Genomic DNA, 115,343 nt, shown 5'->3' on the forward strand with positions numbered 1-115,343 from the left:
CTTTTAGATGCAGATGTACTTTTAATACTTACAGCTGTTGATAGAGTTTGTGTAAACTTTAATAAACCAAACCAAAAAGCATTAGAAGAAATAAACCTTGAAGAAGTAGATAAATATATTGAAGAAGGACAATTTGCTCCAGGAAGTATGTTACCAAAGGTTGAAGCTTGTAAAAAGTTCGTTAAATCAGGGGAAAATAAATCAGCAATTATTGCATCTCTTAGCCGAGCTAACGATGCCTTAATTGGAAAATCTGGAACTAGAATAGTAAAATAATAAATAGGATAAATAAAAAGTAGATTGGGGTACTAAGTTATTGATTTTAAAAATAATATTAGTACCTTATGCATAATTTTTATAAAAAGGAGTAATGTATTATGGAAAATATATTAAAAAATAGAAGACGTGAAGAAATACTTAATATAATAAATAATGAAAATATAGGTAAACAAGACCAGCTTGTTTTCAAGTTAAGACGGCGGGGAATAAATGTTACTCAAGCTACATTATCAAGAGATTTACGGGAAATGCATATAATTAGAAAACCATCTGGGAATAAACAATATAGATATATAAGAATAACACAAGAAGATGTGGGGAAAAGATGCCAAAATGTTTTTAAGGACGCAGTTATAAGAATTTTTGTACAAGATTATTTTATATCAGTAAAGACAATGAATGGAATGGCTGCAGCTGTTGGTGAATTAATTGATAGATTAGATGATAAAAGAATAGCAGGAACAGTTGCAAGTAATAATAATGTATTAGTTTTATGTAGAAGTAATGAATATGCAAAATATGTATTTAAAGAATTAAATGATTTAAGGCTTTAGATATTTTATCAAAATTCTTATTTTTTAAGAATATATAAAAAACATAATAAAATTACAATCCTAAAAATAAAGAATATAATAAGAATCTTCTTATTATATTCTTTATTTTTAGGATAATTACTAGTTTTTAATTTTAATGTGATTATTAAAAATTATTATATTTTTGTTTGATAAATTTATAAAAGTTTGATATTATCATATAGTAATTTTAATATATAATTTTCGTATAGGGGAGTAGTTAACTCATAAAATTAAAAGAGTTATTAAGTCAACATATTGAATTTTAAAGTTCTGGCTTAGTATTAAATAACGAGACTTATGCGTAGTTTTAAGCTACGCATAAGTCTTTTTATATGAAAACAAAATTATTAAGAAGGAGAATATATATGAACTTATTATCAATTTTTATGACTTCTATAGGATTATCTATGGATGCTTTTGCTGTCGCTTTAGCTAAAGGAATGACTTTGAAAAAACATATATGGAAAAATGCATTAAAGATAAGTTTTCTTTTTGGAGGTTTTCAAGCTTTAATGCCATTAATAGGATGGATTGCAGCAAGAAAATTTAGAGGATATATTGAATCTTTTGATCACTGGATTGCTTTTATACTTCTTGGAGCAATTGGAGGAAAAATGATTTATGAGTCAATTAATAGTAAAAAGGAATGTTGTGTTAATAATACTAAGGAAATGGAAGAAATATGTATGGAAAGTTTAGAGGATAATGAGGAGTTTAGTATTAAGAATTTAACTATATTAGCTATTGCAACAAGTATAGATGCATTAGCAGTTGGAGTAAGTTTTGCATTTTTAAATATTAATATAATTCCATCAATTATTATGATAGGATGTGTAACTTTTATTTTATGCTTAATAGCGGTGTTTGTTGGAAAGAAGCTTGGATGTATTCTTCAAACTTATGCAGAAATAGTTGGTGGGATAATTTTAATAATTATTGGTATAAATATATTATTAGAACATATATCGTAATTTATTTACTATTTAAAAGTAATTTTATATTTAGTATATTAAAGTAAATTTATAAAAGGTTGATGTAAAAATATTTTTATATCAGCCTTTTTTATCGGTACCTACTTTACATTTGAAACTTTAAATAAAATACTTTACACTATTTAATGAATGTTAAATTAGTGAAAGGAATTTTTTAATGAGAATAAATAAGTTATTCAGCAATTATGGAATTTGTTCTAGAAAAGAAACTAATAAATTTATAGAAGATAATAGAGTAATTATAAATGGAAAATTTGCAACAAAAGGTCAATGGGTTGAAGAATCAGATAATATACTTTTAGATAATAAACCTTTAAAGAAAAGGGAAAAAATATATATTGCATTAAACAAGCCAACCGGAATAACTACAACATTAGCAAGGGATGTAAAAGACAATATATTAGATTTTATGAATTATAAAGAATACATATTTCCAGTTGGTAGATTAGATAAGGAATCACAAGGATTAATAATTATGACAAATGATGGAGATCTTGCAAATAAAATCTTAAAATCAGAAAATAATCATGAAAAGGAGTATATAGTAACTGTAGATAAACCTTTTAATGATGAATTTATAGAAAAAATGTCAAAGGGCGTTTACATACTTAATACTAAGACAAAGCCTTGTAAAGTTACAAGAATAAATGAAGATACATTTAATATTATTTTAACTCAAGGTCTTAATAAACAAATAAGAAGAATGAGTAAAGCTTTAGGATATAAAGTTATATATTTAAAAAGAATAAGAATAATGAATATAAACATTGATGGAATTTTAAAGGGCGAGTTTAGAAATCTTACAGAAGAAGAAGTAGAAGAACTTAAAAATTATAAATAATTAGGGGTATAATTTAATGAATTATAATAAGGAAAATAAAAAATATTTTTATAGAATAAGTTATCAAGAATATGATAAAGCTTTATGTAATATGGAAATGAAATATTTATTTGGAAAAACAATAAAATATAAGGAATTTTTTTCTGATTTATATATTGATCCATCAAGAAGTCCATTTATTAAAGAGTGTATAAAGATTATTTATGTTGAAAATTCTTTAAATAATATAATAGAAAATATAAATAGAGATAATTTATCATTTGAAGAATTTAAAGTTTTTTATATTAAAGAGTTAGAAGATAATATTTCTTATGAAGAGAGACTAAATTCTATGAAAAAGATAGGATTAGCTATAAGGGGAATTCCTAATATTCATAATCCAAAACTTAAATTAGGTATTATGAAGTTAAAAAATATATGGGTTTTTGGAATTTATGAAAAAAATGAACTTATCTATTTAAAGCATAATAAAAAACCATTTTCCTACTCTAATGCATTGAGTACAAAAGTTGCTAGGGCTTTAGTTAATATAGCTGTAGGAAAAGATACTAACAAAAAAATTATAGACCCTTGTTGTGGAATTGGAACTGTTGTTATTGAAGGGTTATCTATGGGTATAAATATAATAGGTTATGAAATTAACAAGCAAATTGCTTTTAATGGTAAAAGAAATATGGAAGCTTTAGGCTATAAAATAAATATTGTAACTGGAGATATGCATAATATAAATGAATATTATGACGTAGCAATTTTAGATATGCCCTATGGACTTTTTACAAAGACGACTCCAGAAGTTCAAAGGAAAATAATTAGAACTACTCGAAGGATTTCTAAAAAAGCTATAATAATTACATTTGAAAATATGGATGATATGATAGAAAAAGAAGGTTTTAAAATAATAGATAGAGAAATAATTTATAAAAATAATTTTAAAAGATATATAAATGTGTGTATATAAAAAGAAGCTTAAATTTTAGGCTTCTTTTATTTTTTGCTTAAATTAAAATACACAACAATAAACTCTAGATTTATATAACAAAGTAAAAATAATAATATCTTCTAAAATAGGAATTTATTATATTGTATTAAAGGATTAAATGTAGCACATAATAGGCTTAGCTAACAAAAGAAAATAAAAAGGATGTGAAGAAGAAAATGGGAGATTTAGAAAATAGAAATAAAAAACTAACCTTATTTCAACTTATAGGAATAAGTATAGCTTTTTATGGAAGTGTTAGAAGTGTGCCTACATTAGCTATTGTTGGTTGGCAACAAATATTTTTTATGATAGGAGCCGCAATACTTTTTGCAATACCTATTTCTTTAATATCAGCTGAACTTGCAACAGGATGGCCAAAGGAAGGTGGAGCTCAAGTATGGGTTAAGGAAGCAATAGGAGAAAGATGGGCTTTTGTAACTGCATGGCTTTTATGGGTTCAATTATTTTTTGGTATGGTTATGGTTAGTTCAACTGTTGGAGTAATGTTAGCTTATGCCATTGGAAAACCAGAACTTGCACAAAATAATGTATTCATATTCATAATAATTTTAGCATCTTATTGGCTTGTTACTATATTAAATTTTAGATTTGATATGGGAAAAGTTGTTGGAAGTATAGGTGCTGTAGTCGGTATTTATATTCCTTTTATAGCATTAGTTTTACTCGGAATATGGTGGACAATGAAACATGGAAATGTATATTTAGGTCCACTAAATATGCAAAGTGCAATACCTAGTTTAGGTTCTTTTGATAAATTATCATTTTTTGCAGGAATAATATTTATATTTTCAGGACTTGAAATTGCTTCAGTTCATGCAAATAATATAGAAAATCCAAAAAGAAATTATCCAATATCAGTTTTTGTTTCTATGGGTCTTCTTATTGTATTTAATCTTATTGCTGGGCTTACAGAAGCAAATGCAATACCAGCAGATAAAATAGAGTTATCAAATATAACGCAGCCTTTCCAGTTATATTTCAATGAACTTGGAACTCCATGGCTTACAAATGTTATTGCAGCAATGATAGCGTTAGGTGTACTTGCACAATTAAGTGCATGGGTTCTTGGACCTTCAAAGGCTATGATTAAAGTTGCAGAGGAAGGAAATCTTCCACCTATATTTCAAAAAAGAACAAGAAGAGATGTACCAATTACATTTGTTTTAATTCAAGCAATAGTAGTATCTTTAGTAGCTATTGTATATGTAGTAGTTCCAGATGTTAATAATAGTTTTTTTATGGTACTTATATTGACAACTATTTTATATAGTATAGTTTATATTTTTATAATACTTGCAGAAATTATTTTAAAATATAAAAAACCAGATGTACCTAGAGCTTTTACTATTCCTGGTGGAAAATTTGGTATGTGGATTACTTGTATACTAGCATTAGTTGGAGTAATTATAACAATTGCAGTAAGTCTTATACCACCAAGTTCTATTCCGAAATCAGGAAATTTAATGTATATTGCTTTCCAAGTAATAGGAACTTTAATATGTTTTATTTCACCACTAATTATATTTGCATTTAAAAAGGATTCGTGGAAAAAGATTGAAAAGGAGAGAATAAAAGATGGAAAAAAATATTAAAAAAGAAAGAGATAACAGTTGTAATAATGAAGATATAAATTTAAAAGCTATGTTTTTAGGACCTAAATCAGAAAATGAAGATATTTTTGAGGAAAGTCTTTTAAGATTATTTAATGATCATGCTGAATGGAGAAAAAACTATCATCCAGAAGATGATACTATAATAAAGGTTTCAGATGAGCGTAAAGAAAGCTTTATAGTAAGTAAAGACAGAATGAAAGAAGTTTTAATTGAACTTTCTTCTAAGCTTAGATCTGGATCTGTTCCTTGGCATTCTCCAAGGTTTTTAGGACATATGAATTCAGAAACTCTTATGCCAGCATTACTTGGTTATTTTGCTGCTATGTTATATAATGGAAATAATGTTGCATATGAATCTTCACCTGCAACATCACAAATGGAAGAAGAGGTTGGAGAAGATTTTTGTAAGCTTGTTGGATTTAATAAAAATGGATGGGGGCACATATGTGCTGATGGTTCAATAGCAAATTATGAGGGTTTATGGTATGCAAGAAATATTAAATCTATTCCAATTGCAATGAAAGAAGTTACTCCAGAACTTGTTGAAGGAAAGTCAGAATGGGAACTTTTAAATTTAAGTGTTTGTGAGATACTTGATTTAATGGATAAAGCAGGAGATAAGTTAGATGAAATAAAAGAACATTCAGCTAGAGGTATGGGAGATAAGATAAGAAAACTTGGAAAGTGGTTAATACCTCAAACTAAACATTATTCATGGCTTAAGGCAGCAGATATTTTAGGGCTTGGAGTTGAAGCTGTTGTTCCTGTAAAAGTAGATAACAATTATAGAATGGATATGAATGAACTTAGAAAAACTATAGATGAAATTACGAAGAATAATATTCCAATACTTGGAGTTGTAGGAGTTGTCGGTTCAACAGAAGAAGGAGCAGTTGATCATATTGATGAGATTGCTAAAATAAGAGATGAGTTTTCAAAGAAAGGAATAAATTTTTATATACATGTAGATGCAGCTTATGGTGGCTATGCTAGATCTATATTTTTAGATGAAGATTATTCATTTATTGAAAAAGATAAGTTACATAATAAAATGTTAGAACATGGTGCTATATTAGATAATAATACAACATGGCCTTCAAGTGATGTTTATAATGCTTTTAAGGCAATGGAAAAAGCAGATACAATTACAATAGATCCACATAAAATGGGATATATACCTTATTCAGCAGGAGGAATAATAGTAAAAGATAAAAGAATGAGAGATTCTATATCTTATTTTGCAACTTATGTATTTGAAAAGGGTGCAGATATTCCATCGCTTCTTGGAGCTTTTATGCTTGAAGGTTCAAAGGCAGGTGCAACTGCAGCTTCAGTTTGGACTGCACATAAAGTTTTACCACTTAATATAACTGGATATGGAAAACTTATTGGAGCTGGAAATGAAGGAGCTTATAAATTATATGAAAAAATCAAAAATCAAAAATCATATAATATTGGAGATAAAATAGTAGATATATATCCTTTAGTTTTACCAGATTTTAATATGGTTGATTTTGTTTTTAATATTAGAGGTAATAAGGATTTAAAATTAATGAATGATTTAAATCATGATTTTTATGAAGAAGCTTCTTATGTTAAAGAAGAATTATACGTAAATGATTTTTTAACTTCTCATACTGATTTTACATTTGAAGACTATGGAGATTCTCCCCTTAGCTTTGTTGAAGGATGTGGAATTCCAAAAGAAGAATGGGATAAAGTTAAGAAGGTAACAATATTAAGAGCCTGTGTTTTATCACCATTTTTAAACTGCGAAAAGGTATTTGATGAATATATGGAAAAGATGGATAAAGCAATAGTTGAAAAACTTCAAAATATTCTTAAAAACAAAGAATTTTAAAGGGAAAATCTAAAAAATATATTTATTGAATAAAGAAGAATTATAATATATAATTAACCAATGAGAAATATTAAAATTAAATATAATTGATTATAGGTGAATAAATTAATTATTTTAAAAGGGAAAATGGTGAAAGTCCATTACAGCCCCCGCTACTGTAAAAGGCTACTAATTTAAAATAACCACTGAATAAAAATATTTGGGAAGGGTTAAATTGGGATGAACCTTAAGTCAGGAAACCTGCCTATAGTTATTAGCTATTCTTCGGAGGGAAGTTAAATAGATAAATGTTTGATTAAAATTTTAGAACTTTTTTATCTTGTGTTACTATATAAGCACTTTTATCTTCGTTGATAAAAGTGCTTTTTATAATTCACTAAAATTTAATTAAGTTAATAAAGTAAATTTTTAGAGGTGAAATATGAAAAAAGCAATATTAGTAGTAAGTTTTGGTACAAGCCATTTAGATGCTTTAGAAAACTCTATTGAAAAAATTGAATTAGAAATTAAAGAAAAATTCAAAGGCTATGATATTTTTAGAGCCTTTACATCTCATATGATAATAAATAAGTTAAAAAGAGTACATAATATAGAAATTGACACCCCAGAAAAAGTTTTACATAAGTTGAAAGAATTAGAATATGATGAAGTTTTAGTTCAGCCACTTCATATAATACCAGGCGAAGAATATGATTACGTTAAGGGAAATGTAATTAAATTCGAAAAATATTTTAATATTATGAAATTTGGAAGACCTATATTTTTCTATCAAGGAGAGGGAGAACTTCCAAATGATTATTCAATATTCATAGATAGTATAAGTGAATTATTAGAATGTGATGAAGATGAAGGAGTAATATTATTTGGACATGGAAGTTATCATTATTCTAATGCAGTATATGGTGCACTTCAAGCAATGCTTTATGATGAAGATTATGAAAGAGCTTTTGTTGGAACAGTAGAAGGTTATCCAACATTAGATAGTGCATTAAAGAGAATTGAAAAGAAAAATATAAAAAAGATAAAACTAATTCCATTAATGGTTGTTGCAGGAGATCATGTTAAAAATGATATGGCTTCAGATGAAGAGGATTCATGGAAGTCAATATTAGAAAGTAAAGGAATAGAAGTTAATGCATATGTACATGGTTTAGGAGAAAAAGAAGAATTTAGAAAAATATATTTAAATCATATAGATGATATGCTTAATGATACTTACTTAGGCTTAGGTGAAACTAAAAAAATATCTAAATAAGTATAAGGAGGATTTACATGAAATCTTTAATTATTGCTTCAAACAGAAGTGGTGGAGGAAAGACTACTTTTACATTAGCCTTAATGAATTCTTTAATTAAAAAAGGTTTTGATGTTCAAGGCTTTAAAGTAGGACCAGATTATATAGATGGAGCTTTTCATAAATTTATAACAGGAAAGCCATCAAGAAATTTAGATATATTTTTAATGGGGAATGATGGAGTAGAACATACCTATTCTAAAGGGAAAGGAGACCTTGGAGTAATTGAAGGGGTTATGGGCTTATATGATGGAAAAGGTATTGATACATTTGGTTCAACTTATCATATATCTAAAAAGCTTAATGATATGCCAATTCTTTTAGTAATTACTCCAGGTGCTCAAAGCGTTACTTTATGTGCTGAAATTAATGGTTTAATTAATTTTAAAAAGGCAAACATTGTAGGTGTAGTATTAAATTCAATAAGTGAAAGTTATTATACTTTATTAAAGGCTGCCATAGAGAAAAATTGTAATTTAAAAGTTTTTGGATTTATTCCAAAGGATGAAAACTTAAATTTAAAAAGTAGACATCTTGGATTAGTTCAAAGTGTTGAAGTTGATAATTTAAGAGAAAAAATAAATTATGCAAGTAAGCTTTTAGAGGAAAATATAAATTTAAATGGATTAATAGATGAATTTAAAGAATATAAAGCTAAAGAAATGAATTATAATCTTAAAAACAAAGGGATTAAAATAGGAGTTGCTAAAGATAAAGCCTTTAGTTTTTATTATGAGGAAAATCTAGAACTTTTAAAAGAAGTAGGAGAGGTTATTTATTTTAGTCCATTAAAGGATAAAGAATTACCAAAGAATTTAGACTTTTTATATTTTGGAGGAGGCTATCCTGAAATATTTAAAGAGGAACTTTCTAAAAATAAATCTATGAGAAAAAGTATAAAAACTGCTTTGGATAATGGAATGAGATGTTTTGGAGAGTGTGGAGGTCTTATGTATCTAACAGAAAATATTGAAGGTTACGATATGGTAGGCTTTTTTAAAGGAAATAGTGAAATGACAAAAAGGCTTCAAAGATTTGGTTATGCAAAGTTAACATTAAATAATGAAGGGTCTTGTTATAGCATTAATTGTCACGAATTTCACAAATCTAAAGTTAATTTAGAAGAAAATAAAGTATATAAGGTAGAAAAAGAAAATTACTTAGGAAATAAAAGTGAGTGGAGCTGTGGTTATAAAAAAAATAATGTTATAGCTGGTTATCCTCATGTTAATTTTTTAGGAAATATTGAATTTTTTAAAGAAATTATAGGATATAAAAATTATTAAAAGGTAGGTGAATTTTAGAGAGAATATTTAAGTTCTCTCTAAATTTAATATGGATTATATAAAGAACCCTATGGGAATAGAAAAAAGAAGTTTTGAAATTATAGGAAGTGAACTTGGAGAACATAATTTTACAAAGGAAGAACTTCTTATAGTAAAGAGAGTTATACATACAACTGCTGATTTTGAATATAAAAATTTATTAGAAATAAGTGAAGGTGCTATAGATAAAGCAAAGGAAGTATTTAAAAAGGGAGGAAAGCTTTATACTGATACTAATATGATTTTATCAGGAATAAATAAAAGAGCTTTAAAGGCATTAAATTCAGATGCAATTTGCTATGTTAATTTAGATGAAGTACATACTTTAGCAAAGGAAAGAGGAATAACACGTTCTATGGCAGGGGTTGAGAAGGCTTGCAAAGAAGGTGTTGATATATTTGTTTTTGGAAATGCACCAACAGCTCTTTTTAAATTAAGAGAACTTATAGAAAGTGGAGAAGCCAATCCAAAACTTATAATTGCTGTTCCAGTTGGATTTGTTGGAGCTGCTGAAAGTAAGGAAGGATTAGATTCTTTAAAGATTCCTTATATAAGAGTTAAAGGAAGAAAAGGTGGAAGTACTGTTGCAACTGCAATTGTTAATGCTCTTATGTACATGCTTTATGAAAGGTAGTAATAAATATGCTTGATTTATATGTTGAAAGCGATGGGAAAAAGTTAAGATGCGGTTATACAACAGGTTCCTGTGCAGCAGCTGCAGCTAAAGCAGCAACGTTTATGCTATTTAATAATGAAATAATTGAGTCAGTTAAAATTGATACTCCAAAGGGAATAAAACTTAATTTAGAAATAAATGAAATAAAAAGAGGAAAAGATTTCGTAGCTTGTTCAATAATTAAAGATGGTGGAGATGATATTGATGCAACTACTGGAATAGATATATGGGCTGAAGCTAAAATTATTGAAAAGGGATATTTACTAAAGGGTGGAAAAGGTGTTGGCATTATAACAAAAGATGGACTTTTTATTCCTAAGGGAGAACCTGCAATAAATAAAGTTCCAAGAGAATGTATAAAAAGAGAAGTATTAAGTGTATTGCCTGAAAATAAAGGTGTTGAAATAACAATTTCAGTACCAAAGGGTGAAGAGGTTGCTAAAAAAACCTTTAATCCAAGACTTGGAATAGTAGGTGGAATATCTATTCTTGGAACTACTGGGATTGTATATCCAATGTCAGAGGATGCCTTAAAAGCATCAGTTAAACTAGAAATAAACCAAAAGGCTTTAAATAATAAAAGACTTGTATTAACCTTTGGAAATATGGGAGAAAGGTTATGCAAAGAACTTGGATTTAAAGAAAATGAAACAGTAATTATTTCAAATTATGTAGGTTATGCTCTAGAGTGCTGTGCTAGTTTAAAAATAAAAGATATAATTTTAGTAGGGCATATAGGGAAAATTAGTAAGGTAGCCTATGGTTGTTTTAATACTCATAGTAGAGTAAGTGATGTAAGACTTGAAGTTATAGCTTTAGAACTTGCACTACTTGGATATGATATTTCCCTTGTAAAGGAAGTTTTAAATCAGAAAACTTCAGAGGGGGCTGTTAAATTATTAGGAAAAGGCTTTAATAATTTATATGAAAATATAGGAATTAAAATAAAAGAGAGATTAGAATTATATACTTACAATGAAATTAATTGTGATGTTGTAATGTATTACGATCCTTCTAATCCAAAAGTATTATGGAGCTCATTAAAGGAGGATAATATATGATTTATATAGTTGGTATTGGACCTGGAAATTATGAATATATTCTTCCAAAGGCTAAAGAAATATTAAATAAAAGTCATAAGATTATAGGCTTTGATAGAGCCATTTCTTCTATAGATTTTATAAAAAAAGAAAAAATAGTAGTAAAGTCTTTAAAAGAAATATTAAATAAAATAGAAGAAAATAAAAATTTAAATATTTCAGTAATATCATCAGGAGATCCAACATTTTATGGAATAACAAATTATTTAAATAATAAAATAAAAAATCCTATAGAAATAATACCTGGAATTAGTTCCTTTCAATATTTAACTAGTAAAGTAGGAGTTATGTGGAGTAATGCCTATTTAGGAAGTCTTCATGGAAGGGAAGAGGAATTTTTAATTAAGGTAAAAGAAAATAATATATCTATTTGGCTTACAGATAAAATAAACAATCCAAGTAGATTATGTGAAATATTATGTGAAAATAATATTAAGGCAAAGGTTACAATAGGAGAAAATTTATCCTATGATGATGAAAAAATAACTATAGGAGATCCAAAGGTTTTAAGATTAGAAAATTATGATAGTTTATCAGTTGTAATAATTGAAAAACTTTAATAAAGGAGAAAATTATGAAGTTTATAAAGGATGAAGAATTTATAAGAGGAAATTGTCCAATGACAAAGGAAGATATAAGAATAAATTCAATTTCTAAACTTGATTTAGAAAAAGATTTTAACTTATTAGACATTGGCAGTGGAACAGGGTCAATTTCAATTCAATGTGCTAAAATTGTAACTGAAGGAAAAGTATATTCAATAGAAAAAGATATTGATGCTATAGAAGTTACAAAAAAAAATATAGACAAGTTTAATTGCAAAAATATAGAACTATTTGAAGGAGATGCAATAAACTATTTAAATAAATTTATAGAGGATAAAAAGAAATTTAATTCTATATTTATTGGAGGTTCTGGTGGAAGTTTAGAAGAAATTATAAACTTATCAGATAAATTGCTTATAAATTCAGGGAAAATTGTAATGAACTTTATAACTTTAAAAAATGTTTATGAAGCAATTTTAGTAATAGAAAATTTAGGATATAAGGTGGATGTATCAATGCTTCAAGTAAGTAAATCTAAAGGTAAGAGTTTAATGCTTATAGCAAATAATCCAATATTTATAGTTGAATGCAGGAAGGAAGAAAATAAATAAATGGCAAAATTATATGGAATAGGTGTAGGACCTGGAGATAAAGAGCTTTTAACAATAAAGGCAGTAAAGGCTATTAGTGAATGTGATATTATTGTAGCACCAGTTGCAGTAGAAGGTGCAGAAAGTGTTGCATTAGAAATTGCAAAGGATTATATAAAAGATAATTGTGAAGTTGTTTTAAAACATTTTCCGATGGGAAAAAAGGATAGAGTTATAAAAGCTAAAGAAGCTTATGAATATATAAGAAGTGAAATAGAAAAGGGAAAGACAGTAGGATTTTTAACTATTGGAGACCCTTATGTTTACAGTACATATATTCATATGTTAAAGCATATGAAAGAAAGTGGAATAGAAGTTAGTACAATACCTGGAGTAACTTCTTTTTGTGCAGCAGCTAGTTTAGTTAATAGAACACTTGTTATAGGAAATGAACCACTTTTAATATTGCCAGCAGCTAGAGTTACTGATATAAAGGATGAAAAGTATGTTGTAATAATGAAGGTATATAAAAGAGAAGAGGAAGTTGTAAACTTTTTAGAGGAAAAGGGCTTTGATTATGTATGTGTACATAAAGTTGGAAGAGAAGGCGAAAGAATATTAGAAAATAAAGAAGATATAATAAATTCAAGAGAATATATGTCTTTAATTATTGCAAGTAGAGATTAAGAGGAGGAAAAATAATGGTTTATTTTATAGGGGCAGGTCCAGGAGATGTTGATTTAATAACAGTAAAGGGAAGAGAAACTTTAGAAAAGGCAGATGTAGTTATATATGCAGGTTCATTAGTTTCTAAGGAGCATTTAAAGTTTTGCAAACCTTCAGCAAAAATATATAATTCAGCTAAGATGACATTAGATGAAGTTATAGATGTTATGAAAGAAAATAAAGATAAGGTTATAGTAAGATTACATACAGGAGACCCTGCAATATATGGAGCAATAAAAGAGCAAATGGATGAACTCCAAAAATACAATATTGAATATAAAGTTATTCCAGGAGTAAGTTCTTTTACAGCAGCAGCTTCAGTTATAAAGAAAGAATTTACCCTTCCAAGTATAACTCAAACAGTAATACTTACTAGAGTAGAGGGAAGAACTCCAGTTCCAGAGGAAGAAGACTTAGAAAAGCTTGCAAGTATTGGAGCATCAATGGCAATATTCTTATCTATTTCAATGATTGATAAGGTTGTAGCTAAACTTAGACGTGGATATGGAAGAAATGTTAACATTGCAGTTGTTGAAAGAGCAACTTGGGAAGATGAAAGAGTAATTCTTGGAACTTTAGATGATATAAGTGAAAAGGTAAAGAAAGCTGGAATTACAAAGTGTGCTCAAATTTTAGTTGGAGACTTTATAAATTGTCAGTATGAAAAAAGTAAATTATATGATAAATCATTCACTCATATGTTTAGAGAGGCTAAGGAGTAAAACATATGATTGGAGTTATTAGTGTTACAGAAAAGGGAAACAAAATAGCTGAAAAAATAAATGAAAAACTTAATGGTAAAGTATTTTTTAAATCTAGAGAAAATCTAGATTTAAAAAATGTAACTAAAGATTTTATGGAAAATCTTGAAGGAATTATATTTATAAGTTCTACAGGAATTGCTATAAGACTTACAGCACCATATTTAAAAGGAAAATCAAAAGACCCTGCAATAGTTGTTGTTGATGTAAATAATAACTTTACTATAAGTTTATTAAGTGGACATTTAGGAGGAGCAAATGAGTTAACTCTTAAAGTTTCTAGTATATTAAATAATACTCCAGTTATAACAACAGCTACAGATGGAATGAACTTAGAAGCTCCAGATATGATTGCAAAAAATAATAATTTAATTATAGATAATTTAAATGTATGCAAAAATATTGCCTCTCTTCTTGTAAATGGTAATAAAGTTTACTTTAAAGATGATAAGGAATTAATAAAATTACCAAAGGGATATATAAAAACTAGAGAAGTTAAAAACAATACCCTTTGGATTACAAATAAATTAGATAATAAAAATGAAGATAATACATTAAGACTTCTAAGAAAAGATGTAATACTAGGTATAGGATGCAGAAAAGATACAGATAGCAATAAATTAAAAAAATTTGTCCTTAAAACATTAAAAGAAAATAATTATGATGAAAGAGCAGTTAAAATTATAGGTTCTATAGATGTTAAAAAAAATGAACAGGCAATAATAGACCTTGCAAAATATTTTAATTGTGAATTTAAAACTTTTAATAAAGATGAAATAAATTCTGTAGATTGTGACTATGAGGAAAGTGATTTTGTATTTAAAACAGTAGGAGTTAAGGGAGTTTGTGAACCTGTTGTACATCTTTTAGGTGGAGAAGTTACTTTAAAGAAAACAAAATATGAAGGAATGACTCTTTCAATTGGAGAAGAAATAGTAAACAAAAAAGGAGAATAAATTAATGGGAAAATTATATGTAGTAGGAATAGGACCAGGTGGTCTTGAACATATGACAATGAAGGCAAGAGATACAATATTAAATTGTGATATTATAGTTGGATATACAAAATATATAGAGATGGTAGAAGACTTAATAGAAGGTAAGGAAGTTTATAAAACAGGTATGAGAGGGGAAGTTTTAAGATGCCAAAAAGCATTAGAACTTTCTAAGGATAAAGATGTTTGTTTAATAAGTACTGGAGATGCTGGAATATATGGAATGGCTGGACTTATATTAGAACTTAAAAAGGATGAAGAAGTTATTATAGTTCCAGGGCTTACAGCATCAAGTGCAGCAGGTTCTGTAGTTGGAGCACCACTTATGCACGATAACTGTAATATTAGTTTAAGTGATTTAATGACACCTTATGAAGAAATTAAAAAGAGAGTAAAGCTTGCAGCCGAAGGAGACTTTATAATTTCTTTATATAATCCAAAAAGTAAAGGTAGACCAGGATATTTAAAGGAATGTTTAGATATAATTAGAAATTATAGAAAAGATAATACTCCTATTGCTGTTGTAAAAAATGCCTTAAGAGATGATATGAGTTATACTATAACAACTTTAGATAAATTTGATACTGAAATAGTTGATATGATGAGTATTGTTATAATTGGAAATTCAAAAAGTTATATTAAGGATAATAAATTTATAACACCTAGAGGATATAAAATAGAGGAAAAGTAATGATTGGATTTATATTAGGTACTTCTGAAGGGAAAAAAATATTAAAAAGTATAAATAATTATACAGATAAAATAGTTGTTTCAACAGCTACAGAGTATGGTGGAGAATTACTTAAAAGTTATAAAATGAAACATTTAAATACTAAACCACTAGACAAGGATGGATTAATAAATTTAATAAAGGAATTTAATATAAAGGTGTTAGTTGATGCCTCTCATCCTTATGCAACAGAGGTTAGTAAAAATGGAATGGAAGCTTCAAAGGAAACAAATATAGATTATATTCGCTATGAAAGGGAAGGAATAATTAGTAATTCAAATAGTGAAAATATAATAAAAATTAAAGGTTATGATGAATTAAAGGAAGTTTTAGAAAAAATTCCAGGAAATATACTAAATACAACTGGAAGTAGAAATATAAAAAATATTATTAATTTAAATTGCAAAAATAGAATTATCCACAGAGTGCTTCCATCACCTAAAATACTCGAAGAAATAATAAATTTAGGAGTTGACATTTCTGATATTATAGCCATGAAAGGTCCTGTAAGTTATGAAATGAATATGGGATTTATAGATCAATATAATGTAAAAGCAATAATAACTAAAGACAGTGGATTAGCTGGAGGGGTAGAGGAGAAACTTAAAGCCTCAATAGATAAAAATATAAAGCTTATAGTAATAGAAAAGCCTAAAATAAAATATGGAAATACTTTTTATAAAGAAGAAGAATTAGTTAATTATTTAGTAAATAATTATAAATTTTAAAAGTAAATTAGGAGCTTTAATATGATTGAAATAATAATAGGATACATAGGGGATTTAATAATAGGAGATCCACAAAATCCTTTTCACCCAATTAGAGGAATTGGAAAACTTGCAAAGGTTAGTGAAAATATATTTAGAAAAATATTTAGAAATAAACTTAAATTAGCAGGTCTTTTAACTTGGCTTACTGTTGTATTAATAGTATTTTTCTTAAATATTTTTATAATACAGGGACTTGGGATTATAAGTCCATATCTTTCAATAGCTTATAGTGGAATAGCTATTTATTTTTGTTTATCTACAAAAGCTTTAAAGGTTGAAGGTTTAAAGGTAATAAAATATTTAAGAGAAAATGATATTAATGGAGCTAGAAAACAGTTATCTTACATAGTTGGAAGGGATACAGAAAGTTTAGATGAAGAGGGAATAACAAAGGCTGTTATTGAGACTATAGCAGAAAATTTATCAGATGGAATAATAGCACCATTATTTTTTGGAGGAATATTTGGAGCACCACTTATGTTTTTATATAAGGCAGTAAATACAATGGACTCTATGTTTGGATATAAAAATGATAAGTATAAAGATTTTGGATATTTTCCTGCAAAACTTGATGATGTATTTAATTATATACCAGCTAGGTTATCTTCATATCTAATTATAATAGCTGCATTTTTATTAAGATTAGATTATAAAAATGCCTTTAAAATTTACAAAAGAGATAAAAATAATCATACAAGTCCAAATAGTGCTCATCCAGAATCAGCAGTAGCAGGAGCTTTAGATATAAGACTTGGAGGAGCAAATTATTATTTTGGTAAATTAGTAAAAAAGCCTGAAATAGGAGATCCATTAAAGAAAATAACTTTAAAAGATGTGGATTTGGCTAATAAAATATTATATTTAACTTCATTTCTAGGAGTTATAGTAGCTTGTATAATAAGCAAGATTATAGAGGTGATTTAATTTTGAAAAAATCTGTTCATGGTGGAAATATTGATGAAATTTGTAGAAAATATAATATAAGTAAGGATGAAATTACTGATTTTTCAGCAAATATAAATCCATTAGGACTTAATGAAAATATAAAAAATTCAATAATAAATAGTATAGAAGAAATAATACATTATCCAGATATAACGTATCTTTTTCTTAAAGAAGAAATAGTTAGATCAGAGAGAATAAATATAGAAAATTTATTTTTAGGAAATGGTGCAGCTGAATGTATATTTAATTTAGTTAGAGGAATGAAACCTAAAAAAACACTTCTTTTAGCTCCAACTTTTTCAGAATATGAGGAAGCTGTTAAAAGTGTAGATGGAAATATAGAATATCTTTTATTAAAGGAAGAAGAGAATTTTAAATTAAATGAAAGGTTAATAGATAGATTAGATGAAAGCTTAGACCTTTTATTTATATGTAATCCTAATAATCCAACAGGAGTTATAACAAAAAAAGATTATTTAGAAAAGGTAATTAAAAGGGCAAAGGAATTAAATATTTATGTTACCCTTGATGAATCTTTTTTAGACTTTGTAGAGGATAAAGAAAAATATTCAGTACTTAATTTAATAGGTAAATATGATAATTTAATAGTTATAAAATCTTTAACTAAGTTTTATGCAATTCCAGGTCTTAGAATAGGTTTTGGAGTTACAAATAATAAGGAATTATTAAATAAAATAAATAAAGTTACCATGTCTTGGAATGTAAATACATTAGCAGAAATTGCAGCAACAAAAGGATTAAAAGAAGAAAACTATAAAAAAGAAAGTATTAATTATGTAAATGCTGAAAGGGAATATTTATATAATAATTTAAAAAATATAGATAATATAAAGGTTTTTAAGCCATCAGTTAATTTTATATTTTTTAAGATAAATTTAAATATAGATTTAAAGGAAGAGCTTTTAAAGTATGGGATTTTAATTAGAAGTTGTAATAATTATAAAGGGTTAGATAATAAGTTTTATAGAATTGCAGTTAGAACAAGGATGGAAAACAATAAAATAATAAATGCTTTAAATAAGGTTTTTAATAATGAAAGATAAAAAAGTTTTAATAATTTTAGATGGATATTTTGAAAATACAAGTGAAATAAAAGATATTATAAACTTAAATTTTGAAAAATTACAAAAGAAAAGTAAATTTTTTTATAGAGGACAAATAGATAACTCCCTATTAGAATATGATGTTGACAGTTTAAATTGTATATTTAATATTTTAGGATATTCGCCAAAGGAAAATAAAATATATGAAAGGGCTTATTTTGAGGCTCTTTCAATGGGATATAACCTGAGTTTAGATAAATCCCTTTTAAGATGCAATTTAGTAAAAGTCAATAATGGAAGATTAATAGATTTTACAGGGGGATTATCTACAAAGGATATGGATTTACTTATTAGTAAATTTATAGATAACCTTAAAGATAAAAAGGAGTTTAATAAATATTTTAATCTTCTTCATTGTGACTCCTATAGAAATTTACTTTTTGTAAATGAAAAATATGAAAAGTTAAATAATATAGTATTTTTAAAACCTCATAGCAATGTAGGAGAATATATAAAGGATATATTACCTAAAATGCAGGGAGAAAATAGTGAAAGCTTAAATTTATTACTTAAATTTATAAAATTTTCTTATAATTATTTTAAAACCTTAGGTTATGAAGGTTTAATGTTATATCCTTGGGGACTTTCTAAAAGGTCAGAAATTGCTCCTTTAACTGAAAAGTACAATATAAATGGAGGGGTGATTTCCGGAATTGATTTAGTAAAAGGAATGGGTAAATCACTAGGCTTAAAGGTTATAAAGCTAAAGGAATCAACAGGAGATTATGACACTTCATTAATAGAAAAATTTAATAAGGCTAAGGAAAACTTAAATAATTTAGACTTTTTACTTATACATATAAATGGATGTGATGAAATAGCTCATAGAAAAGATACTAAAGGAAAAGTCTTATTTTTAGAAAAAATATTTAAGGAATTAATTAATCCATTAGTAGAAGAGATTAATAAAAAATATAATTATTCTTTATTAATAACAGGAGATCATATAACTAATTCACTAACTGGTAATCATGAAAGAGGAAAGGGGGAATTTTTGCTATTAAATTCTAAAGAGAAAAACATAAATTTTCATAGTGAAAGTAAAGAGTTAATAAACTTAATTTTTATTTAAAAGGATTGATAAGATGAAATCTAAAGGAATAATGTTACTTGGAACAGCCTCATCAGTAGGAAAAAGCACATTAGCTGCGGCGATTTGTAGATATTTTACTAATAAATCTTTAAAGGTTTGTCCATTTAAGGCTATGAATATATCCTTAAACTCCTTTGTTACAGAGGATGGACTTGAAATGGGAAGAGCACAAGTTGTTCAGGCAGAGGCTTGCAATATAAAGCCAAAGGCTTTTATGAATCCATTACTTTTAAAGCCAAATGGAGGAAAGACTCAAGTTATTGTAAATGGAAAAGTTAAATTTATAATGGATGCCTATAAGTATAAAGAAATAAATAAAGAATTAAAAAAGGAAGTTTTAAATACTTATAATTCTATAAAAGATAAATATGATTTATTAGTACTTGAAGGTTCAGGAAGCTGTGCTGAAATTAATTTAAAAGAAACTGATATAGCTAATATGGAAATGGCTAAAATGGCAGATGTACCTGTAATATTAGTAGCTGATATAGATAGAGGTGGAGTGTTTGCCTCTGTTGTTGGAACTATTATGTTATTAGATGAAGAGGACAGAAAGAGAGTTAAAGGTGTAATAATAAATAAATTTAGAGGAAGAGTAGATTTATTTAAAGATGCTATGAAACAATTAGAGGATATAATAAATATTCCAGTTCTTGGTGTTATGCCTTATTGTAAATTAGATATTGAAGATGAGGATGGAGTAAGTGAAAAAATATTAAAAAATAACAGCAATAATAAAGGAAAAATAGATATAGCTATAATTAAACTTTCTCATATGTCTAACTTTACTGATTTTAATAATTTAGAGAGAAATGAGGATTTAAATGTAAGGTATGTTAATAATATTAATGACCTTAAAAACCCTCATATGATAATAATTCCTGGAAGTAAAAATACTATTGAAGATTTAAAAATATTAAAGAGAAATGGAATCTTTAATAAAATAAAGGAGTTAAACTCTAAAGGGACTTTAGTTTTTGGAGTTTGTGGTGGTTATCAAATTCTTGGAGAAAAGATTATAGATAATAACCAAATAGAAGGAAATGTATCAGAAGAAGAAGGATTATCTTTATTAAAGTTTAAAACTAAATTTAATAAAGATAAAACAACTCTTCAAACTAAGGCAAAGGTTAATGGAAAAACATCTTTTGGAGAAGAATTTGAAGGTATAAAATTAGAAGGTTATGAAATACATAATGGAGTTAATGAATATGATGATGAAATAATACCTTTTATTCTTGATGAAAATAATAGAATTATTGGATCAGTTAATAAAAAGGGAACAGTTGTTGGAACTTATCTTCATGGAATTTTTGATTCTGATGAATTTAATTTAAAGTTACTAAATTATATAGGAAAGAAAAATAATATAGAACTTAATAGTAAAAAGAAGTCTTCTTACAAAGATCATAAGAATAATGAATATAACAAACTGGCAAAACTTTTAGAAGAAAATATAGATATAGAAAAATTAGAAAAAATAATATTTTAATAGTGAATAATATTACCTCTTTAAGATAAAAACTAATTATGTATAGAATAAATTTATTTAAGGAGAGTGTATATTATGGAATCTATAAAAAAACATTTATTAGATGGAACATTAGAACAGTACAATAATAATGTAGTACCTAAAGTACCAGTTTTTGCAGGAGAAGATATAACATCAGAAGTTTATTATTTTAAGCCTAACCAAGTATTAAAAGAACATAGACATCCAAATGGAGAGCAAATATTTATTTTCTTAAAGGGTTCAGGCAAAATGATAGTTAATGATAAAGGATATGATGTTAATGAAGGAAGCACTGTATTTGTAAAAAAAGGAGAATGGCATGAAATTATTAATGGAACTGTTGAAGAAATGATTGCTGTTCAAGTAACTAAAGCAAATGCAGGAGCTGAATATAAGTAAATATATTTAATTAAAATTATGTTTAAAAGGTTTAGATTAATATTTTTTAATTTAAGCCTTTTTTTATTTTTAGGTGGAAATGATTATTTACAAAAATTATAATAATAAAAAATAAAATGAAAAAATGTAAAAAAGAAAATAATTATAATAAAAAGAGCATATTAAGTGCTCTTATTTTTAAAAAATTATAAAATATAATTATAAAAATAATGAAAAGAATTATATAAATTTGTAAACATATATTGCAAAACGGTTTACCATATAATATCATTTAAATATGTGATTAAAAAATTAACACAAAAATTAACAAAAGGGGATGGCTTTTTTATGAGGAAAAGCAAAGAAATAACAAAAATGTTAGTATTAACAGCTTTGGTTTCTACAATGACTGTAACAAGTGTTTTAGGAACTACTACTGTAAATGCGGCTACTTTAAATGGAAAAGATAAAAATATTTCTTCTCAAAAGGAAGAAGATCAAGGAAAAATAATCGAAAAGGTTAGGTTAAGATGGAAAAATGATTTAACTGGTGGGGACACAATTGATGTAAAAAATCCTGTTATAGCTAAAAAAATAGCTTCTTATGAAACACAAACTACTAAAGTTTTAGAAACTATGAATATGGATAAGCAAAAAAAATGGCTATGGAAAAATTATAGTAATTATAAAAAGAATCCAGCTGAAATAGTTAAAATGTTAGATAATGTAATAGCTATGGCAAAAGCTTATAACTTACCTAATAATAAGTATTATCATAATGAAGAACTTAAGAAAAAGATAATATATGCTTTAGATTGGATAAATGAAAACGCATACAATAACAAAGTTGAACAATATGGAAACTGGTGGGACTGGCAAATTGGTATACCAGGAAGATTAAATGATGCAGTCATATTAATGTATGATGATTTATCAGAAAAACAAATAAAAAATTATATGGATGCAATACAGAAATTTATACCAAGAATTGATCCAGGTGGTAAACATTTTACTGGAGCTAATCTAGCAGATACATGCCTAAATAAACTTCTTCAAGGAGTTATTTCAAAAGATCCAAAAAAAATAAAGGAAGCATCTGATGGTATTGTAAGTGTATTTAATTATGTTACTAATGGAGATGGATTTTATCCTGATGGTTCATATGTACAACATGGAGTAATAGCTTATACTGGATCTTATGGGGCTGTTTTGATAAACAAGGTTTCAAATTTAATGTATTTACTAGAAGGTACTCCATGGGCTATAAAGTCAAAAAATAAAGATAATATTTATAAATGGATATTTGATAGTTTTGATCCTATAGTTTATAAAGGATATGTTATGGATATGGTTTGTGGAAGATCAATATCAAGACCAAAGGATAATGGATATAATAAGACTTCTGGAATTATAGAAGGTATGATGAAACTTTCAATGATTTCAGATGAAGCTACATCAAGAAAAATATTAAGTTTAGTTAAAGAATGGGCTAATGAAGCGTCAAGTGTAATCGATTTTGGTACAAAGTTTAAGTCAATAAATTCAACAAATAAATTTTATAAGATGATGAAAGATAGTAGTATAGTACCAACAAAACAAGGAGATCATGATTATGAATTAAATATGATGGATAAAACTATTCATGAAAGAGCAAATTATTCATTGGCTATATCAAGAAGCTCAAGTAGAATAAGTAAATATGAGTTTATGAATAAAGAAAATTTAAAGCCTTGGTTCCAAGGAGATGGAATGACATATCTTTATAATAGTGATTTAACTCAATTCTCAGAAGATTTTTGGCCAACAGTAGATCCATATAGATTACCAGGAACAACTATAGATACAAGAAAAAGAGCTGACAAAAAAATACTTGAAGGAGTAGATCCAGCATCATCCCTTCAAGACCAAGTTTATTATGAACTTACAAATAGTAATTGGTCAGGAGGAAGTAGTCTTGGTAAATATGGAGTTTCAGGAATGAAAATAAGTAATAAACATGACGCATTAACTGCAAATAAATCTTGGTTTATGCTTGATGATGAAATTGTTGCATTAGGTTCAGGAATAACAGATAAAGATAACTATGGAGTAGAGACTATAGTAGAAAATAGAAAAATAAAGAAAGATGGATCAAATAAATTTGTTGTAAATGGAAAAACAGAAGTTAATTCTTTAGGAGATAAAGGAGAAGTAAAAAATGCTAAATGGGCTTATCTTCAAGGAAATAATAATGATTCAAGTATAGGATACTATTTCCCAAAAGGAGAAGATATTAATCTAATAAGGGATAAAAGAAATGGAAATTGGTTAGATATAAATAAAGGAAATGCTTCAATAGACAAGAAAGTATCAAATAATTATTTAACTATGTATATTAATCATGGCAAAGATATAAAAAATAAAGAATATAGTTACGTATTATTACCAGGGAAGTCAGAAAAGCAAGTTGAAGAATATTCAAAAAACTCTAAAATTGAAATTTTAAGAAATGATGATAAAGTAAGTGGAGTAAAGCATAATGGTTTAAATATAGAAGGGGCAAACTTCTGGGTAGATGGCAAAAACACATCAGGGTCAATAACTTCAAATAAAAAGTCATCAATAATTATTAAAGAGGATAAAGATAAAGTATTAAATATTGCAGTATCTGATCCTACATTTAAAGGAGATAAGATTTCAGTAGAAATAAATAAGCCAGGAGTTAAAGTTATTTCTAAAGATGATAGAATATCAAATGTAAAATTAAATGATGGAAAAATTTCCTTTGATGTAAATACTAAAGATGCTGGTGGAAGAAGTATTAATTTGGCTGTTAAATTAGATAATAATAAAAAACAAGATGACAAAGATGTTGTTTCTAAAAATGATAAAAATAAAGTAGAAAATAAAATTTCAAATAAATCTAATGGAGTAAAAGACAATAATAAGGTAAATGATTTAAAAAATAAAAATGATAAAACAAAAAAAGAAGTTAAAAACAAATCTTCAAACAAGATACTTCCAGCAACAGGAATTACAGCAGATATGGAAGGATTATTTGCAGCTGGAGCCTCATTAGTTGTAGCTGGAATTTCAATTTTAAAGAGGAAAAGAAACAGATAATAGATAATTTATAATAAAAATGTGTAGATATTTTCTACACATTTTTATTATAATATATTTACAGCATATATAAATTATTAATATAATAAATATGATATAATATTTATATTATTTATGACATAAAAAATTAAAATACAAAACAAAGGAGTACATTATGAGAGTAGTTTACAAAAATCCAAAAGAATTAGCAACTTGCTTAAAAGACTTAGTCGATCAATATTTAGATAATCTTATGACTTATGAAAAATTAAAAGATAAGATAACTAAAATTGTAAATGCTAATAAAAATAGTGTATATAAGGATGGTCATATGCCAGCTAAGCTAGCTAACATATTAGAGGATGAAAGAATAGAAATTATAGATAAAATAATGGCTGATAATTAAATTATAAGCTTATAATTAATACATATGGAAGATTAAGAAAAGCCTAAATTTATAAAAATATTTTTAAAATCTTCTTTTTTAATGTATAATAAACAAGCAAAGAAAAATAAATTAAGTGAGTATAATTGACTTCTTTTAAAGTTAGAGAAAATTATTTTAAATCCACTTAAGATTAAAGTATATATATTTGAAAGAAGGTAGAATTTAGTATGGCAAATATAAGAATATTCAATAAAAAAATCCAATGGGACGGGTTAAATTTAACTTGTGTAATGGAAAGATATTTAGACACTAATAATATGGCTTTAGAAGTTTATGATGAATATGGTGAATTTTACGAATGTATTACATTAGATTATAAAGAAAAATTACCTAAATCAAACAATGCTATTATAAATAATAGAAATGAATGTGAAGGTGTTTTAAATGCTTTAACAAATGCAAATGCAGCTAAAGTTGTTGGAAAAATTGATGTTAATCTTTTAATGAGAGATTTGGTAGTTGTTAATAGTAGAGAATTTAAGGAAATTGATGAAGACTTATTTTTAGACTTCGCAAAAAGTACTTTTATGGACTTAAATTCATTCTTAAACGATATAAATAAAAAAGATGAAGAAGAAGCAGTTGAAGTAACTGAATAATTATTTAACTAAAAAAAGCCTGTAGAATATTCTACAGGCTTTTTTTAGTTAAATAATAAATAAATATAATATTATATTTATTTTGAAATATTTTAATATTTACATAATCTATATTAAAGCAAGTGAACTATTTAATAAATCTGTTGCTTCATCATTAGATATATTTTTACTTAGTTTTATTTCATTAATTAAAAATTTCTTAGTAGTATTTAACATTTGTTTTTCACTTGTATTTAGATTATGATCCTTACTAATTGTTGTAAGGTCAGATACAACTTCAACAAAATCTTCCAGAGTACCAGACTTAAATTTTAAAGTATTGTTTTGTAATCGTATTTTACAATCATTACTAATTAGTTCTTCTAAGCTTTTAGTAAATTTAGTAATATTATTAAGAACTTTATCTAAGTGTTTAGAATCACTTATTAATCTTAAGTGACAAATTTCAGAACGATTAGCTGGAAGTAGAAGTTTTAGATTATTATTGATTAGATGTATTTTGTAATATTTTTGCAATTTACCAGAGAATTCTTTCTCTTCAATAACATCAATTATTCCTACACCTTGACTAGGATAAACAATTTTATCGCCTACATTAAACAAATAAAGCACCTCCAAATGTTCTTCTAATAACATTATAACATATATTTTGTAATTTGGCGAAATTATTATTTTATCATACTGAAATACCAATGTCAATTATATAGAAAAAGAAAATTTAATATATTTTAAAAGTAAGTTATTATCACATTTATAAAGATTAGTATAGAAATTTACATATAATATAATAAGAAAAGAAATACTTTTAATAATAGGATAATATGTTATATTAAGTGTATAAATAATTTTTTTTTTAGAGGAGATATTTATAATGAATGATAGTTATATTAATATAGTTGAAGCAGCAAAAGAATTAGGATTAAAAGTTAAATTAGTTACAGCTGTAAAATCTTTTGATACATACAATAGTTTTTTTAATATTTATGGGGAAGAAGAAGAACCTTGTAGAAGAATTGTAATATTAACATCTGATAGTGAAGTAGAAGAAGTTTATGATGAAGACCCTAGCAAGAAAATAAATAATATAGAAAATATTTCAGGCAATATATGGGTTAAAGAATTTCCATTAACTACTAACCCTAAAAATATTAAATTTGAAGATATACATATATTAAAAGAAGAAGTAGAAAAATTAAAGAAATTAAAATAAGTTAATTTAGATTAAACTTTAATTACATTAAATTTTATTTATATTACAACTTAAAAAAAATAATCCAAAAATAAATTTTTATGATATAATATAAAACATATCATAGAAACTGCTCGTATATCATCGGAAATATGGTCCGAAAGTTTCTACCTGCTAGCCGTAAATTAGCAGACTACGAGGAAGAAATAGTTTTAATAGTATATAATACATTATTAAAATCATTCGCCTCAAATTTAATTTGAGGTGTTTTTTTATACAAAATTAAAAATATGAGAGCAGTGATAAATATATTTTAAAGGAATGAAGTAGATGGAAAAAAGCAAAGAAAGTACTAATGAGTACAAACTTATTTATGGTATTAATGATAAGCCAAGCTTAGGAGCACAAATACTTTTGGGATTTCAAAATATTTTTGCAGCCTTTGGAGGAATTATTGCGGTACCACTTGTAATATCAAATGCACTAGGACTTAATGGAGTTATTTCAACAGCTTTACTTAGTGCTTCAATTTTAGCATCTGGAATTGCAACAGTTATACAATCAAGGGGCGTTGGTCCATTTGGAGCAAAGGTACCTTGTGTAATGGGGACGGATTTTACCTTTGTTGCACCTTCAATTGCAGTAGGTCAAGTTGCTGGAATTCCTGGAATAATTGGAGCTACTATATTAGGTTCTATATTAGAATTTGTATTAAGTTTTTTTATAAAACCTTTAATGAAATTATTTCCACCAATTGTTACAGGGACTGTTGTTTGTTTAATTGGATTAACTTTATTACCAGTTTCAATTGATTGGGCAGCTGGTGGAGTAGGAAGTTCAAATTATGGAGATTTAAAAAATGTTTCTATTGCAATTCTTGTATTAATAATAACATTACTTTTAAATAGATATGGAAAAGGAATGATAAGTAGTGCATCAATGCTTATAGGAATGGCTATAGGATATATTATATGTATTCCATTAGGAATGGTAGACTTTACTTTAGTGAAAGAATCAAGTTGGTTTGCATTTCCAAGTATTTTAGGATATGGAATGGAATTTAACATGAAATATGTATTAACATTTATACCAGCATATTTTGTTACTGTTATAGAAACAGTTGGATGTTTAGCATCAATATGTGAAGTAACAGAAATTAAAGCAGAAAACAAAATTATACAAAGGGGCGTACTTGCAGATGGAGTAGGAAGTTTAATTGCTGGATTTTTAGGTTCTTTCCCTAATACAACTTTTAGCCAAAATGTTGGATTAATTCCTCTTACTAAAAATGGTAGTAGATTTGTTGCTATGATGGCTGGAATAATTTTAGTATTACTTGGATTCTTTCCAAAATTTGCAGCACTTATAAATATTATGCCACAACCTGTTTTAGGTGGGGTAGGAATAGTAATGTTTGGAACAATAGCAGCAGCTGGTATAAAAACTTTAAGTGGAATAAAAATAAATAATAGAAATTTATTAATTATTGCAACTTCAATTGGATTAGGTCTTGGAGTTACATTTAGACCAGAGTTTATATCACATCTACCAGAAGGAATTAAAATGATTTTTTCATCAGGAATATCAACAGGAACTATTGTTGCACTTATTTTAAATAAAGTTCTTAAGGAAGAAAAAGAAGACCCTATGGTTGATATAATAAAAGAAAAAGAATTAGAAGAAAAAATATAAATAAAGTAAAAGCATAATAAAAATAAAACTCTAGGAAATTTAATCCTAGAGTTTTATTTGTTTTTTATATTTTTATATTTTTTAATAAGATTTAATCCTTTTTATTCCTTTAGATACAAATTATATATAAAAATTTGAAACGAATACATAAAATTAAAAAAATGAGACATAAATTTGAAAAAATATGAGTAATATATATTGACAATGTTTACAGAAGTAAATATAATATAGTCATAAGCTAAGTAAAACGGTTTATTAAAAACGGTTTACTAAGTATGGCTTTAAGGAGGATATTATGAATTATAGATATGCGAATCATCCAGAAGATTCAAAGAAATATAATACAGAAGAATTAAGAAAACATTATTTAGTTGAAGAGATATTTGTAGATGATAATATTGAATTAACTTATAGTCATGTTGATAGGATAATTTTTGGAGGTATTAAACCGGTTTATAAAGAATTAGTTCTTGAAGCAGGTAAAGGAATGGGAGTTGACTATTTCTTAGAGAGAAGAGAACTTGGATTAATAAATATAGGTGGATCTGCAATAGTAACTATTGATGGTGTTGAATATAAATTAAATAAAAGAGATGGATTATATGTAGGAAAAGGAAACAAAGAAGTTAAATTCAAATCAGTAAATCCAGAAGATCCAGCAAAATTATATGTAAATTCAGTTCCAGCTCACAAAGAATACAAAACTGTTAAGATTGAAATAGAAAAAGCTAATCCAGTTAGACTTGGAGATGCAAAAAGTCTTAATAAGAGAACAATATATCAATATGTTCATCCTAATGTATGTGAAAGCTGTCAATTATTAATGGGAATGACTGTATTAGAAGAAGGAAGTGCTTGGAATACAATGCCTTGCCATACTCATGAAAGAAGAATGGAGGTTTACTTCTATTTTGATATGGATGAAAATACAAGAGTATTCCACTTAATGGGTGAACCAACAGAAACAAGACACATTGTAATGAAGAATGAACAAGCAACAATATCACCAAGTTGGTCAATACATGCTGGAGTTGGTACAAGCAACTATACATTCATTTGGGGAATGTGTGGAGAAAACCAAACATTTGATGATATGGACCATATATCAATGGATACATTAAAATAATAGCTTAATTGTAGGAGAGAGATATGATTAAAAATATAAATGTTGAACCAATCAAAAAGAAAGAAGAATTTTTAAATACAAAGCTCCTAACAAAAAGTGAAGTTAAACAAGCTATAGATAAAGTTATTAAGCAAATTGATATGAATATTGGATACTTTAAAGATAAGTTCCCATATTCAGCAACAAAAGAAAACAAATATCCAATTATTGAAAATATAGAATGGACAGATGGTTTCTGGACTGGTTTATTATGGCTTGCTTACGAATATACAGGAGAAAATAAATATAAAGAACTTGCAGAAAAAAATGTTTTATCATTTAAAAACAGAGTAGATAAGGATATTGAACTAGACCATCATGATTTAGGATTCCTTTATTCATTATCTTGTGTTAGTGCTTATAAATTAACAGGTTCAGAGATAGCAAAGGAAGCTTCAATAAAAGCAGCAGATAAACTTATTACAAGATATCAAGAAAAAGGAAAGTTTATTCAAGCTTGGGGAGAATTAGGCAATAAAGATCATTATAGATTTATAATAGATTGCTTATTAAATATTCCTTTATTATATTGGGCAACAGATGTAACAAATAATGAGAAATATAGACAAGTTGCTGAAAACCATTTCGAAACAGCTTGTAATTATGTAATTAGAGATGATGCTTCAGCTTTCCATACTTTTTATATGAATCCAGAAGATGGTTCACCTGTTAAAGGTGTTACTAGACAAGGATATAGTGATGATTCAGCTTGGGCAAGAGGACAAGCTTGGGGAATATATGGAATACCATTAAATTATAAGAGTACAAGAAATGGACATGCTTTTAATCTTTATAAGGGAATGACAAATTACTTCTTAAATAGATTACCAAAAGATAATATTTGTTATTGGGATTTAATATTTAATGATGGAGATGAACAATCAAGAGACTCATCAGCAGCTGCAATAGCAGTATGTGGTATGCATGAAATGAATAAGTATCTTCCAGAAGTTGATGCTGATAAGGAAGTTTACAAATATGCAATGCATACAATATTAAGATCATTAATAGAAAATTATACAAACCCTAATATTGGAGAAGGCGAACCTGCTTTATTACATGGAGTTTACTCATGGCACTCAGGCAAAGGAGTAGATGAAGGTAATATATGGGGAGATTATTATTACTTAGAAGCTTTAATAAGATTTTATACAGACTGGGAATTATATTGGTAGAGGAGAGATATAAATGAATACACCAAATATTGAAATGATGAGAGTAGATGAAAGACTAATTCATGGACAAGGTCAAATGTGGTTAAATGCATTAGGCGTTAATACAGTAATTGTTGCTAATGATGAAGCTAGTACTGATAAAATCCAACAAACTTTAATGAAAACAGTTGTACCAAAGTCAGTTGCAATGAGATTTTTCTCAATACAACATACTTGTGATGTAATATTTAAAGCATCACCAAAACAAAAAATGTTTATAGTTTGTAAGACACCAGAAGATGCATTAAGATTAGTTGAAGGCGGAGTTCCAGTTAAAGAAATAAACTTAGGAAATATCCATAATGCTGAAGGAAAAGAACAAATTACTCGTTCAATTTATTTAGGAAAAGAAGATAAAAAGGCCCTTAAAGAATTATCAGAAAAATATGGTATTATATTTAATACAAAAACTACACCATCAGGAAATGACGGAGCAGTTCAAGTAGATATAACAAAATATTTAGATTAATTTAATATGAAAAAATCCTCCTAAAAGAAAATTTTAGGAGGTAATATAAACATAATTTATTATGGGAGGTATAATAATGGAAATATCAATTTTTCAATGTACTTTGATAGGCTTATGGACAGCATTTTGTTTATCTGGTATGTTATTAGGTATTTATACAAATCGATGTATTATTTTATCATTTGGAGTAGGAATTATTCTTGGTGATATTCCTACTGGACTTGCAATGGGGGCCGTTGGTGAACTTGCATTTATGGGATTCGGAGTTGGAGCAGGTGGAACAGTTCCTCCAAATCCAATGGGACCTGGAATAGTAGGTGCAATAATGGCAATAACTATGAAAGGACAAGGAATGACTCCAGGAACAGCTCTTGCATTATCATTCCCATTTGCAGTAGCATTCCAATTTTTAATTACAGCAACTTATACTTTTGCAACAGGATTAACTGCTTTTGCAAGTAAAGGTTTAGAAAAGAAAAACTTTAAGGAATTTAGAATAGCAGCAAATGCAACTGTAGTAGTATTTGCAATTGTAGGATTTATAATAGGATTCGCAGGTGCATACAGTGCAGAAGGCTTAAAGATGGTAATTGAACTTATACCAGCATGGCTTATAACAGGACTTTCAGTTGCAGGTAAAATGTTACCAGCAGTAGGATTTGCAATGATTTTATCAGTTATGGCAAAGACAGAATTAATACCATTTGTATTACTTGGATATATAGCAGTAGCTTACTTACATCTACCAGTAATGGGAGTAGCTTTCATTGGAACAATGTTCGCTTTAATGGAATACTTCAGAATTAAACACAGTGGTGGATCAAATGGAGGAAATGAAGAAGAGGAGGTTGTATTTGAAGATGGCATCTAATAGAGTTTTAAAAAAGAGTGATTACGTTAAAACATCCCTAAGATCATATTTCTTACAAAATGGATTTAACTATGGAAATTATCAAGGACTTGGATATGCAAATGTTTTATATCCAGCTTTAAAGAAAATATATAAAAATAATGAGGATGGCTTAAAGGAAACTTTAAATGATAATGTTGAGTTTTTCAATTCAAACCCACACTTCTTACCATTTATAACAAGTTTACACCTAGTAATGCTTGAATCAGACACACCTGCTGATGAAATCAGAGGTATAAAAATGGCACTTATGGGACCACTATCTGGTATAGGTGATTCCTTATCACAATTCTGTTTAGCACCACTTTTCTCAACAATTGCAGCATCATTAGCTCAAGACGGATTAGTAGCAGGACCATTACTATTCTTCTTAGCAATGAATGGTATATTACTTACAATTAAGTTGTTAACCGGTTTATGGGGATATAAATTAGGAACAAGCGTTATTGAAACTTTAAGTGAAAAGATGGGAGAAATCTCAAAAATCGCTAGTATGATAGGTGTTACAGTTATTTCAGGACTTGCAGTATCATTTGTTAAAATTTCAATTCCAATTAAATATGCAGCAGCAATGCCAGACGGAAAAGAAAAAATAGTTTCTATTCAAGAAATGATAGATAAAATAGCACCAGCATTATTACCAGCATTATTTACAATTTTAGTTTTCTACTTAATTAAAAAACGTAAATGGACAACTTACCATGTTGTAGGATTAACAATTGTATTAGGAGTTGTAGGATCAGCTCTAGGATTAATAGCATAATAAGAAAAAAATAACACACTAGTAGTAGATAGAGAGGTAAAATATATGAAGATTTTAATTGTAGGACATGGGGAATACCCAACAGGAATAAAGTCAGCTATAAAATTATTAACAGGAGTAGATGAAAATATAGATGCGATAAACTTAAATGAAAGTTTAACACATGAACAATTCACTCAAAAGGTAAATGAATATGTTAAAGAAAATAAGGATTTAATAATTTTTGCTGATATTACAGGGGGAGCACCTTTCCAAATAACTTCAAGAGAAGTACTTTTAAACGAAGAAAGTGACAATCAATATGTAATAGGTGGAGTATCAGTTGGATGTATACTTGATATAGTTATGAAAACAGTAGTTATTAGTACTGATGAAGATATTAGAGAAACAATTGAATCTTCATTAGAAGGAATTAGAGATATGGCATCAGTTATCTGCAGAAAGGACTTAGCTTAAATAATATGGATAATAAATTAATTTTTTGGTTAATAATATTATTTGCAGCTTATCCATTAGTAGTTTTTATGATTATGCCATTAATAAACAAAAAAAGAATGGCCAAACAAGGGGAAGAGAGAGAAAAAGCTCTCTCTTCTTTAAAAATAGGGGATAAGATAGTAACTATATCAGGAATTTATGGAAGAATAAGAGGAATAAATAAAAACATAGTAAAGCTTGAAATAGCAGAAAAAACAGTAATAGAAATAGACAAAGCTAGTATAATTGGAGCTTTAAAGGAACAATAGGAGGTTTATTATGAACAATTTAAAAGAATTTTCATTAGATTTTTTCAATTTAAAAGGTAAGGTAGCTATAGTTACTGGTGGAAATACTGGACTTGGAATGGCCTATGCTGAAGCATTAGCAAAGTCAGGAGCAGATTTATTAGTAACTTCATTTGATGATAATATACAAGAAGTAAAGGAATTAGTTGAAGGTGCAGGAAGAAAAATAGTTTTTGTTAAAGGAGATTTAACTAAAAAGGAAACTATTAATGAAGTAGTTGACACATGTTTAAAAGAATATGGAAAAATAGATATATTAGTTAATAATGCTGGAACAATTAGAAGAGCACCTTTACTTGAGTATAAGGATGAAGATTGGGAAGCAGTTATGAATATTAACTTAAACGCTGTTTATTATCTTTCAAGAAAAGTTGCTAAGATAATGGTAGAACAAGGTCATGGAAAAATAATTAATATAGCTTCAATGCTATCATTCCAAGGAGGAAAATTTGTACCACCTTATACAGCTTCAAAACATGGAGTTGTTGGAATCACTCGTGCTTTTGCTAATGAGTTAGCAGCGCATAATGTACAAATAAACGCTATTGCACCAGGATATATTAAGACAGCTAACACAGCACCAATTAGAGCTGATGAAAAGAGAAATGCTGAAATACTTGGAAGAATTCCAGCAGAAAGATGGGGAGAAGTTTCAGACCTTATGGGAACAGTAGTATTTTTATCAAGTAAAGCATCAGATTATATAAACGGACATGTTATAGCTGTAGATGGTGGATGGTTAGTAAGATAGTATGATTAAGAAGATTAGTAGATTAAATAGTATAGAAAAGGAAGCTTTCGTATTAGTTTTAAGAGCTGATACTGCAAAAGAAGGAATAGATGTAGCTAAAGCAGCTATAGATGGTGGATGTAAAGTAATAGAAGTAACATTTACAATTAAAGATGCAGATGAAGTAATAAAAACTTTAGTTAGTGATAAAAATGAAGATGTTGTAATTGGAGCAGGAACTGTACTTGATGCAGAAACGGCTAGAGTTGCAATATTAAAAGGTGCTGAATTTATTGTAAGTCCATGTTTTAGTAAGGAAACTGCAATAATGTGTAATAGATATGGAGTTCCATATATACCTGGATGTTTTACAGTTAAAGAAATTGTAGAAGCTAGAGAATGTGGATCAGATATTGTTAAGTTATTCCCAGGATCTGCCTTTAAACCTTCAATAATTAAAGATATTAAGGCGCCAATTAAAGATATTGGAGTTATGGTATCTGGTGGTGTTTCTTATGATAATATTAGTGAATGGTTTAAGTATGGAGCAGAAGTTGTTAGTATAGGAAGTGCTATAACAAAATTAAAAGATCCTGAAAAAATTAAAAAAGAAACAGAAAAATATATAAAATTAGTAAAAGATATAAAGAGGTAATTAAAGATGAGAAAGGTTTTAGTTTTAGGAGAATTACTAATGAGATTAACTCCACCTAATAATTTAAAATTAGATCAAGCTACAAACCTTGACATATGTTTTGGCGGAGCAGAAGCTAATGTAGCAATTGGTCTTAAAAATTTAGGGATAAAAACTAGTATGATATCAGCAGTACCCGATAATGCAATAGGAAATTCAGCAAAAGCCTTTCTTATGTCATATGGGGTTAACTGTGATAATATAGTTACAAAAGGAAAGAGGCTTGGACTATATTATTATGAAGAAGGATATGGTGCACGAAGTGCAAATGTAATTTATGATAGAGAAAATTCTTCAATTACTGAGTTAAATGAAGATGATTTTAATTTTGATTGTATATTCAAAGATGTAGATCTTCTTCATGTTTCAGGAATAACTTTTGGACTTGGGGAAAATACAAGAAAATTAGCAACTAAAATTGTTGAGGAAGCTAAGAAAAGAAAAATTAAAGTTAGTGTAGATTTAAATTATAGAACTAAGCTATTTAAAGATTATGATGAATTTGTTAAAATATTAGAACCTATAGTTAAAGATAGCTATGTATGTTTTGGATGGATTACAGAGGATACAAAGAATTTTAAATTATTAGATCCTTCAAAAGATTCAGTTACTGATTCAGATTTAAAAGAAAAATTTAGATATATGACTGAAAAACTTAAAGTTAAATATGTAGCTACAACACTTAGAAATGCAAATTCACTAAATATTCATTCTTTAACAGGAATATTATTTGCAGATGGAGAAATTTATAGATCATCAAAATATGAATTCCAAATGCTTTCAAGAATTGGTGGTGGAGATGCTTTTGCAACAGGAATTATTAGAAAGTTATTAGACAATAATGTAAAAGATAAAAATGAGATTGTTGAATTTGGAATAGCTACAGCAGTTTTAAAGCATGCACAAAAAGGTGATGTAAGCCTAGCAAAGCTTGATGAAGTAAATAATTTAATTAGCAATAAAAATTTAGGTAGTGTAAATAGGTAAGTTCTAGCTAGAAAAGCTGTAAGCAAGGAAACTTGTTTACAGCTTTTTCTAAATTATAAATAATATAAAAGTTTAGGAGGATTTATATATGAGAAAATATGGTGACGAAATAAGAATTTTAAAAGATAGAGTTGAAAATTACTTTAATGAATATGATAAAAAATTCGTTATTGATTATATAGAAAAAAATACAAAGAGAGAATATGAAAAAAAGTTAATAGGAGCAAATCTTTTACTTAACAATTCATTTGTATTTGATAATACTTGGGATATGGAACAATGTAACATTCCATATAGAATAGATCCATTTAATTGGAACTATACTCCAAATGGTGATAATGAGTGGATATTTATGCTTAATAGGCATGAATATTTAAATAAACTTTTAATGGCTTATTATATAGAAAAAGATGAAAAATATATTGAAAAATTAAAATGGTTTATATTTAATTGGATAGATAATAATGAAATTACTATAAAAGGTGGAAATACAATAAGAACTATAGATACAGGAATAAGATGTTTAGCTTGGATAGAATTATTAATTCATTTAATAAGCGAAAATAAGTTAAGTGATGATGAAATATTAAAAATAGTACTAAGTATAAAAGAGCAAGTTAAATATTTAAAAGATGCTTATATTGGTAAGTATACATTAAGTAACTGGGGAGTTTTACAAACTACTTCAATAGTAGCTATATATTTATGGCTTGATGAATTTTTTGAAGATAAGGAACTTAAAAAATGGGCAGAAAGTGAATTATATACTCAAATAGAAATGCAAGTATTTGATGATGGATCTCATTGGGAACAATCTTTAATGTATCATGTGGAAGTTATAAATTGTTCAATGAAGCTTATTAATTATAGTCAAAAATTAAATTCAAAATTAGATGAAGATTTTAATAAAAAAATTAATAGCATGATTGAGTATTTAATGTATTCAAAAGCTCCAAACTCAAGTCAAGAAGCACAAGGAGATAGCGATGTAACAGATGTTAGAGATGTTATAGTTAAAGGTGCAGTTTTATTTAATAATGAACTTTTAAAAGGGGCAGCCTTTAAAGATATGGATTTAATGAGTATATGGTCTTTAGGGAAAAAAGGCTATGAAAAATTTAATAGGATAAATAAAAGAGAGCCAGAGGAAATAAATAAAATATTCAAAGATTCAGGAAATATTTATTTAAGAGATAGTTTTAATGAAAATAGTAATTTTACTTATCTTCAAAATGGGACATTAGGAAGTAGTCATGGTCATGTAGATTTAGGTCATATATCAATTCATCATAATGGTAAATCATATATAGTTGATTGCGGTAGATATACTTATGTAGAGGAAGATCCATTAAGAGAATATTTAAAATCTTATAAAGCACATAATGTTTGTGTTATAGATAGAGATCCTCATGGAGTTCCAAATAAATCATGGAGCTATCATAGTTATGGCGACGTTATGAAAAATTATTTTGAAAGTAAAGATGGAATAAGTTATGTTGAAATGCCTTATACATCTACATTAAAGGATGGAACACCTTATTTAATAAATAGGAAGGTATTATATATAAATAAGGGGATTTGGTTAATTGTAAATGATGTAAAGTGTAGTGGTAATCATATTTTAGAAAGTATATATAACTTGGATAATAAAGTTAATGTTTCAATTAATGAAAAAGAAGTTTCATTAGATAATAATGGAGATATTTTAAAGTTATATAGTAAAGAAATATTTGAAAGAAAAAATGGACTAATATCAAAATGTTATAATGAAATTACTAATAATTCAAAAATAGTAAAAAAAATAAAATTCAACAATTTTAATGTGAATTATGATATCATTATAAATAGTCCTATAAAAATCAAGAGTGGACAAATACATCAATTTAATAATTTGGAGAAAATAGATGAAGATTTAGTTATAGTAAAAGAATTTGTCATATCTGATAATGAAGAATATATTGTTATAGTATTCAATAAAGAAACTTATAAAGGAGGAAAAATTTATTATTATAAGGATGTTCCTATTTATGGAAAAGTTGTAGTTCTTCATAAAATTGGAGAAACTTACACTAGAATTAGGATGAAATCTTAATAATTTATAAAGGACAGTAAACCGATTTAGGAGTGAATATAATGAAAAAGGTGACAATTAAAGACATAGCAGACATGGCAGGAACTTCAAAGACAACTGTATCTTTTTATTTAAATGGAAAGTTTGAAAAAATGTCTGCGGAAACAAAATATAAAATTGAGGAAGTTATAAAAAAGACAAATTATAGCCCAAGTATTGTGGCTAGAAGTTTAACCTCTAAAAAAATGAACTTAATAGGCGTTGTGGTTGCTGACATATGCAATCCATTTAGTAGCACTATAGTAAAAGGAATAGATAAGGTAGCAAGAAAAGAAGATTATCAAATAATAGTTGGAAGCAGTAACTTTGATTTTAAATATGAAGAAGAATATATCAACAGAATGTTAGATATGGGAGCAGATGGATTTATAGTTCAAGCTACGGCAAAATTTTCAAGGCTTATAGATAAAATAAAGGCTAGAGGAAAGAAATTAGTATTACTAGACTCTGTTGATGAGGAGTTTAAAGGTAATTTCGTTAAAACAAATAATTATAATATTACAAGTGAGGCAGTAAAAAAATTAGTTCAAAAGGGATATAATAATTTTACTCTTATAACAGAAGATCCAAATCTTTTAATGGCTAGACTTGAAAGAAAAAATGGATTTATAGATACATTAGAAAAACTTAATATAAACTATTCAGTTGAAGTAATAGATAATAATATTGAATCAAATGATATAGAGAAGGCTGTAAATAACAATTTGGATTTAAGTAAAAAGAATTTAATCTTTGCTATTAATGGAAAGGTTCTTCAAAGAACTTATGATTATATAAAAACTCAAGAATTTGATATACCAAATGATGTAGGATTAATAGGATTTGATGATTGGGAGTGGACTAGATATGCAACCCCTACAATTAGTACAATATCTCAACCTACATATGAAGAAGGAAAATATGCAGCAAGGATTTTAATTGATATGATAGAAGAATGTAAAGAGGATTCTAAGTCGTTAATTTTTCCTTGTAATATTAATTGGAATGAATCAACTAACCTAACAAAATAAAATTTAGGTTTACAAAATAAGAATACATTAGGATAAATAATTCATTTAGAAAGTAATCTAGAAAATTTACTGAAAAATTAATTTATTTTAAGCTAAAAGCTATGGATTTAAGATTATTTTTTAATTCATAGCTTTTTTTATAGCTGTACCTAAAATAACTTAATGGTTGTTATAAATTTTTTTGAAAAGAGGAGTGTAATGAAAAATATAACAATAAAAGATATAGCTAATATGGCAGGAACTTCAAAAACTACAATATCATTTTATCTAAATGGAAAAAGTGATAGAATGTCTTCAGAAACAAGACTTAAAATAGAGCAAATTATAAGAGAAACAGGTTATAGTCCAAGTTTTGTTGCAAGATCATTAACATATAAGAAAACTAATTTAATAGGAGTTATAGTTGCTGATATATGTAATCCTTTTAGTAGTGCTATAGTAAAAGAGATTGATATGGCTGCAAGAAAAGAAGGTTATCAAATAATTGTAGGAAGTAGCAAATTTGATTTTAATAATGAAGAGAAATATATAAATAGAATGTTAGATATGGGTGTTGATGGATTTATAATTCAAGGTACTAGAAAAATAGCTACTCTTATAGATAAAATAAGAGAACGAGGAAAAAAGCTTTTATTACTAAATTCTGTAGATAATAATTTTGAAGGAACTTTTGTTAAAATAAATAATTTTGATATTACAAGAGAAGCAATAGAGAAACTTGTAACTAAAGGATATAATAATTTTGTTTTATTAACAGAAAATCCTAAAATTTCAATGCCTATATGGGAAAGAAAAAAAGCCTTTATAGAAACTTTAGAAAGACTTAAAATTAATTATAAAGTAGAAATAATTAACGAAGAAATAAAAAGAGAAGATATAAATAAAGCAATAGATAGAGCATTAAATCCAGGAAGTAAAAATTTAATATTTACTGTAGATGGGGAAATACTTCAAAAGGCTTATGATTATATAATATATAAAAAATTAGATATACCAAATGAAGTAGGAATATTAGGGTTTGAAGATCGTAGATGGACATACTATGCTAATCCATCAGTTACTACTATATCTCAACCAATTTATGAAGAAGGAAGATATGTAGCAAGAACTTTAATTAATATGATAGAAGAAAATAAAGAATCTTTAAAGTCCTTTATTTTTTCCTGTAATATTAGTTGGAATGAGTCAACTAATTTAAGAACAAGTAATATTGAAAACTAAAGACAAATATAAGGAGGATAATTATGAAAGTATCAATTTTGTATTATTCACAAAGTGGAAAAACTAAAAAATTAGGAGAAATTATTAAAAGAGGCTTAGAGAAAGTAGATGATATAGAAGTTAAGTGTATGTCAATTGATTGTATTGATATGAAATTTTTAGATGAAAGTAAGGGAGTAATATTTGGAACACCTACATATTTAGCAAATACTACATGGCAGATAAAAAAGTGGCTTGATGAATCTCATAATATAAATTTAGGTGGAAAACTTGGAGCTGTATATGGAACAGCTAATTATATATGGGGTGGAGCAGATAATGCATTACTTACTTTAATAAATCACTTAATGGTAAAGGGAATGCTTGTTTATTCAGGAGGATCTTCTCTTGGAAGACCATTTTTTCACTTAGGATATGTAAGTGTAAATGGAGTTAATGATGATGATTTAGAAACTCCTATGATTTTTGGAGAGAGAATAGGGAAGAAAGTTAAAGAGTTATTCTAATATAGAAATTTAATAAAAAAGCAAAATAATATATAGTAAAAGTATTTTAAATAGTAAGCATTATTTGAATAAAAGATGCAATTTAGTGTTTAAATAAAATATTATAGAAATATATTTTTAAATTTATTATTTTGCTTTTTTATTTATTATTAATATTGATATTTAAATATATATTAATATATTTAAAAGTTAAATTAAAATTAAATAATGAATAAACGGTTACAAATTTTAAAAATATTTGACATTTTTCGAAAATTTGTATACAATTACAGAGACTAAAATATTAGTGGGGTAATATAGATATTTGTATTGTAAGATAATTAGCTTAAAGTTAAAAAATAACTTTTAAGCTTATTTTTTTACTCTAAAAATTAGGAGGGAAACATGGAGGAAAAAAATTTAAAAAAAGAGATTAGCCTATTTATGGCTACTATGCTTGTTTGTGGGAATATGATAGGTTCAGGAGTGTTTATGCTTCCTGCTACATTAGCACAACTTTCAGGTCCACTAGCTACAATAGTTGCTTGGATTTTGACATCAGCAGGATCAATATTAATTGCTATATCATTTGCAAATTTAGGTTCAAAATACCCTACAACAGGAGGTGCCTACCAATATACCAAATTAGCTTTTGGAGAATTTGCAGGATTTTTAAGTGCTTGGCTTTATTGGAATGGTTCATGGATAGGAAATGCAGCTATAATAGTAGCCCTTTCAAGTTATAGTGCAGCAGTTATTCCAGCACTTAGAGATCCAATGGTTTCAATAATATATACAAGTATAATTTTGTGGTTTTTTACCATAATAAATATTATAGGGGTTAAAAAAGCAGGTAAACTTCAAACTTTAGCAACAGTATTTAAAATTGCATTTTTTGCAATATTTATAGTAGTTGCCTTTTTAAATTTTGATATTTCAAATATAACACCGTTAATTCCAGAAGGTAAGGGCTTGTCTACTATTTCACTAGCTGCAACTTCAACTCTTTGGGCGTTTGTAGGACTTGAGAGTGCGACAGTAACTGCTGGAGAAATAAAAAATCCAGAAAAAAATGTTAAAAAGAGTACAATTTATGGAATGATAATTGCAGCTATAATTTATATGCTAATTAGTATAGCAAGTATGGGTGCAATGTCAAATGGAGAACTTGCAAATAGTCAAGCACCTCTTACAGATATATTAACTAAAATATTAGGTAGTTCAATTGGTAAGCCAATTACAATTGCAGTTGTTATATGTATATTAGGAACAACTATAGGATGGCTTCTTTCAACAGCACGTGTTGCCTTTGCGGCAGGAGAAGATGGAGTATTTCCAAAATTTTTTGGTAAACTTCATCCAAAGTATGGAACACCAGCAAATGCTTTAATAACTGGATCAATATTAGTAAATATACTTTTAATTATGAATTTTCAAAAAAGTATGGTATCTGCCTTTACATTTATAACTATACTTGCAACACTTTCATTTTTACCAATATATCTTTTAACATCAGCAGCAGATATAATGTTAATGTTTAAGGGAGTAAAAGAATTTAATTTTAAGATTTTTATAACAAAAGGTATAGTTCCAATATTAGCTTTTATATATTCAATTTGGACAATATATGGATCAGGAGCAGAGACTGTAATGTGGGGATTTATATTAATGTTAATAGGAGTTCCATTTTATATTTATAATCATCATAAAAATAAAACAATACAATAATAAAAAAAAGCTTGAGAAAATTTTCTCAAGCTTTTTTTATTTTTTCTTTTTCAATTTTTTTCTTTCTTAGAGCTTTTACTGAATAGTATTGTCTTGTTATAGTGGAAACAAATATAACGCCAAGAGCTAAGGCTCCAGCACTTGCAAGAGTATTAAGACCAAGTTGAAGTGACTTCATAATATCTCCAGTTACAGCTTCATACATTGTATAATACATACCTGAACCTGGAACTAAAGGGATTAGAGCACAAATAACAAGTGTTGTTACTGGAGTTTTTAATTTTCTTGCAAGTATTTCTGAGTAAGTACTAAATACAACAGCTGATAAGAAAAAAGATGTTGTATTTGAAAAATGTACTTCAAGACCTAAAGCATATATAAACCAGCTTAGCCCACCACCTATAGAAGCAAAAATTAAGTTTTTCCCATGAATATTAAAAATGATTCCAAATCCTAAAGTTGCAATAATTGAATATATAGTTTGTAAAAGTAATTTCATACTAAATACCTCCTAAAACCTTAAGCCAAAAGCTAATAACTCCTCCAGTTCCAACGGCAATTGCAATTGCAACCATAAAAGCTTCACTAGCTTTTGTTATTCCAGCAAGGTAATCTCCTGCAATAGTATCTCTTATAGCATTTGTAATTGCAAGTCCTGGAACTAAAATCATTATAGCACCTATTATAGTTTCATCAATATTTGTTATAAAACCTAAGTTTAAAAATAATATTGAGAAAGCAGCTGAAGTTCCAGCACATATACAATTTATGAAAAAATCATTAATAGACATTTTACCAAATAAATCAAAGAGATATTTTATAAAACCTCCAATAAAAAAAGCAGCAATTAAATCTCTAAAAGTTCCACCAAAGAGTATTGCAAAAAAACCTGCAGCACAACCAGCACAAAGCAATGTAACTGCTAAAGAATATCTTGGCATTTTATCTATATTATTAAGTTCTTTATTTATTGAATCGAAAGAAGGGTGAAAAGTTGCAATTCTTCTAGATAAGTCATTAACTTGTTCTATTTTGTGTAAGTTTACTCCTCTTATGTGAACTCTTTTAACTAATGAATAAGTATGTTTATTATAGGATATAGAAACCATTATTCCCGTTGGAGTAACAAAACTATTTGCTTCATCAATTTCATAGGATTGACATATTCTGCAAATTGTTTCTTCCACTCTATATATTTCAGCTCCACTTTGAAGCATTATCATACCTGCATATGTAGCTAGGTGAAGTAGTCTGTTTACATCCAAAATATCCCCTCCTAAAAGTAATTTTGACATTAGTATTATATCATAAATATTGCAAATTATGACATTATAAATTTGTAATATTTATGATATAATAATATAAATTTCATTAAGAATATTGAAAAATTATTATTTAAATCTTATAATCTTTATAATTAAAAAAATTGGGGTGAAAAATATGAACTTTGAAGAAGTATTAAAAGTAGATAAAGAAATTTATAATTTAATTCAAGAAGAAAAAGAAAGACAAGAAACAGGTATTGAGCTTATAGCATCAGAAAATTTTGCAAGCTGTGCTGTTATGGAAGCTATGGGATCATATTTAACAAATAAATATGCAGAAGGTTATCCAGGTAAAAGATATTATGGTGGATGTTATGCAGTTGATAAAGTAGAAGACCTTGCAAGAGAAAGAGCTAAAAAGTTATTTAATGCAGAACATGCAAACGTTCAGCCTCACTCAGGTTCACAAGCAAATATGGCTGTATATTTTGCAGTGTTAAATCCAGGAGATACTGTTCTTGGAATGGATTTAAGCCATGGTGGACATTTAACCCATGGATCACCAGTTAATTTTTCAGGTAAATTATTTAATTTTGTATCTTATGGAGTTAATGAAGAAACAGAAGTTATAGATTATGATAATGTAAGAGAACTTGCTTTAAAGCATAAACCAAAATTAATAGTTGCAGGAGCTAGTGCATATTCAAGAGAGATAGATTTTAAAAAATTCAGAGAAATATGTGATGAAATAGGAGCATATCTTATGGTAGATATGGCACATATTGCAGGTCTTGTTGCAGCAGGATTACATATGTCACCTGTTCCTTATGCTGATTTTGTAACATCAACAACACATAAAACATTAAGAGGACCAAGAGGAGGACTTATTCTTTGTAAGGAAAAATATGCAAAGGATATAGATAAAAATATATTCCCAGGGATGCAAGGAGGTCCATTAATACATGTTATAGCAGGTAAGGCAGTATGCTTTAAAGAAGCCTTAGATCCTAGCTTTAAAGAGTATATGAAACAAGTTGTAGTAAACTGTAAGGTATTAGGAGAAGAACTTGTAAAGTACGGCTTTAAACTTGTATCAGGTGGAACAGATAATCATTTAATATTAGTTGATTTAACAAATAAAGATATAACAGGTAAAGAAGCAGAGCATATTTTAGATTCAATTGGAATTACATTAAACAAAAATACTGTTCCAAATGAAAAAAGAAGTCCATTTGTAACTTCAGGAGTTAGAATTGGAACAGCAGCAGTAACAACTAGAGGTTATAAAGAAGAAGATATGAAAGAAATTGCTTCAATAATAAATGATGCAATAAATATTAGAGAAGAAGGTTCTAAAGAATTAAAAGATAGAGTTTTAGCTTTAAGTTCAAAACATAGAATGTATAAATAAATTTAAAAGTAAGCACAGAAAAAGAGATTGAAATTATAGTCTCTATCTGTGCTTATATTTTTGCAATTATATTTAAAAGCTTAGATATATAAATGAAAACTTACATAAAACATAGCCTAAAATTTTGAGAATATATTTATAATACATAGTAATTTTAAAGAGATATTTTATGGGTAAAAGAGAATTAAAAAATATATTAAATAATGGGAAAACTATAGAAGTTGATTTAAATTCAAAATTAGTATTTATAAGTGATATTCACAGAGGCGATGGAGGAAGTGCAGATTCTTTAATAGGAAATAAAAATATATATTTAGCTGCCCTAAGATATTATTATAGGGAAGAATATACTTTAATTGAAGTTGGAGATGGAGATGAACTTTGGAAAAATAAAAATTGTGTAGATATAGCTTATAATTATAAGGATGTTTTTAGTATATATAATAAATTTAATAATAATGACAGGCTTTATATGATATATGGAAACCATGATAAAATGAAAAAAAACAAAGATTTTAAAAACTTTCATGAAAGAAAATTTAAAAGGTTTGGTGAAAATTTTGGTGAAGAGTTTTTGAATTTAATAAATAATTTAGAGTTTTATAATGGTTTAGTTCTTAACTTTAATCCTTCAAATAAAAAAGGAATTGTAATTCATGGACATCAATTAGATTTTATGAATGATGAGTTAAGCAAATTTACTAGGTTTTTAGTAAGATATTTTTGGAGATTTTTAGAAGGAATTGCGGGATTTAAAGCACCAAATAGTCCTGCCAATAATTATAAAAAAGGAAATAAAATAGATGAAAAACTAGACAGATTTGCAAAAGAAAACAAAATATTATTAATTGCAGGTCATACACATAGAGCAAGATTTCCAAAGATTAATGAAGGAATATATTTTAATGATGGCTCATGTGTTCTTCCATATAGTATAACATCTTTAGAAATTAATAAGGGACTTATATCTTTAGTAAAATGGAGTATTGAAGTTTCAAAGGAAAATAATTTATGTATAAGAAGAACTTTTTTAGCAGGACCTGAAAAAATTGAAGCTTATTTAAAACTCGTAAAGGATTAGGATGTATAATATAATTATTATAAAAATTATTGGAGGAACTTTTATGAAATATATTGATTTACATTGTGATACAGCCTATAGGATGATAAATGAAAACTTGCATTTAGATAAAAGCATTTGCAAAGTTAATATAGAAAATTTAAAAAAGGGAGGAGCACTTGGTCAAATATTTGCTTTTTTCTTAGATTTAGAAGAAGTTGAAGATCCATTTAATGGTTTTATGGATATGTATAATAATTTTATTTTAGAAACTGAAAGAAATAAAGATTCCATAAAAATAGTTAGAAATATAGAAGAATTGAAAGAGTGTGAAAGGGAAGAAAAATTAGCAGCTATTCTTTCTATAGAAGAGGGAGAAGTTTTAAAAGGAAATTTAGAAAATATTAAAAGAGTATATGACCTTGGAATAAGAATAATAACATTAACTTGGAATTATGAAAATAGCTTAGGATATCCAAATTATAATTTTAAGTACAAAGATAAGGGTTTAAAGGAAAAAGGAATAGAAATGGTTAAGGAAATGGAGAAAGTAGGTATAATTCCAGATGCATCTCACCTTTCTGATGGTGGATTTTATGATTTGGTTAAAATATGTAAAAAACCATTTATAGCAACTCACTCTAATTCAAGGGAAATAATGAACCATCCAAGAAATTTAACTGATGATATGATAAAATTACTAAGCAATAAAGGTGGAGTTATGGGACTTAATTTTTGCAGTAGTTTTGTAGGAGAAAATGAGGTAACTTCAATTAGTGATTTAGTAAAACATGCAAAACATATTAGAAATATTGGTGGAATTGATGTATTAGCCCTTGGAAGTGATTTTGATGGAATAGAAAATGAAGTTGAAATAAAAGATACAAGTGAAATGAATAAACTATATTATGCCCTTAATAAAGAAGGATTTAGTGAAGAGGATATAGAAAAAATATTTTATAAAAATATAATTAGAGTACTAAAGGAATGTAGTAAGGAGTAATAAAATGAGTAAATTATTAGGTAAAGTTGCAATAGTTACAGGAGCTTCTAGAGGAATAGGAAGGGATATTGCAGTAGAACTTGCAAAAAATGGAGCAAATGTTTTAGTAAATTATTCAAAAGATGATAAAGGGGCAGATGAAACTTTAAGAATAATAAAAGATTTTGGTGGATATGCTATAAAATTTAAGGAAGATATTTCAACTTTTAAAGGTGGAGAGAGAATAGTAAAAGAAGCTATAAATAAATTTGGAGCATTAGACATTGTAGTAAATAATGCAGGGAAAAGTAGTATAGGATTATTTATGGATTCTAGTGAAGAGGATATAAATGGACTTATTTCTACAAATCTTTTAGGAGCTATGTATATAACAAAACATGCAATACCTTATATGTTAAATAAGGGAGGAAATATAATAAATATTTCTTCTATGTGGGGTGATGTTGGAGCTTCTTGTGAAGTTTTATATTCTGCCTCTAAAGGAGGAATTAATCTTTTTACTAAAGCTCTTGCAAAGGAGCTTGCACCTTCAAATATAAGAGTTAATGGGATAGCACCAGGAGTTATAAATACATCTATGAATAACTTTTTAGGAGAAGAAGAAAAGAGTGAATTAGAGGAAGAGATTCCTATGGGAAGATTTGGAGAAGGATATGAAATTGCAAAATGTGTAGTATTTCTAGCTTCAGAGGAAGCTTCTTACATTACAGGACAAATAATTAGAATAGATGGTGGAATGATTTAAAAAATAAAAATTTTAATTAAAGAGGCAAAATAATAACCTAATAAAAGTTTATTATTTTGCCTTAATTATTTTAAACTGAAAATTTTGTTTTAATCATTTATTTCTTCTGGTTCTTCTTTTTTTAGTGAAAATTCAAATAATACACCATTTTCTACATTCTTAATATTATAAGATGAGTGGTATAGATCTAAAATATTTTTTACAATTGCAAGGCCTAAACCTGTGCTATTACTTTTTCTATTTCTTGATTTATCTAGCCTATAAAATTTATTAAATAAATTTATACTTTCTCCATCAGGTATTGATGTACCTGTATTTAATACTGAAATTTTAAAATAATCATTATCTATTTCATCAATATATATAAATATATTATTATTTTTTGGTGTATATTTTATAGCATTAGTTATAATATTTGTAAGAACTTGTTCCATTTGAAAAATATCAGCATTAACATATGAATATTCTGTATTTGGTAAAAATTTAATTTCTAAATCTTTTTCAATACAATCAGGTTTTAATGTATTTACAACCTTTGCTATTAATCTATTTATATTAAATATTTCAAGTTGAGGTTTAATAACTCCAGATTCTAATTTTGATAGTTCTAACATATTTGAAACGAGTTTACCCATTTTTTTAGATTCGTCTATTATAGTTTCTAAATAAGCTATTTCATCCTCTCCAGATACTATTCCATCTTTAACCCCTTCAGCATAACCTTCTATTATTCCTATTGGTGTTTTAAGTTCGTGACTTACACTTGCTATAAAATCTTTTCTCATAGTTTCAAGTTTACGTTCTTTTTCTATATCTTCTTCAAGCTTTTTATTTTGTTCCTTTAAATTTTGAAGAGAAGATTGAAGATTTTCAGATAAGAAATTTAAAGTTTTAGCTAAGTTGCCTATTTCATCATCTCTATTAGTTTCACATTTTTCAGAAAAATCCATTTTAGACATCTTATTTGCAATATGATTAATCTTTTTTAAAGGATGACTAACTAAACTAGAGAAGATAGAAGAAATTATTAAGCAAATAAATAATATTCCTATAAACATATAAATATAAAATTCATTTATAACATTACTTGCTTCAATAATTGGTTGAAGTGAGGCAACAGACAAAACTAAAGAATCATCTATACTATTAATTGACATAGGAGCCGCAACTCCAATATTTTTATTAGCACCATTATTTGAATAAAAGTTAGTAGAAACAGGTCTATTAGTTTTAAATAATTGATATAGAATTTCTTTGCTTTTTAATAAGGTTTTACAAAACTCGGTTAACATTTTAATATCTTCTTTATCATTTTCTAAATTACTTGATATATATCTAAGGTTACCATCTACTGAAAAGATTGCTATTTTTGAGTTATTTTTATTTTCAAATTCTTTTAAAGCAGTATACAATTTAGATGGATTTTTAAGTTCAAAGGAATTTTGTTTTGAAAATTGTTCAATTTCTTTAGTTAAAACATCAGTTTTTTTACGTTCATAAAAATCTTCAAAAATAAATGTTTGAAAAATTAAAGTTAAAGCCATAAAACAAACAAGAAATACTGATGTCATTACAAACAATCTTCTTGATAAAGTTTTTTTCATTATTTCACCTCGAATTTATAACCACTTCCTCGGACAGTAACTATATAACTTGATTTACTTAATAGTTTTTCACGAAGTCTTTTAATATTTGTATCAACAGTTCTTATATCGCCATAATAATCTATTCCCCAAACATTATCTAATATTGTATCTCTTGAAAGGGCTATACCTTCATTTGATATTAAATATAATAAAAGTTCATATTCTTTTGGAGATAAGGAAATACTTTTATTATCTACTTTAACTTCATGAGAAAGTTTATTTATTGTAAGGCCGTTAAATTCTTGATAACTAGAATCAACATTCTTTTTTGTTCTTTTTAGCAAAGCCTTACTTTTTGCAACTAAAACTTTTGGACTAAAGGGTTTTGTCATATAATCATCTGCACCAAACTCATATCCCTGAAGTTTATCATCTTCTTCAGCCTTTGCCGTTAAGAGAATAACTGGAACAGAGGATACAGAACGAATTTTCTCTAAAAATACAAAACCATTCATTTTTGGCATCATTACATCTAAAATTATTAAATCAATCTTTTCTTTAGAAAAGATTTCAAGCCCCACTTCACCATCTTCTGCCTCATATATATCAAAATCTTCTTTTAAAAAATAGTCTCTAATTAAAAATCTAATTTTCAGTTCATCTTCTACTATAAGTATAGATTTTTTCATATTATTTCACCCCCTATTAAAAAAACACTTACTTACATTATATACAAATATGAAAATATTTAAATAGTTTATAATGTTTGTATTGTATTATTTATTAAAACATATTATATTAAAGGTTGTAATTGAATTACAACGGGAGAGGAATATGATTAAATTGAATTTTGATATAAAGAAGATAATACTGGAAAATGGACTTAGAGTTATAACGGTAAAAAAGGATACAAAAATTGCTTCAATTAATGTAGGCGTAAATATTGGAGCAATGTATGAAAAACTAAATGAAAAGGGTATAAGTCATTTTATAGAACATATGCTTTTTAAAGGTACAACTTCAAGAAGTAATGAAGAGTTAAATGAAGAACTGGAATGTTTAGGTGGAGAATACAATGCTTATACAGATTATGATGCAACTGTTTATACAGTAAGTTGTTTAGAAGAAGAAATAGAAAATGGAATAGTTCTTTTAGGTGATATGATAAGAAACTCAAATTTTCCAGCAGAGGAAATTGAAAAGGAAAGGTCAGTAATTTTAGCTGAAATAAGAACTAGTAAAGATGATATAGAAGATTTAAGCTTTAAGAAAACTGATGAAGTTGCTTTTAAAGAAAGTTATTTAAAATATGATGTAATAGGTATTGAAGAAAATGTTAATAATTTTAGTAAAAAGGATTTAATTAATTTTTATAAAGAAAATTATGTTCCAAATAATACTGTAATTACAATAGTATCTTCTTTCTCTCACGAGAAAGCTTTAAATCTTATAAAAGATAATTTTTTAAACTGGAAAAGGGGAGAAAATAGAAAAAAGAATATAGTATTAGAAAAAAATAAAGAAATTGAGGCAACAAGTTATAAAAGTGAAATAGAACAAAGTACTATAGTTTATTTATATACTTTTAATGAGTTAAAAAAGGAAGATGAATTGCCTTTAAGAATTTTAAATCATAGGCTTGGAGAAAGTGCTAACTCCTTACTCTTTAGAGAAGTTAGAGAAAATAGGGGCTTAGCTTATGATATTTTTACTCATCTAGATATAAGTAAAGATTCAAAAGTTTTGTATATATACACATCAGTAGGTGAAGAAGATATAGAAGAAGCTAAAAAAGCAATAGATAAAGTAATTAATGATATTTTAAGTGGAAAAATAAAATTTAAAGATAAAGATTTAGAAATTATGAAGAAAGTTCATAAAACAGCAGTTATATCTACACTTGAAGATTCAGCAGATCTTTGTAATTATGTTCTTCATCAAGAACTTAGTGATGAAGATACTCTTGAATTTGTAAAAGATATGGATAGAATAAACAATATAGAAAAAAATGAAATTTATGAAGTAGCTAAAAAGGTTTTAAGAAAACCAACTATTCATGTTTTAAGAAGAGAAAATTTAAGGTGATTTAATTTGAGTAAAATAACAAAAATAGAAACAGGTAAAAGAAATAAAGAAAGAGTAAATATTTATATAGATAATGAGTATTCATTTTCAATAGGTATGGAACTTGTATATAAATTTAATATAAAATTAAATGAACAATTTGATAAAGAAAAATTTGCTGAAGTTATAAAAGCTGAAAATTTAGCAAAGTGTAAAGAAAGTGCTTTAAGAACAATAGAAAGAAGTTACAAGACAGAAAAAGAAATAAAAGATAAATTACTTCTAAAGGAATTTGATGAGGATATTATAGATGAAACTTTAAATTTTTTAAAAGAGTATGGATTTATAGATGATTCTAAATTTGTAAAAATGTTTGTTAAAGATCATATAAGAAATCAAGGAAGAAATAAGATTAAATACTTATTACAGCAAAAAGGTGTAGATAACAATTTAATAGATGAAGCTTTCTTAAATTTAGAAAAAGAATATGAATTAGAAAGAGCTTATATATTAGCAGAAAAGAAGTATTTATCAGTTTCAAAAAGAGAAGATGATGACTTTAAAATAAAAAATAAAATAATAAGATATTTATTAGGTAGAGGGTATGATTATAGTATAGCTAAAGATATTCTTAGTAAGATTTATTTAAATTACAAGGGAGAATAGTATGAATTTAACTTTATCACAAATAATTACTCTAATAGTAGTAGTTTGGACAATTATTATAAGTATAAAAAATATTATGATAAATAAAGATTTAGGAGATGTAATTGTCGCTATAATTGGTAGTATATCAAGTGTAATTAGTTTTTTTATAATATTTTTATTTTATAATTTCTTTAATATTAAAATAGAAAAGTTTTTACTTAGAATAAGTCCTGATAAAACATTAAATATAGTAATAAAACTATTAATATTACTTATAATATTTTTTGTTATAAAGTGGATTATATATACAGTTTTTAGATTAATTAATTCTATATTTAGTTTTAATTTTAATAGATTACTTTCAAATAATAAAAGTTTATTATTTATATTTAGTATTTTATTAGGTTTTATAAGAGGAATGCTAATTGTTCTATGTATACTAATTGCAGTTGTAACCTATAATGGATTTACAAGTCCAAAATATAAGATTAATATGTTTTCAAATTTAAAGGCATATCATAAAATTTCAAATTTAATAGATGAAAAAAGAATAAGCAAAATAAAAAGTGGCCTTGTGGAGGATATATCAAATTCAACAGTTGTTTATTATAATGGCATTACATTAAAAGAGGGAATAAAGTCTAATAGTGAAATTAATAATAAGGCAATTGAAATTACTGCTCCATATAAAACTGATAGAGAAAAGGCTAAAGCTATATATACTTGGATAGGAACTCACATAAGGTATGATGATGATAAAGCAGATAAAATTATGAATAAAAATAATGTAACTAATAGTGGAGCTATAGAAACATTTAAAAGTAGAAAAGGTATTTGTTTTGATTATGCTTGTCTTTATGTTGCCATGTGTAGAGCAGTTAATATTAAAGTTAGAATGATTATTGGTGAGGCCTATAATGGAGAAGAATACATAAGTCATGCATGGAATCAAGTTTATTTAAAAAATCAAAGAAAATGGATTAATGTAGATCCAACATTTTATATGGCTGGAAATTATTTTAATAACCCTAATTTTAATTCTGATCATAAAGAAAAAAGTATTGCTGGTGAGTGGTAAAAGAAAAAAAGATTAGCATTTATAAATGCTAATCTTTTTTATATTTAGAAAGTATTAAATTAATGGCCTTTTCACAATCTTTATCTTTATTATCTAAAGCCCAAGATATATTAAAATATATTAATGCTTTTTTGTTATTTTGCTTCATTGCATAGCAATATCCAAGATTAAAGAAATATTTACTATCCATTTGAAATGTAATTGCTTTCTTTAACATATTAATTGCACAATCATAATTTTTTAGTTTAATAAAACAAACTCCAGAATTATAGTAAGAGCAAGCTTCATTTTCTTTATATTCTACAGCTTTTTGATAAAGTTTTATAGCTTCTTCATATTCTTTAGTATTGTAAAGTCTATTTGCTTCGCTAAAGTAATTCACAGTAACCTCCTTAAGAAAAATAAACTTTTTGTATAGAAAGAATAAATAAAAATTTAAGTTTTATAGTATGTTATTAAAGGAAAATGTTCTTTATATTTACAGTATGTACACAATTTTTATATTATATACGCAGTCTACCAAAATTATACTAAAAATTTAAAAAAACTTTAAATTAATCTTAAATTTTAGATAAATGTAATTATAATTTTATATAAAATGTTGATTTGAGATTAAGTTAATATATAATACATATATAGATGTTTTATTTAAAATTGATAAGTAGGTGTAAATTAATGAACAATTATAAATTGGGGTTAGATGTAGGGTCTACTACTGTAAAATTAGTATTATTAAAATGTGATAATACTATAGTTTTTTCTGAATATAGAAGACATTATTCAGATATAAAGAATACTATAATTGGGTTAATGAAAGAATGTTATGAAAAAGTAGGGGATAGAAAAATTACAGTAACTATTACAGGGTCTGGAGGACTTTCAGTTTCTAATTGGCTTAATGTTAAATTTGTACAAGAAGTTATAGCTTGTACTGAAACTATAGAGAGGGTTATACCTCAAACTGATGTCGCAATTGAACTTGGAGGAGAAGATGCTAAAATAACTTATTTAAAAGGTGGCATTGAACAAAGAATGAATGGTACATGTGCTGGAGGTACAGGTGCTTTTATAGATCAGATGGCATCACTTTTAAATACTGATGCATCAGGACTTAATGAACTTGCAAAAAAACATAAAATTATATATCCAATTGCTTCAAGATGTGGTGTTTTTGCTAAAACCGATATTCAACCACTTATTAATGAAGGTGCTAAAAAGGAAGATATAGCAGCCTCTGTTCTTCAAGCAGTTGTTAATCAAACAATAGGTGGACTTGCGTGTGGTAAACCTATAAAAGGAAATGTAGCTTTTTTAGGAGGGCCACTTTACTTTTTATCAGAACTTAGAAATAGATTTATTGAGACTTTAGAACTTAAGGAAAATGAAATTATATTTCCAGAGAATTCACAATTATTTGTTGCTATGGGAGCAGCATTTTTAGCAGGTGAAGAAGAAGAAATTTCTTTTAAAAGTTTAATTAACAAAGTTAATACAATTAGTGAAGCAAAAGATGATAATATACAAAGGCTACCTGCATTGTTTGACGGAGAGTTAGATTATAAAAAATTTAAAGAAAGACATAATAAGGCAAAAGCTAAGAGAGGATCTTTAGAAAATACTAAAGGAAAAGTATTTTTAGGAATTGATGCAGGTTCAACAACAACTAAAGTTGTTTTAATTAATGAAGACAGAGAGATTATATATTCATTTTATGGAAGTAACGAAGGAAATCCATTAAAGACTATAGTAGGTATTATGAATGATTTATATAGTAAACTTCCAGAAGGTGTAGAAATTGCAAACAGTACAGTTACAGGATATGGAGAAGCATTAATAAAGGCAGCTCTTCATATGGATATTGGAGAAATTGAAACAATTGCTCACTATAAAGCTGCTGAATATTTCTTGCCAGGAGTAGATTTTATACTTGATATTGGTGGTCAAGATATGAAATGTTTAAGAATAAAGGGTGGAGTAATAGATAGTATACTTTTAAATGAAGCTTGCTCTTCAGGTTGTGGTTCATTTATAGAGACATTTGGAAAATCTCTTGGATTAGAAGTTCAAGATTTTGCAAAAGAAGCTTTATTTTCTAAATCACCAGTTGACTTAGGATCAAGATGTACTGTGTTTATGAACTCAAGAGTTAAACAATCACAAAAAGAAGGAGCAACTGTTGGAGATATATCAGCAGGACTTTCTTATTCAGTAATTAAAAATGCATTATATAAAGTTATAAAAATTAGAGATGAAAAAGAACTTGGTAAAAAAATAATAGTTCAAGGTGGAACTTTTTATAATGATGCAGTTCTTAGAAGTTTCGAGAAAATATCAGGAAGAGAAGTTATAAGACCAGATATTGCAGGACTTATGGGAGCATTTGGAGCAGCATTAATATCAAAAGAAAGATATGTTGAAGGAGAAAAGTCTTCTCTTTTACCAAAGGAAAAAGTAAAAGATTTTAAAATGACTTCAGAATTTAGAAGATGTGGAATGTGCGGTAATAACTGTTTATTAACTGAAAATACTTTTTCAACTAATGAAAAATTTATATCTGGTAATAGATGTGAAAGACCACTTGGACTTAGTATAAATAAAGAAAAGGTTCCAAATCTTTATAAATATAAATTTAAAAGAACTTTTGGATATAAGCCTCTAAAGAAGGAAGAAGCTAAAAGAGGAACAATTGGAATTCCAAGAGTGTTAAATATATATGAAAATTATCCTTTATGGTTTACTTTATTTACAGAACTAGGATTTAGAGTTGTTTCATCACCAGTTTCATCAAAGAAGCTTTATGAAAAAGGAATAGATACAATTCCTTCAGATTCAGCTTGTTATCCAGCAAAACTTGTTCATGGTCATATAATGGCATTAATAGAAAATGGAGTAGATACAATATTTTATCCTTGTATCCCGTATGAAAAGAAAGAATTTAGTGATTCAAATAATCATTATAATTGTCCTATGGTTACTTCATATCCAGAAGTAATAAAAAATAATATGGATATATTAAAAGAGAAAAATATAAAATTTATAGCACCGTTTTTCTCATTAGATGATAAGAAAGTTTTAGCTAAAAGAATAGTTGAAGAGTTTAAAGATTTTGGAGTAGATATAAAGGAAGCAAAAGAAGCTGTAGATAAGGCATTTATTGAAAGAGAAAACTATAAAAAGGATATAGAAAACAAAGGAAAAGAAGTAATTGAATATCTTAAAAAGAATAATAAAAAAGGTATAGTGTTAACAGGACGACCATATCATATAGATCCAGAAATAAATCATGGTATTCCAGATGTTATAAATTCCTTTGGAATGGCTGTTTTAACAGAAGATAGTGTAGCTAATCTTGGGAAATTACATGCACCTTTAAGAGTTGTTGATCAGTGGACATATCATGGAAGACTTTATAGAGCAGCAGCTTATGTTAGAGATTCAGATGTTCTTGAAATGATACAACTTAACTCTTTTGGTTGTGGATTAGATGCTGTAACAACAGATCAAGTAAATGAAATTTTACAAGAAAAAGGGAAAATATATACTGTACTTAAAATAGACGAAGGAAATAATTTAGGAGCTGCTAAAATAAGAATAAGATCATTAAAGGCAGCTATAGAAGAAAGAGAAAGAAATAATTATGTTCCTGTAACTGAAAATATAGAATATAAAAATCCTGTATTTACAAAGGAAATGAGAAAAAGACATACAATATTATGTCCACAAATGTCACCAATACATTTCGATATTTTAGAGGAGGCTATAAATGCATCTGGTTACAATCTTGAAATATTGCCATCTAGTGATCCAGGAGCAGTTGAAGAAGGTTTAAAATATGTAAATAATGATGCTTGTTACCCATCAATAATTGTAATTGGTCAAATAATAAAAGCTTTAAAATCAGGAAAATATGATTTAAATAATACATCGGTTATAATATCTCAAACTGGTGGAGGATGTAGAGCTACAAATTATATTGGATTTTTAAAACTTGCTATGAAAAATGCAGGATTTAGCAATGTTCCAATTCTTTCATTAAATGCAGTTGGACTTGAAAAGCAACCAGGCTTTAAAATTACAGTAAAGCTTATAAAGAGAGCTTTAATGGCACTGATTTATGGTGACATATTTATGAGAGTATTATATAGAACAAGACCTTATGAAAAAGTAAAAGGGTCTGCAAATGAACTTTATAATAAATGGAATAAGATTGCAAAAGAAAATGTTAAAAATGGAAGTAAGAGAGAATTTAATAAAAATGTTAAAGGCATAATAAAAGAGTTTGATGAATTAGAGTTATTAAATATTAGAAAACCAAGAGTAGGTGTAGTTGGAGAAATATTAGTTAAATATCATCCAACAGCTAATAACGATATAGTAAGTCTTTTAGAAAGTGAAGGAGCTGAAGCTGTTGTTCCAGATCTTTTAGAATTTTTCTTCTATTCAGCTTATGATAGCGAATTTAAATATAAATATTTAGCATTTAGTAGAACATCTAGAGATTTAAATATTATTGCTATGAAATATATGGAAAGTTATAGAAAAGAAATGAAAAAAGCTTTAGATGAAAGTAAAAGATTTGAAGCACCAAAAAATATTAAAGAACTTGGACGTTTAGCATCAAATATACTTTCATTAGGAAATCAAACTGGAGAAGGATGGTTTTTAACAGCAGAAATGATAGAGCTTATAAAAAGTGGAGCAGATAATATTGTTTGTATGCAACCATTTGCTTGTCTTCCAAACCATGTAACTGGTAAGGGAATGATGAAAGCTTTAAAGAAAAATTATCCAAAGGCAAATATAGTTGCTGTTGATTATGACCCAGGAGCTTCAGTTGTAAATCAAGTAAATAGAATTAAACTTATGCTTTCAGTTGCATTTAAAAAATTAAAAGAAGAAGAAAGTAAAGTTAAAGAAATTAATGTACATGAAAAAGAAGTAGTGAAACAAGCTTTTAAAGAAGCAAGTGCAACTTTACATGAATAATTTAATTGACAAAAGTCAATTAATGATATAACATAATATGTACATAAAATTGTATATATTAAATGCAAAGATAAAGAGGAGTAAATTTAGGAAGTATCAAAGAGAGAGGGGATTAGGTGAGAGCCCTTTATACTGAATATTTTGAAGGTAGCTTTTGAGTTTCTTTAGTGAAATAGTAGTAACTAAAGACGGCCATTTTTCTAGGTCGTTATTTGAATTAAGAGCTTATAAAGGTTTATTATAAACCTTGTAGGAATAAAGGTGGTACCACGAACTTTCGTCCTTTTGTAGGATGAAAGTTCTTTTTTTATTCAATATATTTAATTTTAGGAGGAGTTTAAATGTCAGATATAAAAAATATTGAAACAACATATAATCCAAAAGAATTTGAAGATAGAATTTATAAAACTTGGGAAGAAAAAAAATATTTTACACCAGTAATTGATAAAAATAAAAAATCATATTCAATAGTTATGCCACCACCAAACATAACAGGAAAGTTACATTTAGGTCACGCACTTGACAATACTCTTCAAGATATGCTTATAAGATTTAAGAGAATGCAAGGATATTCAACTCTTTGGCTTCCAGGTCAAGACCATGCATCAATTGCAACAGAAGTTAAAGTTGAAAATGAGCTTCTTAAAAAAGGTCTTAAGAAAAAGGAAATGGGAAGAGAAGCTTTCCTTGAAAAAGTTTGGGAATGGACAGATGAGTATAGAGATAGAATAAGAACTCAACTTAAAAAGATGGGATGTTCTGCTGATTTTACAAGAGAAGCATTTACAATGGATGAACATTTAGATAAGGCAGTTAAACATGTATTTGTTAAGCTATACAATGAAGGTCTTATATACCAAGGAAATAGAATAACTAATTGGTGTCCTAAATGTCAAACAGCTTTATCAGATGCTGAAATAGAATATGCAGAACAAAATGGACATTTTTGGCACATAAACTATCCATTAAAAAACGGAGAAGGTTTCTTAGAAATTGCAACAACAAGACCAGAAACATTACTTGGAGATACAGCAGTTGCAGTTAATCCAAATGATGATAGATTTAAACATCTTATAGGAGAAACTTTAATTCTTCCATTAGTAAACAGAGAAATTCCAATAGTTGGAGATGACTATGTTGATATTGAATTTGGAACAGGAGCAGTTAAAATAACTCCAGCTCACGATCCAAATGACTTTGAAGTTGGAAAGAGACATAACTTAAAAGAAATAAGAGTTATGGATGATAAGGGATTCATAAATGAAAATGGTGGAAAATATGAAGGGCTAGAAAGATATGAAGCAAGAAAAGCTATAGTTAAGGATCTTGAGGAACTTGGACTTTTAGTTAAAATAAAAGATCATACTCATAATGTAGGAACACATGATAGATGTGGAACTGTAATAGAACCAATAATATCAAAACAATGGTATGTAAAGATGCAGTCTTTAGCAGATCCAGCTATAGAGGTTGTAAGAAATAATAAAACTAAGTTTATACCAGAAAGATTTGAAAAAACTTATTTCAACTGGATGGAAAACATTCAAGATTGGTGTATATCAAGACAATTATGGTGGGGACATAGAATACCAGTATGGTACTGTAAAGATTGTAACCACATAAATGTATCAACAGAAGAGGTTGCAACTTGTGAAAAATGTGGAAGTCATAATTTAGAACAAGAAACAGATGTTTTAGATACATGGTTTTCATCAGCTCTATGGCCTTTCTCAACTCTTGGATGGCCAGATAAAACAGAAGATTTAGAATATTTTTATCCAACAAATACTTTAGTTACTGGATATGATATTATATTCTTCTGGGTTGCTAGAATGATATTTAGTGGAATACACAATATGGGAGAAACACCATTTGAAAATGTATTAATACATGGAATAATAAGAGACTCAGAAGGAAGAAAAATGAGTAAGTCTTTAGGAAATGGAGTAGATCCATTAGAAGTTATTGATACTTATGGAGCAGATGCTTTAAGATTTATGCTTGTAACTGGTAATGCACCAGGTAATGATATTAGATATTATCCAGAAAGAGTAGAATCTGCTAGAAACTTTGCAAATAAAATCTGGAATGCTTCAAGATTTGTTATGATGAATTTAGACAGAGATTTAATGAACAAATATAAAGACTTAAAAGATTATAGTTTAGCAGATAGATGGATTCTTTCAAAATTAAATACTTTAGTTAAAGAAGTTACAGAAAATATGGATAAATTTGAACTTGGAATAGCACTTCAAAAGATTTATGATTTAATGTGGACTGAATTCTGCGATTGGTATATAGAACTTGTTAAACCAGTACTATATGGAGAAGATGAGAAAGCTAAGGGAATAACATACAATGTATTATTTACAGTGCTAGAAACAGGTCTTAAGCTTCTTCATCCAGTAATGCCATTTATAACAGAAGAAATATTTACTCATTTAAATGATAAGGAAGAAACAATAACATTATCAGCTTGGCCAGAATATAAAGAAGAATTACTTGATGTAAAGGCAGAGGAAGATATGGCATTTGTTATTGAAGCTATTAAAAACTTAAGAAATTTAAGAGCTGAAATGAATGTTAAGCCATCTAGAAAAGCTAACGTTATATGTTATATTTCAGATGAAGCAAAGGATGCCTTTAGTAAAGGTGCAGCTTATATAGAAAAATTAGCATCAGCATCTAATGTTTCATTTATAGAAAATAAAAATGAAGTTCCAGAAAATGCTGTATCTCTAGTTGTAAAAGGTGGAGAGTTATTTATGCCACTACTGGACTTAGTAGATAGAGATAAAGAACTTGAAAGATTGAATAAGGAACTTAATAAATTAGAAGGGGAAATTGCAAGAATAGATAAGAAGCTTTCAAATGAAGGTTTTGTAGCAAAAGCTCCTGAAAAGGTAGTATTAGGTGAAAAGGAAAAAAGAGTTAAATATATTGAAATGCTAGAGGCTGTTAAAGGAAGAATTGACGCATTAAAATAATTTAACATTTAGCGTTGGTATTAATATGCCAACGCTTTAAATTTTTAACAATAGTTTTTAATTTTAAGGGAGATGGGAAAGTGAGTAATATTATATATGGGAAAGAAAAAAGTTTAAGTAAGGACATTTCTAAAAAAGAAAAACTTTTAACTTGGAGAGATATTTTAATAATATATGATTTTGCTATACAAGAAGTAAATACTAAAATAAATATATTAAATAGTGAATTTAAAAATCTACATGATTATAATCCAATTGAACATATAAAAACTAGAGTTAAAAAGCCAAAAAGCATTATACAAAAACTTATAAATAAAGGTATTGAACCTACAGTTGAAAATGCAATAAAAAATATTAATGATATAGCTGGTGTTAGAATAATATGTTCATTTACAGATGATATATATAGAATATTTGAAATATTAGCTAATCAAAATGATATAAATGTAGTTCAAATAAAAGATTACATAAAACATCCTAAAAAAAATGGATATAGAAGTTTACATGTATTAATAACAATACCTGTATTTTTATCTACAGGTACAAAAAATGTTCCAGTAGAAATACAAATTAGAACAATAGCTATGGATTTTTGGGCAAGTCTTGAACATAAAATATATTATAAATATAGGAATAAGACTTTTGATAATATATCAGATGAATTAAAAGAATGTGCTGATATGATAACTCTTTTAGATAATAAAATGTCAGATATAAGAAATGAAATTAAAAAGATAGAAGAATAAAAATGAGAAGATTTAAATCTTCTCATTTTTATAAATAATTATTTTTTATTTACATCACATTGACCGTGGTCTACAGGATTAATGTTTTTCTCTCCAAACATTATTTTTGAGAAGTTATTACCAAATTCTATAGCTTCATCTATTTGTTCTTTAGAAGCTCTAAATTTAACACGTAAACCTGGATGAACTAATTTCATTTTTAATTCTTCTAATCTAGATTCTATTCTAGGAACAGCTTCTCCACTCCAACCATATGAACCAAAGGCAGCTGCAAATTTCTTACCATTAATTATAGGATTTAAATTAGCTAATAAAATTCTAATTGGAGGTAGTAATTCTCCAACTATTGTTGGTGAACCAAATAATAAACCATCAGATTCATTAATATCTTTCATTATAGCATCGTTATCTTTGTCTTTTGTTAAATCATATAATTTAACTTCAACATTATGGTTCTTCTTAAGTCCTTCTTCAATATATTTAGCAAGTTCTTCTGTGTATCCATAAGCTGAAACATAACAAATTGTAACTTTCTTATCTCCATTTATTATAGGTTTTACAGGAGTTGCCCATTCTTTGAATTTATTTACTACATCCCATGGATTTTCTCTTAAAATAGGTCCATGACCTGGACAAATTATGTCTATATCTAAATCTTTAATTTTATCTATACCTTTAAGAACGAAAGGCTTAAATGGTCCAAATATGGCATCAAAATAATATTTTAAAGAAACATTATAATCTTCTTCATTTTCAACTAAGTCATTGAAAATATTTTCGCATGCGTAGTGACATCCAAAAGAATCACAAGTAATTAAAACTTTATCTTCTTCAACATATGTATACATTGAATCTGGCCAATGTAAAAATGGAGCTGAAATAAATCTTAATGTTTTATCTCCAAGAGATAAAGTATCACCGTCTTTTGCAATAATATAATCAAAATCTCTATTTATAATTTCTTTTAAGAAAGAGATTGCTTGCATTGAACCAACAACTTTTGCATGTGGAGCAAGATCTAAAATTTTTCCAACTGAACCTGAGTGATCTGGTTCTGTATGATCTACAACTATGTAGTCAATGTCAGCTGGAGTTATATTTAAAGTTTCAAGAGTTTCTAAATACTTATCAAAGCACTTTTCTTTAACTGTTTCAAATAAAGCTATCTTTTCACTTCCTTTAACTACGTATGAATTATAACTTGTACCAAATGGAGTATACATTATTATATCAAAAACTCTTAATTCTGGATCTAATGCCCCCACCCAGTGAATACCTTTTTTTATTTCTACATTTCTCATATTTAACACCTCTTGTAATAATAACTTCTAAAAAATAATAAATATTATTCGACATGATTTATGATAACAAAAAAGCAATTGATTGTAAATGATATTTTACTATTAAATAGATAATTTTGTTAAAACATAAATACCCACATAATATATTATAAACTTTTGATAATAAAATATTTAGTAGTAAAATATTAAAAATGTAAATATTGAATTAATAAATCTTGAAACGTAAAGTTTAAATGAATATAAGAATTATTATGATTTTTCCCAAATTTGAAAATACTATATCTAGAAATATTACTTTAAATTATTATCGAAATAGGTTAATTATTTATTTCATTTTGCAAATTAAATATTAAGAATTAAATAATAAATTCTATAGGAACTATTTTCGAATTAATTATATTTAATATTATTAGTAGGATTTTTAAGTTATGAAACAAATTGAAATATAAAATTTTATATTTTTAAGAAATAAAGTCCAACAAGTTAATTGTTGGACTTTTCTTCAATAAAACAGACTATATAATATGTAGTATGTTAAAAGTAAAAGTATTTATAAATTTATTCTTTATAAATTTAATAAATCTTTATAAAATAAATACTAGTTTTCTAAAACAAGCTTATAAGCATTATTTTCAGTAAGAGGTTTTGAAAATAAATAACCTTGTATATAATCTACATTTAATTTTTTTAATAATTCCAATTGTTTAACGGTTTCAACGCCTTCAGCTACTACTGGTAAGTTTAATGTATGGCATATTTTCACAATACAATCTAATATTTCAATATATTTATTACCTTTATCTGTTTGCCATATAAAATATTTATCTATTTTAACTAATGATAAAGGAAGACTTATTAAATAATTTAGTGATGAGTATCCAGTACCAAAGTCATCTAAATATATGAGTATACCTAAATCCTTCAATTTTTGAAGGTTCTCATTAGTTTTCTTTGAATTATTTAATAAAACTGTTTCTGTAAGTTCTATACCTATAATGTTATTAGGAATATTATACTTTTTAATCATATCTAAAAATCCATTAATGAAATTATCTTTCATTAATTGTCTAGCAGAAATATTTATAGATACAGTTATAATGTTTTTTCTATTTTCATTTATCTTTTTTGCAAAACATAAGGATTCTTTTATAACATAATTATTAAAATCATCAAAATAAATAGTTTTCTCAATTAAATTTATAATATTATATATAGGTATATTAGAATATTTTTTATTATTCCATCTAAATAAAGATTCAAAGCTAACTAATTTTTTATCGCAAGTATATTTTGGTTGATAATTCATAGATACATTCTTATTGTTTTTTATATCATTCATTAAATCGTTAATTATAACTGTATTTAGTTTGATTTCTTCTTCTAATTTAGGAGTAAATATTACACTAGTATTTTTGCCTAAACATTTAGCTTTATATAATGCTAAATTAGCTTTCATAAGTAATCTATCTATATTCTTCTTATTATAGTTATCTATCGCAATACCAATGCTTGCAGAAACACTATAAAGATCAATTGAGTTAATAGAGATTTTATTTAGGTTAGACAGTATTTTTTCAGAAATAGTTTCTATAGTTTTTATATCTTTTAGGTTCTCATAGATAATTATAAACTCATCACCATCAATTCGAGCTATATATTTACATTTACATACATCAGATAATATATCTGAAACTCGTTTTATAACTAAATCTCCAATATAATTACCAAAAGAATTATTGATATTTTTTAATTCATCTAAATCTAAAATAAAAATAACTAAATTATTTATATTTATATCATTTTTTAACAAATCACAAATTCTAGAAGTATATTTTCTATTATAAAGATTAGTAAGTTGGTCTTTATATAGTAAATCTTCAATGGTTTTTTCTTGTTTTATATATTGTGAGATTCCTTTTTTAAAATTGTTTATTACAAGCTTTTCATTTGTCAAAAAAACACTTCCTTATAAAGTAGTATAAAGAATTTAATCCTATGTATTATATTGGTTTTAAATCCAATATATTCTTTTATATCAATTAGTATTATAAGGGAGTGGTATTAGTATGTCCATAACATAAAAAGGAAATTAATCTATATAAATAAATTAAATTTTATTAGTTTATAATTTTTTTAATAAAATAAATAACAATTGTATTAACATTAAATACTAAATTTATTAAACAGGAATTATATAAAATAATTTATATAATTGGTATATATATACCATTAATGTGTATGGGATTAAAAAAATAAAGAATATTTTTCTTGCCTAATAAAAATAATAATAATGCAATTTATTAAATTTAGGAGGTAATTATTTTGTTTAAACATGATAAAGCATTATTACATGAAGTTAAGGTTGAAAAACCAAATCCACAATATGCAGCTTTAATGCAAGAACAGCTAGGTGGTGGAAATGGTGAGCTAAAGGCAGCTATGCAATATATATCTCAAAGCTTTAGAATAAAAGATCCAGAGATAAAGGATTTATTTTTGGATATAGGTGCAGAAGAATTAAGTCATATGGAAATGGTAGCTCAAACAATTAATTTATTAAATGGACATGAGGTAGATTATAATAAAACTGAAGTTGGAGAGATAGAAACACATGTACTTACTGGATTATCACCAGTATTAATAAATTCTTCAGGAGCTCCATGGACTGCTGATTATGTTACAGTTACAGGTGATTTAGTTGCTGATTTATTATCTAATATTGCATCTGAGCAAAGAGCAAAAGTTGTATATGAATATTTATATAGGCAGATTGATGATAAATATGTTAAAGAAACTATTGATTTTTTATTGAATAGAGAAGAAGCACACAATGCATTATTTAGGGAAGCATTAAATAAAGTACAAAAAACAGGATCAAATAAAGATTTTGGTGTAACAGAAGATTCAAAGCTTTACTTTGATTTATCTACACCTGGACCAGAACATAAACATCCAGAGCCTACACCACCATCCTTTGATAATCCAAGAAGATAATTTTTCATAGAAGAAATATATTTATAGAATATAATAAATTAATTCTAGATTTAATAATAAAACAATAAAAGTATTAAAAAAGACTAGGAGCTTTATTCTTAGTCTTTTTTCAATAAAAAAAGGAATTTTTTAAACTTAATTTATTATATTTTATTTTTTGAAATCATAATCTTTCATACAAATATAGGTTTTATATATTAAGATATAATCTTAATTGCATGGAAATAAATTTACTAGTAAAATATTAATAGTGTAAAAATTAAATTAATAAAAATTAAAATATAGTTATAATATTTATTTAAGTTTAAGGGGCGAAAAAAATGAATTATGAAGAAGCAATGGAATATATAAAAAAAATCGGAAATTTTGGATCAAATTATGGATTAGAGAGAACAGAAAGGCTTCTTGATATATTAGGAAATCCACATAAAAAAATCAAATGTATACATGTTGCAGGAACAAATGGAAAAGGATCTACTACATCAATTATAACATCTATTTTAATGGAAGAAGGATTTAAAGTTGGTATGTATACTTCACCTTATTTAGAGGAATTTGAAGAGAGAATTCAAATAAATAGAGAAAATATAAAAAAAGAAGAATTAGCTTTTTATATGAAAGATGTAAAAAAGGCAGTAGATGAAGTGATTAAAGAAGGGTATAGTCATCCTACAGAATTTGAAATAATAACATGTTTAATGTTTTTATATTTTTATGTTAAAAAGGTTGATTATGCAGTTATAGAAGTAGGGCTTGGAGGAAGATTAGACTCAACTAATGTTATAAAGCCTTTAGTAAGTGTTATAGCTTCAATTAGTCTTGACCATACAAATATATTAGGAAGCAGTTTAAAAGAGATAGCAAGAGAAAAGGGGGGCATAATAAAGGAAGATATTCCATTAGTATTATACCCTCAAGAAGAAGAAGCTTTAAATGAACTTAAAAATATAGCAGAAGAAAAAAATTCAAAAATATATGAAGTTAAAAAAGATGATGGGGAATTATTAGATATAATAAAAGAAAGGGACTACTATCAGAAGATAAAAATAAAAGGGGAACTTGATATTTATTACTTAAATTTAAAACTTTTAGGAGAACATCAAATATTAAATTGTGCTCTTGCCGTTAAGACAGTGGAAGTTTTATCTAAATTAGAAGGATTTAAAATAAACAATCTTAAAAAGGGTGTAGAAAATGCAAAGTGGAAGGGAAGACTTGAAGTTTTAAATAAAAAGCCTACTGTTGTTATAGATGGAGCTCATAATATTCAAGGAATAAAATCTCTTACAAGAAATGTAACTAAATATTTTAAATATAATAATTTATATCTTCTAATAGGAATACTTGCAGATAAGCAAGTAGAAGAAATGATAAATGAAATAGCTCCTTTAAGTAAAAAAATTATTGCTTTAACTCCAAATAGTGATAGAGCAGAGCTTTCAAGTGAACTTAAAAAGGAAATTGAGAAAGTGAACAATAATGTAGAAAGTTTTGAAAGCTATGAGGATGCCTTTAAAAGCATATTAAAAGTAGCGAAAGAAGAAGACTTAATTTTAGTAACAGGTTCTTTATACATGATTGGAGAAATGAGGGGAATAATAAATAGAATAAAGTTTAATTAAATTGTAAATATTATTTCATCTAAATATGATTATAGGTGGGGATTTTATGATAAATTTGACCTTTCTAGGAACTGGTGGAGGTATGCCTATGCCTTATAGACATCTTTCTTCTCTTATGATTAATTATAAAGGAAGAAAAATTTTAATTGATTGTGGAGAAGGATGTCAAATAGGAATAAGAGAATATTCTTTAGGATTTAAAAGTATTGATATTATATTTATAACTCATGGTCATGGAGATCATGTAAATGGGATTTCAGGACTTTTATCAACTATTAGAAATAGTGGTAGGGAAAAAGATTTAATAATTATAGGACCTAAAGGAATTAAAGATATCATAAAAGGACTTATGATAACAGCTAAGTACCTTACATACTCTATTGAAGTTATTGAATGCGAAGAAGAAAAATTATTTTTTAATTTAAAGGATGGAAGAATCAATTTTTGTGATGAAAAGTTAAGTGAAATAGAAATAGATACTTTGCCATTAGATCATTCAACAGATTGCATTGGAGCTAAAATAAAAATAAATAGAAAAGCTAAATTTGATAAAGAACTTGCTATAAAAAATAATGTGCCAAAGATTATTTGGAGTAAGCTTCAAAAGGGTGAGATAGTAGATTATGAAGGTGTTAGGTATACTAGTGATTTAGTTTTAGGAGAAAAAAGAAGAGGAATAATATTAAGCTATATAGTAGATAGTAGACCTATAGATAGTATTATAGACTTTATTTATAAAAGTGATTTATTTATATGCGAAGGAACTTATGGGGATAATGATGACTTAGAGAAGGCTATTAAAAATAAACATATGACCTTTAAAGAAGGAGCAACCCTAGCAAAAAGGTCTTTTTCACATGAATTAATTTTTACTCATTTTTCGCCTTCTATGATGAATCCTAAAGAATTTATAAATAATGCTACCGAAGTATTTAATAATTCACATATAGCCTATGATGGAATGAAAAAAGAAATAAATTTCATAAAATAAAGTTAACTTAAAAATTAAAAAAGCAAAATAATAAACTAATTAGTAACTGAATTACTTTTAAATGTTTATTATTTTGCTTTTTAGTTTTATAAATTTTTATTTTTAATTTCTCTTAAAGCCTTTGATAATTGATCAGGACATGATGTATCTTTACTTCCACATTTAATGCCTTGAAGTCTTGAAATTGCTTCATCAACATCCATTCCTTCTACAAGTTTAGAAATACCAAACAGGTTTCCAGGACATCCTTTAATAAATTCTACAGATTTTATTATATTATTTTCCACATCTAAATGTATTTCTGTTGAACACACACCACTTGTTTTATAAGTATACATAACTACCTCCAAAGATAAAATATTACAATATAATTATACTTAGAAAAATAAAAGAAATAAAGTATATTTTGTCGCTAAATAGGAAGTGAAATCATAATATAAATGTATAGATACTCCTTAGGAGGTGTTACTAATAGAAAATATTTATATTTGTAATACTTGTGATAATTGCATAAGGAGAATAGATGTGAAAGGATTATCTTTAGAAAAGATACAATTAAATTTACAAGAAAAAGAAATTGGACCAATAAGTATAGATGTAAAAGGAGGCATTGGTGTAGTAGCAAACAGTTATGGGAATAGTATTTCTTTTTTAGATTTAGTAAGTTTAAAAGAATCTTATAGACAATATATAGGACCTAATCCAAAAGATATTAAATTTTATAAAAAATATGTTTGTATTTTGTGCAATGAAATAAATTCAATAATATTATACAATTTTATATCAAAAACTATTGATTTTGTAATTCCTTCAGGAAATTATCCAGAAAGTTTTGTAATAGACAGTATAAATGATATAATGTTAGTTTCTAATTTTATGGAAAGTACAGTATCTGTTATTAATTTAAGAAATAAATCTTTAGATAAAGTAATAGATGTTGGTTTATATCCAGCAAAAGTAATTTTATCAAAAGATAGAAAATTTTTTTATGTTTGTGAAACTAATATAGGAGAAGACAAGGAGGGTTTTATAGGAATATATTCTATTAATGATTTTAAGCTTATTAAAAGAATAAAGGTTGGAGTTATTCCATCTGATATATATGAGTTTAATGATAAAATATATGTTACTAATTTTGGAGAGGGAAGTATTAGTGTAATAAACATAAAAACGGGAAAAGAATTTAAAAGGATAAACTTAGGAGGTATGTTAAATAAGGTTATAAAAACAGAAAATACAATGTATATAAGTGATTATATTAATGGAATTTTATATTTAATAGATGAAAGAAATGGAAAGTTAAAAACCATTGCAATAGGAAATGAGCCTAATGCAATGATTCTTGTTAATTCAAATCACTAAATAGAAGATTTATTATTTGAGTATAAATTTCAGAAGGATCTTTTTGCCACTTGTCGCACAGATGAGTGGCTTGTTTTTTTGTAGGCACTTGAAGTTTTAATTCCATTAAAGTGCAATCATCCTCTAAAGCTTTTATGTCAACAATAAAGCTATCATTTGATTCTATAGTATAGTCACTATGTATTGTTAATTCTTTTTTTATTAAATCTATATGTGATTTAACATATTCGTTAATAAGAGATATTTTTGATTTTGATATTCTATCCTTAAAAAATGAAAGAACACTATCACCTTTATCTGTAAGTTTTAATAAATTTTTATCCATTACTTCTGTATATTCAATAAAATTTGCTTCATCAAGTTCTGATATGTATTGTTGTAAGGTAAAATAGTTAATAAAACTATTTTCAAGAACTATTTCAGTGAGTTGTGTATTAGAAATAGGGTGTTTTAAGGTTTTTAAAATATATAAAAGTAATAATTTATTTTCTGCTAATTCTAATGAACTCTCTTCGTACATAATTAAGCCTCCATTTTATATAGGTATATTAATAATTATAGCATAAAATTAAAAATAATGAATATAGTGTAATTAAATAAAAATAAACAGCACATAATTAGAAATATAGAAGGGAGAAGGGGTTGAATTTAAAAAGTAAAAAGAGTTTATTGCAAATATTTATATTAATAACATTAATTTTAATTTTTTCAATAACAGTTATTATAAAAAAATATGATGAAGTAAAGGATGTCTTAGCTAGGGAAAAAAATTTACCTATACATTCAGTCGATATTGAAGAGAAAAAAATTTCACTAACTTTTGATGTAAATTTTGCAGAAAAAGATTATTTAAATGACATATTAAATATAATGGAGAAATACAATATAAAAGGAACATTTTTTGTAATGGGATCTTGGATAAACTATACAGATGAAAATAAAGAAAAATTAAAATTGATAGCTAATAAAGGGCATGAAATAGGCAATCATAGTTATATTCATCCAAATTTTTCTCAAATAAGCGATGAAAAAATAGAAAAAGAAATAAGAAAAACAGATGAAGCAATAAGAAATGTTACAAAGGATGCAAGTAAATTATTTAGATTTCCAAGTGGAGATTATAATGAAAAGTCAGTAAAGAAAGTTAAGGAACTTGGATATATTCCAATTCAATGGGATGTTGATTCTATTGATTGGCGTGAAGATGGAGAAAAAGTAGAGTATGAAAGAATTAAAAAGAAGGTTAAAAATGGATCTATACTTCTTTATCATAATAATGCAAAGTACACACCTAAAAATATTGAAAAGATAATAAAGGAGCTTAAAGAAGAAGGTTATGAGTTTAAAACTGTAGGAGAAATGATCTATAAAGAAGATTATTATATTGATTCAGAAGGACTTCAGCATAAAAAAATATAATTTATGTTGAAAATGGCATAAATTATGTATTATAATGGAAATGTATAAGTGGGGATCTTTTATTTTATAAAAATTAGTTTATTACAAAGGGAGAGAGGGTTTACAATGGATAATTTAATGTTAAACAACAAAATTTATCTTGAAGGAAAGGTAGTTTCAAATTTAGAGTATAGTCATGAAATGTATGGTGAAGGGTTTTATACATTTGGACTTGAAGTACAAAGATTAAGTGATTCAGTAGATTTATTGAATGTTACAATTTCAGAAAGATTATTAGCTGGTTTTGATATTAGTATAGGTAAAGATGTAATTGTTGAGGGACAATTAAGATCATACAATAAATTTATAGATGGATCTAACAAATTAATACTTACAGTTTTTGCTAGAAATATTGAACCTTGTATAGAAAAAAGTAAAAATCCTAATGAGATTTTCTTAGATGGATATATATGCAAGGAACCAGTATACAGGACTACTCCATTTGGTAGGGAAATTGCAGATGTTTTATTAGCGGTAAATAGAGCATATAATAAATCAGATTATATACCAACAATTGCTTGGGGAAGAAATTCAAGATTTTGCAAGACATTAGAAGTTGGAGATAACATTAAAGTATGGGGAAGATTACAAAGTAGAGAATATCAAAAAAAGATATCAGAAACAGAAGTAGTAAAAAAAATAGCTTATGAAGTTTCAATATCAAAAATGGAAAGATCTAAAAAGGAAGAAATTAATGAAGCCAAAGAAGGCGCAGTATAAAATTAAATTTTAAGTAAAAAAGGTATTTGAAAATTTTCAAATACCTTTTTCTTTTAAATTATTTTCTTAAATCGTCAAGAAGTTGAGTTTTATCTTTAGTTTTGTCATCAACTGTTTTAATTATTTTAGCTGGAGAACCGGCTACAACAACTCCAGCTGGAATATCTTCTGTTACAACAGAACCTGCAGCTACAACAGAGCCATTTCCAATTTTAACTCCTTCTAATATTACAGCATTTGCTCCAATTAAAACATCATCACCAATTTCACAAGGAGATTTACTTGGTGGTTCTAAAACTCCAGCAACAACTGCACCTGCTCCTAAGTGAACTCTCTTTCCAAGTTTTCCACGAGCACCTATAACAGCATTCATATCAACCATTGTTCCTTCGCCTATTTCAGCACCTATATTAATAACAGCACCCATCATAATAACGGCATTTTTACCTATACTTACTCTATCACGAATTATAGCACCTGGCTCAATTCTAGCTTCTACTTCAAGAATATCAAGCATTGGTATTGCAGAATTTCTTCTATCATTTTCTATTCTAAAGTGATTTATTAAATGCTTATTATCTAATATAACCTTTGATATTAAGTCAGATTCACCTATTAATATGTAGAAACCATTAGCTCCATACCATTCTATTCCTTCTAAATTTGCTTCTCTTAAATCACCATTTACATATACTTTAACTGGTGTTGATTTTTTAGCTTCTTTTATAAATCTTGCTATCTCATATGGATCAGTAAAATTATATTCCATAGTATCATCCTTTCTAAAATCATTATTTATTAATAATAAACTAATTATAATAAAAAAACTTATATAATGAAAGGGTTAGCGTGAAAAAAGAACAAAATTTGATAGTAGATTAAGATTAATGTAAAATATTTTTAAAGGAGATGATACTTGTGAAACTAAAAGAAGGTTTTGTTCAGATATATACAGGTAATGGAAAGGGAAAAACTACAGCAGCAATAGGTCAAGGTATGAGAGCTTATGGAAATGGACTTAATGTTATAATGGTTCAATTTTTAAAAAGTGGAGAAACAGGAGAACTTAAAACTGTAGATGAATTAGGAAGTAATTTTCAAATATTTAGGTTTGAAAAAAGAAGAGGTTTTGTTTGGAACCTTAGTGAAGAGGAAAAGGAAGAAGTTAAAAAGGAAGTAAGGGTTGCTTATAAATTTATACTTTCAATATTAGAAGATGAAAAATGTGATGTACTTATTATAGATGAAGTTATGGGTGTTATTAAAAATAAATTTTTAACTGTTGAAGAAGTTTTAGAAATTATAAATAAGAAACCTAAAAATGTAGAGTTAATAATGACAGGGAGAAATGTACCAGAGGAAATATTAGAAAGAGCTAATTTAGTTACAGAAATGAGAGAAGTAAAACATTATTTTAAAGAAGGTGTTAAGGCAAGAAAGGGGATTGAATTTTAATGAATAATAGAGTAGAGAATGTTGAAATATCTGGAATAAGAAAATTTTATAATAAAGTTAGAAAAGTTGAAGGAGCTATTTCTTTAACTCTTGGACAGCCAGATTTTAATACTCCTGATATTGTAAAAAGAGGAATAGAAAAAGCATTATTAGAAAATAAAACAACTTATACTTCAAATGCAGGACTTGATGAATTAAGAGAAGAAATATCAAAATATTTAAATACATTAGGAATTAAATATAATAAGGAAGAAATATGTATAACAGTTGGTGGCAGCGAAGGAATTTTTTCAAGCCTTATGGCATTGTTAAATGAAGGAGATAAAGTTTTAATTCCAACACCAGCTTATCCAGCTTATGAAAGTATTGTAAATATGGTTGGAGGAACAGTTATAAATTATGAATTAAATAATGATTTTACAGTTAATGTAGACAACATAAAAGAAAAGTTTAAAAAAGAAGATTGTAAATATTTAGTTTTATCCTTCCCAACTAATCCAACAGGGGCAATACTTGATAAAAATGGAAGAGATGAATTAATAAAATTTATAAAAAATGAAAATATAATTGTAATTACAGATGAAATATATGCTTCAATTATTTATAATAATTATTATTCTGTAGCTCAAGATGAAAGTATAAAAGATAAAATTATATATATTAGTGGTTTTTCAAAAATGTTTTCAGCAACTGGGCTTAGAATTGGATACATAGCATGTAGTGAAAATATTATGAAGGAAATAATGAAAGTTCATCAATATGGAGTATCTTGTGCACCTTCTATTGTTCAATATGGAATGATTGAAGGATTAAAATATGGTATGGATGATGTATTAAAAATGAAAAATGAGTTTTTAAACAGAAAGAATTATGTTGTAAATAAATTAAGAGAAATTGGGTTTGAAGTTAATGATCCTAAAGGTGCTTTTTATGTATTTCCTTCAATTAAAAAATTTAAATTAACTTCTGATGAATTTTGTGAAAGATTATTAAATGAAGAAAAGGTAGCCTGTGTTCCAGGAACAGCCTTTGGAGTAGGTGGAGAAGGATTTATTAGAATATCTTATTGTTACTCTATGGAAGAGTTAGAATTAGCTTTAAATAAAATAAAGAATTTTATAGATAAATTATAATATATAATTTATTTGTTATATAGCAGTTACTATTTGTAATTGCTATTTTTTTATGTAAATAATAGTTAATATATAAATTAATTATTAAAATGGGTATAGTATATGACTTTAAAATACGAACAAAAAATATAAAATGTTTAAAAATAAGATGTAGATGATTAATTAATATAAAAAAGTTTTTATTAAATAAATATAAAAAATAAAGAAAATAAAAAATTAAATTGAGAAATAATTAATTTTTACGAATTCTTTTATAAAGCTATAGTAAACGTATTCTAAAATCTGGAATTATTTTAATGCATTATTAAAATATAAAAATATGTATAATGATTCATTAAAAATAAATGAATGAAACTAACATTATTTCTTGAAAATGAACATAGATATAATATAATTAACAACAAATATTTACAATTTAAACAATAAAAAGAAAAAGGGGTGGTAAAAATGCTAAAGTACATAGGAAAAAGAGTATTTACTAGTATTTTAACAATATGGGCGGTTGTTACACTAACCTTCTTCTTGGTAAGGGCAATGCCAGGAGGACCATTTGATGGGGAAAAGATTACAGCTGAAATGAAAGTAGTATTAAATGAAAAATATGGATTAGACAAACCATTAAGTGAGCAATATTCAATTTATATGAAAAACTTATTAAAGGGTGATTTAGGAGAATCTTTAAAATATAGAGGAAGAGAAGTAAATGAAATAATTACTTATTCATTTCCTAAGTCAGCTAAAATTGGTATTGTTTCTATAATTTTTTCTTTAGTAGCTGGAACATTACTTGGAGTAATTTCTGCACTTAAAGCTGGAAAATGGCCAGACAAGCTTTGTATGTTTATATCAACCTTAGGTATAACTGTACCAAGTTTTGTAATTGGAGCTGTATTAATTTATTACTTTACAGTTAAATTAAGATTACTTCCAGCAGTAGGACTTAAGGGACCTGAAACATTTATAATGCCAGTTATAGCACTTGCAGGAAGTTCAATGGCGTTTATAACAAGACTTACAAGAAGCAAACTTATAGATGTATTAAAATCTGATTATATTAGAACAGCTAGGGCAAAGGGATTAGATAAAAATGTAGTTGTTTTTAAACATGCACTTAGAAATTCACTTATTCCTGTTGTAACTTATCTTGGACCACTAGTAGCTTCAATACTTACAGGATCCTTTGTTGTTGAAAAAATATTTGTAATACCTGGACTTGGAAATGAGTTTGTTTCAACAATTACAAATAGAGATTACACAGCATTACTTGGAGTTGTAGTTTTCTTTTGTACTTTAATAGTTATTTGCAACTTATTAGTTGATATTTTATACGTAATAATAGATCCAAGAATAAAACTTGAAGATGTTGAAGGATAGGGGGAAAGATTTATGGAGAATTTAGAATTTAATAAAGATATGGTTACTCCCTTATCAAAAGAAGAAAAGAGTTTTGAGCAAAATATAAGACCAAGTGTTGGGTATTGGAAAGATGCATGGAATAGATTAAAAGAAAATAAAATAGCTTTAGTTTCATTAATAGTAATAATAGTATTAATTTTACTTGCGATAATAGTTCCAATGACTTCAAAGTTTTCCTATGATGCTCAAAATTTAAAACTTAAAGATTTAAAACCAAATGGAGTACATTTTTTTGGAACTGATAAACTAGGAAGAGATTTATTTGTAAGAGTTATGATGGGAGCTAGATATTCATTAATTATTGGAGGGGCAGCAGCTGTAATTAACTTATTTGTTGGAGTTTTATATGGAGGAATTTCAGGATTCTTTGGTGGGAAACTTGATAATATCATGATGAGAATAGTTGATTGTCTTTACTCAATACCAACAACTATATATGTAGTAATAATAATGGCTGTTTTAAAAGATACAGCTTTTGATAAAACTGGAATATTAAGTATTATAGTAGCTCTTTCAATATCTTATTGGGTTGGAATGGCAAGAATCGTTAGAGGAGATATTTTACAATTGAAACAACAGGAATTTGTTCTTGCAGCTAAAACTTTAGGAGCATCAAAAAAGAGAATTTTATTTAGACATTTAATACCAAATTGCATGGGATCAATTATAGTTACAATGACTCTTTTAATTCCTCAAGCTATATTTACTGAAGCTTTTTTAAGTTTTATAGGATTAGGGTTAAATGCACCTCTTGCATCATTAGGAACATTATGTAATGATGCAATGCCAGCAATATATACTAATCCATATCAACTATTTTTCCCAGCAGCTATGATATGTTTAATAATACTTTCATTTAATATGTTAGGGGATGGATTAACAGAAGCATTAGACCCTAAACATCAAAGATAGGAGGAATTAGAAATTATGAGTAAATTATTAGAAGTTAAAAATTTAAGAACCTCCTTCCATACACATTTAGGTGAAGTTAATGCAGTAAGAGGAGTTTCATTTTACGTAAATAAAGGAGAAGCTTTAGGAATTGTTGGAGAATCTGGATGTGGTAAATCAGTTACTATGATGTCAATAATGAAACTTCTATCAGAAAATTCTAAAATAAAAAGTGATGAAATAATATTTGATGGAAAAAATATTAGCAATTATAAAGAAAAGGATATGGAAAAAATAAGAGGAAATGATATAGGAATGATATTTCAAGATCCTATGACTTCCTTAAATCCTCTTTATACTATAGGAGATCAGTTAACAGAGCATTTAGTAAAGCATAGGAAAATTTCTAAAAAAGAAGCAAGAAAAAAGGGAATAGAGATGCTTAAACTAGTTGGTATACCAAGTCCAGAAAAAAGAATGAAGCAATATCCTCACGAATTTTCAGGAGGAATGAGACAAAGGGCAATGATAGCAATAAGTTTGATTTGTGAACCTAAATTAATTATTGCAGATGAACCAACTACAGCTTTAGATGTTACTATTCAAGCACAAATATTAGATCTTATGAAAAATTTAAAAGAAAGATTAAATACTTCAATTATACTTATAACTCATGATCTTGGAGTAGTAGCAGACCTTTGTGCAAGAATAAATGTTATGTATGGCGGATTAATTGTAGAATCAGGAAGTGCTGAAGATATTTTTTATAGAGGAGCTCATCCATATACTTTAGGACTTCTTAGAAGTGTACCTAATCCTATGAAAAAGATTAAAGAAAAGCTTACACCTATAGAAGGTAGACCTCCAGATCTTTTAAATCCTCCTAAGGGATGTCCATTTGCTGATAGGTGTGATTATACAATGAAGATTTGTATGGAGAACAGACCGCCTTTATTTAACATAGATAATGGACATAATGCAGCTTGTTGGTTATGTCATAAAGATGCTCCAAAAGTTAATTTGTCTATAGGAGGGGAGGAGTAATGAAAGAATTTAAAGATAGAATTTTAGAAGTTAAAAATTTATGCAAGTATTTTCCTATAAATAAGGGGATATTTAGTAAAAAAAGTTTTGTTAAAGCAGTTGATAATGTATCTTTTTCTATAAAAAAAGGTGAAACATTAGGTCTTGTAGGAGAATCAGGATGTGGGAAAACTACAACTGGAAGAACTATATTAAAGTTATATGAGCCAACAAGTGGAGAGATAATTTTTAATGGTGAAGATATAACTAAAAAATCTGAAAAAGAAATGATTCCATTAAGAAGAAAAATGCAAATGATTTTTCAAGATCCATATGCATCATTAAATCCAAGAATGACAGTTGGGGATATTGTTGGAGAAGCAATAGATATTCATAAATTGTATAAGGATAAAGAAAGGGAAGAGAGGATTAGATATTTACTTAATAAAGTTGGATTAAATGGAAGTCATATAAATAGGTATGCTCATGAATTTTCAGGAGGTCAAAGACAAAGAATTGGGATAGCAAGGGCTCTTGCAGTTGAACCAGAATTAATTATTTGTGATGAGCCAATATCAGCATTAGATGTTTCTATTCAAGCACAAGTAATAAATATGTTAGAGGAGCTTCAAGAGGAACTTTCTTTAACTTATCTGTTTATAGCTCATGATTTATCTATGGTTAAGCATATTTCAACACATATTGGGGTTATGTATTTGGGTCAAATGGTTGAAAAGGGACCAAGTGATGATGTTTATCTTAAGCCAAAACATCCATATACAAAAGCACTTTTATCAGCAGTTCCAATTCCAGATCCTAGAATTGCAAAGGAAAATAAGCGAATTGTTTTAGAAGGAGATGTTGTATCACCGATAGATCCAAAAGTTGGATGTAGATTTAAAGGTAGATGTAAATATGCAAAGGATATTTGTAATAGGGAAGATCCAGTTTTAAAAGAAGTTGAAAAAGATCACTTCGTAGCATGTCATTTGTTTAATTAAGAATAATTCATTATCTAATAGATAATTTATTATAACTAAATATAAAAGGGGGATAAGAAATGAAATTAAGTAAAATCAAAAAACTTTGTGCTACTACTTTAGCAGTGGCTATAAGTGCATCTGTTTTTACTGGGTGTGGAAATTCTAATGAAGGGGGATCTAGTTCTGGAGCTGACTCTGTAGAGCAAAAAATTACTTATAATATTGGGGCTGTTGTTGAAACAATTGATCCAGCACTTAATACAGCTGTAGATGGTTCAACAATTATATCAAATGCATTTGAAGGATTAGTAAAGCTTGATGAAAATGATAAAGCTGTTCCTGGAGTTGCAAAAGAATGGAATGTATCAAAGGATGGTTTAACTTATACTTTTAAATTGCGAGATAATGCAAAATGGTCAGATGGTAAAGCTGTTACTGCAAAAGATTTTGAATATGCTTGGAAGAGAGTTCTAAACAAAAATACAGCAGCTGAATATGCATATCAATTATTTTATATTAAAAATGCAGAGGAATATTATAATGGAAAAGTTAAAGATAAGGATTTAGGAATTAAAGTTATTGATGATAACACTTTAGAAGTTACATTAAATTCACCAACTCCATATTTTATAGAACTTATGGCTTTCCCAACATATATGCCTGTAAGAAAAGATGTTATAGATGAAAATAAGGACAAGTGGACTAATAAGCCAGAAACTTATATTTCAAATGGAGCATTTAAATTAACAGATTATCAAATGAAGGATTCTTATACTTTTGAAAAAAATGAAAATTATTGGGATAAAGATAATGTGAAATTAGAAAAGTTAATTTGTAAAATGGCAACTGATGAAACAAGTTCTTACGCATCATTAGAATCAGGAGATTTTGATGTAATATCAAATGTTCCTACAGAAAGAATAGATGATGGTAAAGAAAAAGGATTAGTTAAGATATTTCCGAATTTAGGAACATATTTTGTATGTATAAATGTAGGAAATGAATTTAATAAATTAGATAAAGAAGTTCAAAAAGCTCTTTCAAATAAAAAGGTAAGACAAGCGCTTTCATTAGCTGTAGATAGAGTTTCTATAGTTGAAGATGTTGCTAAGGCAGAACAAGTACCATCAGCAAGCTTTGTTCCATATGGACTTAAAGATGATAATGGAAAAGAATTTAAAAATAATAAATTTGATCCTACAAAACAAGAAGAGAATATAGAGGAAGCTAAGAAGTTATTAAAAGAAGCTGGATATCCAGAAGGAAAAGGACTACCAGAAATTGAATTAATGTATAACTCAGAAGGTGGACATAAACCTATTATGGAAGTTATTGAACAAAATTGGAAAGAAATTGGTGTTAAAGTTAAACTTACAAATCAAGAGTGGGCTGTATTTTTAAATACAAGACAAAATGGAGATTATCAAATTGCAAGACACGGATGGTCAGCTGATTATACAGATCCAATGACATTTTTAGATATGTGGCTAAGTGGAAATTCAGAAGATAAAAATAGCTGGGGAAATAATGATTCACATTTTTCTAATAAAGAGTACGATAAGTTAATTAAAAAAGCTAAAAAAGAAAAAGATAATGAGAAGAGATTTGAATATATGAAAAAGGCAGAAAAAATATTATTAGATGAGATGCCAATTATACCAATTTATGATTATACTAAAATACATGGAATACAATCTTATGTAAAAGGATTTAGAGCATCAACTTTAGGTCAAGTATTTTTTGATAAAGTATATATAGAAGCACATTAATATAAATAAAAATATGGTAGATAAAATTATCTACCATATTTTTTTATTTTATAGACCTATTACATCATCCATGTTATATAGACCAGGTTTTGTAATTTTACTCATATATTCACAAGCTTTTAAAGCTCCAACTGCAAATACTTCCCTTGAAATAGCTTTGTGATTTAATTCAATAACTTCTCCAGTACCTGCAAAGATTACATCATGGTCTCCAACAATTGAACCACCACGTATTGCGTGAATTCCTATTTCTTCTTTTTCACGTTTATGATGACCAGATCTTCCATAGACATATTTAGTTTCTTCATCTAAAGAATCTTTAATAGTGTCAGCTAAAAGAAGAGCAGTACCACTTGGTGCATCTACTTTTTGATTATGATGTTTTTCAATTATTTCAATATCATAATTACCATATAATAAAGGAGCAACCTTTTTTAATAATGAATTTATTAAGTTAATGCCAAGAGACATGTTTGCTGATCTAAATAAAGGAAGAGTTTTGCTCTTTTCATCTATAAGATCTAAATCTTCTTTAGAAAAACCAGTTGAGCATATAATTAATGGCTTTTTTGTTTTCTCTGTTAATTCTAATAGTCCTTTTAAAGCATCAGCTCTTGAAAAATCAAGTAAAACATCATATTCAATATCTACATCTGAAGGAGAAGTAAATATTTTATATGGTGAATCACTCTTTGGAAATCTATCAATACCAGCTACAATTTCAAGATCTTTAAAATCTTTTATTATATTTGTTATAACAGTTCCCATTTTACCTGAGGCTCCGTTTAATATTATTTTAGTCATAAATTTATCTCCTTACATTAATTTATATTTTTTTAATGTATCCTCTAATTTATTTTTTAGTTTTTCATCCATTTCGTATAAAGGAAGTCTTAGAGGACCAACTTCAAATCCCATTAAATTAAGAGCAGTTTTAACTGGAATAGGATTAGTTTCTAAAAATAATGAATTTGCAAGTTCTAAAGTATCTATTTGAATTTTTGATGCTTCATGACATTTAGAATCTAAATACATTCTTGTCATATTATGAACTTCCTTTGGAATTACATTTGCAAGAACAGATATAACACCTTTTCCACCAAGAGACATAATAGGTATGATTTGATCATCATTGCCAGAATATATATCTATTGAATCTCCACAAATAGCTTTTATTTCTGCAACTTGACTTAAATTTCCACTTGCTTCTTTAACAGCTACAATATTTTTAAGTTTTGAAAGCTCTTTTAAAGTAGAAGGTGATACGTTCATACCAGTTCTACTTGGAACATTATAAACTATTATTGGAATATTAACTGCATTATTTACAGCTTCAAAATGTTTTATTAAACCTTTATTGTTTGTTTTGTTATAGTATGGTGTAATTACTAATATAGCATCAACACCAACACTTTCAGCATATTTACTCATTTCAATTGCAGCCTTAGTATTGTTTGAACCAGTACCTGCAATTACAGGAACTCTACCGTTTATAACTTCTACTGTAAACTTTATAACTTCTTTTTTTTCTTCTAAAGTCATAGTAGTAGCTTCCCCTGTAGTTCCACATATTATTATGGAGTCAGTTCCTTCCTTTACATGCCATTCTAAAATTTCTTTTAATTTATCATAATTAACTCCATCATTAGTAAATGGAGTAACTAATGCAACACCTGAACCTTCAAAAATTGCCATATTAAAACCTCCAAATTTTATTTAATTATTTATTATTAATCATTAATTCTGCTATTTGAACTGCGTTTAATGCAGCACCTTTTCTTATGTTATCTGCAACAACCCAAAGATTTAATCCGTTATCTATACTAAAGTCTCTTCTTATTCTTCCTACAAAAACATCATCCTTATCAGATGCTTCAAGAGGTGTTGGATATTTTAGATTTTCAACATCATCACAAATAGTAACACCTTTAGCTTCTTCTAAAGTTTTAAAAATATCAGATAATTCAAATGGTTTTAAAAGTTCAACGTTTATACTTTCACTATGAGAATTTAAAACTGGAACTCTAGCTGTTGTAGCTGTTACTTTTAAATCATCAAGATGAAGAATTTTTCTTGTTTCATTTATCATTTTCATTTCTTCTTTAGTGTATCCGTTGTCTAAAAATACATCTATATGAGGTAGAACATTACCTGCTATTGGTTTTGGGAACTTTTTAGGTGCTATACCTTTTTGTCCATCTTCTAAATCCTTTATAGCTTGCATTCCTGCACCAGATACTGCTTGGTAAGTTGAGTATATAACTCTTTTTAATCCATATTTATCATGGATTGCTTTTAAAACAGGCATTGCTTGAATTGTAGAACAGTTTGGATTTGCGATTATCCCATTATTCCATTTTATATCTTCTGGATTTACTTCAGGAACAACTAAAGGAACCTTAGGATCCATTCTCCAAGCACTACTATTATCTATTACAACAGCACCATTTTCAGCAAATATAGGAGCAAATTTTAGGCTTGTATCACCACCTGCTGAAAATAATGCAAAATCTAATTTTTTAGATTTAATATTTTCTTCACATGTTTCTTCAACAATATATTCATTTCCTTTAAAATTCATTTTTTTACCTGCGGATTTTTTTGAGGCAAAAAGATAAAGATTTTTTACTGGAAAGTTCCTTTCTTCTAATATGCTTAATATTTTTCTACCGACATTACCAGTAGCCCCAACTATTGCAACGTTATACAAATTAATCCCTCCAATACTTTTTGCAAATTGTATTTGTACAATATATTTATACAATAACTATAAGTATTTATTAAAGAAATATCAAGAGTTATAGAAAAAATACTTATAAAAAAGATTTAATATAAAAGCTTTTCAAATAATTATATTAAAACATTAAAGATATAATACATTTTTTTATTCTTTATGGAAAAGATATATAAAGAATGGAGGAATAAATTATGAGTAAAACACCTTTAAAAAAAATAATTAAATCTAAAATTAAGTCTAATAAAGAACTTACAGAAATAGAAAAGCTTAGAGAAAAAATTAAATATGAAATTGCAGAGGAACTTGGATTAAAAGATAAAGTTGATAGTGGAGGGTGGTCTTCATTAACTGCTGAAGAAACAGGAAGAATAGGTGGTATGATGACAAGTAGAAAAAAGAAACTTCACATTCCAACAAATGATGAGATATTAGGAAGAAAATAATAGATAATAAAAAATAATCAAATTAGTTTGACTAAATGTTGAAATAATTATAATATAAATGGTAGTGTTTTTCTAAAATGAATGGGGGAATTATATGGCATATGGTGAGTTTGCTAAAATATATGATGAATTAATAAATGAAGATATAGATTATGAAAAAATAGCAAATAGAGTGAGAGAAGTTTTAAATGAATATAAAATAAAAAAATTAGATTATTTAGATTTGGCCTGCGGAACAGGAAATGTTTCATTAAAACTTGCAAAAGACTTTAAAAATTCATTTGCAGTAGATCTTTCATGTGATATGCTAACAGAAGCATTTGAAAAATTTAAAAAAGAAAAAATAAAAAGTAAAATAATATGCCAAGATATGACAGAGTTATTTCTTAATCATAAATTTGATTTAATAACTTGTGTTTTAGATTCTACTAATTATATATTAGAAGACTCTGGAATTTTAAATTATTTTAATGGAATTTATAATCATTTAAAAGATGAAGGAATATTTATATTTGATATAAATTCATATTATAAGTTGTCTAATATATTAGGTAATAATATTTACACATACAACTCAGAAGATGTATTTTATTCATGGGAAAATAGTTTTGAAGATGACATTGTAAATATGTTTCTAACATTTTTCATAAAAAAAGACAATCTTTATGAAAGATTTGAAGAAGAACATTTTGAAAGAGCATATAAAGAAGAATTTATAGAAGATGCATTAAAGAAGTGTAAATTACGTGTACTAGGAAAATTTGAAGGATATTCAAATAAAAAGGTTTGTGATACTTCAGAAAGAATTTTATATGTAGTTAAAAAGGATGCGGAGGGATAACTTGTGAAAGATAAAATTATTAGAGGTACAGCTAAAAATGGAATGATAAGATTTATAGGAGGTATTACTACTAACTTAGTTAATGAAGGAACTAAATTACATAATTGTACACCAGTTGCTTCAGCAGCACTTGGTAGAATGCTTACAGCATGTTCATTAATGGGAGTACAACTAAAATCAGATAAAGAAGCAATAACATTAAAAATTGATGGTGGTGGAGAGTTAAAAGGCGTTACAGTTACAGGACATTCAGATGGTTCTGTTAAAGGCTTTATAGGAAATCCAAATGTTGATTTACCACTAAAAGAAAATGGAAAGCTTGATGTAAGTACTGCAGTTGGAACAAATGGATTACTTTATGTAATAAAGGATATGGGACTAAAAGATCCATATGTAGGACAGGTTCCTATTTATACTGGAGAAATAGCAGAGGATTTAGCATATTATTTTACAGTATCAGAACAAACTCCATCAGCAGTTGCACTTGGAGTTTTAGTAGATAAAGATTTATCAATAAAAGCTGCAGGAGGATTCATAATTCAAATGATGCCAGATGCAGATGAGCTTTTAGCAGATTTAATAACTTATAGACTTCAAGATATGAAACCAGTAACAACTCTTATAGATGAAGGTAAGACTATAGAGGATATAATTGAAGAAGTGTTTGAAGATATGGATCCCAAAATATTAGAAAATATAGAACCTACATACAAATGTGATTGTAGTATGGAGAGAATTGAAAAGGCTCTAATAAGCATTGGTGAAAAAGATCTTAAAGAAATTTATGAAGATAGAAAAGATGAAGAAATAGTTTGTCATTTTTGTAATAAGAAATATAAAGTTACTCATGAAAAAATTGGAGAACTTATAGAAAAGTGCAACAAGTAATTGAATAATTTATATAAATAAATTTTAATATTTCATTAAAAAGTAGGATTCAAATTTGAATCCTACTTTTTAAATATAATCTTTTTTTAAGAGGCGCTGCCCAGATTTGAACTGGGGAATAAAGATTTTGCAGACCTCTGCCTTACCACTTGGCTACAGCGCCTTATATTTATATTATATTAAAATAAAATAAATATATTACTAAAAATAAAAAATACATTTAAAAAATTTTTATGGATAAACTTATTATATAGGAAAGGAGTGTTTCTATGGATATATTAGAAATGAAAGATATTGAACACCATTTACTTTATGATAAAAATCCTTCCGAGTATTTTAATTATTTATTAGAAAGTGGAAAATTAAAAAAAGAACCATTAAATGAAATAGAAAAGCTAAAGGATGTTACGCAGTCAAAAAAGCATCATCCAGAAGGTAATGTATGGAATCATACTATGTTAGTAATTGATAACGGTGCATATTATAGAGAATATGCAAATGATAAAAAAGCTTTTATGTGGGCTCTCCTTTTACATGATATAGGTAAAATTAAAACAACAAAATTAAGAAAGGGAAGATGGACATCTTATAATCATGATAATGTAGGTTATTATGAAGGATATAAATTTTTGAAAAAATTGGGGTGTTGTGATAATGAACTTATAGATAAAGTTAGAAATTTAATAAAATATCATATGCATTTTTTATATATAAAAAATAATCTTCCCTTTGGAAATGAAGAAGAAATGATAAAAAATGTTGATATAAATGATATTACATTAGTTTTTTTATGTGATAGATTAGGTAGAGGTGGGTTAAATAAGGAAGATAAAATAGAAATAATTGCTAGTATACACGAATTTTTAGAAAAATATATGGATAAGGAAAATAAAAAATTAAATTTAATTAGATAGAACTATATAATGAATTTTATTTTTAAATTAATATAAAATTGCGTTATAAATAGTGTTATTAAGTCACAAAAAAATGGAAAGTATAAAGATTAATAAGTAAAAATCCATAAAAGTTTAAGTTAATAAACTTTTATGGATTTTATTTTATTATAATTGAAACATTTTATATGTGTGAACGTAATATATAGAGAAGATTATATAGTTAAAATACTTCCTCTATCGATAAGCTTTGAATTTTTTAAATAAACTGGTGTTACGTTATGCTTTTTCAAAAAATTTAATACTTCTTTTCCGTATTTATAGTAATTTAAATTGCCAAAGAAGGCTATTTTATTATTGCCAATTGTACCTCCTGTACCACCTATAAATCCATAATCTAAACCTTCAAGAATAATATCGCCAGGAGGTAGAAGTAAAACATCGAAACCTTCAGTTAATAAAGACTTATATATTAATTTATCAGATGTTATAAAAGCTTTGTCATAAATATTTAAAACAGAACACTTAGTATAACCTTGAGATACATTAATTAATTTTTTCATAGAAGAATTTTTAAGTAGAGTTTTATCTGTGTATTTAATATTATGCATTAAAAAATCTTCTGTTATCAAAGCATTTAAAATAATATCATAAGGATATTTGTTTCCAAGTGAACTATGAGAAAAAATATAATTTATAGAAAACTCTTTTAATTTTTTTAAAAAATTTTTATCTATATCTTTATGTACTATTACTGTTTTATTTTTTTTGCTTAAAATATTTAGTTGTATATCAACGTGTCCAGAAATTGCATCATAAACAAGAGATGTATTTGGAACTTTAATAGGAATTACACCTTCTTTTTTAAGGTTTATTAATTCTTCCTCTGATATTCTATAATCAACAAAAGAATACATAAATTATCCTCCTTAATATAAATATATAATTAAATTACTACTAATATGCTGAAAAATCAATAAAAATAGGAAGTTTTACAAAATGATTTAAGGTATAGTCAAAATGTATTTAATACATACTATTACTAAGAAGGGAGTGAAATATATGCTTGTGCTAAAGTTAGCTTATATGGGAGATTTAGACTTTATAAAAGAGTTACAAGAATTGAAAACCCTACTAAAAAGTAAAGATATAGTAATAGGTTTAGTTGAAAAAATAGAAGGTAAAATTCATGTTGTAAAAGTTATGTGTGATGAAGAGTGTTATAGTGATAAAGTATTTGAAAAAATTAAAATATATATAAGTGAAATTTTATATAAGATAGTAATTAAAAATTATAAAGAAAAGGAGTTATTTGAATTTTTAACAGATACTTATTTTTTCTTAAAACAGGAGGAAATAATAGAAGTAGAGAAAAATGTAATGGATGTGTTTTATCAAAAGGCATCTATTAAAGATGAAGTAAGTGTTTATTGTGAAAATAAAATAAATAAGATTATATCTAATATAAAAGAATGTTTAGATGAAAATAATGAATTTAATATAAATGGATTCATAACATTTAGAATGAAAGAACTTAAAGATGATATAGAAAGAGTTGTAGATAAAGTAATTGAAAAATATATGATAGATAAAGAGTATAAGGAATTTATAAAATTATTAAAATATTTTGTTGATATACAAGATAGTAAAATTGAAAGAGTTGATATTATAATTAATAAAGATGGAGGATATAGCGTATTAGACGAAAACAACACTGATCTTTTTGGTGAATTCATTAAAGATTTAACAGATTGTAAATTGGGAGTAGATGCTAATGTTGAGGATATAATAATAAGTGGGTTAATAACTAATGCTCCCAAAAAAATTAATATTTTTAAAAAAAAGTACTGTACAAATAATGAATTTATTGATACAATAGTAAATGTCTTTGAAAAGCGTGTAGAATTTATTAATGAATATGATAAAAGTTTATTGTAATTCTAATAAAAATGTTGACAAAGATAAGAAAAGATATTAATATGTTTGTGTAAAGAAGAAACAGCCGTTTCTCACCTGCAATGCTTAATTTTAAGTTATTAGTATGGTTTGATTTATTTAAATTGTAGATTAATCAGGACGGCTTTATGCCGTCCTTTATTCATATGTTTTATTTGTTAAAAATTTCGGAGGTGGAAGCCATTAGTAAAAATTATATTGTTAATGAAGATATTAGAAAAAAAGAAGTAAGAGTAATATCTAAAGATGGAGAGCAACTTGGTATATTATCAAGTAAGGAAGCTCTTAAGATTGCAGAAGAAAATGAATTAGATTTAGTGATGATATCACCAAATGCTAATCCACCAGTATGCAAGATTATGGACTTAGGTAAGTTTATATATGAGCAATCAAAAAAAGAAAAAGAAGCTAAGAAAAAACAAAAAGTTATAAATATCAAAGAAATCAGAGTAAGTCTTACTATTGAAGAAAATGATATTGCAATTAAAGCTAAAAAAGCAAGAAAGTTCCTATTAGATGGAGACAAAGTCAAAGTCACTGTAAGATTCAGAGGAAGAGAGATGGAATTAGGACATATTGCCCAAAGAATTCTTGACAACTTCGTCGGAAAACTTGAAGATGTTTGTATCATAGAAAAAGCTCCTAAAAGAGAAGGTAGAAACATGACAATGATTTTAGGGCCAAAAAAGGCATAACTTTTGAGAGGAGGATTTCATCATGCCAAAAATGAAGACACATAGAGGTGCAGCAAAGAGATTTAGAAAGACAGGTACAGGAAAACTTAAGAGAGCTAAAGCTTTCAGAAGCCACATATTAACTAAGAAAAGCTCAAAAACTAAGAGAAAACTTAGAAAAGGTGGATACGTATCAGTAGCACAAGAAAAAGTAATGAAGAAATTATTACCATACCTATAAGAGTTTGGACGCAGGAGGTTTTATTAAATGGCAAGAGTTAAGAGAGCAGTTAACGCTCGTAAGAATCATAAAAAAGTATTAAAGCTTGCAAAAGGATACTACGGTGGAAAGAGCAAGTTATTTAAAACAGCTAATGAATCAGTTATAAGAGCATTAAGAAATGCTTATGTTGGAAGAAGATTAAAGAAGAGAGATTATAGAAGACTATGGATTGCTAGAATAAATGCAGCTACAAGAATGAATGGTCTTTCATATTCAAGATTCATGAATGGAATTAAATTAGCTGGAATAGATATAAATAGAAAAATGTTATCAGAAATAGCTATCAATGATCCAAAGGCATTTGCAGAATTAGTTGAAGTAGCTAAAAAACATATAAACGCTTAATTATGAAGATGCGACTTAGGTCGCATTTTCTTTATATATACAGGAAATTATATAAAGTTTACATATTTAAAAAATATTAATATTAAGATAATATTTTTTTAACAAGGGAATAGTAAAATTAAGTTTCTAATATTTTATGATATATTGTATATAATAGGTATTAAGTGTTATATATAAACCTTCGAGGTGGTTAGATTAAAAGATTTTTAATGAAAAAAAAATTAAGTGGAGTACAGGTTTTAGCACTCGGATTTTTTATAGTTATATTTATAGGGGCAATACTTTTAACTTTACCGATTTCATCGGAAAGTGGAGAAAGTACTAATTTTTTAGATGCTTTATTTACTTCAACTTCAGCTGTATGTGTAACAGGACTTGTAACTTTAGATACAGGAACATATTGGAATGAGTTTGGTCAAGTAGTTATAATGTTACTTATTGAAATTGGAGGTTTAGGATTTATGTCCTTTGCAACCTTTATAGCAGTTTTATTAGGTAAGAAAATTACATTACGAGATAGGCTATTAATGCAAGAAGCTATGAATACATTTAATATTCAAGGTTTAGTAAAAATGGTAAAGTATGTTTTAAGTTTTACTTTTGCAGTACAATTTTTTGGAGCATTATTATTATCCACTCAGTTTATTCCGAAATTCGGTATAGGAAAAGGTATATACTTTAGTATTTTTCATTCAATATCTGCTTTTTGCAATGCTGGTTTTGATTTGTTTGGAGGTTTTAGTTCCGTTACATCATATTCTAGTAATGCAGTAGTTTTAATAACAATAAGTAGTCTTATCATTATAGGTGGACTTGGATTTACCGTATGGATGGAATTATATAACTATAGAGGAATTAAAAAATTATCTGTACATTCAAAAGTAGTTTTATTAATTACAACTGTTCTTATAATTGGTGGAACTATATTAATGTATTTATTTGAAATGCACAATCCAGAAACAATGGGGAAAATGGGAGTTGGAGATAAAATACTAAATTCTTATTTTGCTTCAGTATCTCCTAGAACAGCAGGATTTAATAGTGTATCAACAGATGGGATGACAAATGCTGGAAAATTTTTAACAATAATCTTAATGTTTATTGGTGGATCACCAGGTTCAACAGCAGGAGGACTTAAAACTGCTACATTTGGTGTTATTATATTAACTGTAATTTCAGTAATTAGAGGAAGAGAAGATACTCAAGTTTTTGGAAGAAGATTTTCAAAGGATTTAGTTTATAAATCTTTTGCACTTCTAATGATAGGTATGTTCCTTGTTATAGGTGTTACATTAATATTATCTATAACAGATCCAAATGAGTCATTTATAAACTTAATGTATGAGGCAACATCAGCTTTCGGTACAGTTGGACTTACAACAGGAGTAACTCAAAGATTAAGTACAGCTGGGAAAATTATCATAATAATAACAATGTATTGTGGTAGAGTTGGACCTATGACTGTAGCCTTAGCATTTTTAAGAAACAAGAAGAAGCAAACACATAAATATCCAGAAGGCAAGATTTTAATTGGTTAGGGGATGAATTATATGATAAAAAAACAATTTGTAATTATAGGTCTTGGAAGATTTGGATCATCAATAGCAGAAACTTTATATAATCTTGGAAATGATGTTCTTGTTATAGATAAAGATGAAGATTTAATTCAAGATATATCTGATAAGGTTACACATGCTGTACAAATGGATGCAACTGATGAAGGCGCACTTAGAACTTTAGGACTTAGAAACTTTGATGTAGCAGTTGTAACAATTGGATCTAATATCCAAGCAAGTGTTATGGCGACACTATTAGTTAAAGAATTAGGAGTTAAGTATATAATTGCAAAAGGAAATAGTGATTTGCATGCTAAAGTGCTATATAAAATTGGAGCAGATAGAGTTATATTACCTGAAAAAGATATGGGAGTTAGAGTTGCCCATAATTTAGTTTCAGAAAGCATATTAGATTTTATAGAATTATCACCAGATTATAGTATTATGGAGATAGAAGCACCAGAAGAATGGCAAAATAAAACTATTAGAGAATTAAAACTTAGAAGTAAATATGGAATAAATGTTATGGCAATAAAGAGAGATGATGAAATTAGTCTTTCTCCTCCAGCTGACTTTGTAGTAGAAGGTAAGGATATATTTGTAGCAATAGGATCAGCTGAGGATTTAAGTAAATTAGAAGGCATGATAGTTAAATTTTAACTTAATTGAGGTGCAGATTTGATTTATATAGAAAGTAAAGACAATTCCATATATAAAGAAACTAAAAAATTAAAAGAAAGAAAAAATAGAAATAAATTAAAAAAATATTTAATTGAAGGTTTTAGATTAGTAGAGGAAGCTTTAAAAGCTGGAGCTAATGTAGAAACTATATTTTGTCTTAAGGAGCTTGAAGAAAAGACAGAAGAATTAGTAAATAAATATAATTATAAAGGCAAAATTTTTGGCTTAAATAAAAATTTATTTCTAGAAAGTTGCGGAACAGAAAATCCTCAAGGTATTCTTGGAGTTGTAATAATGGAACAAAATAAAGTAAATATAAACGGAGAATTTTATTTGTTATGTGATAAGTTACAAGACCCAGGAAATCTTGGAACAATAATAAGAACAGCTCATGCAGCTGGAATAGATGGTATTATATTAACAAAAGGAACTGTTGATATATATAATGAAAAAACTATTAGATCAACTATGGGTTCAATGTTTTATATACCAATAATTGAAGATAATGATTTTTCTGTTATTAAATCATTAAAAGAAAAAGGATTTTCTATTCTATCAACATCACTTGAAGGGAAAAATAATTTTTTTGAAGAAGATTTAACTGGAAAGATAGTTATTACTGTTGGAAATGAAGGAAATGGAGTTTCAGAGGAGATTTATAATATTTCTGATAAAAAAGTAAAAATACCAATGCCAGGAGGAGCTGAATCTTTAAATGTAGGAGTAGCAACTTCAATTGTTCTTTATGAAAGAGTTAGGCAAAAGAAAGTTATATAGGTATTGAACTTTTAGTAAATACTGTGTATAATCTAGTTTATAATCTTAAATTAATAAAGCATTGATAGAGAGAGTAGATATAAGTATCTTTTTAAGGGAGAAGTGGTCATGGACTGTAAGCCATTTTAAAAGAATTATATTGAAGTTCACTCAGGAGTTCTAGCTACGAAATTTTTAGTAGTAGTTAGCGGGTAAGACCGTTAAATTTACGAGTTGGGTTTAATATATTATTAAACCAATTAGGGTGGTAACGCGGATATTCCGTCCCTTTTATTAGGGACGGTTTTTTTTATGAAAAATTAAATTGAAATAGTTAGAGAAAGGAGAGTTTTTGAATATGAGAGAAAAATTAAAAGATATTCAAGAATCAGCATTAAAGGTTATAGAAGATGCTAAAACCTCTTCAAAAATTGAAGAAATAAGAGTAAAATACCTTGGTAAAAAAGGAGAACTTACAACTATACTTAGAGGAATGAAAGACCTTTCTAAAGAAGAAAGACCTTTAGTTGGTAAAATGGTTAATGAAGTAAAATCAGTTTTAGAAGAAAAAATAGAAACAATGTCTAAAGAAATAAAAGATAAAGAAAAAAATGAAAAGCTATCTAAAGAAATTATAGATATTTCATTACCAGGAAAAAAAGAAAGATTAGGAAAGAGACATCCATTAGATTTAACTCTTGAAAGTATGAAAGATATATTTATATCAATGGGATTCACTATAGAAGAAGGTCCTGAAATAGAACTTGATAAATATAATTTTGAAGCTTTAAATATTCCTAAAAATCATCCAGCTAGAAGTGAACAAGATACATTTTACATAAATGATAGTCTAGTTTTAAGAACACAAACTTCTCCAGTTCAAGTTAGAACTATGGAAAAACAAACTCCGCCAATTAAAATGATATCACCTGGAAAAGTTTATAGATCAGATGATGTAGATGCGACTCATTCACCAATATTTTATCAAATGGAAGGATTGGTAATTGATAAGGGAGTTACATTTGCAGACCTTAAAGGAACTTTAGAATTATTTGCAAAGAAAATGTTTGGTAGCAAAGTAAAAACTAAATTTAGACCTCACCACTTCCCATTTACAGAACCTTCAGCAGAAATGGATGCTACATGCTTTGTTTGTGGAGGAAAAGGATGTAAAGTTTGTAAAGGAAGCGGATGGATTGAAATATTAGGTTGTGGTATGGTTCATCCACAAGTACTTAGAAATTGTGGAATAGACCCAGAAGTATATTCAGGATTTGCATTTGGCTTTGGAGTAGATAGAATGGTAATGCTTAAATACGGTATAGATGATATAAGATTATTATATGAAAGTGATATGAGATTTTTAGATCAATTTTAAAAATATTTAAGTATTAAAGTAGGAGGTAGCAAAATGAAAGTACCATATAATTGGTTAAAAGATTATGTTGATATAAATGTAAATGCAGTAGAACTTGGAGATTTATTAACTTTAACAGGTTCAGCATTAGAAGGAATAATAATTCAAGGAGATTTAATAAATAGAGTTGTTGTTTGTAAATTTAACTCAATAGAAAAACACCCAGATGCAGAAAAATTAAGCATTTGTCTTGTTGATATTGGAGAGGATGAAGAACTTCAAATAGTAACAGCTGCAACTAATATGAAAGTTGGAGATAAAGTACCAGTTGCTCTTCATAAGTCAACTTTAGCAGATGGAACAGAAATAAAAAAAGGAAAGCTTAGAGGAGTTGTTTCAAATGGAATGTTCTGTTCAGAGGCAGAACTTGGGCTAAAGGGAGAAGATGAAGTAGACGGACTTATGATTCTTCCAGAGGATGCTCCAATTGGAATGGAAATAAAAGAATATCTAAAGTTAAAAAAAGAAACTTTAGATTTTGATATAACATCAAATAGACCAGATTGTTTAAGTATGATTGGAATGGCAAGAGAAACTGCTGCAACACTTAGAACAGAGTATAAAATGCCAAATTTAGAATATAAAGTTACTTCAAATGACAATATAAATGATGAAATAAAAATAGATGTAAAAGATTCATTATGCAAAAGATATATGGCAAGAGGAGTTAAAAACGTAAAAATAGCCCCATCACCAAAATGGATGCAAGAGAGACTTTTAGATGCAGGTGTTAGACCAATAAACAATATAGTAGATATTACAAACTTTGTTATGCTTGAAATTGGAGAGCCAATGCATGCCTTTGACAGAAGAGAAATTAAATCAAATAACATTGTAATAGAAAAAGCTTCAAATGGAGAGAAATTCACTACTCTAGATGAAATTGAAAGAGAATTAGATGATACAATTTTATGTATTAAAGATTCAGAAAATACAATTGCTTTAGCTGGAATTATGGGTGGATTAGATTCAGAAGTTAAAAATGATACTACTGAAATTATATTTGAATGTGCAAATTTTGATGGAACTAATATAAGAGTTAATTCTAAAAAGCTTGGAATTAGAACAGAAAGTTCAACAAGATTTGAAAAAGATATAGATCCAAATCTTGCAGAAATAGCATTAAATAGAGCTTGTGCACTTGTTTGCGAACTAGGTTGCGGAGATGTAATGGAAGGTACAATTGATATATATAATGATATTAAAGAAGAAGGTTCTATAACAGTTGATTCTAATTGGATTAATAAATTTTTAGGAACAGATATTTCTAAAGAAGAAATGAAGAGATGTTTGGATTCAGTTGATTTAAAAACTGAAATTAATGGAGATGATCTTCAAATCATAATACCAACATTTAGAGTTGATATTGGAATTAAAGAAGATATTGCAGAAGAAGTTGCAAGAATATATGGATATAACAATATAAAAGGAACTATTTTTAAAGTTCAAACAGAAAGAGAACCAAAGTATAAAAAAGAAATTTTAGATGAAAAAGTTATTAATATAATGACAGCAAGTGGATTAAACCAATCTATAAGTTATTCATTTATATCTAAAAAGGCTTTTGATAAAATAGCATTACCAGAAGATAGTGAATTAAGAAAAGTAGTTACTATAAAGAATCCTTTAGGAGAAGACTATAGTGTTATGAGAACAACAACTATTGCTTCAATGATGGAATCACTTGCAAGAAACTATTCAAGAAATAATAGTGAAGCATATCTTTTTGAAATAGGTAAAATATATATTCCTTCAGAGGATCCAACTGAAATTCCAACAGAGAAAAATATTTTAACAGTTGGACTTTATGGTGATGTAGATTACTTAAACTTAAAGGGAATTGTAGAAAATCTAATTGATGGATTAAAGGTTAAGGGAGTTAAGTTCTTAAGAGAAATAGAAAACCCAAGCTTCCATCCAGGAAAAACTGCAAAACTTATAGTAGGAAGAAAAATAGAAGCTGGAGTATTTGGAGAAATTCATCCAGATGTTAGTGAAAACTTTGATATAGATGTTCCATGCTATATTGCACAAATAGATTTAGATGCTGTTTATGAAAATGTAGAACTTGAAAGTAAATATAAGCCATTACCAAAGTTCCCAGCAGTTACAAGAGATATTGCACTTTTAGTTGATGAACATATATTAGTTCAAGATATTGAAGATGCAATAAGAAAAGCTGGTGGAAATCTAGTTGAAAAAGTTGATCTTTTCGATATATACAGAGGAGAACAAATTCCAGAAGGCAAAAAAAGTATAGCTTATGCAATAGTTTATAGAAACGAATCAAAAACTTTAACTGATAAGGAAGTTAATAAAGTACATGAAAAAATATTAAGAGCCCTTGAATATAAATTAGGCGCTATTTTAAGATAATATTTAGAGAGAGTTAATCATTTTATTAGATTAACTCTCTTTTTTTACAAATTTATTAAATATTAATAACCTTTTTACTTTACATAATTGTGAATTTATTAGATATCCAATATAATTAATAGTAAGATTAATTATTATATTTTAAGAGGTGGAGTAGTATGGCAAAGGTTACAGTTAATATAAATGGTGTAGACTACAATTTAAAAGGAAAAGAAAATGAAGATTATTTAAAAGATATTGCTTCATACGTTGATGAAAGAATAAAAGAAATATTAGGAAAAAATTCACTGCTTAGTATTTCACAAGCATCAGTTTTAGCTGCTGTAAATATTACAGATGAATTATATAAATCAGATAATGAAATAAGAAATCTTGTAAGTTTAAAAAATAGTATAGAAAAAGAAAAGACAACTTTATTTAAAACTATTGAAGAACTTAAAAGTGATTTACAAAAAATAAAAGAAGAAAATGAAAATATAAAAAATGGAAGAGATAATACTATTAATGGGTTAAAAAGCGATAGAGAAGCTTTATTAAAAGAATTAAAAGAAATTAAAGAGAGTAAAAAAGTTATAGAAACTAATTTAAATAAATCTTTAAACGAAATTAAATTAAAAGAAAAAGAAATTGAAAAAATAAAAGAAGAAAATAGTAAGATTAAAGAAGAAAAAGATTCATTATTAAAATTAAATAAAGAAGTTAAAGAAAACTTAAGAAGTTCTTTAATTGAAAAAGATGAAAGAGAAAGATTACTTCAAAAAGAGATAAGAGAACTTCAAGAGAAAAATATTAATAGTAAAAAAGAAGTAGAAAACAGCATATTAAAAAACAAGGTTCTAGTTAAAGAAATAGAAGAAGGTAAAAAGGAAAAAGAAGAAATCTTAAATACTATAGAAAACTTTAAAAATAAAAAGAATTCCCTTGAAGTTGAAATGGACAATCTTAGGAATAAAAATAAAGAACTTAAAGATAAGTTGAAAAAAGATGAATATACATTAAAGGAATATGAAGTTAATTATGAAAATGCTAAAAATAATTTAGATGAAAGTAATAAAAGTTTAAATAAATTACAATCAGATTATGAAAAGTTACAAAATTTAATTAAAGAAGAAAAAGATAAAAAGGAAAAAGAATTAAATAATTTAAAAAATATAAAAGAAGAGAAGGAAATTAAGGTAGAAGCTCTTAATAAAGAAATAGAAGAATTAAAAGGTATAATAAATAATGAAAAGAATAAATCTGAAGAATTACAAGAAAGAGTAAAAAAACTTGAAAAAGATAAAAGTACTTTAATAGAAGCTGGAAAGGGTACAAGAGTTGCATTCCAGAGCAATAAATATAAGGTTCTTGATTTAGAAAAGAAACTTTTAGATACTCAAATTGAACTTGCTAAAGCTAAAATGAAAAATGAACCAGCCCTTTTAAAGAGAAAATAAAACTTTAGTGCTGAGTAACTTAAATTTTGCTCAGTACTTTATTTTTAATAAGTAATGAGGTAAACTAAAAAGATATGACAAAAGAGAAGTTTTAGTTAACTTATAGGAGAGATGTAAATGAAAAAAATAGAGATTCTAGCTCCAGCTGGAAGTATGGAAAGTCTTTACGCAGCAATAAATAATGGAGCAGATGCTATATATTTAGGAGGCGATAAGTTTTCAGCAAGAGCTTATGCTTCAAACTTTAATAATGAAAATATGAAAAAAGCAGTAGACTATGCTCATAGTTATGGAGTATCAGTTTATGTTACTATGAATACACTTTTAAAGGAAGAGGAATTACCTAAAGCATTAAAATATGCAGGGTATCTTTATGAAATTGGAGTAGATGCTCTTATAATACAGGATCTTGGACTTTTTAAAGTTATTAAGGAAAAATATAATGACTTTGAGTTACATGCTTCAACTCAAATGACTATTCATAATGGAGAAGGAGCAATTTATTTTAAAGATAAAGGCTTTCATAGAATAGTATTATCAAGGGAATTATCTTTTGATGAAATTAAATATATATCAAAAGATTTAAATATAGAAACTGAAATGTTTGTTCATGGTGCACTTTGTGTATGCTATTCAGGACAGTGTTTAATGAGTTCTATGATAGGTGGAAGAAGTGGTAATAGAGGAAGATGTGCTCAGCCTTGTAGAATGGAGTATACTTTAAGAAATAGTAATGGAGAAGAGAAAAAGGGATATTTACTTTCTCCAAAGGATATGTGCACCATTGAAGATGTAAATAAAATAATTGATAGTGGTGCTTATTCACTTAAAATAGAAGGAAGAATGAAAAGACCAGAATATGTAGCTGGAGTAGTTCGAAATTACAGAAAAGCAGTAGATAAAGAATTATATAATAAGGACTTTAATGTAAAAGAAGGCAAAAAGGAACTACTTCAATTATTTAATAGAGAAGGCTTTTCAAAGGCATATTTAAATAAAAATATTGGAAAAGATATGATGAGCTATAATTTCCCAAAAAACACAGGAGTTTTACTTGGAAAGGTAATAGATGGTGGAGAAATAATATTATATCAAGATATTTCTCTAGGTGATGGAGTAAGAGTTTCAGATGGAGGCTTTACTTGTAGTAAAATAATAAAAAATAAAAATGAAGTAAAGGAAGCTTATAAAGGAGATAAGGTTAAATTATTCCCAATAGGTTATAAAAAGGGAGATTTCTTATATAAAATGTCTGATAAAAAGCTAACTTTAGAGTTAAGTGAGGGAGTAAAGCCTTATGAAAGAAAAATTTCTTTAAAGGGATATTTGAAATTTAATGTAAATGAAGAAGTTAAATTAGGAGCTCTTTTTAAAGATAATTATTATGAAGTTTCAGGAAGTATAGTTGAAGAAGCAACTAATAGACCTTTAGATAAGGAAAGAATAGAAAAGGCATTATTTAAATCAGGAGATTATCCATATAGATTTGAAGAAATAGAATTTTCTTCCTTTGATGATGGATTTATTAGAATTGGAGAATTAAATGAACTTAGAAGAGAATTATTTGAAAAAATAATTAAAGGAGAATGTTCAAAGTATAGAAGAATAAGACAGGGTAAAGAAAAGCCTTTTAAAGAAATAGAAAGAGAAAGCAAAAATATAGAAATTCTTCCTAAAGTAATATTAAAGGAGCAATTTGAAGAGATTAAAAATGATTTTGATTTTATTGCTGTAGATGTATTTAATAGGGATAAAAATGGAATAAGAATAAATGATTTAAAAGATTATAGTAAGGAATGTAATTTAATATTAAGATTACCTAATATAATAAAAGAAGAATTTAATTCTGTTATAAATGTTATAGAGAAGTGCAAACCATATATTAAAGGGTTAATTACTTCAAATATAGGTATAATAAATAAATATAAAAAAGAACTATATATTATTGGTGATTATAAATTAAATATATTTAATAAAGAAACATTAGAATTCTATAAAGGAGATATGGATATATTAACTATTAGTGAGGAACTTAATAGAAAAGAAATAAAGGCTTCTTTAAAAGGATTTAAAGGAAATGTAGCTAAAATAATATATGGTAAAACAGAACTTATGGTAAGTGAGTATTGTCCTATAGGAAGTACCTTTGGTGAAAAGTGTACAGATAAAGATTGTAACAAGGCATGTGAAAGAGATAGTTTTACATTAATTGATAGGGTAAATGAAAAATTTAATATAATGACTGATGTTTTTTGTAGAAGTCATATATTAAATTCTCTTCCATTAAATTTAATAGAAGAAATTGATGATTTAAAAGATATGGGGATTTCATCATTAAGATTAGATTTTACTGATGAAGGAAGAGATAAAGTAAGAAAAGTTATTAATGAGCTTAATGGAAAAATTTTAATAGATAATAAAAATTATACAAAGGGCCATTACAGAAGAGGTGTAGAATAAAAAATGAATGAAAGAACCTTTAGAGTTTTAGAATTTCAAAAGATTAAAGAAAATTTAAAAAAATACTCAAAAACACAAGGGGGAAAAGCTTTAATAGATAAGTTAACTCCTTATGAAACAAAGTATGAAGTAGAAATTGCACTAAAAGAAACTAAAGAAGCACTTGATATGTTAGTTACAAAGGGAGCTCCTCCTTTTGAAGGATTATATGATGTACGTGAAGGGCTTCAACGGGCAGATAAAGGTGGAGTTTTATCACCAGGACAGCTTTTGAGAATAGGAAACATGTTAAAGTGTTCAAGAAGATTTAAAAAGTATGTTGAAAGAGAAGAGGAAGAAATAGCCTTTGAAAGAATAGAAGATTTAGCATATATTTTAGAACCTTTAAAGGGATTAGAGGATGAAATTGAAATTTCTATTATATCAGAAGATGAAGTAAGTGATAGAGCTTCAAGCACTCTTAGAAGTATTAGAAGAAGTTTAAAAGAAAAAAATTCATCTGTTAGAGAAAGAATAAATGGTATAGTTAGAAGCTACTCAAAATATCTTCAAGAAACTCTTTATACTATGAGAGGGGAAAGATATGTTCTTCCCGTAAAGGTTGAGTATAAAGGTCAAGTTCCAGGTATAGTACATGATCAAAGTTCAACTGGGGCAACTCTATTTATTGAGCCGATGAGTTTAGTTAATTTAAATAATGAAATTAAAGAACTTATGCTTAAGGAAAAGGCAGAAATAGAAAGAATATTAACAGTTCTTTCAAAGAAGGTTTCAAATAATATTGAAATTTGTAAGAGTAACAATAAAATATTAGGAGAACTTGATTTTATATTTGCAAAAGGAGCTTATGCTTCAAAAATAGATGGAATATATCCAAGGGTTAGTGAAGATGGAAGATTTGATATAATATCAGCAAGACATCCATTAATAGAACCTAAAGATGTTGTATCTTCAGATATATATTTAGGAAAAGATAAAAATGTAATTATGATTACAGGTCCTAATACAGGTGGTAAAACAGTTACATTAAAAACAATAGGTCTTTTACATCTTATGGGGATGTGTGGACTTTTAATACCTGCAATGGAAGGTTCAACTATAGCCTTTTATAATGAAATATTTGCAGATATTGGAGATGAGCAAAGTATAGAGCAATCACTATCAACTTTTTCAGCTCACATGACAAATATTGTTGACATTATGTCAAAGGCCACAAGAGAATCACTTGTTCTTTTTGATGAACTTGGAGCAGGAACAGATCCAACAGAGGGAGCTGCATTAGCTGCTTCAATAATTGAAAATTTAAAATCAAGAGGAACTAAAGTAATTGCAACAACACATTATAGTGAACTTAAAGGATATGCTTTAAGAACAGATGATGTAGAAAATGCTTCAGTTGAGTTTGATGTAAAAACTTTAAGACCAACATATAGACTTTTAATTGGAATTCCAGGAAAATCAAATGCCTTTGAAATATCAAGAAGATTAGGTCTTAGTGAAGGTGTAATTAAAGATGCCAAGAAATTTATAGCGGAGGATAATCTTCAATTTGAAGATTTAATAAGAGAGCTTCAAGAAAAAAGTATAATTGCAAAAAGAGATGCAAGAGAAGCTATGAAAGAAAGAGCCGAGGCAATAGATTTAAAGAAAAAATATGATGAAAAACTTAAAAAGTTAGAAAAGACAAGAGATAAAGCTTATATGGATGCAAGAAAAGAAGCTAAGGACATAATAGCAAATGCTAAAGATGAAGCAGATGAAATCTTAAAAGCTATGAGAGAACTTGAAAAGATGGGTATTTCAGGTGGCGGAAGAAATAGACTTGAAGAAGAAAGAAGAAAACTTAAAGAAAGTCTTGAAAGTAAAGAGAAATCAATTTATGCCCAAAAGGAACAAAATGGGGAAAAAATAAAAAATATAAAACTTGGAATGGAAGCATATCTTCCATCATTAAATCAAAATGTAGTTATAATTTCTCTTCCAGATAATAAAGGTGAAGTTTTAGTTGAAGCTGGAATTATGAAAATAAGTGTTAAAGCAGATGATTTAAGAGCATTAGAAAATAAAAAAGTAAAAACTAAAGAAAAGAAAAAGAGAGAAGTTAAGTTAAACTTAAGTAATATAGAAAGTAGAATAGATTTAAGAGGGATGGATGCTGAAGAAGCCTGCTTTAGAGTTGATAAATATTTAGATGATGCCTATAGAGCCAATTTAGGCGAAGTAACAATTGTTCATGGAAAAGGAACTGGTGTATTAAGAAAAGCTATAAATGATATGCTAAAGAGACAACCACATGTAAAAAGTTATAGACTTGGAGTTTATGGCGAAGGTGGAGATGGTGTTACTATTGCAATATTAAAATAATTAAAATATAAAATAAGTTTGATATGCTGCCCTTATAATAATGAGAGTTTAGATAATAAAACTGTAATTATAAAGGAGCATATCATTTTTTTATTATCTAAGTTTTTAATAGATTTTGTAAAAAAATTTAAAAATAAAAATACAGAATTAGACAAGTTTTAAGCGTTTACATTGTATGATTTAAAAAAAGTTAAGAATTATTCTTTATTTTTTCCTTTTTGTAATTTATAATGATTGTATGTTTTTTTATAATAACGGAAACTAGAAACAGGAGAGATAATATGATAAATAAAGATTCATACATACTAGTTATAGGAGCATCAATTGTTGATATACTAGGATTTAGTAGAAATACATATAAGGAAAAAGATTCTAATCCAGGTAATATTAAGATTTCACTTGGTGGGGTTTGTAGAAATATTTCAGAAAATCTTGCAAGGGTAGGAGTAAATACTAAGTTTATTTCAATTATTGGAGATGATGAAAATGGAAGAAATATTTTAAATCATTCAAAGATGATTGGATATGATATGGAAGATTCATTAATTCTTGAAGGTGGTTGTACTCCAACATATATGGCAATACTTGATCATACAGGAGATATGGCATCAGCAGTAGTGGATATGGAAAGTTTAGATGAAATGGATACTGATTTTATAGACTCAAAGAAAGAAATAATTATAAATTCTGAATACACAATATTAGATGCAGATGATGCAGAAATACTTGAATATATATTAACTAATTTTAAAGGACAAACTAAATTTATATTAGATCCAGTATCAGCTGCTAAAGCAGAAAAAATAAAACACTTAATAAAATATTTTCATACAATAAAGCCAAATAGATATGAAGCAGAAATTCTTTGTGGATTTAAAATAGAGACAAAAGAAGATTTAAAAAGAGCTGGAGATTATTTCTTATCACTAGGAATAGAAAATATTTTTATTAGTTTAGATGCTGATGGAATATATTATACAAATGGAAAAGAAAGTGGACAAATAAAGGCTACAGATGTAAAAGTTAAAAATACTACAGGTGCGGGAGATTCTTTTGTTGCAGGTGTAGGATATGGATATATGAATAATTTATCATTAAAAGATACAGTAAAATATGCAATAGCAATGTCTATAATAACTATTTCTCATGAGGATACAATAAATCCAAAAATGAGTGATGAATATGTAGATGTATATTTAAATAAAATAAATTGGGAAGAAAATACATATTAATTTATTGACAGCTTTGGATTTAATCCTTAGCTGTTTTTTGTAAAAATAAGAAAGGAGATGAATTATGGGGGATATTACTATTTTTATAGCTTTTTTTGGTGGGCTAGTTTCCTTTTTATCACCTTGTGTACTTCCATTAATTCCAGCTTATATAAGTATTTTAGTTGATGAAGATAAAAATTTAAAAAAGAATAAGGTTTTATCTCAAAGTTTATTATTTATTTTAGGATTTACTATAATATTTATAATTATGGGAGCATCAGGTTCTTTAATTGGAAAATTGTTTGGGGAGAATATAAAATTTTTTAGAATTTTAGCTGGATTTATAATAATAATTTTTGGATTACAAACTACTGAAATAATAAAGATAAAATTTTTATATAGAGAGAAAAGATTTACTAAAAGGATTAAAGACTTTGGTCCAGTTGTTATGGGAATGGCTTTTGCAGCAGGATGGACACCTTGCATAGGACCTATACTTGGAAGTATATTAATTTATGCTTCTTTAAAAAGTGAATTGATAACAGGAATTATAATGCTATTGTTTTATTCTTTAGGTATGGGAGTACCATTTTTAATAACGGCAATATTAATTGAAAAATTCGATTTCGTTAGAAAAAAGATTTATAAATATATGATAACTATTAAAAAGATTTCAGGTGTATTTATGGTTATAATTGGATTACTTATTTTAAGTAATAAACTTTTAGTTTTTATTGGACTATTAACTTAGGAGGTTATATATGAAATATGCTAAAAAGATAATAATTTTGATAATAGTAATTTTAACTTGTGTTGGAGCTTATCAAGTCTATAATATAAATAATAAAAAACTTAAAGATGATAGAGATATAAAAATAGAAAATAATAATGGGTATAATAACAAACAAAATGAACAATCAAAAGTTAGTGAATCAGAAAGTAAAGAAGAAAGAGATAAAAAATATCCTAAAGCACCTGAATTTACTTTAACTGATTTAAAGAATAAAAAGGTATCATTATCTGATTATAAAGGTAAATATGTAATGATAAACTTTTGGGCTACTTGGTGTTCTGCATGCAAAAGCGAATTACCGGATTTAGAAAAATTTTATAATGAAAATAAGAATAATAAAGATTTTAAGCTTTTAACAATAGATGTAGGTGAAAATAAAGATGTTGTAGAAAAATTTATGAAAGAAAATAAATATAATTTTGATGTGCTTTTGGACAAAAATACAGAAGTATCTTATGATTATACAGCAACAGCTCTTCCAACAACTGTTTTAATTGATAAAGAAGGTTATATTAAAAAAATAATTCTAGGGGCTATGAATAAAAATTCAATGAATTCATATAAAGAAATGCTTATAAACAATGAATTCAAATAGAAAATCAGGAAAGAAGTGTTTTTATGATAATAATAAGTGCCTGTCTTTGTGGATGTAATTGTAAATATAATGGTGAAAATAATGAAAATGAGAAATGTGTAAATTTATTAAAAAAAGGAAAGGCTATTTTAATATGTCCTGAACAATTAGGAGGAATGACGACTCCTAGGCTTCCATCAGAAATTTTAAAAAATAATGGAAATAAACTAGTAATTAATAAAAATGGAGAAGAGGTTACTAATTTTTTTGAAAAAGGAGCAAAGGAAGCTTTAAATATTGCAAAGCTTGTAAATTCAAAAGTTGCAATTTTAAAAGATGGAAGTCCATCCTGTGGAAGTAATTTTATTTATGATGGAAATTTTTCTGGAAATAAAATTAAGGGAGAAGGAATAACAGCTAGTTTATTTAGAAAAAATGGAATAAAAGTATTTTCAGAAAAAAACATTCATAAGGAATACTTATAAAATTTATAATGTATATTATTTGATTTTTAATAAATGAATAAATCTATATATTTTTAGGCATACTTAAAAAGAGTTTGTAATAAATATTAGGAGGTATTCATATGAATGAATTAAATATACAAGAAAGAAATAAATGTGGAAATAGCGGTAAAAAAACAAGAAGGAAGGGGTTAGTTCCAGGAGTTCTTTATGGAAAGGGAATAGCAAATTTTATGTTTGAAGTATCTTCTTTGGAACTTGGAAGGGAAATTTCAAATACAGGAGAACATGGAATATTAAATTTAAAAATGAATGGGCAAACTAAAGAAGCTCTAATTAAAGAAGTTCAAAGGGAACCTATTAATCATGAAATAATTCATTTAGACCTAGAAATATTAAAGGGAAATGAAGAGATAGAGACTGAAATTCCAATACAATATTTAGGTGAGGGATATTTAAATAAAAAAGGTGCAGTTCTTCAAAAGGAAAAGGATTTAGTAAAAGTTTTATGTAATGCTAGTAAACTTCCTAAGTATATTCAACTAGATGTTTCAAGTGGAATTAATGGTTCTGTATATAGAATTTGTGATTTAGAATTAGGAAATGAAATAACAGTAATAGATGATTTAGAAACTGTTATAGCATCAATATCTAATGAGAGAAAACTAACCTCTGATTTAATGGAAGAAGAAAATCAAGAGAATATTTAAATAAATAGTTATAAAAATAAGAAGGCTTAAATATAAAATTTTGCCTTCCTTTTTTGTATGTAATTGAAATATAAAGGGAAAAGGTAGTTTGAATTTTTTACCTTATGTTGTATAATATATCTGATACAATTAAAGGAGGTTCATAGATGGATTATAGGGAGAAATATAACATATGGTTAACATCAGATAGAATAAATGAGGATACAAAAAGAGAATTAAAAGATATTAAAGATGATAAAGAAATTGAAGATAGATTTTATAAAGATCTAGAATTTGGAACTGGGGGACTTAGAGGAATTATAGGAGCTGGAAGCAATAGAATGAATATATATACTGTTTCTAAAGCCACTCAAGGTTTTGCTAATTATTTAAATGATTCTTTTGAAAATCCGTCAGTTGCAATAGCATATGATTCAAGAAATATGTCAAAGGAATTTGCAAAAGCAACAGCTTTAACATTAGCTGCTAACAATATAAAGGTTTACTTATTTGAAAGCTTAAGACCAACTCCAATGCTTTCATTTACAGTTAGACATTTAAATTGTAAAGGTGGAGTTGTTATAACTGCATCACATAATCCAAAGGAATATAACGGTTATAAGGTTTATGATGAATTTGGAGGACAAGTAACAGATATTAAAGCTAGTAAAATTATAAATTGTGTAAATGACATCAAAGATTTTTCAGAGATAAAAACAATAAATGAAAATGATGCAATTGATAAAGGATTATTAGTTTATATTGGAGAAGATGTAGATAAAGCTTATATTGAAAAAGTAAAAGGACTTGCAATTAGAGATGAATTAGTTAAAGAAAAAGCTAAGGATTTAAAAATTATATATACTCCAATCCATGGTTCAGGTAATATTCCAGTAAGAAGGGTATTAAAAGAACTTGGATATGAAAATGTATTAGTAGTTAAAGAACAAGAACTTCCAGATGGAAATTTTAAAACTGCTCCATATCCAAATCCAGAAAATCCAAATGTATTTGAAATTGCATTAGAAATGGCAAAAACTGAAAATCCAGATATAATATTTGGAACAGATCCAGATTGTGATAGAATTGGTGTAGTTGTTAAAGACTCAGATGGAGAGTATAAAGTTTTAACTGGAAATCAAACAGGACTTTTATTAACTGATTATATACTAAATTCATTAAAGGAAACAGGAAAGTTACCACAAAATGGAGTTGTAATAAAAACAATAGTTACAACAGAGGGAGCAAGAGAGATTGCAAACCATTATGGAGTAGAAATTTTAGATGTTTTAACTGGATTTAAATATATAGGAGAAAAGATTAGAGAATTTAAAGAAAGTGGAGACAAAACATATATCTTTGGATTTGAAGAAAGTTATGGATATTTAGCAGGAGATTTTGTTCGTGATAAAGATGCTGTTATAGCGGGAATGCTTATTTCAGAGATGACACTTTATTATAAACAAAAAGGACTTAGTTTAGCTGAAGGTTTAACTAAGTTATATGAAAAGTTTGGTTTCTTTAAAGAAGAATTAGTTTCAATTGAACTAAAGGGAAAAGAAGGACAAGAAAAAATAGCTTCATGTATTGAAGCTTTAAGAAATGCTAAATTAACTGAAGTTTCAGGAGATAAAATAAAAACAAGATTAGACTATAAATTAAGTATAGAAGAAAATTTAAATACAAATATTAAATCAGTTATTGAATTACCTAAGTCAAATGTGTTAAAATTTATATTTGAAAATGGTTCATCTTTTGTTGTAAGACCATCAGGAACAGAACCTAAGATGAAGGTATATCTTGCTGTAAAAGGGAACAGCTTAGATGGAGCACAAAAAGATATGGTAAGATTTAAAGAAAATGTAATGAATTTAATTAAGTCTAAATTAAACTAATTAAGTTAAAAATTATGCTACCATCTTTTTAGATGGTAGCAATTATTTTTTTGGAGGTTTTTATATGGATTATAAAGCAGTTTTTAAAGATAAATTAAATAAACTTTTATTTTTAGAAATAGATAAAGAAGGTTTTAAAAGAGCAATAAATATTCCAGAGTATATATCTTTTAAAAGCAAGGACTTATTTGTACCAATAAGTTCTGAATATATAACAAGTAATATTGATGATAAAATAAAAATAGAAAATCTACCTATATATTATTTTATAGAAGGAATGCTTTTAACATTAGGAGCAGATAAAAATATAGGCTATGCTGATGACTATAAACTTTTATTAATGCAAATTTCTCAAAGTGAAGAGTGTGGAAAAAGTTTAGTAGCACAAAGAGTTAAAGAGGAACGTCTAGAAGATGCTTATCTTCTATTAAAGGGACTTCTTCAAACTTATGAAGATGAAGAGTATATGAAAAAATTACTTTTAATAGGAATAACTATTAGAGATAAAGATAGTGGATTCGAAGAGATATTATTAGAAGATATTGATGAAGCTAAAGATTTATTTAACAAAATGAAAGAACCATACCTTTATAAAGGTATAATATTAAAGGATAAAGGAGATTATGTTGGAGCTAAAGTAGAAATTAATGAGTATTTAAGAAGAGGTGGAGAACAAACTCCTGATATTGAAATGCTTATGAATGATATAGAAAACATAACAACTTATGAAAAAGCAGTTGATCTAATAGAAGAAAAACCAGAAAAATCAATAGAGATGTTTTTATCATTATTAGAAAAATTCGAAGATAATCCATTAATATATTATTATTTAGGAGTATGTTTTAGAAGAATAAATAAATTTGATAAGGCTATTTATTATTTACGTGAAAGTTTAAAACTTGAAAGTGGAATTTTAGATGTTGTTAATGAACTTGGATTAAATTATGCTTGTATTGGTGATTATGAGGAAGCTATAAAGTATTTTAAAAAAGCTTTTGAAGCTTCAAAGGAAGTTGAAATTTGTACAAATATAATAATGTGTTATTTAAATTTAGGAAATTTAAAGGATGCTAAACTACATTTAGAAATTGCAAAGAAATTAAATAAAGATGATGAAATTGTAAAGAAAATAGAAAAAGCAATAAGTAAAGAAGAAAATAAATAAAATATAAGTTTTATTGGAATACTAATCATATAAAATTAAAATTTGATTAGGAGTGAATAAAATGAATTTTTATGATGTTATAAACAATAGAAAAAGTGTTTCTAAGTACAAAGGATATGAGATTTGCAGAGGTAGCTTAAATAATATGATTGAAGCTGCTATGAAATCACCTACTTGGAAAAATAGAACATCATTTAAACTTATATTATTAGAAGATAAGAACATAAAAGATATCATGGCAGAATTTATATTAAATTCTGATAATAAAGCAGAGGAAGCTTTAAAAGAAGCTCCTATGGCTTTAGTTGTTATAGCTGAGCCTGAAAAATCAGGAGAAGTTGATGGTAAAGAATTTTATATTGCAGATGGAGCTATTGCTATGGAGCATTTTATTCTTGCAGCAACAGCTGAAGGTTATGGAACTATGTGGATAGGAGCTTTAAAGGAAGAAAAGATTAAGGCATTACTTAATATACCAGATGAATTTAAAATAATTGGAGTTACTCCAATTGGAGTGTCAGCTGAAGTTGAACCTCACAATGAGAAAAAAGATATAAAAGAGTATGTATTTAGTAATAAATTTAATAATCCATATAAATATGAAATAGATTAATAGGCTTAAAATTAAGCCTATTAATTTTTTATGGAAGATATAAATTTAACGTGATATAATCATAAATATTGATTTAGGAGTGATTAAATGAAATTTAATGATTATAAAATAAAAGAATTTTTAGAAGATTTAGCATCAGATTCACCATCACCTGGAGGTGGAAGTACAGCAGCACTTGTTGCAAGTTTGTCAGGATGTTTAAATAATATGGTATATTCATTAACTATAAATAAAAAATCCTTTGATAAATTAACTGAGGATCAAAAAGCAAAAATGATTAATTTAGAAAAGGAATGTAAAAACTTCATAGAAAATAGTATTAACTTTATGGAGGAAGATAGAGAGTGTTTTAATAAACTTATGAATTCTTATAAATTGCCAAAGGAAAGTGAAGAAGAGATTAATTATAGAAAAAAAGAAATAAGAGAAAGAACATATGAAGCTATGTATGCGCCTTTAAAGCTTTGTAGAGAGTGTATTGACTTTTATTCTAATATAGAATTTGCTTTAGAATATGGTAATAAAATGCTTGCATCTGATGCTGGAGTTTCAGCAAGTCTTTTGCATTCTGCTATAGAAAGTTCTATTTTAAATGTAAAAATAAATTTAAATAGTCTAAGAAATGAAATTTTCTTTAAAGAAATAGATGAAGAAATTAAAATTACTCTTGAAAAATCAAGAGAGAAGAAAGAATATATATTAAATAAATTAGATAGTTTAATATATAATTAAAAAGAGTGCAATTTAATTTGCACTCTTTAATACCATTTTTTCTGGAAGTTCATCTAATGATTTAAATTCATAGCCTTCATTTTTTAAAGAAGTTAAAACTTCCTTTAATACCTTAGTATTAGTATCTGATACAGCATGTAAAAGCATTATACAACCTGGATGAACTCCATTTTTAATCTTTTCTATTGCATAACTTTCAGAAGGTTGATTATCTACAAGCCAGTCTCTATAAGCAAAGCTCCAAAATATTGTTTTATATCCTAAATTTTTTGTTTTTTCTAAAGAAGCTTTTGAATATTTACCCATAGGTGGTCTAAAATATTTTGGCATATCCTTTCCTATAAGTTCCTTATAAGCATCTTCTACTTCTTTAAATTCACTTTTAAACTTTTCATCATTTGTAATTGAGGCCATTGATGGATGTCTTGATGTGTGATTACATACTAGATGTCCTTCAGAAACCATTCTTTTTACTGTATCAGGATGAGAAGTTATATAAGGTTTAACAACAAAGAAAGCAGCTTTTACATTTACTTCTTTTAATATATTTAAAATTTCTTCTGTATTACCTTTTTCATATCCTTCATCAAAAGTTAAATAAATTTCTTTTTTAGAGGTATCTCCAACATAAAAAGAAGCAGTATCATTTAAGAAAGAAGAAGATTCTTTAGGTGCTTCTGGAGTTATATCCTTTCCTCTAGATACAAAATACCAATTAAGTTCTGTATTATCACTAATGTTTTCTGCAAAGACTTTAATTCCTAAAAAAGTAAAAATTATAAAAGAGGAAAAGATTATTATTTTAAAAATTTTTTTATTCATAACAAAACCTCCTAATGTTCTTCATATTTAGTATTAGAAGAATATTTTAAAAATAAACATGGTAATATTTAAATGAAAAAATGATATGTAGCAAAATGTTGAAAATTAGCCATATGTAGAGTATAATTTATTGGAATAGTTTAAATATAGAAGGGAATGTACATAATGAAGTTAGGAATCGTAGGTTTACCAAACGTAGGTAAAAGTACTTTATTTAATGCAATAACAAAGGCAGGAGCTGAATCAGCAAACTATCCATTCTGTACAATAGAACCAAATGTTGGAGTAGTTAGTGTTCCTGATAAGAGATTAGATGTTTTAGAAAAAATGTATAATACTAAGAAAAAAGTGTATACTTCAATAGAGTTTTATGATATAGCTGGATTAGTTAAAGGAGCATCAAAAGGAGAAGGATTAGGAAATAAATTCTTATCACATATAAGAGAAGTTGCGGCAATTGTTCATGTTGTAAGATGTTTTGATGATGAAAATGTAGTTCACGTTGAAGGTTGTGTTGATCCTATAAGAGATATAGAAACAATTAATCTAGAACTTATTTTTTCAGATTTAGAAGTTTTAGAGAGAAGAATTGAAAAGTCAGTTAAACTTGCAAGATCAGGAGATAAAAAAGCAAAAGCAGAATATGAATTAATGCTAAAAGTTAAAGAGCATTTAGAAAATAATTTACCAGTTAGAACTTTAGAAGTTAATGAAGATGAAGCTGCATTTATAAAGAGTTTATTCTTAATAACATCAAAGCCAGTTTTATATGCATGTAATGTATCAGAGGATGATGTTACTAGTGGAAATCCTCATAACGATTACGTTAAAAAGGTTGAAGAGTACGCTAAAAAAGAAAATTCAGGAATAGTAATAGTAAGTGCAAAAATTGAAGAAGAGTTATCTGGACTTGAAGATGATGAGAAAGAAGAAATGCTTTCAGAATATGGATTAAAAGAGTCTGGATTAGATCAACTTATAAGAGAAGGATATAAGTTATTAGGACTTATAAGTTATTTAACTGCTGGAGTACAAGAAGTAAGAGCTTGGACTATAAAAGAAGGAACAAAAGCACCACAAGCTGCTGGAAAAATCCATTCAGATATAGAAAGAGGATTTATAAGAGCAGAGGTTGTATCTTATGATGATTTAGTAGAGTGTGGATCAGAAGCTGCTGCTAAAGAAAAAGGTCTTTTCAGACTAGAAGGTAAAGACTATGTAATGAAAGATGGAGACGTAGTAAACTTTAGATTCAATGTATAAATAAAAGATGGAGATTTTCTCCATCTTTTTTGATTTTAATTATAATTTATAATACACTATTAGATTTATTTAAAAATAATATTCATAATCAAAGTCAATAGTTTCTGTTAGTAAAAGTTTGAATTATATAGGATTATATATTTAATTTCTTTAAATAGGTTGCTATAGCTTTTTTTGCTTTATGAAATTACTTTGTTGTTTGTATTATAATTATCCCTATGGTTAAAATAATTAAACAAAAGAGAAGAAAGGATGATTAAAGTGGGAAAAAATGCAGAAGATACTATCTATAATAATAGATGGAAAATACTTGTGTGCATTGTAACAGTAACCTTTATGAATTGTTTAGATGCAAGTATTGTAAATGTAGCACTTCCTATGATATCAGAAGATTTAGGGGTAACTATGGCACAAGTCCAATGGATTGTTACAAGTTATCTTATAGCTATATCATGTTTAATACTACTTGGAGGAAGATTTGGTGATGTAAAAGGTAAATGTAATACTTTTAAAATTGGTATATTTTTATTTACATTAGGATCACTATTTTGTGGATTATCACATACATTACCTCTACTTGTTATATCAAGAGTATTCCAAGGTATAGGTGCATCTCTTACAATGGCAAATAGTTTAGGAATAATAACAGATACATTTTCAAAAGGGGGTAGAGGAAAAGCTGTTGGAATATCAGGAGCATCAGTTGCCCTTGGAACAATGGTAGGACCTGCTCTTGGAGGAATAATTGTATCACTTAGATGGGAATATATATTTTTAATAAATGTTCCAATAGGAATAGTAGCTTTTATTGCTGCAATGAAAATACTTCCAAAAGAAGAAGGACATAAAGATAAAAAAATAGATATAATTGGAACAATACTTTTTGCAATATTTATAATTTCAATAGTTTTAGTAACAACAGAAGGTCAATTTGTAGGATACACAAGTTTCCCAATAATAATTGGATTTATAATTAGTATATTTTCATTTATACTATTTATAATTATAGAGATGAAAATAGAATCACCAGTTTTAGATTTAAGTATATTTAAAAATAATTTATTTTCAATAAGTGTATTTTGTGGTTTCATATCATTTATAGCAATTAGTTGTTTTACGATTCTTTTGCCATTTTATCTTCAGGATGTATTAAAACTTACACCTTTTTATGCAGGATTATTTATGATTATATATCCAATAACATTGTCAATAGTATCACCTTTAAGTGGCACATTAGCTGATAAGATTGGATCAGAGATAATAGCACTTATAGGACTTTCTATGTTATC

109 protein-coding genes, 1 tRNA gene, 2 riboswitches and 2 other annotated features (1 of these 114 running past the window's edge) are annotated in these 115,343 nt (G+C 26.8%); of the genes, 93 read left to right on the top strand and 17 right to left on the bottom strand.

Translation table 11 applies throughout. From position 1 onward, the window contains the following. The 26 genes from J2Z53_RS05810 to J2Z53_RS05935 form a co-directional block, all read left to right on the top strand. Positions 1-276, top strand: a 276-nt coding sequence (locus J2Z53_RS05810) for an amino acid kinase family protein (RefSeq protein ID WP_456237040.1), incomplete at its 5' end; no start/stop codon positions are given. A 101-nt stretch (positions 277-377) separates the two neighbouring features. Beyond that, positions 378-833, top strand: a complete 456-nt coding sequence (locus J2Z53_RS05815; RefSeq protein ID WP_209796391.1) for an arginine repressor — start codon at positions 378-380, stop codon at positions 831-833. 386 nt (positions 834-1,219) lie between these two features. Continuing rightward, the gene (locus J2Z53_RS05820; RefSeq protein WP_209796393.1) at positions 1,220-1,825 is read left to right on the top strand and encodes a manganese efflux pump MntP; all 606 of its coding nucleotides are present in this window, start codon (positions 1,220-1,222) and stop codon (positions 1,823-1,825) included. Positions 1,826-2,003: 178 nt separating this feature from the next. Continuing rightward, positions 2,004-2,687, top strand: coding sequence for a pseudouridine synthase (locus J2Z53_RS05825; RefSeq protein ID WP_209796395.1), 684 nt, complete (start codon positions 2,004-2,006; stop codon positions 2,685-2,687). 16 nt (positions 2,688-2,703) lie between these two features. Continuing rightward, positions 2,704-3,645: a TRM11 family SAM-dependent methyltransferase gene (locus J2Z53_RS05830; RefSeq protein WP_209796397.1), complete on the top strand. Its 942-nt coding sequence runs from the start codon at positions 2,704-2,706 to the stop codon at positions 3,643-3,645. Between the two features lie 197 nt (positions 3,646-3,842). Beyond that, positions 3,843-5,279, top strand: a complete 1,437-nt coding sequence (tyrP, locus tag J2Z53_RS05835; RefSeq protein ID WP_209796399.1) for a tyrosine-tyramine antiporter — start codon at positions 3,843-3,845, stop codon at positions 5,277-5,279. Then, on the top strand, positions 5,263-7,161 hold the full coding sequence (tdc, locus tag J2Z53_RS05840) for a tyrosine decarboxylase (protein WP_209796401.1): 1,899 nt from the start codon (positions 5,263-5,265) through the stop codon (positions 7,159-7,161). The genes tyrP and tdc overlap by 17 nt, the downstream gene beginning before the upstream one ends. 77 nt (positions 7,162-7,238) lie before the next feature. Further along, positions 7,239-7,423, top strand: a riboswitch (cobalamin riboswitch). A 159-nt stretch (positions 7,424-7,582) separates the two neighbouring features. After that, positions 7,583-8,416 (top strand): sirohydrochlorin cobaltochelatase, encoded by an 834-nt coding sequence (locus J2Z53_RS05845; protein ID WP_209796403.1) that lies wholly within the window; start codon positions 7,583-7,585, stop codon positions 8,414-8,416. A gap of 17 nt (positions 8,417-8,433) precedes the next feature. After that, the gene (locus J2Z53_RS05850; protein ID WP_209796405.1) at positions 8,434-9,741 is read left to right on the top strand and encodes a cobyrinate a,c-diamide synthase; all 1,308 of its coding nucleotides are present in this window, start codon (positions 8,434-8,436) and stop codon (positions 9,739-9,741) included. Between the two features lie 49 nt (positions 9,742-9,790). Beyond that, positions 9,791-10,414 (top strand): precorrin-8X methylmutase, encoded by a 624-nt coding sequence (locus J2Z53_RS05855; RefSeq protein ID WP_209796407.1) that lies wholly within the window; start codon positions 9,791-9,793, stop codon positions 10,412-10,414. Positions 10,415-10,422: 8 nt separating this feature from the next. Further along, on the top strand, positions 10,423-11,517 hold the full coding sequence (cbiD, locus tag J2Z53_RS05860) for a cobalt-precorrin-5B (C(1))-methyltransferase CbiD (RefSeq protein WP_209796410.1): 1,095 nt from the start codon (positions 10,423-10,425) through the stop codon (positions 11,515-11,517). Continuing rightward, positions 11,514-12,116 carry a precorrin-6y C5,15-methyltransferase (decarboxylating) subunit CbiE gene (gene cbiE, locus J2Z53_RS05865; protein ID WP_209796412.1) on the top strand — a complete coding sequence of 201 codons (603 nt, stop codon included), beginning with the start codon at positions 11,514-11,516 and terminating at the stop codon, positions 12,114-12,116. The genes cbiD and cbiE overlap by 4 nt, the downstream gene beginning before the upstream one ends. A 14-nt stretch (positions 12,117-12,130) precedes the next feature. Continuing rightward, on the top strand, positions 12,131-12,712 hold the full coding sequence (gene cbiT, locus J2Z53_RS05870) for a precorrin-6Y C5,15-methyltransferase (decarboxylating) subunit CbiT (protein WP_209796414.1): 582 nt from the start codon (positions 12,131-12,133) through the stop codon (positions 12,710-12,712). Further along, a complete protein-coding gene (locus tag J2Z53_RS05875; protein ID WP_209796416.1) occupies positions 12,713-13,378 on the top strand; it encodes a cobalt-factor II C(20)-methyltransferase in 666 nt (221 codons plus the stop codon). 14 nt (positions 13,379-13,392) lie between these two features. Next, positions 13,393-14,139 carry a precorrin-4 C(11)-methyltransferase gene (cobM, locus tag J2Z53_RS05880; protein ID WP_209796418.1) on the top strand — a complete coding sequence of 249 codons (747 nt, stop codon included), beginning with the start codon at positions 13,393-13,395 and terminating at the stop codon, positions 14,137-14,139. A gap of 5 nt (positions 14,140-14,144) precedes the next feature. Then, a complete protein-coding gene (cbiG, locus tag J2Z53_RS05885; protein ID WP_209796420.1) occupies positions 14,145-15,134 on the top strand; it encodes a cobalt-precorrin 5A hydrolase in 990 nt (329 codons plus the stop codon). 4 nt (positions 15,135-15,138) lie between these two features. Then, positions 15,139-15,864, top strand: a complete 726-nt coding sequence (gene cobJ, locus J2Z53_RS05890; RefSeq protein WP_209796423.1) for a precorrin-3B C(17)-methyltransferase — start codon at positions 15,139-15,141, stop codon at positions 15,862-15,864. After that, positions 15,864-16,631 (top strand): cobalt-precorrin-6A reductase, encoded by a 768-nt coding sequence (locus J2Z53_RS05895; RefSeq protein WP_209796425.1) that lies wholly within the window; start codon positions 15,864-15,866, stop codon positions 16,629-16,631. The genes cobJ and J2Z53_RS05895 overlap by 1 nt, the downstream gene beginning before the upstream one ends. Before the next feature lie 21 nt (positions 16,632-16,652). Next, a complete protein-coding gene (gene cbiB, locus J2Z53_RS05900; protein WP_209796427.1) occupies positions 16,653-17,597 on the top strand; it encodes an adenosylcobinamide-phosphate synthase CbiB in 945 nt (314 codons plus the stop codon). Between the two features lie 2 nt (positions 17,598-17,599). Next, complete coding sequence (gene cobD, locus J2Z53_RS05905; RefSeq protein WP_209796429.1) at positions 17,600-18,682, top strand: threonine-phosphate decarboxylase CobD; 1,083 nt, start codon at positions 17,600-17,602, stop codon at positions 18,680-18,682. After that, on the top strand, positions 18,672-19,814 hold the full coding sequence (locus J2Z53_RS05910; RefSeq protein ID WP_209796430.1) for a hypothetical protein: 1,143 nt from the start codon (positions 18,672-18,674) through the stop codon (positions 19,812-19,814). Before cobD ends, J2Z53_RS05910 begins: the two co-directional genes overlap by 11 nt. A gap of 13 nt (positions 19,815-19,827) precedes the next feature. Next, entirely contained in the window at positions 19,828-21,327 is a 1,500-nt protein-coding gene (locus tag J2Z53_RS05915; RefSeq protein ID WP_209796432.1) for a cobyric acid synthase, read from the top strand. Positions 21,328-21,402: 75 nt separating this feature from the next. After that, a complete protein-coding gene (locus J2Z53_RS05920) occupies positions 21,403-21,747 on the top strand; it encodes a cupin domain-containing protein (protein WP_209796435.1) in 345 nt (114 codons plus the stop codon). Between the two features lie 327 nt (positions 21,748-22,074). Then, the gene (locus J2Z53_RS05925) at positions 22,075-24,828 is read left to right on the top strand and encodes a polysaccharide lyase 8 family protein (protein ID WP_209796437.1); all 2,754 of its coding nucleotides are present in this window, start codon (positions 22,075-22,077) and stop codon (positions 24,826-24,828) included. A 154-nt stretch (positions 24,829-24,982) separates the two neighbouring features. Further along, positions 24,983-25,213, top strand: coding sequence for a TIGR04540 family protein (locus J2Z53_RS05930; RefSeq protein WP_209796439.1), 231 nt, complete (start codon positions 24,983-24,985; stop codon positions 25,211-25,213). Positions 25,214-25,422: 209 nt separating this feature from the next. Beyond that, positions 25,423-25,854 carry a hypothetical protein gene (locus J2Z53_RS05935; protein ID WP_209796440.1) on the top strand — a complete coding sequence of 144 codons (432 nt, stop codon included), beginning with the start codon at positions 25,423-25,425 and terminating at the stop codon, positions 25,852-25,854. 108 nt (positions 25,855-25,962) lie between these two features. Here J2Z53_RS05935 and J2Z53_RS05940 read toward each other — a convergent pair whose 3' ends face one another. Continuing rightward, a complete protein-coding gene (locus J2Z53_RS05940; protein ID WP_327786700.1) occupies positions 25,963-26,466 on the bottom strand; it encodes a CarD family transcriptional regulator in 504 nt (167 codons plus the stop codon). Positions 26,467-26,725: 259 nt separating this feature from the next. On the opposite strand from J2Z53_RS05940, the gene J2Z53_RS05945 reads away from it, so the two are divergent. The 17 genes from J2Z53_RS05945 (at position 26,726) to J2Z53_RS06025 (ending at position 43,027) form a co-directional block, all read left to right on the top strand. Further along, positions 26,726-27,064, top strand: a complete 339-nt coding sequence (locus J2Z53_RS05945; RefSeq protein WP_209796444.1) for a hypothetical protein — start codon at positions 26,726-26,728, stop codon at positions 27,062-27,064. Between the two features lie 93 nt (positions 27,065-27,157). Beyond that, positions 27,158-27,259: riboswitch (purine riboswitch) on the top strand. Between the two features lie 114 nt (positions 27,260-27,373). Beyond that, positions 27,374-28,735 carry a uracil-xanthine permease family protein gene (locus tag J2Z53_RS05950; RefSeq protein ID WP_209796446.1) on the top strand — a complete coding sequence of 454 codons (1,362 nt, stop codon included), beginning with the start codon at positions 27,374-27,376 and terminating at the stop codon, positions 28,733-28,735. A gap of 295 nt (positions 28,736-29,030) precedes the next feature. Beyond that, complete coding sequence (gene kduI / locus J2Z53_RS05955) at positions 29,031-29,861, top strand: 5-dehydro-4-deoxy-D-glucuronate isomerase (protein ID WP_209796447.1); 831 nt, start codon at positions 29,031-29,033, stop codon at positions 29,859-29,861. Positions 29,862-29,884: 23 nt separating this feature from the next. Further along, a complete protein-coding gene (locus tag J2Z53_RS05960; protein ID WP_209796449.1) occupies positions 29,885-31,075 on the top strand; it encodes a glycoside hydrolase family 88 protein in 1,191 nt (396 codons plus the stop codon). A gap of 13 nt (positions 31,076-31,088) precedes the next feature. After that, complete coding sequence (locus J2Z53_RS05965; RefSeq protein WP_209796451.1) at positions 31,089-31,583, top strand: PTS sugar transporter subunit IIB; 495 nt, start codon at positions 31,089-31,091, stop codon at positions 31,581-31,583. Positions 31,584-31,659: 76 nt separating this feature from the next. Further along, complete coding sequence (locus J2Z53_RS05970) at positions 31,660-32,454, top strand: PTS mannose/fructose/sorbose/N-acetylgalactosamine transporter subunit IIC (RefSeq protein WP_209796453.1); 795 nt, start codon at positions 31,660-31,662, stop codon at positions 32,452-32,454. Then, a complete protein-coding gene (locus J2Z53_RS05975) occupies positions 32,444-33,256 on the top strand; it encodes a PTS system mannose/fructose/sorbose family transporter subunit IID (RefSeq protein WP_209796455.1) in 813 nt (270 codons plus the stop codon). Before J2Z53_RS05970 ends, J2Z53_RS05975 begins: the two co-directional genes overlap by 11 nt. Positions 33,257-33,301: 45 nt before the next feature. Next, a complete protein-coding gene (locus J2Z53_RS05980) occupies positions 33,302-33,712 on the top strand; it encodes a PTS sugar transporter subunit IIA (RefSeq protein ID WP_209796458.1) in 411 nt (136 codons plus the stop codon). Between the two features lie 5 nt (positions 33,713-33,717). Further along, positions 33,718-34,002, top strand: a complete 285-nt coding sequence (gene yajC / locus J2Z53_RS05985) for a preprotein translocase subunit YajC (RefSeq protein WP_209796459.1) — start codon at positions 33,718-33,720, stop codon at positions 34,000-34,002. 10 nt (positions 34,003-34,012) lie between these two features. Continuing rightward, positions 34,013-34,792: a 2-dehydro-3-deoxy-D-gluconate 5-dehydrogenase KduD gene (gene kduD / locus J2Z53_RS05990; RefSeq protein ID WP_234925791.1), complete on the top strand. Its 780-nt coding sequence runs from the start codon at positions 34,013-34,015 to the stop codon at positions 34,790-34,792. Position 34,793: 1 nt separating this feature from the next. Continuing rightward, complete coding sequence (locus tag J2Z53_RS05995; RefSeq protein WP_209796461.1) at positions 34,794-35,426, top strand: bifunctional 2-keto-4-hydroxyglutarate aldolase/2-keto-3-deoxy-6-phosphogluconate aldolase; 633 nt, start codon at positions 34,794-34,796, stop codon at positions 35,424-35,426. Between the two features lie 6 nt (positions 35,427-35,432). Beyond that, on the top strand, positions 35,433-36,452 hold the full coding sequence (locus tag J2Z53_RS06000) for a sugar kinase (RefSeq protein WP_209796464.1): 1,020 nt from the start codon (positions 35,433-35,435) through the stop codon (positions 36,450-36,452). An 88-nt stretch (positions 36,453-36,540) separates the two neighbouring features. Next, positions 36,541-38,544: a heparinase II/III family protein gene (locus tag J2Z53_RS06005; protein WP_209796472.1), complete on the top strand. Its 2,004-nt coding sequence runs from the start codon at positions 36,541-36,543 to the stop codon at positions 38,542-38,544. A 41-nt stretch (positions 38,545-38,585) separates the two neighbouring features. Next, positions 38,586-39,593 (top strand): LacI family DNA-binding transcriptional regulator, encoded by a 1,008-nt coding sequence (locus J2Z53_RS06010; protein WP_209796474.1) that lies wholly within the window; start codon positions 38,586-38,588, stop codon positions 39,591-39,593. A 198-nt stretch (positions 39,594-39,791) separates the two neighbouring features. Continuing rightward, a complete protein-coding gene (locus J2Z53_RS06015) occupies positions 39,792-40,814 on the top strand; it encodes a LacI family DNA-binding transcriptional regulator (RefSeq protein ID WP_209796476.1) in 1,023 nt (340 codons plus the stop codon). Between the two features lie 23 nt (positions 40,815-40,837). Further along, on the top strand, positions 40,838-41,320 hold the full coding sequence (locus J2Z53_RS06020; RefSeq protein ID WP_209796477.1) for a flavodoxin family protein: 483 nt from the start codon (positions 40,838-40,840) through the stop codon (positions 41,318-41,320). A gap of 384 nt (positions 41,321-41,704) precedes the next feature. Further along, positions 41,705-43,027 carry an APC family permease gene (locus J2Z53_RS06025; protein ID WP_209796479.1) on the top strand — a complete coding sequence of 441 codons (1,323 nt, stop codon included), beginning with the start codon at positions 41,705-41,707 and terminating at the stop codon, positions 43,025-43,027. A 25-nt stretch (positions 43,028-43,052) separates the two neighbouring features. On the opposite strand, the gene J2Z53_RS06030 is transcribed toward J2Z53_RS06025, so the two are convergent. Further along, on the bottom strand, positions 43,053-43,526 hold the full coding sequence (locus J2Z53_RS06030; RefSeq protein ID WP_209796481.1) for a threonine/serine exporter family protein: 474 nt from the start codon (positions 43,524-43,526) through the stop codon (positions 43,053-43,055). Position 43,527: 1 nt separating this feature from the next. Further along, positions 43,528-44,292: a threonine/serine exporter family protein gene (locus J2Z53_RS06035; RefSeq protein ID WP_209796483.1), complete on the bottom strand. Its 765-nt coding sequence runs from the start codon at positions 44,290-44,292 to the stop codon at positions 43,528-43,530. A gap of 175 nt (positions 44,293-44,467) precedes the next feature. Here J2Z53_RS06035 and J2Z53_RS06040 point away from each other — a divergent pair, with 175 nt between their 5' ends. The 4 genes from J2Z53_RS06040 (at position 44,468) to ymfI (ending at position 48,511) form a co-directional block, all read left to right on the top strand. Next, complete coding sequence (locus J2Z53_RS06040) at positions 44,468-45,703, top strand: serine hydroxymethyltransferase (RefSeq protein ID WP_209796485.1); 1,236 nt, start codon at positions 44,468-44,470, stop codon at positions 45,701-45,703. A gap of 169 nt (positions 45,704-45,872) precedes the next feature. Further along, positions 45,873-46,784 carry a metallophosphoesterase gene (locus J2Z53_RS06045; RefSeq protein ID WP_209796487.1) on the top strand — a complete coding sequence of 304 codons (912 nt, stop codon included), beginning with the start codon at positions 45,873-45,875 and terminating at the stop codon, positions 46,782-46,784. A 43-nt stretch (positions 46,785-46,827) separates the two neighbouring features. Next, the gene (locus tag J2Z53_RS06050; protein WP_209796489.1) at positions 46,828-47,766 is read left to right on the top strand and encodes a dipeptidase; all 939 of its coding nucleotides are present in this window, start codon (positions 46,828-46,830) and stop codon (positions 47,764-47,766) included. 4 nt (positions 47,767-47,770) lie between these two features. Then, entirely contained in the window at positions 47,771-48,511 is a 741-nt protein-coding gene (ymfI, locus tag J2Z53_RS06055) for an elongation factor P 5-aminopentanone reductase (protein WP_209796491.1), read from the top strand. Positions 48,512-48,600: 89 nt separating this feature from the next. Here ymfI and J2Z53_RS06060 read toward each other — a convergent pair whose 3' ends face one another. Both J2Z53_RS06060 and J2Z53_RS06065 read right to left on the bottom strand, forming a co-directional pair. Next, positions 48,601-50,115, bottom strand: a complete 1,515-nt coding sequence (locus tag J2Z53_RS06060) for a sensor histidine kinase (protein WP_209796493.1) — start codon at positions 50,113-50,115, stop codon at positions 48,601-48,603. After that, the gene (locus tag J2Z53_RS06065; protein WP_209796495.1) at positions 50,115-50,786 is read right to left on the bottom strand and encodes a response regulator transcription factor; all 672 of its coding nucleotides are present in this window, start codon (positions 50,784-50,786) and stop codon (positions 50,115-50,117) included. Before J2Z53_RS06065 ends, J2Z53_RS06060 begins: the two co-directional genes overlap by 1 nt. A gap of 145 nt (positions 50,787-50,931) precedes the next feature. Between J2Z53_RS06065 and J2Z53_RS06070 the strand changes: the two genes are divergently transcribed. From J2Z53_RS06070 to J2Z53_RS06080, 3 genes are read left to right on the top strand one after another with little or no spacing between them, the layout of a single operon-like run. Next, positions 50,932-52,182, top strand: coding sequence for a M16 family metallopeptidase (locus J2Z53_RS06070; protein ID WP_209796497.1), 1,251 nt, complete (start codon positions 50,932-50,934; stop codon positions 52,180-52,182). Positions 52,183-52,188: 6 nt separating this feature from the next. After that, complete coding sequence (gene recX, locus J2Z53_RS06075; protein ID WP_209796499.1) at positions 52,189-52,827, top strand: recombination regulator RecX; 639 nt, start codon at positions 52,189-52,191, stop codon at positions 52,825-52,827. Between the two features lies 1 nt (position 52,828). Next, the gene (locus tag J2Z53_RS06080) at positions 52,829-53,887 is read left to right on the top strand and encodes a transglutaminase-like domain-containing protein (protein ID WP_209796501.1); all 1,059 of its coding nucleotides are present in this window, start codon (positions 52,829-52,831) and stop codon (positions 53,885-53,887) included. Between the two features lie 28 nt (positions 53,888-53,915). Here J2Z53_RS06080 and J2Z53_RS06085 read toward each other — a convergent pair whose 3' ends face one another. Continuing rightward, entirely contained in the window at positions 53,916-54,290 is a 375-nt protein-coding gene (locus J2Z53_RS06085; RefSeq protein ID WP_327786704.1) for a tetratricopeptide repeat protein, read from the bottom strand. A 272-nt stretch (positions 54,291-54,562) separates the two neighbouring features. Here J2Z53_RS06085 and J2Z53_RS06090 point away from each other — a divergent pair, with 272 nt between their 5' ends. The 3 genes from J2Z53_RS06090 to J2Z53_RS06100 all read left to right on the top strand — a co-directional run bounded on the left by J2Z53_RS06090 (position 54,563) and on the right by J2Z53_RS06100 (position 62,606). After that, positions 54,563-58,873 carry a 2-hydroxyacyl-CoA dehydratase gene (locus J2Z53_RS06090; protein WP_209796505.1) on the top strand — a complete coding sequence of 1,437 codons (4,311 nt, stop codon included), beginning with the start codon at positions 54,563-54,565 and terminating at the stop codon, positions 58,871-58,873. Positions 58,874-58,931: 58 nt separating this feature from the next. Continuing rightward, positions 58,932-59,161: a binding site (T-box leader), on the top strand. 53 nt (positions 59,162-59,214) lie between these two features. Then, positions 59,215-61,860 carry a valine--tRNA ligase gene (locus J2Z53_RS06095; RefSeq protein ID WP_209796514.1) on the top strand — a complete coding sequence of 882 codons (2,646 nt, stop codon included), beginning with the start codon at positions 59,215-59,217 and terminating at the stop codon, positions 61,858-61,860. Between the two features lie 80 nt (positions 61,861-61,940). Then, complete coding sequence (locus tag J2Z53_RS06100) at positions 61,941-62,606, top strand: GTP pyrophosphokinase (RefSeq protein WP_327786701.1); 666 nt, start codon at positions 61,941-61,943, stop codon at positions 62,604-62,606. 38 nt (positions 62,607-62,644) lie between these two features. Here J2Z53_RS06100 and J2Z53_RS06105 read toward each other — a convergent pair whose 3' ends face one another. Together J2Z53_RS06105 and J2Z53_RS06110 are read right to left on the bottom strand one after the other, a co-directional pair. After that, positions 62,645-63,907, bottom strand: coding sequence for an FprA family A-type flavoprotein (locus tag J2Z53_RS06105; RefSeq protein WP_209796516.1), 1,263 nt, complete (start codon positions 63,905-63,907; stop codon positions 62,645-62,647). 598 nt (positions 63,908-64,505) lie between these two features. Beyond that, complete coding sequence (locus tag J2Z53_RS06110) at positions 64,506-65,861, bottom strand: putative bifunctional diguanylate cyclase/phosphodiesterase (RefSeq protein WP_209796518.1); 1,356 nt, start codon at positions 65,859-65,861, stop codon at positions 64,506-64,508. A 368-nt stretch (positions 65,862-66,229) separates the two neighbouring features. Here J2Z53_RS06110 and J2Z53_RS06115 point away from each other — a divergent pair, with 368 nt between their 5' ends. The 3 genes from J2Z53_RS06115 (at position 66,230) to J2Z53_RS06125 (ending at position 69,514) form a co-directional block, all read left to right on the top strand. Further along, positions 66,230-66,901, top strand: coding sequence for a manganese catalase family protein (locus tag J2Z53_RS06115; RefSeq protein WP_209796520.1), 672 nt, complete (start codon positions 66,230-66,232; stop codon positions 66,899-66,901). Positions 66,902-67,221: 320 nt separating this feature from the next. After that, a complete protein-coding gene (locus tag J2Z53_RS06120) occupies positions 67,222-68,523 on the top strand; it encodes a bifunctional folylpolyglutamate synthase/dihydrofolate synthase (protein WP_209796522.1) in 1,302 nt (433 codons plus the stop codon). 46 nt (positions 68,524-68,569) lie between these two features. Next, positions 68,570-69,514 (top strand): ribonuclease Z, encoded by a 945-nt coding sequence (locus J2Z53_RS06125; RefSeq protein WP_209796524.1) that lies wholly within the window; start codon positions 68,570-68,572, stop codon positions 69,512-69,514. Between the two features lie 86 nt (positions 69,515-69,600). On the opposite strand, the gene J2Z53_RS06130 is transcribed toward J2Z53_RS06125, so the two are convergent. Next, on the bottom strand, positions 69,601-69,852 hold the full coding sequence (locus J2Z53_RS06130) for a TIGR03905 family TSCPD domain-containing protein (protein ID WP_209796526.1): 252 nt from the start codon (positions 69,850-69,852) through the stop codon (positions 69,601-69,603). Between the two features lie 187 nt (positions 69,853-70,039). On the opposite strand from J2Z53_RS06130, the gene J2Z53_RS06135 reads away from it, so the two are divergent. Continuing rightward, positions 70,040-70,876, top strand: coding sequence for a YncE family protein (locus J2Z53_RS06135; RefSeq protein ID WP_209796528.1), 837 nt, complete (start codon positions 70,040-70,042; stop codon positions 70,874-70,876). On the opposite strand, the gene J2Z53_RS06140 is transcribed toward J2Z53_RS06135, so the two are convergent. Beyond that, positions 70,860-71,396, bottom strand: a complete 537-nt coding sequence (locus J2Z53_RS06140; protein WP_209796530.1) for a DUF4364 family protein — start codon at positions 71,394-71,396, stop codon at positions 70,860-70,862. The two genes, J2Z53_RS06135 and J2Z53_RS06140, sit on opposite strands and share 17 nt — an antisense overlap. A 122-nt stretch (positions 71,397-71,518) precedes the next feature. Here J2Z53_RS06140 and J2Z53_RS06145 point away from each other — a divergent pair, with 122 nt between their 5' ends. Both J2Z53_RS06145 and J2Z53_RS06150 read left to right on the top strand, forming a co-directional pair. Continuing rightward, the gene (locus tag J2Z53_RS06145; protein ID WP_209796532.1) at positions 71,519-72,295 is read left to right on the top strand and encodes a polysaccharide deacetylase family protein; all 777 of its coding nucleotides are present in this window, start codon (positions 71,519-71,521) and stop codon (positions 72,293-72,295) included. A 105-nt stretch (positions 72,296-72,400) separates the two neighbouring features. After that, positions 72,401-73,054: a single-stranded DNA-binding protein gene (locus tag J2Z53_RS06150; protein ID WP_209796534.1), complete on the top strand. Its 654-nt coding sequence runs from the start codon at positions 72,401-72,403 to the stop codon at positions 73,052-73,054. A gap of 58 nt (positions 73,055-73,112) precedes the next feature. Here the strand turns inward: J2Z53_RS06150 and dapD are convergent, their stop codons facing one another. Further along, the gene (gene dapD, locus J2Z53_RS06155; RefSeq protein ID WP_209796537.1) at positions 73,113-73,823 is read right to left on the bottom strand and encodes a 2,3,4,5-tetrahydropyridine-2,6-dicarboxylate N-acetyltransferase; all 711 of its coding nucleotides are present in this window, start codon (positions 73,821-73,823) and stop codon (positions 73,113-73,115) included. A 140-nt stretch (positions 73,824-73,963) separates the two neighbouring features. Here dapD and J2Z53_RS06160 point away from each other — a divergent pair, with 140 nt between their 5' ends. The 7 genes from J2Z53_RS06160 (at position 73,964) to J2Z53_RS06190 (ending at position 81,724) form a co-directional block, all read left to right on the top strand. Then, on the top strand, positions 73,964-74,509 hold the full coding sequence (locus tag J2Z53_RS06160) for a cob(I)yrinic acid a,c-diamide adenosyltransferase (protein WP_209796539.1): 546 nt from the start codon (positions 73,964-73,966) through the stop codon (positions 74,507-74,509). After that, positions 74,509-75,642, top strand: a complete 1,134-nt coding sequence (locus tag J2Z53_RS06165) for a pyridoxal phosphate-dependent aminotransferase (protein WP_209796541.1) — start codon at positions 74,509-74,511, stop codon at positions 75,640-75,642. The genes J2Z53_RS06160 and J2Z53_RS06165 overlap by 1 nt, the downstream gene beginning before the upstream one ends. A 447-nt stretch (positions 75,643-76,089) precedes the next feature. After that, positions 76,090-77,016, top strand: coding sequence for an ABC transporter permease (locus J2Z53_RS06170; RefSeq protein WP_209796543.1), 927 nt, complete (start codon positions 76,090-76,092; stop codon positions 77,014-77,016). A 12-nt stretch (positions 77,017-77,028) separates the two neighbouring features. Beyond that, a complete protein-coding gene (locus tag J2Z53_RS06175) occupies positions 77,029-77,970 on the top strand; it encodes an ABC transporter permease (RefSeq protein ID WP_209796545.1) in 942 nt (313 codons plus the stop codon). 15 nt (positions 77,971-77,985) lie between these two features. Beyond that, the gene (locus J2Z53_RS06180) at positions 77,986-78,993 is read left to right on the top strand and encodes an ABC transporter ATP-binding protein (protein WP_209796547.1); all 1,008 of its coding nucleotides are present in this window, start codon (positions 77,986-77,988) and stop codon (positions 78,991-78,993) included. Next, positions 78,993-79,973 carry an ABC transporter ATP-binding protein gene (locus J2Z53_RS06185; protein ID WP_209796549.1) on the top strand — a complete coding sequence of 327 codons (981 nt, stop codon included), beginning with the start codon at positions 78,993-78,995 and terminating at the stop codon, positions 79,971-79,973. Before J2Z53_RS06180 ends, J2Z53_RS06185 begins: the two co-directional genes overlap by 1 nt. Positions 79,974-80,032: 59 nt before the next feature. After that, the gene (locus tag J2Z53_RS06190; protein ID WP_209796551.1) at positions 80,033-81,724 is read left to right on the top strand and encodes a peptide ABC transporter substrate-binding protein; all 1,692 of its coding nucleotides are present in this window, start codon (positions 80,033-80,035) and stop codon (positions 81,722-81,724) included. Between the two features lie 48 nt (positions 81,725-81,772). Here the strand turns inward: J2Z53_RS06190 and dapB are convergent, their stop codons facing one another. Genes dapB through J2Z53_RS06205 form a run of 3 tightly spaced genes read right to left on the bottom strand, consistent with a single transcriptional unit; the run spans position 81,773 to position 84,434 of the window. Next, on the bottom strand, positions 81,773-82,528 hold the full coding sequence (dapB, locus tag J2Z53_RS06195; protein ID WP_209796553.1) for a 4-hydroxy-tetrahydrodipicolinate reductase: 756 nt from the start codon (positions 82,526-82,528) through the stop codon (positions 81,773-81,775). A gap of 12 nt (positions 82,529-82,540) precedes the next feature. Beyond that, positions 82,541-83,419 carry a 4-hydroxy-tetrahydrodipicolinate synthase gene (dapA, locus tag J2Z53_RS06200; protein WP_209796555.1) on the bottom strand — a complete coding sequence of 293 codons (879 nt, stop codon included), beginning with the start codon at positions 83,417-83,419 and terminating at the stop codon, positions 82,541-82,543. A gap of 25 nt (positions 83,420-83,444) precedes the next feature. Next, entirely contained in the window at positions 83,445-84,434 is a 990-nt protein-coding gene (locus J2Z53_RS06205) for an aspartate-semialdehyde dehydrogenase (protein ID WP_209796563.1), read from the bottom strand. A 218-nt stretch (positions 84,435-84,652) separates the two neighbouring features. On the opposite strand from J2Z53_RS06205, the gene J2Z53_RS06210 reads away from it, so the two are divergent. From J2Z53_RS06210 to hslO, 3 genes are all read left to right on the top strand, one after another. Continuing rightward, entirely contained in the window at positions 84,653-84,904 is a 252-nt protein-coding gene (locus J2Z53_RS06210) for a small, acid-soluble spore protein, alpha/beta type (protein ID WP_209796565.1), read from the top strand. Between the two features lie 94 nt (positions 84,905-84,998). Beyond that, positions 84,999-85,745 carry a class I SAM-dependent DNA methyltransferase gene (locus tag J2Z53_RS06215; RefSeq protein ID WP_209796567.1) on the top strand — a complete coding sequence of 249 codons (747 nt, stop codon included), beginning with the start codon at positions 84,999-85,001 and terminating at the stop codon, positions 85,743-85,745. A 3-nt stretch (positions 85,746-85,748) separates the two neighbouring features. After that, positions 85,749-86,633 (top strand): Hsp33 family molecular chaperone HslO, encoded by an 885-nt coding sequence (hslO, locus tag J2Z53_RS06220; RefSeq protein WP_209796569.1) that lies wholly within the window; start codon positions 85,749-85,751, stop codon positions 86,631-86,633. Between the two features lie 91 nt (positions 86,634-86,724). Here hslO and J2Z53_RS06225 read toward each other — a convergent pair. Then, positions 86,725-86,796 (bottom strand) — tRNA-Cys (locus tag J2Z53_RS06225). Between the two features lie 106 nt (positions 86,797-86,902). Here J2Z53_RS06225 and J2Z53_RS06230 point away from each other — a divergent pair. Beyond that, positions 86,903-87,547, top strand: a complete 645-nt coding sequence (locus J2Z53_RS06230) for an HD domain-containing protein (RefSeq protein ID WP_209796571.1) — start codon at positions 86,903-86,905, stop codon at positions 87,545-87,547. Positions 87,548-87,741: 194 nt separating this feature from the next. Here the strand turns inward: J2Z53_RS06230 and J2Z53_RS06235 are convergent, their stop codons facing one another. Beyond that, positions 87,742-88,443, bottom strand: coding sequence for a DUF6873 family GME fold protein (locus J2Z53_RS06235; protein ID WP_209796573.1), 702 nt, complete (start codon positions 88,441-88,443; stop codon positions 87,742-87,744). A gap of 145 nt (positions 88,444-88,588) precedes the next feature. Between J2Z53_RS06235 and ytxC the strand changes: the two genes are divergently transcribed. The 21 genes from ytxC (at position 88,589) to J2Z53_RS06340 (ending at position 111,969) form a co-directional block, all read left to right on the top strand. Further along, on the top strand, positions 88,589-89,464 hold the full coding sequence (gene ytxC, locus J2Z53_RS06240) for a putative sporulation protein YtxC (protein ID WP_209796575.1): 876 nt from the start codon (positions 88,589-88,591) through the stop codon (positions 89,462-89,464). A gap of 164 nt (positions 89,465-89,628) precedes the next feature. Further along, on the top strand, positions 89,629-90,177 hold the full coding sequence (infC, locus tag J2Z53_RS06245; RefSeq protein WP_234925793.1) for a translation initiation factor IF-3: 549 nt from the start codon (positions 89,629-89,631) through the stop codon (positions 90,175-90,177). 22 nt (positions 90,178-90,199) lie between these two features. Beyond that, positions 90,200-90,397: a 50S ribosomal protein L35 gene (rpmI, locus tag J2Z53_RS06250; RefSeq protein WP_209796577.1), complete on the top strand. Its 198-nt coding sequence runs from the start codon at positions 90,200-90,202 to the stop codon at positions 90,395-90,397. A gap of 27 nt (positions 90,398-90,424) precedes the next feature. Next, a complete protein-coding gene (gene rplT / locus J2Z53_RS06255; protein WP_209796579.1) occupies positions 90,425-90,784 on the top strand; it encodes a 50S ribosomal protein L20 in 360 nt (119 codons plus the stop codon). Positions 90,785-90,993: 209 nt separating this feature from the next. Beyond that, positions 90,994-92,322: a TrkH family potassium uptake protein gene (locus J2Z53_RS06260; protein ID WP_209796581.1), complete on the top strand. Its 1,329-nt coding sequence runs from the start codon at positions 90,994-90,996 to the stop codon at positions 92,320-92,322. Between the two features lie 12 nt (positions 92,323-92,334). Further along, positions 92,335-93,000, top strand: coding sequence for a potassium channel family protein (locus J2Z53_RS06265; protein WP_209796583.1), 666 nt, complete (start codon positions 92,335-92,337; stop codon positions 92,998-93,000). 18 nt (positions 93,001-93,018) lie between these two features. Next, complete coding sequence (locus J2Z53_RS06270; protein WP_209796585.1) at positions 93,019-93,798, top strand: TrmH family RNA methyltransferase; 780 nt, start codon at positions 93,019-93,021, stop codon at positions 93,796-93,798. 52 nt (positions 93,799-93,850) lie between these two features. After that, positions 93,851-94,070 (top strand) — a binding site (T-box leader). 65 nt (positions 94,071-94,135) lie between these two features. Continuing rightward, the gene (pheS, locus tag J2Z53_RS06275) at positions 94,136-95,155 is read left to right on the top strand and encodes a phenylalanine--tRNA ligase subunit alpha (protein ID WP_209796587.1); all 1,020 of its coding nucleotides are present in this window, start codon (positions 94,136-94,138) and stop codon (positions 95,153-95,155) included. A 33-nt stretch (positions 95,156-95,188) separates the two neighbouring features. Then, positions 95,189-97,570: a phenylalanine--tRNA ligase subunit beta gene (gene pheT / locus J2Z53_RS06280; RefSeq protein WP_209796589.1), complete on the top strand. Its 2,382-nt coding sequence runs from the start codon at positions 95,189-95,191 to the stop codon at positions 97,568-97,570. Between the two features lie 158 nt (positions 97,571-97,728). After that, entirely contained in the window at positions 97,729-99,006 is a 1,278-nt protein-coding gene (locus tag J2Z53_RS06285; protein ID WP_209796591.1) for a cell division protein ZapA, read from the top strand. 117 nt (positions 99,007-99,123) lie between these two features. Then, on the top strand, positions 99,124-101,466 hold the full coding sequence (locus J2Z53_RS06290) for a U32 family peptidase (protein ID WP_209796593.1): 2,343 nt from the start codon (positions 99,124-99,126) through the stop codon (positions 101,464-101,466). Positions 101,467-101,469: 3 nt separating this feature from the next. After that, a complete protein-coding gene (locus J2Z53_RS06295) occupies positions 101,470-103,830 on the top strand; it encodes an endonuclease MutS2 (protein WP_209796595.1) in 2,361 nt (786 codons plus the stop codon). A 281-nt stretch (positions 103,831-104,111) separates the two neighbouring features. Beyond that, positions 104,112-105,062 carry a carbohydrate kinase family protein gene (locus tag J2Z53_RS06300; protein WP_209796597.1) on the top strand — a complete coding sequence of 317 codons (951 nt, stop codon included), beginning with the start codon at positions 104,112-104,114 and terminating at the stop codon, positions 105,060-105,062. A gap of 64 nt (positions 105,063-105,126) precedes the next feature. Continuing rightward, positions 105,127-105,795 (top strand): cytochrome c biogenesis CcdA family protein, encoded by a 669-nt coding sequence (locus tag J2Z53_RS06305; protein ID WP_209796598.1) that lies wholly within the window; start codon positions 105,127-105,129, stop codon positions 105,793-105,795. A gap of 10 nt (positions 105,796-105,805) precedes the next feature. After that, positions 105,806-106,432, top strand: a complete 627-nt coding sequence (locus J2Z53_RS06310; RefSeq protein ID WP_209796600.1) for a TlpA family protein disulfide reductase — start codon at positions 105,806-105,808, stop codon at positions 106,430-106,432. Positions 106,433-106,455: 23 nt separating this feature from the next. Then, complete coding sequence (locus tag J2Z53_RS06315; RefSeq protein ID WP_209796602.1) at positions 106,456-106,896, top strand: DUF523 domain-containing protein; 441 nt, start codon at positions 106,456-106,458, stop codon at positions 106,894-106,896. Between the two features lie 101 nt (positions 106,897-106,997). After that, a complete protein-coding gene (locus J2Z53_RS06320; RefSeq protein ID WP_209796604.1) occupies positions 106,998-107,585 on the top strand; it encodes a 50S ribosomal protein L25 in 588 nt (195 codons plus the stop codon). Between the two features lie 146 nt (positions 107,586-107,731). Then, positions 107,732-109,459: a phospho-sugar mutase gene (locus J2Z53_RS06325; RefSeq protein WP_209796605.1), complete on the top strand. Its 1,728-nt coding sequence runs from the start codon at positions 107,732-107,734 to the stop codon at positions 109,457-109,459. Between the two features lie 64 nt (positions 109,460-109,523). Beyond that, entirely contained in the window at positions 109,524-110,624 is a 1,101-nt protein-coding gene (locus tag J2Z53_RS06330) for a tetratricopeptide repeat protein (protein WP_209796606.1), read from the top strand. Between the two features lie 61 nt (positions 110,625-110,685). Then, on the top strand, positions 110,686-111,237 hold the full coding sequence (locus J2Z53_RS06335; protein WP_209796607.1) for a nitroreductase family protein: 552 nt from the start codon (positions 110,686-110,688) through the stop codon (positions 111,235-111,237). A gap of 87 nt (positions 111,238-111,324) precedes the next feature. Beyond that, positions 111,325-111,969 carry a cyclodeaminase/cyclohydrolase family protein gene (locus tag J2Z53_RS06340; RefSeq protein WP_209796608.1) on the top strand — a complete coding sequence of 215 codons (645 nt, stop codon included), beginning with the start codon at positions 111,325-111,327 and terminating at the stop codon, positions 111,967-111,969. 12 nt (positions 111,970-111,981) lie between these two features. Here the strand turns inward: J2Z53_RS06340 and pdaA are convergent, their stop codons facing one another. Continuing rightward, positions 111,982-112,791: a delta-lactam-biosynthetic de-N-acetylase gene (pdaA, locus tag J2Z53_RS06345; RefSeq protein WP_209796609.1), complete on the bottom strand. Its 810-nt coding sequence runs from the start codon at positions 112,789-112,791 to the stop codon at positions 111,982-111,984. 165 nt (positions 112,792-112,956) lie between these two features. On the opposite strand from pdaA, the gene ychF reads away from it, so the two are divergent. Continuing rightward, positions 112,957-114,054, top strand: a complete 1,098-nt coding sequence (gene ychF / locus J2Z53_RS06350) for a redox-regulated ATPase YchF (protein WP_209796610.1) — start codon at positions 112,957-112,959, stop codon at positions 114,052-114,054. A 252-nt stretch (positions 114,055-114,306) separates the two neighbouring features. Further along, positions 114,307-115,343, top strand: the 5' portion of a protein-coding gene (locus J2Z53_RS06355; protein WP_209796611.1) for an MFS transporter. The gene runs 394 nt beyond the window's last position; only the first 1,037 of its 1,431 coding nucleotides appear in the window; its start codon is at positions 114,307-114,309; its stop codon lies off the right edge, out of view.

This window comes from Clostridium moniliforme, from assembly GCF_017873235.1.
In the GTDB taxonomy this organism is placed as follows: domain Bacteria; phylum Bacillota; class Clostridia; order Clostridiales; family Clostridiaceae; genus Clostridium; species Clostridium moniliforme.

Coding starts and splice junctions, on each gene's coding strand:
- cbiD (WP_209796410.1), top strand. CDS start 10,423: ATGCTTGATTTATATGTTGAAAGCGATGGGAAAAAGTTAAGATGCGGT.
- cbiB (WP_209796427.1), top strand. CDS start 16,653: ATGATTGAAATAATAATAGGATACATAGGGGATTTAATAATAGGAGAT.
- ychF (WP_209796610.1), top strand. CDS start 112,957: ATGAAGTTAGGAATCGTAGGTTTACCAAACGTAGGTAAAAGTACTTTA.
- pdaA (WP_209796609.1), bottom strand. CDS start 112,791: ATGAATAAAAAAATTTTTAAAATAATAATCTTTTCCTCTTTTATAATT.
- J2Z53_RS06320 (WP_209796604.1), top strand. CDS start 106,998: ATGAATGAATTAAATATACAAGAAAGAAATAAATGTGGAAATAGCGGT.
- J2Z53_RS05895 (WP_209796425.1), top strand. CDS start 15,864: ATGATTGGATTTATATTAGGTACTTCTGAAGGGAAAAAAATATTAAAA.
- tdc (WP_209796401.1), top strand. CDS start 5,263: ATGGAAAAAAATATTAAAAAAGAAAGAGATAACAGTTGTAATAATGAA.
- J2Z53_RS06210 (WP_209796565.1), top strand. CDS start 84,653: ATGAGTAAAACACCTTTAAAAAAAATAATTAAATCTAAAATTAAGTCT.
- J2Z53_RS06230 (WP_209796571.1), top strand. CDS start 86,903: ATGGATATATTAGAAATGAAAGATATTGAACACCATTTACTTTATGAT.
- J2Z53_RS06310 (WP_209796600.1), top strand. CDS start 105,806: ATGAAATATGCTAAAAAGATAATAATTTTGATAATAGTAATTTTAACT.
- J2Z53_RS05920 (WP_209796435.1), top strand. CDS start 21,403: ATGGAATCTATAAAAAAACATTTATTAGATGGAACATTAGAACAGTAC.
- J2Z53_RS06175 (WP_209796545.1), top strand. CDS start 77,029: ATGGAGAATTTAGAATTTAATAAAGATATGGTTACTCCCTTATCAAAA.
- dapA (WP_209796555.1), bottom strand. CDS start 83,419: ATGGCAATTTTTGAAGGTTCAGGTGTTGCATTAGTTACTCCATTTACT.
- J2Z53_RS06300 (WP_209796597.1), top strand. CDS start 104,112: ATGATAAATAAAGATTCATACATACTAGTTATAGGAGCATCAATTGTT.
- dapB (WP_209796553.1), bottom strand. CDS start 82,528: ATGACTAAAATAATATTAAACGGAGCCTCAGGTAAAATGGGAACTGTT.
- J2Z53_RS05945 (WP_209796444.1), top strand. CDS start 26,726: ATGAATGATAGTTATATTAATATAGTTGAAGCAGCAAAAGAATTAGGA.
- J2Z53_RS06305 (WP_209796598.1), top strand. CDS start 105,127: ATGGGGGATATTACTATTTTTATAGCTTTTTTTGGTGGGCTAGTTTCC.
- J2Z53_RS06215 (WP_209796567.1), top strand. CDS start 84,999: ATGGCATATGGTGAGTTTGCTAAAATATATGATGAATTAATAAATGAA.
- J2Z53_RS06120 (WP_209796522.1), top strand. CDS start 67,222: ATGAATTATGAAGAAGCAATGGAATATATAAAAAAAATCGGAAATTTT.
- cobJ (WP_209796423.1), top strand. CDS start 15,139: ATGGGAAAATTATATGTAGTAGGAATAGGACCAGGTGGTCTTGAACAT.
- J2Z53_RS06265 (WP_209796583.1), top strand. CDS start 92,335: ATGATAAAAAAACAATTTGTAATTATAGGTCTTGGAAGATTTGGATCA.
- J2Z53_RS05925 (WP_209796437.1), top strand. CDS start 22,075: ATGAGGAAAAGCAAAGAAATAACAAAAATGTTAGTATTAACAGCTTTG.
- J2Z53_RS06020 (WP_209796477.1), top strand. CDS start 40,838: ATGAAAGTATCAATTTTGTATTATTCACAAAGTGGAAAAACTAAAAAA.
- J2Z53_RS06015 (WP_209796476.1), top strand. CDS start 39,792: ATGAAAAATATAACAATAAAAGATATAGCTAATATGGCAGGAACTTCA.
- J2Z53_RS05830 (WP_209796397.1), top strand. CDS start 2,704: ATGAATTATAATAAGGAAAATAAAAAATATTTTTATAGAATAAGTTAT.
- J2Z53_RS06325 (WP_209796605.1), top strand. CDS start 107,732: ATGGATTATAGGGAGAAATATAACATATGGTTAACATCAGATAGAATA.
- J2Z53_RS06045 (WP_209796487.1), top strand. CDS start 45,873: ATGGGTAAAAGAGAATTAAAAAATATATTAAATAATGGGAAAACTATA.
- J2Z53_RS06065 (WP_209796495.1), bottom strand. CDS start 50,786: ATGAAAAAATCTATACTTATAGTAGAAGATGAACTGAAAATTAGATTT.
- J2Z53_RS05855 (WP_209796407.1), top strand. CDS start 9,791: ATGGATTATATAAAGAACCCTATGGGAATAGAAAAAAGAAGTTTTGAA.
- J2Z53_RS06080 (WP_209796501.1), top strand. CDS start 52,829: ATGAATTTAACTTTATCACAAATAATTACTCTAATAGTAGTAGTTTGG.
- J2Z53_RS06130 (WP_209796526.1), bottom strand. CDS start 69,852: ATGTATACTTATAAAACAAGTGGTGTGTGTTCAACAGAAATACATTTA.
- J2Z53_RS05850 (WP_209796405.1), top strand. CDS start 8,434: ATGAAATCTTTAATTATTGCTTCAAACAGAAGTGGTGGAGGAAAGACT.
- J2Z53_RS06285 (WP_209796591.1), top strand. CDS start 97,729: ATGGCAAAGGTTACAGTTAATATAAATGGTGTAGACTACAATTTAAAA.
- J2Z53_RS05935 (WP_209796440.1), top strand. CDS start 25,423: ATGGCAAATATAAGAATATTCAATAAAAAAATCCAATGGGACGGGTTA.
- J2Z53_RS06290 (WP_209796593.1), top strand. CDS start 99,124: ATGAAAAAAATAGAGATTCTAGCTCCAGCTGGAAGTATGGAAAGTCTT.
- J2Z53_RS06105 (WP_209796516.1), bottom strand. CDS start 63,907: ATGAGAAATGTAGAAATAAAAAAAGGTATTCACTGGGTGGGGGCATTA.
- tyrP (WP_209796399.1), top strand. CDS start 3,843: ATGGGAGATTTAGAAAATAGAAATAAAAAACTAACCTTATTTCAACTT.
- J2Z53_RS06050 (WP_209796489.1), top strand. CDS start 46,828: ATGAAATATATTGATTTACATTGTGATACAGCCTATAGGATGATAAAT.
- J2Z53_RS05930 (WP_209796439.1), top strand. CDS start 24,983: ATGAGAGTAGTTTACAAAAATCCAAAAGAATTAGCAACTTGCTTAAAA.
- J2Z53_RS06140 (WP_209796530.1), bottom strand. CDS start 71,396: ATGTACGAAGAGAGTTCATTAGAATTAGCAGAAAATAAATTATTACTT.
- J2Z53_RS06185 (WP_209796549.1), top strand. CDS start 78,993: ATGAAAGAATTTAAAGATAGAATTTTAGAAGTTAAAAATTTATGCAAG.
- J2Z53_RS06125 (WP_209796524.1), top strand. CDS start 68,570: ATGATAAATTTGACCTTTCTAGGAACTGGTGGAGGTATGCCTATGCCT.
- J2Z53_RS06335 (WP_209796607.1), top strand. CDS start 110,686: ATGAATTTTTATGATGTTATAAACAATAGAAAAAGTGTTTCTAAGTAC.
- J2Z53_RS06010 (WP_209796474.1), top strand. CDS start 38,586: ATGAAAAAGGTGACAATTAAAGACATAGCAGACATGGCAGGAACTTCA.
- J2Z53_RS06160 (WP_209796539.1), top strand. CDS start 73,964: ATGATACTTGTGAAACTAAAAGAAGGTTTTGTTCAGATATATACAGGT.
- J2Z53_RS06150 (WP_209796534.1), top strand. CDS start 72,401: ATGGATAATTTAATGTTAAACAACAAAATTTATCTTGAAGGAAAGGTA.
- J2Z53_RS06090 (WP_209796505.1), top strand. CDS start 54,563: ATGAACAATTATAAATTGGGGTTAGATGTAGGGTCTACTACTGTAAAA.
- J2Z53_RS06170 (WP_209796543.1), top strand. CDS start 76,090: ATGCTAAAGTACATAGGAAAAAGAGTATTTACTAGTATTTTAACAATA.
- cobM (WP_209796418.1), top strand. CDS start 13,393: ATGGTTTATTTTATAGGGGCAGGTCCAGGAGATGTTGATTTAATAACA.
- J2Z53_RS06295 (WP_209796595.1), top strand. CDS start 101,470: ATGAATGAAAGAACCTTTAGAGTTTTAGAATTTCAAAAGATTAAAGAA.
- J2Z53_RS06070 (WP_209796497.1), top strand. CDS start 50,932: ATGATTAAATTGAATTTTGATATAAAGAAGATAATACTGGAAAATGGA.
- J2Z53_RS06260 (WP_209796581.1), top strand. CDS start 90,994: ATGAAAAAAAAATTAAGTGGAGTACAGGTTTTAGCACTCGGATTTTTT.
- J2Z53_RS05980 (WP_209796458.1), top strand. CDS start 33,302: ATGAAGATTTTAATTGTAGGACATGGGGAATACCCAACAGGAATAAAG.
- pheT (WP_209796589.1), top strand. CDS start 95,189: ATGAAAGTACCATATAATTGGTTAAAAGATTATGTTGATATAAATGTA.
- J2Z53_RS05815 (WP_209796391.1), top strand. CDS start 378: ATGGAAAATATATTAAAAAATAGAAGACGTGAAGAAATACTTAATATA.
- cbiE (WP_209796412.1), top strand. CDS start 11,514: ATGATTTATATAGTTGGTATTGGACCTGGAAATTATGAATATATTCTT.
- J2Z53_RS06030 (WP_209796481.1), bottom strand. CDS start 43,526: ATGAAATTACTTTTACAAACTATATATTCAATTATTGCAACTTTAGGA.
- kduD (WP_234925791.1), top strand. CDS start 34,013: ATGAACAATTTAAAAGAATTTTCATTAGATTTTTTCAATTTAAAAGGT.
- J2Z53_RS06315 (WP_209796602.1), top strand. CDS start 106,456: ATGATAATAATAAGTGCCTGTCTTTGTGGATGTAATTGTAAATATAAT.
- J2Z53_RS06000 (WP_209796464.1), top strand. CDS start 35,433: ATGAGAAAGGTTTTAGTTTTAGGAGAATTACTAATGAGATTAACTCCA.
- J2Z53_RS06190 (WP_209796551.1), top strand. CDS start 80,033: ATGAAATTAAGTAAAATCAAAAAACTTTGTGCTACTACTTTAGCAGTG.
- J2Z53_RS06165 (WP_209796541.1), top strand. CDS start 74,509: ATGAATAATAGAGTAGAGAATGTTGAAATATCTGGAATAAGAAAATTT.
- J2Z53_RS05995 (WP_209796461.1), top strand. CDS start 34,794: ATGATTAAGAAGATTAGTAGATTAAATAGTATAGAAAAGGAAGCTTTC.
- J2Z53_RS05960 (WP_209796449.1), top strand. CDS start 29,885: ATGATTAAAAATATAAATGTTGAACCAATCAAAAAGAAAGAAGAATTT.
- J2Z53_RS06330 (WP_209796606.1), top strand. CDS start 109,524: ATGGATTATAAAGCAGTTTTTAAAGATAAATTAAATAAACTTTTATTT.
- J2Z53_RS05820 (WP_209796393.1), top strand. CDS start 1,220: ATGAACTTATTATCAATTTTTATGACTTCTATAGGATTATCTATGGAT.
- J2Z53_RS05915 (WP_209796432.1), top strand. CDS start 19,828: ATGAAATCTAAAGGAATAATGTTACTTGGAACAGCCTCATCAGTAGGA.
- dapD (WP_209796537.1), bottom strand. CDS start 73,823: ATGGAATATAATTTTACTGATCCATATGAGATAGCAAGATTTATAAAA.
- J2Z53_RS06235 (WP_209796573.1), bottom strand. CDS start 88,443: ATGTATTCTTTTGTTGATTATAGAATATCAGAGGAAGAATTAATAAAC.
- pheS (WP_209796587.1), top strand. CDS start 94,136: ATGAGAGAAAAATTAAAAGATATTCAAGAATCAGCATTAAAGGTTATA.
- J2Z53_RS05910 (WP_209796430.1), top strand. CDS start 18,672: ATGAAAGATAAAAAAGTTTTAATAATTTTAGATGGATATTTTGAAAAT.
- J2Z53_RS05950 (WP_209796446.1), top strand. CDS start 27,374: ATGGAAAAAAGCAAAGAAAGTACTAATGAGTACAAACTTATTTATGGT.
- cbiG (WP_209796420.1), top strand. CDS start 14,145: ATGATTGGAGTTATTAGTGTTACAGAAAAGGGAAACAAAATAGCTGAA.
- J2Z53_RS06180 (WP_209796547.1), top strand. CDS start 77,986: ATGAGTAAATTATTAGAAGTTAAAAATTTAAGAACCTCCTTCCATACA.
- infC (WP_234925793.1), top strand. CDS start 89,629: ATGTTTTATTTGTTAAAAATTTCGGAGGTGGAAGCCATTAGTAAAAAT.
- J2Z53_RS05825 (WP_209796395.1), top strand. CDS start 2,004: ATGAGAATAAATAAGTTATTCAGCAATTATGGAATTTGTTCTAGAAAA.
- J2Z53_RS06340 (WP_209796608.1), top strand. CDS start 111,325: ATGAAATTTAATGATTATAAAATAAAAGAATTTTTAGAAGATTTAGCA.
- ytxC (WP_209796575.1), top strand. CDS start 88,589: ATGCTTGTGCTAAAGTTAGCTTATATGGGAGATTTAGACTTTATAAAA.
- ymfI (WP_209796491.1), top strand. CDS start 47,771: ATGAGTAAATTATTAGGTAAAGTTGCAATAGTTACAGGAGCTTCTAGA.
- J2Z53_RS06005 (WP_209796472.1), top strand. CDS start 36,541: ATGAGAAAATATGGTGACGAAATAAGAATTTTAAAAGATAGAGTTGAA.
- J2Z53_RS06060 (WP_209796493.1), bottom strand. CDS start 50,115: ATGAAAAAAACTTTATCAAGAAGATTGTTTGTAATGACATCAGTATTT.
- J2Z53_RS06025 (WP_209796479.1), top strand. CDS start 41,705: ATGGAGGAAAAAAATTTAAAAAAAGAGATTAGCCTATTTATGGCTACT.
- J2Z53_RS05965 (WP_209796451.1), top strand. CDS start 31,089: ATGAATACACCAAATATTGAAATGATGAGAGTAGATGAAAGACTAATT.
- J2Z53_RS06095 (WP_209796514.1), top strand. CDS start 59,215: ATGTCAGATATAAAAAATATTGAAACAACATATAATCCAAAAGAATTT.
- J2Z53_RS06040 (WP_209796485.1), top strand. CDS start 44,468: ATGAACTTTGAAGAAGTATTAAAAGTAGATAAAGAAATTTATAATTTA.
- yajC (WP_209796459.1), top strand. CDS start 33,718: ATGGATAATAAATTAATTTTTTGGTTAATAATATTATTTGCAGCTTAT.
- J2Z53_RS05970 (WP_209796453.1), top strand. CDS start 31,660: ATGGAAATATCAATTTTTCAATGTACTTTGATAGGCTTATGGACAGCA.
- kduI (WP_209796447.1), top strand. CDS start 29,031: ATGAATTATAGATATGCGAATCATCCAGAAGATTCAAAGAAATATAAT.
- J2Z53_RS05875 (WP_209796416.1), top strand. CDS start 12,713: ATGGCAAAATTATATGGAATAGGTGTAGGACCTGGAGATAAAGAGCTT.
- rplT (WP_209796579.1), top strand. CDS start 90,425: ATGGCAAGAGTTAAGAGAGCAGTTAACGCTCGTAAGAATCATAAAAAA.
- J2Z53_RS05975 (WP_209796455.1), top strand. CDS start 32,444: ATGGCATCTAATAGAGTTTTAAAAAAGAGTGATTACGTTAAAACATCC.
- rpmI (WP_209796577.1), top strand. CDS start 90,200: ATGCCAAAAATGAAGACACATAGAGGTGCAGCAAAGAGATTTAGAAAG.
- J2Z53_RS05845 (WP_209796403.1), top strand. CDS start 7,583: ATGAAAAAAGCAATATTAGTAGTAAGTTTTGGTACAAGCCATTTAGAT.
- cbiT (WP_209796414.1), top strand. CDS start 12,131: ATGAAGTTTATAAAGGATGAAGAATTTATAAGAGGAAATTGTCCAATG.